General features: G+C 70.4%; 110 protein-coding genes and 4 pseudogenes (1 of these 114 running past the window's edge). 56 read left to right on the top strand and 58 right to left on the bottom strand.

What is annotated here, in order from left to right; translation table 11 throughout:
• The 9 genes from ACFXJ5_RS28255 to ACFXJ5_RS28215 all read right to left on the bottom strand — a co-directional run.
• On the bottom strand, nt 1-669 hold the 5' portion of the coding sequence (locus tag ACFXJ5_RS28255) for a sulfate adenylyltransferase subunit 1 (protein ID WP_384636850.1). It extends 663 nt beyond the left edge of the window; only the first 669 of its 1,332 coding nucleotides appear in the window; it begins with the start codon at nt 667-669; its stop codon lies off the left edge, out of view.
• A 115-nt stretch (nt 670-784) separates the two neighbouring features.
• A complete protein-coding gene (cysD, locus tag ACFXJ5_RS28250; RefSeq protein WP_384636847.1) occupies nt 785-1,720 on the bottom strand; it encodes a sulfate adenylyltransferase subunit CysD in 936 nt (311 codons plus the stop codon).
• Nucleotides 1,717-2,322: an adenylyl-sulfate kinase gene (gene cysC / locus ACFXJ5_RS28245; protein WP_384636845.1), complete on the bottom strand. Its 606-nt coding sequence runs from the start codon at nt 2,320-2,322 to the stop codon at nt 1,717-1,719. Before cysC ends, cysD begins: the two co-directional genes overlap by 4 nt.
• Nucleotides 2,322-3,029, bottom strand: a complete 708-nt coding sequence (locus tag ACFXJ5_RS28240) for a phosphoadenylyl-sulfate reductase (RefSeq protein ID WP_384636843.1) — start codon at nt 3,027-3,029, stop codon at nt 2,322-2,324. Before ACFXJ5_RS28240 ends, cysC begins: the two co-directional genes overlap by 1 nt.
• Nucleotides 3,026-3,205: a hypothetical protein gene (locus ACFXJ5_RS28235; RefSeq protein ID WP_127354504.1), complete on the bottom strand. Its 180-nt coding sequence runs from the start codon at nt 3,203-3,205 to the stop codon at nt 3,026-3,028. The genes ACFXJ5_RS28240 and ACFXJ5_RS28235 overlap by 4 nt, the downstream gene beginning before the upstream one ends.
• Nucleotides 3,202-4,899, bottom strand: a complete 1,698-nt coding sequence (locus ACFXJ5_RS28230; protein WP_384636839.1) for a nitrite/sulfite reductase — start codon at nt 4,897-4,899, stop codon at nt 3,202-3,204. Before ACFXJ5_RS28230 ends, ACFXJ5_RS28235 begins: the two co-directional genes overlap by 4 nt.
• A gap of 125 nt (nt 4,900-5,024) precedes the next feature.
• Nucleotides 5,025-5,108, bottom strand: coding sequence for a putative leader peptide (locus ACFXJ5_RS28225; protein WP_322973279.1), 84 nt, complete (start codon nt 5,106-5,108; stop codon nt 5,025-5,027).
• 361 nt (nt 5,109-5,469) lie between these two features.
• The gene (locus ACFXJ5_RS28220) at nt 5,470-6,039 is read right to left on the bottom strand and encodes a GNAT family N-acetyltransferase (protein WP_384636836.1); all 570 of its coding nucleotides are present in this window, start codon (nt 6,037-6,039) and stop codon (nt 5,470-5,472) included.
• 12 nt (nt 6,040-6,051) lie between these two features.
• A complete protein-coding gene (locus tag ACFXJ5_RS28215; protein ID WP_384636831.1) occupies nt 6,052-7,341 on the bottom strand; it encodes a GAF domain-containing protein in 1,290 nt (429 codons plus the stop codon).
• 230 nt (nt 7,342-7,571) lie between these two features.
• On the opposite strand from ACFXJ5_RS28215, the gene ACFXJ5_RS28210 reads away from it, so the two are divergent.
• A complete protein-coding gene (locus ACFXJ5_RS28210) occupies nt 7,572-7,973 on the top strand; it encodes a hypothetical protein (RefSeq protein ID WP_384636828.1) in 402 nt (133 codons plus the stop codon).
• A gap of 211 nt (nt 7,974-8,184) precedes the next feature.
• Here the strand turns inward: ACFXJ5_RS28210 and ACFXJ5_RS28205 are convergent, their stop codons facing one another.
• Complete coding sequence (locus tag ACFXJ5_RS28205; RefSeq protein ID WP_384636825.1) at nt 8,185-9,831, bottom strand: acyl-CoA dehydrogenase family protein; 1,647 nt, start codon at nt 9,829-9,831, stop codon at nt 8,185-8,187.
• 18 nt (nt 9,832-9,849) lie between these two features.
• Here ACFXJ5_RS28205 and ACFXJ5_RS28200 point away from each other — a divergent pair, with 18 nt between their 5' ends.
• The 6 genes from ACFXJ5_RS28200 to ACFXJ5_RS28175 all read left to right on the top strand — a co-directional run bounded on the left by ACFXJ5_RS28200 (nt 9,850) and on the right by ACFXJ5_RS28175 (nt 21,084).
• Nucleotides 9,850-11,016, top strand: a complete 1,167-nt coding sequence (locus ACFXJ5_RS28200; protein ID WP_384636823.1) for a YihY/virulence factor BrkB family protein — start codon at nt 9,850-9,852, stop codon at nt 11,014-11,016.
• Nucleotides 11,017-11,117: 101 nt separating this feature from the next.
• The gene (locus tag ACFXJ5_RS28195; protein ID WP_384636821.1) at nt 11,118-12,191 is read left to right on the top strand and encodes an AI-2E family transporter; all 1,074 of its coding nucleotides are present in this window, start codon (nt 11,118-11,120) and stop codon (nt 12,189-12,191) included.
• Nucleotides 12,192-12,421: 230 nt separating this feature from the next.
• On the top strand, nt 12,422-13,189 hold the full coding sequence (locus ACFXJ5_RS28190) for an RNA polymerase sigma factor SigF (protein WP_384636908.1): 768 nt from the start codon (nt 12,422-12,424) through the stop codon (nt 13,187-13,189).
• A gap of 216 nt (nt 13,190-13,405) precedes the next feature.
• Nucleotides 13,406-17,701 carry a HAMP domain-containing protein gene (locus tag ACFXJ5_RS28185; protein WP_459253992.1) on the top strand — a complete coding sequence of 1,432 codons (4,296 nt, stop codon included), beginning with the start codon at nt 13,406-13,408 and terminating at the stop codon, nt 17,699-17,701.
• Nucleotides 17,698-20,034 carry a SpoIIE family protein phosphatase gene (locus ACFXJ5_RS28180; protein ID WP_384636818.1) on the top strand — a complete coding sequence of 779 codons (2,337 nt, stop codon included), beginning with the start codon at nt 17,698-17,700 and terminating at the stop codon, nt 20,032-20,034. The genes ACFXJ5_RS28185 and ACFXJ5_RS28180 overlap by 4 nt, the downstream gene beginning before the upstream one ends.
• A 552-nt stretch (nt 20,035-20,586) precedes the next feature.
• Nucleotides 20,587-21,084 (top strand): MarR family winged helix-turn-helix transcriptional regulator, encoded by a 498-nt coding sequence (locus tag ACFXJ5_RS28175; protein ID WP_384636813.1) that lies wholly within the window; start codon nt 20,587-20,589, stop codon nt 21,082-21,084.
• 311 nt (nt 21,085-21,395) lie between these two features.
• Here the strand turns inward: ACFXJ5_RS28175 and ACFXJ5_RS28170 are convergent, their stop codons facing one another.
• Together ACFXJ5_RS28170 and ACFXJ5_RS28165 are read right to left on the bottom strand one after the other, a co-directional pair.
• The gene (locus tag ACFXJ5_RS28170) at nt 21,396-21,650 is read right to left on the bottom strand and encodes a DUF5133 domain-containing protein (RefSeq protein WP_384636902.1); all 255 of its coding nucleotides are present in this window, start codon (nt 21,648-21,650) and stop codon (nt 21,396-21,398) included.
• Nucleotides 21,651-21,730: 80 nt separating this feature from the next.
• Nucleotides 21,731-22,606: a SigB/SigF/SigG family RNA polymerase sigma factor gene (locus ACFXJ5_RS28165; RefSeq protein WP_384636810.1), complete on the bottom strand. Its 876-nt coding sequence runs from the start codon at nt 22,604-22,606 to the stop codon at nt 21,731-21,733.
• 151 nt (nt 22,607-22,757) lie between these two features.
• Here ACFXJ5_RS28165 and ACFXJ5_RS28160 point away from each other — a divergent pair, with 151 nt between their 5' ends.
• The 7 genes from ACFXJ5_RS28160 to ACFXJ5_RS28130 all read left to right on the top strand — a co-directional run bounded on the left by ACFXJ5_RS28160 (nt 22,758) and on the right by ACFXJ5_RS28130 (nt 28,933).
• Nucleotides 22,758-23,180: an ATP-binding protein gene (locus tag ACFXJ5_RS28160; RefSeq protein WP_384636806.1), complete on the top strand. Its 423-nt coding sequence runs from the start codon at nt 22,758-22,760 to the stop codon at nt 23,178-23,180.
• A gap of 249 nt (nt 23,181-23,429) precedes the next feature.
• Entirely contained in the window at nt 23,430-24,164 is a 735-nt protein-coding gene (locus tag ACFXJ5_RS28155; protein ID WP_384636803.1) for a WXG100-like domain-containing protein, read from the top strand.
• On the top strand, nt 24,161-25,021 hold the full coding sequence (locus tag ACFXJ5_RS28150; RefSeq protein WP_384636800.1) for a nucleic acid/nucleotide deaminase domain-containing protein: 861 nt from the start codon (nt 24,161-24,163) through the stop codon (nt 25,019-25,021). The genes ACFXJ5_RS28155 and ACFXJ5_RS28150 overlap by 4 nt, the downstream gene beginning before the upstream one ends.
• Before the next feature lie 57 nt (nt 25,022-25,078).
• Nucleotides 25,079-25,651 carry an SUKH-4 family immunity protein gene (locus ACFXJ5_RS28145; RefSeq protein WP_384636798.1) on the top strand — a complete coding sequence of 191 codons (573 nt, stop codon included), beginning with the start codon at nt 25,079-25,081 and terminating at the stop codon, nt 25,649-25,651.
• 60 nt (nt 25,652-25,711) lie between these two features.
• Nucleotides 25,712-26,305 carry an SUKH-4 family immunity protein gene (locus ACFXJ5_RS28140; protein ID WP_384636796.1) on the top strand — a complete coding sequence of 198 codons (594 nt, stop codon included), beginning with the start codon at nt 25,712-25,714 and terminating at the stop codon, nt 26,303-26,305.
• Between the two features lie 58 nt (nt 26,306-26,363).
• Entirely contained in the window at nt 26,364-27,209 is an 846-nt protein-coding gene (locus tag ACFXJ5_RS28135; protein WP_384636793.1) for a nucleic acid/nucleotide deaminase domain-containing protein, read from the top strand.
• Nucleotides 27,206-28,933, top strand: coding sequence for a WD40 repeat domain-containing protein (locus ACFXJ5_RS28130; protein WP_384636790.1), 1,728 nt, complete (start codon nt 27,206-27,208; stop codon nt 28,931-28,933). Before ACFXJ5_RS28135 ends, ACFXJ5_RS28130 begins: the two co-directional genes overlap by 4 nt.
• Nucleotides 28,934-28,973: 40 nt before the next feature.
• On the opposite strand, the pseudogene ACFXJ5_RS28125 reads toward ACFXJ5_RS28130, so the two are convergent.
• The 6 genes and pseudogenes from ACFXJ5_RS28125 to ACFXJ5_RS28100 form a co-directional block, all read right to left on the bottom strand.
• Nucleotides 28,974-30,018: pseudogene (locus tag ACFXJ5_RS28125) on the bottom strand (transposase); the annotation flags it as partial.
• Nucleotides 30,019-30,108: 90 nt separating this feature from the next.
• A complete protein-coding gene (locus tag ACFXJ5_RS28120) occupies nt 30,109-30,636 on the bottom strand; it encodes a GNAT family N-acetyltransferase (RefSeq protein ID WP_384636788.1) in 528 nt (175 codons plus the stop codon).
• 330 nt (nt 30,637-30,966) lie between these two features.
• Entirely contained in the window at nt 30,967-31,722 is a 756-nt protein-coding gene (locus ACFXJ5_RS28115) for a class I SAM-dependent methyltransferase (protein WP_384636785.1), read from the bottom strand.
• A gap of 10 nt (nt 31,723-31,732) precedes the next feature.
• Nucleotides 31,733-32,561, bottom strand: a protein-coding gene (locus ACFXJ5_RS28110) for an IS5 family transposase (RefSeq protein WP_384636899.1) whose coding sequence is annotated in 2 segments (ribosomal slippage) — nt 31,733-31,804 and nt 31,806-32,561 — 828 coding nt in all. Because the reading frame shifts where the segments join, the coding sequence is not laid out codon by codon here.
• Complete coding sequence (locus tag ACFXJ5_RS28105) at nt 32,476-33,186, bottom strand: hypothetical protein (protein ID WP_384636783.1); 711 nt, start codon at nt 33,184-33,186, stop codon at nt 32,476-32,478. The genes ACFXJ5_RS28110 and ACFXJ5_RS28105 overlap by 86 nt, the downstream gene beginning before the upstream one ends.
• On the bottom strand, nt 33,183-33,440 hold the full coding sequence (locus ACFXJ5_RS28100) for a hypothetical protein (RefSeq protein ID WP_384636780.1): 258 nt from the start codon (nt 33,438-33,440) through the stop codon (nt 33,183-33,185). Before ACFXJ5_RS28100 ends, ACFXJ5_RS28105 begins: the two co-directional genes overlap by 4 nt.
• Before the next feature lie 859 nt (nt 33,441-34,299).
• Here ACFXJ5_RS28100 and ACFXJ5_RS28095 point away from each other — a divergent pair.
• From ACFXJ5_RS28095 to rsgA, 4 genes and pseudogenes are all read left to right on the top strand, one after another.
• Entirely contained in the window at nt 34,300-34,740 is a 441-nt protein-coding gene (locus ACFXJ5_RS28095) for a VOC family protein (protein WP_384636777.1), read from the top strand.
• Nucleotides 34,741-34,757: 17 nt separating this feature from the next.
• Nucleotides 34,758-34,967, top strand: a complete 210-nt coding sequence (locus ACFXJ5_RS28090; protein ID WP_246459804.1) for a hypothetical protein — start codon at nt 34,758-34,760, stop codon at nt 34,965-34,967.
• 41 nt (nt 34,968-35,008) lie between these two features.
• Nucleotides 35,009-35,092, top strand: a pseudogene (locus ACFXJ5_RS28085) (ATP-binding protein); the annotation flags it as partial.
• 849 nt (nt 35,093-35,941) lie between these two features.
• Entirely contained in the window at nt 35,942-37,057 is a 1,116-nt protein-coding gene (gene rsgA, locus ACFXJ5_RS28080; RefSeq protein ID WP_384636775.1) for a ribosome small subunit-dependent GTPase A, read from the top strand.
• Between the two features lie 41 nt (nt 37,058-37,098).
• On the opposite strand, the gene ACFXJ5_RS28075 is transcribed toward rsgA, so the two are convergent.
• Entirely contained in the window at nt 37,099-37,227 is a 129-nt protein-coding gene (locus tag ACFXJ5_RS28075) for a hypothetical protein (protein WP_384636772.1), read from the bottom strand.
• A 219-nt stretch (nt 37,228-37,446) separates the two neighbouring features.
• Here ACFXJ5_RS28075 and ACFXJ5_RS28070 point away from each other — a divergent pair, with 219 nt between their 5' ends.
• The gene (locus ACFXJ5_RS28070) at nt 37,447-39,078 is read left to right on the top strand and encodes a protease pro-enzyme activation domain-containing protein (protein ID WP_384636769.1); all 1,632 of its coding nucleotides are present in this window, start codon (nt 37,447-37,449) and stop codon (nt 39,076-39,078) included.
• A gap of 260 nt (nt 39,079-39,338) precedes the next feature.
• Here ACFXJ5_RS28070 and ACFXJ5_RS28065 read toward each other — a convergent pair whose 3' ends face one another.
• Entirely contained in the window at nt 39,339-40,142 is an 804-nt protein-coding gene (locus tag ACFXJ5_RS28065; protein WP_384636766.1) for a PhzF family phenazine biosynthesis protein, read from the bottom strand.
• A 143-nt stretch (nt 40,143-40,285) separates the two neighbouring features.
• Between ACFXJ5_RS28065 and ACFXJ5_RS28060 the strand changes: the two genes are divergently transcribed.
• Both ACFXJ5_RS28060 and ACFXJ5_RS28055 read left to right on the top strand, forming a co-directional pair.
• The gene (locus tag ACFXJ5_RS28060) at nt 40,286-40,915 is read left to right on the top strand and encodes a PadR family transcriptional regulator (protein ID WP_384636763.1); all 630 of its coding nucleotides are present in this window, start codon (nt 40,286-40,288) and stop codon (nt 40,913-40,915) included.
• 74 nt (nt 40,916-40,989) lie between these two features.
• Nucleotides 40,990-41,511, top strand: coding sequence for a GNAT family N-acetyltransferase (locus ACFXJ5_RS28055; RefSeq protein WP_384636760.1), 522 nt, complete (start codon nt 40,990-40,992; stop codon nt 41,509-41,511).
• A 15-nt stretch (nt 41,512-41,526) separates the two neighbouring features.
• Here the strand turns inward: ACFXJ5_RS28055 and ACFXJ5_RS28050 are convergent, their stop codons facing one another.
• Nucleotides 41,527-41,955: a type II toxin-antitoxin system Rv0910 family toxin gene (locus ACFXJ5_RS28050; protein ID WP_384636897.1), complete on the bottom strand. Its 429-nt coding sequence runs from the start codon at nt 41,953-41,955 to the stop codon at nt 41,527-41,529.
• A 132-nt stretch (nt 41,956-42,087) separates the two neighbouring features.
• A pseudogene (locus ACFXJ5_RS28045) lies at nt 42,088-42,531 on the bottom strand (HAD domain-containing protein); the annotation flags it as partial.
• 124 nt (nt 42,532-42,655) lie between these two features.
• Between ACFXJ5_RS28045 and ACFXJ5_RS28040 the strand changes: the two are divergent.
• From ACFXJ5_RS28040 to ACFXJ5_RS28025, 4 genes are all read left to right on the top strand, one after another.
• The gene (locus tag ACFXJ5_RS28040) at nt 42,656-43,342 is read left to right on the top strand and encodes a pyridoxal 5'-phosphate synthase (RefSeq protein WP_384636757.1); all 687 of its coding nucleotides are present in this window, start codon (nt 42,656-42,658) and stop codon (nt 43,340-43,342) included.
• A 170-nt stretch (nt 43,343-43,512) separates the two neighbouring features.
• Nucleotides 43,513-44,028: a Clp protease N-terminal domain-containing protein gene (locus tag ACFXJ5_RS28035; protein WP_384636894.1), complete on the top strand. Its 516-nt coding sequence runs from the start codon at nt 43,513-43,515 to the stop codon at nt 44,026-44,028.
• A gap of 12 nt (nt 44,029-44,040) precedes the next feature.
• The gene (locus tag ACFXJ5_RS28030) at nt 44,041-45,003 is read left to right on the top strand and encodes a DMT family transporter (protein WP_384636754.1); all 963 of its coding nucleotides are present in this window, start codon (nt 44,041-44,043) and stop codon (nt 45,001-45,003) included.
• A 171-nt stretch (nt 45,004-45,174) separates the two neighbouring features.
• Complete coding sequence (locus ACFXJ5_RS28025) at nt 45,175-46,110, top strand: DMT family transporter (RefSeq protein WP_384636751.1); 936 nt, start codon at nt 45,175-45,177, stop codon at nt 46,108-46,110.
• Between the two features lie 47 nt (nt 46,111-46,157).
• Here ACFXJ5_RS28025 and ACFXJ5_RS28020 read toward each other — a convergent pair whose 3' ends face one another.
• The gene (locus ACFXJ5_RS28020) at nt 46,158-46,799 is read right to left on the bottom strand and encodes an FMN-binding negative transcriptional regulator (RefSeq protein ID WP_384636748.1); all 642 of its coding nucleotides are present in this window, start codon (nt 46,797-46,799) and stop codon (nt 46,158-46,160) included.
• Between the two features lie 9 nt (nt 46,800-46,808).
• Nucleotides 46,809-47,462, bottom strand: coding sequence for a pyridoxamine 5'-phosphate oxidase family protein (locus ACFXJ5_RS28015; protein ID WP_384636745.1), 654 nt, complete (start codon nt 47,460-47,462; stop codon nt 46,809-46,811).
• A 35-nt stretch (nt 47,463-47,497) separates the two neighbouring features.
• Here ACFXJ5_RS28015 and ACFXJ5_RS28010 point away from each other — a divergent pair, with 35 nt between their 5' ends.
• Nucleotides 47,498-48,829, top strand: a complete 1,332-nt coding sequence (locus ACFXJ5_RS28010) for an aminotransferase class I/II-fold pyridoxal phosphate-dependent enzyme (RefSeq protein ID WP_384636743.1) — start codon at nt 47,498-47,500, stop codon at nt 48,827-48,829.
• On the opposite strand, the gene ACFXJ5_RS28005 is transcribed toward ACFXJ5_RS28010, so the two are convergent.
• Complete coding sequence (locus ACFXJ5_RS28005) at nt 48,805-49,803, bottom strand: DMT family transporter (RefSeq protein WP_384636740.1); 999 nt, start codon at nt 49,801-49,803, stop codon at nt 48,805-48,807. The genes ACFXJ5_RS28010 and ACFXJ5_RS28005 overlap by 25 nt on opposite strands.
• Nucleotides 49,804-49,877: 74 nt before the next feature.
• On the opposite strand from ACFXJ5_RS28005, the gene ACFXJ5_RS28000 reads away from it, so the two are divergent.
• Nucleotides 49,878-50,792, top strand: a complete 915-nt coding sequence (locus ACFXJ5_RS28000) for a LysR family transcriptional regulator (RefSeq protein ID WP_384636737.1) — start codon at nt 49,878-49,880, stop codon at nt 50,790-50,792.
• A 4-nt stretch (nt 50,793-50,796) separates the two neighbouring features.
• Here ACFXJ5_RS28000 and ACFXJ5_RS27995 read toward each other — a convergent pair whose 3' ends face one another.
• Nucleotides 50,797-51,264: a pyridoxamine 5'-phosphate oxidase family protein gene (locus ACFXJ5_RS27995; protein ID WP_384636734.1), complete on the bottom strand. Its 468-nt coding sequence runs from the start codon at nt 51,262-51,264 to the stop codon at nt 50,797-50,799.
• Nucleotides 51,265-51,315: 51 nt separating this feature from the next.
• On the opposite strand from ACFXJ5_RS27995, the gene ACFXJ5_RS27990 reads away from it, so the two are divergent.
• Nucleotides 51,316-51,987, top strand: coding sequence for a cysteine hydrolase (locus ACFXJ5_RS27990; RefSeq protein WP_384636731.1), 672 nt, complete (start codon nt 51,316-51,318; stop codon nt 51,985-51,987).
• Nucleotides 51,988-52,004: 17 nt separating this feature from the next.
• Here the strand turns inward: ACFXJ5_RS27990 and ACFXJ5_RS27985 are convergent, their stop codons facing one another.
• Complete coding sequence (locus ACFXJ5_RS27985) at nt 52,005-52,478, bottom strand: Rieske (2Fe-2S) protein (RefSeq protein ID WP_384636728.1); 474 nt, start codon at nt 52,476-52,478, stop codon at nt 52,005-52,007.
• A gap of 226 nt (nt 52,479-52,704) precedes the next feature.
• Between ACFXJ5_RS27985 and ACFXJ5_RS27980 the strand changes: the two genes are divergently transcribed.
• From ACFXJ5_RS27980 to ACFXJ5_RS27960, 5 genes are all read left to right on the top strand, one after another.
• Entirely contained in the window at nt 52,705-53,526 is an 822-nt protein-coding gene (locus ACFXJ5_RS27980) for a HipA family kinase (RefSeq protein WP_384636725.1), read from the top strand.
• Entirely contained in the window at nt 53,523-53,906 is a 384-nt protein-coding gene (locus ACFXJ5_RS27975; RefSeq protein WP_384636722.1) for a DUF3037 domain-containing protein, read from the top strand. Before ACFXJ5_RS27980 ends, ACFXJ5_RS27975 begins: the two co-directional genes overlap by 4 nt.
• Before the next feature lie 131 nt (nt 53,907-54,037).
• On the top strand, nt 54,038-54,799 hold the full coding sequence (fabG, locus tag ACFXJ5_RS27970) for a 3-oxoacyl-ACP reductase FabG (RefSeq protein ID WP_384636720.1): 762 nt from the start codon (nt 54,038-54,040) through the stop codon (nt 54,797-54,799).
• 20 nt (nt 54,800-54,819) lie between these two features.
• Nucleotides 54,820-55,578, top strand: a complete 759-nt coding sequence (locus tag ACFXJ5_RS27965) for an SDR family oxidoreductase (RefSeq protein WP_384636717.1) — start codon at nt 54,820-54,822, stop codon at nt 55,576-55,578.
• Between the two features lie 100 nt (nt 55,579-55,678).
• A complete protein-coding gene (locus ACFXJ5_RS27960) occupies nt 55,679-56,662 on the top strand; it encodes an aldo/keto reductase (protein ID WP_384636715.1) in 984 nt (327 codons plus the stop codon).
• 22 nt (nt 56,663-56,684) lie between these two features.
• Here the strand turns inward: ACFXJ5_RS27960 and ACFXJ5_RS27955 are convergent, their stop codons facing one another.
• From ACFXJ5_RS27955 to ACFXJ5_RS27935, 5 genes are all read right to left on the bottom strand, one after another.
• Nucleotides 56,685-58,187: a CoA transferase gene (locus tag ACFXJ5_RS27955; RefSeq protein ID WP_384636712.1), complete on the bottom strand. Its 1,503-nt coding sequence runs from the start codon at nt 58,185-58,187 to the stop codon at nt 56,685-56,687.
• Nucleotides 58,188-58,275: 88 nt separating this feature from the next.
• Nucleotides 58,276-59,238, bottom strand: coding sequence for a 3-hydroxyacyl-CoA dehydrogenase NAD-binding domain-containing protein (locus ACFXJ5_RS27950; protein WP_384636709.1), 963 nt, complete (start codon nt 59,236-59,238; stop codon nt 58,276-58,278).
• A gap of 90 nt (nt 59,239-59,328) precedes the next feature.
• Entirely contained in the window at nt 59,329-60,063 is a 735-nt protein-coding gene (locus ACFXJ5_RS27945; protein WP_384636706.1) for an acetoacetate decarboxylase, read from the bottom strand.
• 27 nt (nt 60,064-60,090) lie between these two features.
• Nucleotides 60,091-60,537, bottom strand: coding sequence for a MarR family winged helix-turn-helix transcriptional regulator (locus ACFXJ5_RS27940; RefSeq protein ID WP_384636703.1), 447 nt, complete (start codon nt 60,535-60,537; stop codon nt 60,091-60,093).
• A 181-nt stretch (nt 60,538-60,718) separates the two neighbouring features.
• Nucleotides 60,719-61,354 carry a TetR/AcrR family transcriptional regulator gene (locus tag ACFXJ5_RS27935; RefSeq protein ID WP_384636700.1) on the bottom strand — a complete coding sequence of 212 codons (636 nt, stop codon included), beginning with the start codon at nt 61,352-61,354 and terminating at the stop codon, nt 60,719-60,721.
• 285 nt (nt 61,355-61,639) lie between these two features.
• Here ACFXJ5_RS27935 and ACFXJ5_RS27930 point away from each other — a divergent pair, with 285 nt between their 5' ends.
• Together ACFXJ5_RS27930 and ACFXJ5_RS27925 are read left to right on the top strand one after the other, a co-directional pair.
• The gene (locus ACFXJ5_RS27930; RefSeq protein WP_384636697.1) at nt 61,640-61,840 is read left to right on the top strand and encodes a hypothetical protein; all 201 of its coding nucleotides are present in this window, start codon (nt 61,640-61,642) and stop codon (nt 61,838-61,840) included.
• Nucleotides 61,841-62,216: 376 nt separating this feature from the next.
• Nucleotides 62,217-62,360 (top strand): alpha/beta fold hydrolase, encoded by a 144-nt coding sequence (locus ACFXJ5_RS27925; protein WP_384636694.1) that lies wholly within the window; start codon nt 62,217-62,219, stop codon nt 62,358-62,360.
• A gap of 1 nt (nt 62,361) precedes the next feature.
• On the opposite strand, the gene ACFXJ5_RS27920 is transcribed toward ACFXJ5_RS27925, so the two are convergent.
• The gene (locus ACFXJ5_RS27920) at nt 62,362-63,873 is read right to left on the bottom strand and encodes a glycoside hydrolase family 3 protein (RefSeq protein ID WP_384636691.1); all 1,512 of its coding nucleotides are present in this window, start codon (nt 63,871-63,873) and stop codon (nt 62,362-62,364) included.
• Between the two features lie 662 nt (nt 63,874-64,535).
• Here ACFXJ5_RS27920 and ACFXJ5_RS27915 point away from each other — a divergent pair.
• The 8 genes from ACFXJ5_RS27915 to ACFXJ5_RS27880 all read left to right on the top strand — a co-directional run bounded on the left by ACFXJ5_RS27915 (nt 64,536) and on the right by ACFXJ5_RS27880 (nt 71,912).
• The gene (locus ACFXJ5_RS27915; protein ID WP_384636688.1) at nt 64,536-65,600 is read left to right on the top strand and encodes a phytanoyl-CoA dioxygenase family protein; all 1,065 of its coding nucleotides are present in this window, start codon (nt 64,536-64,538) and stop codon (nt 65,598-65,600) included.
• A complete protein-coding gene (locus tag ACFXJ5_RS27910) occupies nt 65,582-66,892 on the top strand; it encodes a DUF6271 family protein (RefSeq protein ID WP_384636685.1) in 1,311 nt (436 codons plus the stop codon). The genes ACFXJ5_RS27915 and ACFXJ5_RS27910 overlap by 19 nt, the downstream gene beginning before the upstream one ends.
• Nucleotides 66,893-66,900: 8 nt before the next feature.
• Nucleotides 66,901-68,085 carry a type III PLP-dependent enzyme gene (locus ACFXJ5_RS27905; protein WP_384636891.1) on the top strand — a complete coding sequence of 395 codons (1,185 nt, stop codon included), beginning with the start codon at nt 66,901-66,903 and terminating at the stop codon, nt 68,083-68,085.
• Nucleotides 68,086-68,655 carry a GNAT family N-acetyltransferase gene (locus ACFXJ5_RS27900; protein ID WP_384636682.1) on the top strand — a complete coding sequence of 190 codons (570 nt, stop codon included), beginning with the start codon at nt 68,086-68,088 and terminating at the stop codon, nt 68,653-68,655.
• A gap of 5 nt (nt 68,656-68,660) precedes the next feature.
• Complete coding sequence (locus tag ACFXJ5_RS27895; RefSeq protein ID WP_384636679.1) at nt 68,661-69,854, top strand: MFS transporter; 1,194 nt, start codon at nt 68,661-68,663, stop codon at nt 69,852-69,854.
• Nucleotides 69,855-69,928: 74 nt separating this feature from the next.
• Entirely contained in the window at nt 69,929-70,603 is a 675-nt protein-coding gene (ung, locus tag ACFXJ5_RS27890; RefSeq protein WP_384636888.1) for a uracil-DNA glycosylase, read from the top strand.
• Nucleotides 70,604-70,643: 40 nt separating this feature from the next.
• Nucleotides 70,644-71,435, top strand: a complete 792-nt coding sequence (locus tag ACFXJ5_RS27885; RefSeq protein WP_384636676.1) for a class I SAM-dependent methyltransferase — start codon at nt 70,644-70,646, stop codon at nt 71,433-71,435.
• Between the two features lie 54 nt (nt 71,436-71,489).
• On the top strand, nt 71,490-71,912 hold the full coding sequence (locus ACFXJ5_RS27880) for a hypothetical protein (RefSeq protein WP_384636885.1): 423 nt from the start codon (nt 71,490-71,492) through the stop codon (nt 71,910-71,912).
• 4 nt (nt 71,913-71,916) lie between these two features.
• Here the strand turns inward: ACFXJ5_RS27880 and ACFXJ5_RS27875 are convergent, their stop codons facing one another.
• Both ACFXJ5_RS27875 and ACFXJ5_RS27870 read right to left on the bottom strand, forming a co-directional pair.
• Nucleotides 71,917-72,339: a hypothetical protein gene (locus tag ACFXJ5_RS27875; RefSeq protein ID WP_384636673.1), complete on the bottom strand. Its 423-nt coding sequence runs from the start codon at nt 72,337-72,339 to the stop codon at nt 71,917-71,919.
• 71 nt (nt 72,340-72,410) lie between these two features.
• A complete protein-coding gene (locus ACFXJ5_RS27870) occupies nt 72,411-72,923 on the bottom strand; it encodes a DinB family protein (RefSeq protein ID WP_384636670.1) in 513 nt (170 codons plus the stop codon).
• Between the two features lie 55 nt (nt 72,924-72,978).
• Between ACFXJ5_RS27870 and ACFXJ5_RS27865 the strand changes: the two genes are divergently transcribed.
• Nucleotides 72,979-73,878 (top strand): Gfo/Idh/MocA family protein, encoded by a 900-nt coding sequence (locus ACFXJ5_RS27865; protein WP_384636667.1) that lies wholly within the window; start codon nt 72,979-72,981, stop codon nt 73,876-73,878.
• Here ACFXJ5_RS27865 and lnt read toward each other — a convergent pair.
• The gene (gene lnt / locus ACFXJ5_RS27860) at nt 73,850-75,388 is read right to left on the bottom strand and encodes an apolipoprotein N-acyltransferase (protein WP_384636882.1); all 1,539 of its coding nucleotides are present in this window, start codon (nt 75,386-75,388) and stop codon (nt 73,850-73,852) included. The genes ACFXJ5_RS27865 and lnt overlap by 29 nt on opposite strands.
• Nucleotides 75,389-75,554: 166 nt before the next feature.
• Between lnt and ACFXJ5_RS27855 the strand changes: the two genes are divergently transcribed.
• A complete protein-coding gene (locus ACFXJ5_RS27855) occupies nt 75,555-77,972 on the top strand; it encodes a SpoIIE family protein phosphatase (protein ID WP_384636879.1) in 2,418 nt (805 codons plus the stop codon).
• A 7-nt stretch (nt 77,973-77,979) separates the two neighbouring features.
• Here the strand turns inward: ACFXJ5_RS27855 and ACFXJ5_RS27850 are convergent, their stop codons facing one another.
• A complete protein-coding gene (locus ACFXJ5_RS27850) occupies nt 77,980-78,663 on the bottom strand; it encodes a hypothetical protein (RefSeq protein ID WP_384636664.1) in 684 nt (227 codons plus the stop codon).
• 116 nt (nt 78,664-78,779) lie between these two features.
• On the opposite strand from ACFXJ5_RS27850, the gene ACFXJ5_RS27845 reads away from it, so the two are divergent.
• Nucleotides 78,780-79,652 (top strand): Fpg/Nei family DNA glycosylase, encoded by an 873-nt coding sequence (locus tag ACFXJ5_RS27845; RefSeq protein ID WP_384636661.1) that lies wholly within the window; start codon nt 78,780-78,782, stop codon nt 79,650-79,652.
• Between the two features lie 29 nt (nt 79,653-79,681).
• Here the strand turns inward: ACFXJ5_RS27845 and opcA are convergent, their stop codons facing one another.
• Entirely contained in the window at nt 79,682-80,623 is a 942-nt protein-coding gene (gene opcA, locus ACFXJ5_RS27840; protein WP_384636658.1) for a glucose-6-phosphate dehydrogenase assembly protein OpcA, read from the bottom strand.
• Entirely contained in the window at nt 80,620-82,197 is a 1,578-nt protein-coding gene (gene zwf / locus ACFXJ5_RS27835; RefSeq protein ID WP_384636655.1) for a glucose-6-phosphate dehydrogenase, read from the bottom strand. The genes opcA and zwf overlap by 4 nt, the downstream gene beginning before the upstream one ends.
• A gap of 233 nt (nt 82,198-82,430) precedes the next feature.
• Here zwf and ACFXJ5_RS27830 point away from each other — a divergent pair, with 233 nt between their 5' ends.
• Nucleotides 82,431-82,985 carry a DoxX family protein gene (locus ACFXJ5_RS27830; RefSeq protein WP_384636652.1) on the top strand — a complete coding sequence of 185 codons (555 nt, stop codon included), beginning with the start codon at nt 82,431-82,433 and terminating at the stop codon, nt 82,983-82,985.
• A 45-nt stretch (nt 82,986-83,030) separates the two neighbouring features.
• Nucleotides 83,031-83,645 (top strand): NAD(P)-dependent oxidoreductase, encoded by a 615-nt coding sequence (locus ACFXJ5_RS27825; protein ID WP_384636649.1) that lies wholly within the window; start codon nt 83,031-83,033, stop codon nt 83,643-83,645.
• On the opposite strand, the gene ACFXJ5_RS27820 is transcribed toward ACFXJ5_RS27825, so the two are convergent.
• Both ACFXJ5_RS27820 and ACFXJ5_RS27815 read right to left on the bottom strand, forming a co-directional pair.
• Entirely contained in the window at nt 83,635-83,934 is a 300-nt protein-coding gene (locus ACFXJ5_RS27820) for a hypothetical protein (protein WP_384636646.1), read from the bottom strand. The two genes, ACFXJ5_RS27825 and ACFXJ5_RS27820, sit on opposite strands and share 11 nt — an antisense overlap.
• Nucleotides 83,931-84,497 (bottom strand): potassium channel family protein, encoded by a 567-nt coding sequence (locus tag ACFXJ5_RS27815; protein ID WP_384636643.1) that lies wholly within the window; start codon nt 84,495-84,497, stop codon nt 83,931-83,933. Before ACFXJ5_RS27815 ends, ACFXJ5_RS27820 begins: the two co-directional genes overlap by 4 nt.
• Between ACFXJ5_RS27815 and ACFXJ5_RS27810 the strand changes: the two genes are divergently transcribed.
• The 4 genes from ACFXJ5_RS27810 (at nt 84,496) to ACFXJ5_RS27795 (ending at nt 88,763) form a co-directional block, all read left to right on the top strand.
• Nucleotides 84,496-85,023, top strand: coding sequence for an NUDIX domain-containing protein (locus tag ACFXJ5_RS27810; RefSeq protein ID WP_384636640.1), 528 nt, complete (start codon nt 84,496-84,498; stop codon nt 85,021-85,023). The two genes, ACFXJ5_RS27815 and ACFXJ5_RS27810, sit on opposite strands and share 2 nt — an antisense overlap.
• A 127-nt stretch (nt 85,024-85,150) precedes the next feature.
• On the top strand, nt 85,151-85,639 hold the full coding sequence (locus ACFXJ5_RS27805) for a (2Fe-2S)-binding protein (RefSeq protein WP_384636637.1): 489 nt from the start codon (nt 85,151-85,153) through the stop codon (nt 85,637-85,639).
• Complete coding sequence (locus ACFXJ5_RS27800; protein WP_384636634.1) at nt 85,636-86,649, top strand: FAD binding domain-containing protein; 1,014 nt, start codon at nt 85,636-85,638, stop codon at nt 86,647-86,649. Before ACFXJ5_RS27805 ends, ACFXJ5_RS27800 begins: the two co-directional genes overlap by 4 nt.
• Entirely contained in the window at nt 86,646-88,763 is a 2,118-nt protein-coding gene (locus ACFXJ5_RS27795) for a xanthine dehydrogenase family protein molybdopterin-binding subunit (RefSeq protein WP_384636631.1), read from the top strand. The genes ACFXJ5_RS27800 and ACFXJ5_RS27795 overlap by 4 nt, the downstream gene beginning before the upstream one ends.
• 70 nt (nt 88,764-88,833) lie before the next feature.
• On the opposite strand, the gene ACFXJ5_RS27790 is transcribed toward ACFXJ5_RS27795, so the two are convergent.
• Nucleotides 88,834-89,661: a helix-turn-helix transcriptional regulator gene (locus tag ACFXJ5_RS27790; RefSeq protein WP_384636628.1), complete on the bottom strand. Its 828-nt coding sequence runs from the start codon at nt 89,659-89,661 to the stop codon at nt 88,834-88,836.
• A 17-nt stretch (nt 89,662-89,678) separates the two neighbouring features.
• Complete coding sequence (locus ACFXJ5_RS27785) at nt 89,679-90,557, bottom strand: oxidoreductase (RefSeq protein ID WP_384636626.1); 879 nt, start codon at nt 90,555-90,557, stop codon at nt 89,679-89,681.
• A 467-nt stretch (nt 90,558-91,024) separates the two neighbouring features.
• Between ACFXJ5_RS27785 and ACFXJ5_RS27780 the strand changes: the two genes are divergently transcribed.
• Nucleotides 91,025-91,231 (top strand): ferredoxin, encoded by a 207-nt coding sequence (locus tag ACFXJ5_RS27780; protein WP_384636875.1) that lies wholly within the window; start codon nt 91,025-91,027, stop codon nt 91,229-91,231.
• On the opposite strand, the gene ACFXJ5_RS27775 is transcribed toward ACFXJ5_RS27780, so the two are convergent.
• The 3 genes from ACFXJ5_RS27775 to ACFXJ5_RS27765 form a co-directional block, all read right to left on the bottom strand.
• Nucleotides 91,190-91,870 carry a GNAT family N-acetyltransferase gene (locus ACFXJ5_RS27775; protein WP_384636623.1) on the bottom strand — a complete coding sequence of 227 codons (681 nt, stop codon included), beginning with the start codon at nt 91,868-91,870 and terminating at the stop codon, nt 91,190-91,192. The genes ACFXJ5_RS27780 and ACFXJ5_RS27775 overlap by 42 nt on opposite strands.
• 197 nt (nt 91,871-92,067) lie before the next feature.
• On the bottom strand, nt 92,068-93,471 hold the full coding sequence (locus ACFXJ5_RS27770) for an arabinofuranosidase catalytic domain-containing protein (RefSeq protein WP_384636620.1): 1,404 nt from the start codon (nt 93,469-93,471) through the stop codon (nt 92,068-92,070).
• 495 nt (nt 93,472-93,966) lie between these two features.
• Complete coding sequence (locus tag ACFXJ5_RS27765) at nt 93,967-94,830, bottom strand: helix-turn-helix transcriptional regulator (protein WP_384636617.1); 864 nt, start codon at nt 94,828-94,830, stop codon at nt 93,967-93,969.
• 114 nt (nt 94,831-94,944) lie between these two features.
• Between ACFXJ5_RS27765 and ACFXJ5_RS27760 the strand changes: the two genes are divergently transcribed.
• On the top strand, nt 94,945-95,871 hold the full coding sequence (locus tag ACFXJ5_RS27760) for an alpha/beta hydrolase (RefSeq protein ID WP_384636614.1): 927 nt from the start codon (nt 94,945-94,947) through the stop codon (nt 95,869-95,871).
• A gap of 135 nt (nt 95,872-96,006) precedes the next feature.
• Here ACFXJ5_RS27760 and ACFXJ5_RS27755 read toward each other — a convergent pair whose 3' ends face one another.
• On the bottom strand, nt 96,007-96,645 hold the full coding sequence (locus ACFXJ5_RS27755; protein WP_384636611.1) for an acyl-CoA dehydrogenase family protein: 639 nt from the start codon (nt 96,643-96,645) through the stop codon (nt 96,007-96,009).
• Between ACFXJ5_RS27755 and ACFXJ5_RS27750 the strand changes: the two genes are divergently transcribed.
• Nucleotides 96,638-97,324: a hypothetical protein gene (locus ACFXJ5_RS27750; RefSeq protein WP_384636608.1), complete on the top strand. Its 687-nt coding sequence runs from the start codon at nt 96,638-96,640 to the stop codon at nt 97,322-97,324. The two genes, ACFXJ5_RS27755 and ACFXJ5_RS27750, sit on opposite strands and share 8 nt — an antisense overlap.
• Nucleotides 97,325-97,498: 174 nt before the next feature.
• Here ACFXJ5_RS27750 and ACFXJ5_RS27745 read toward each other — a convergent pair whose 3' ends face one another.
• From ACFXJ5_RS27745 to ACFXJ5_RS27695, 11 genes and pseudogenes are all read right to left on the bottom strand, one after another.
• On the bottom strand, nt 97,499-98,182 hold the full coding sequence (locus ACFXJ5_RS27745; RefSeq protein ID WP_384636605.1) for a response regulator: 684 nt from the start codon (nt 98,180-98,182) through the stop codon (nt 97,499-97,501).
• Nucleotides 98,179-99,177, bottom strand: coding sequence for a sensor histidine kinase (locus ACFXJ5_RS27740; protein ID WP_384636602.1), 999 nt, complete (start codon nt 99,175-99,177; stop codon nt 98,179-98,181). Before ACFXJ5_RS27740 ends, ACFXJ5_RS27745 begins: the two co-directional genes overlap by 4 nt.
• Nucleotides 99,174-99,392, bottom strand: coding sequence for a hypothetical protein (locus ACFXJ5_RS27735; protein WP_384636599.1), 219 nt, complete (start codon nt 99,390-99,392; stop codon nt 99,174-99,176). The genes ACFXJ5_RS27740 and ACFXJ5_RS27735 overlap by 4 nt, the downstream gene beginning before the upstream one ends.
• Before the next feature lie 20 nt (nt 99,393-99,412).
• A pseudogene (locus tag ACFXJ5_RS27730) lies at nt 99,413-99,949 on the bottom strand (MMPL family transporter); the annotation flags it as partial.
• A gap of 144 nt (nt 99,950-100,093) precedes the next feature.
• Nucleotides 100,094-101,044, bottom strand: coding sequence for an alpha/beta hydrolase (locus ACFXJ5_RS27725; RefSeq protein ID WP_384636596.1), 951 nt, complete (start codon nt 101,042-101,044; stop codon nt 100,094-100,096).
• Between the two features lie 166 nt (nt 101,045-101,210).
• Nucleotides 101,211-102,530: an MFS transporter gene (locus ACFXJ5_RS27720; RefSeq protein WP_384636593.1), complete on the bottom strand. Its 1,320-nt coding sequence runs from the start codon at nt 102,528-102,530 to the stop codon at nt 101,211-101,213.
• A gap of 196 nt (nt 102,531-102,726) precedes the next feature.
• Nucleotides 102,727-103,677 carry a catechol 2,3-dioxygenase gene (locus tag ACFXJ5_RS27715; protein WP_384636590.1) on the bottom strand — a complete coding sequence of 317 codons (951 nt, stop codon included), beginning with the start codon at nt 103,675-103,677 and terminating at the stop codon, nt 102,727-102,729.
• Nucleotides 103,678-103,687: 10 nt separating this feature from the next.
• Complete coding sequence (locus ACFXJ5_RS27710) at nt 103,688-104,791, bottom strand: 4-oxalomesaconate tautomerase (RefSeq protein ID WP_384636587.1); 1,104 nt, start codon at nt 104,789-104,791, stop codon at nt 103,688-103,690.
• Nucleotides 104,788-105,492: a 4-carboxy-4-hydroxy-2-oxoadipate aldolase/oxaloacetate decarboxylase gene (locus tag ACFXJ5_RS27705; protein WP_384636584.1), complete on the bottom strand. Its 705-nt coding sequence runs from the start codon at nt 105,490-105,492 to the stop codon at nt 104,788-104,790. Before ACFXJ5_RS27705 ends, ACFXJ5_RS27710 begins: the two co-directional genes overlap by 4 nt.
• Before the next feature lie 2 nt (nt 105,493-105,494).
• On the bottom strand, nt 105,495-106,244 hold the full coding sequence (locus ACFXJ5_RS27700) for a PIG-L deacetylase family protein (RefSeq protein ID WP_384636581.1): 750 nt from the start codon (nt 106,242-106,244) through the stop codon (nt 105,495-105,497).
• A 46-nt stretch (nt 106,245-106,290) separates the two neighbouring features.
• Nucleotides 106,291-106,941 (bottom strand): GntR family transcriptional regulator, encoded by a 651-nt coding sequence (locus ACFXJ5_RS27695; protein WP_384636578.1) that lies wholly within the window; start codon nt 106,939-106,941, stop codon nt 106,291-106,293.
• A 211-nt stretch (nt 106,942-107,152) separates the two neighbouring features.
• On the opposite strand from ACFXJ5_RS27695, the gene ACFXJ5_RS27690 reads away from it, so the two are divergent.
• Nucleotides 107,153-108,907 carry a tannase/feruloyl esterase family alpha/beta hydrolase gene (locus ACFXJ5_RS27690; protein ID WP_384636575.1) on the top strand — a complete coding sequence of 585 codons (1,755 nt, stop codon included), beginning with the start codon at nt 107,153-107,155 and terminating at the stop codon, nt 108,905-108,907.
• Nucleotides 108,908-108,983: the final 76 nt, after the last annotated feature.

Genomic DNA, 108,983 nt, shown 5'->3' with positions numbered 1-108,983 from the left:
GTCATGGCTGACCGGCACGGTCTCCAGGTGCTCCAGGACCGTGGGGCCGCCGTACCAGTCCATGTTCGCGCTCGGCTCCACGACGTTGTCGCCGGCCAGGGCCGAGATCGGGATCGCCGTGACCTCCGGCACGCCCAGCTCGATGGCGTACGCCGTGAACTCCTCGGCGATGGCGGCGAAGACGGGCTCCGCGTACTCGACCAGGTCCATCTTGTTGACGGCCAGGACGACATGCGGGACCCGCAGCAGCGCGGCGACGGCGGCATGGCGGCGGGTCTGCTCGACCACACCGTTGCGGGCGTCGACCAGGACCACGGCCAGCTCGGCGGTGGAGGCGCCGGTGACCATGTTCCGGGTGTACTGCACGTGCCCCGGCGTGTCGGCGAGGATGAACCGGCGGCGGGCCGTGGCGAAGTAGCGGTAGGCCACGTCGATGGTGATGCCCTGCTCCCGCTCGGCGCGCAGGCCGTCGGTGAGGAGAGCGAGGTCGGGGGCACCCTGACCGCGCCGCGCGGAGGCGAGCTCGACGGCCTCGAGCTGGTCGGTGAGCACGGACTTGGAGTCGTGCAGCAGGCGGCCGACCAGGGTGGACTTGCCGTCGTCGACGGATCCGGCCGTGGCGAAGCGCAGCAGCGAAGCTGCCGGGGCGGCGGTGGCGGTGCTGGTCATGCGTCGTCCCTTCGCGTGCTCGTGTGCGGTCCGCCGTGGTGGCGGTTCAGGCTGGTGGCGGTCCCGGTGATCCGGCGGACCGGTGCCGCACCGGCGGCGGTGATGTGGCCCACGGCTAGAAGTACCCCTCGCGCTTGCGGTCTTCCATGGCGGCCTCGGAGAGCTTGTCGTCGGCCCGCGTGGCACCGCGCTCGGTCAGCCGGGACGCGGCGATCTCGGTGATGACCTGCTCGATGGTCGCCGCGTCGGAGTCCACCGCGCCGGTGCAGGACATGTCGCCGACCGTGCGGTAGCGGATCAGGCGGCGCTCGACGGTCTCGCCGTCCTTCGGGCCGCCCCAGTCGCCGGCGGTGAGCCACATGCCGTCACGGGCGAAGACGTCCCGCTCGTGCGCGTAGTAGATCTGCGGCAGTTCGATGCCCTCGCGGGCGATGTACTGCCACACGTCCAGCTCGGTCCAGTTGCTGAGCGGGAAGACCCGCACGTGCTCCCCGGCGGCGTGCCGGCCGTTGTACAGCGCCCACAGCTCGGGGCGCTGGCGGCGCGGATCCCAGGCGCCGAACTCGTCGCGCAGCGAGAAGACCCGCTCCTTGGCCCGGGCCTTCTCCTCGTCGCGGCGGCCGCCGCCGAAGACGGCGTCGTACTTGCCCTCGGTGATGGCGTTCAGCAGCGGCACGGTCTGCAGCGGGTTGCGCGTCCCGTCGGGGCGCTCCCGCAGCCGGCCGTCGTCGATGTAGTCCTGTACGGAGGCGACGTGCAGCCGCAGGCTGTGCTGCTCGGCGGTGCGGTCGCGGTACTCGATGACCTCGGGGAAGTTGTGCCCGGTGTCGACGTGCAGCAGCGCGAAGGGCACCGGCGCCGGGGCGAAGGCCTTCAGCGCCAGGTGCAGCATGACGATGGAGTCCTTGCCGCCGGAGAACAGGATCACCGGCCGCTCGAACTCTCCCGCCACCTCGCGGAAGATGTGCACCGCCTCGGACTCCAGGGCGTCCAGATGGCTGAGCGTGTACGGGTTCTCGGTGGTGCCGGTCAGCGCAGCAACGGTCGTCACGCCAGTCCCCTCTCGACGAGCAGCGCGGTCAGCACTGCGGCGGAGTCCTCGACGGTGTGGTCCTGTGTCTGAAGGCGCAGGTCGGGTGTCTCGGGCGCCTCGTACGGGTCGTCGACGCCGGTGAGCCCGGAGATCTCGCCGGCCGCCTGCTTGGCGTACAGCCCCTTCACGTCGCGTACGGAGCAGACCTCCACCGGCGTGGCGACATGGACCTCCAGGTAGACCGCCCCCCGGGCCTGGTGGCGCTTGCGGACGGCCTCGCGGCTGTCGGCGTACGGGGCGATGACCGGGACCAGGACCTTGACGCCGTTGCCGGCCAGCAGCTCGGCGACGAAGCCGATCCGCTGCACGTTGGTGTGCCGGTCCTCACGGGTGAAGCCGAGGCCGGAGGACAGGAACTCGCGTATCTCGTCGCCGTCCAGCACCTCCACCCGGTGGCCGTCGCCGCGCAGCCGCTCCGCCAGCGCGTAGGCGATCGTGGTCTTGCCCGCGCTCGGCAGACCCGTGAGCCAGACGGTGGCTCCCTGGTCTGTCACGCTCATCTGCTTCTCCTGGGTGGTCTGTTCCGTGAGGTCCGTCAGGTCCGTCTGATTCGTCGTCATCAGCCGTGCAGCCCGCACTCGGTCTTGCCCGTGCCCGCCCAGCGACCGGCGCGGGCGTCCTCGCCCTCCAACACCCGGCGGGTGCAGGGGGCGCAGCCCACGGAGGCATAGCCGTCCATGAGCAGGGGATTGGTCAGGACTCCGTGCTCGGCGACGTACGTCTCCACGTCTTCCTGCGACCAGGCCGCGATGGGGGAGATCTTGACCTTGCCCCGCTTCTCGTCCCAGCCGACCACCGGGGTGTTCGCCCGGGTCGGGGACTCGTCGCGGCGCAGGCCGGTCGCCCACGCGTCGTACGCCGTCAGGCCCTCCTCGAGCGGCTTGACCTTGCGCAGCGCGCAGCACAGGTCCGGGTTGCGGTCGTGCAGCTTCGGCCCGTACTCGGCGTCCTGCTCGGCCACCGTCTGGCGGGGGGTGAGTGTGATGACGTTCACATCCATGACCGCGGCGACCGCGTCCCGGGTGCCGATGGTCTCCGGGAAGTGGTAGCCCGTGTCGAGGAACACCACGTCCACGCCCGGGGCGACCCGGGAGGCGAGGTGCGCCACGACCGCGTCCTCCATGGACGAGGTCACACAGAAGCGCGGCCCGAAGGTGTCGACGGCCCAGCGCAGGATGTCCAGCGCGGAGGCGTCTTCCAGGTCGCGGCCCGCCTGTTCGGCGAGCCGCTGCAGGTCTTCGGCGGTGCGGGCGTGGGCGGTGGTCACGTGTCGCCTCCATCGCGGGGAGCGGAGCTGAGCCCCTTGGCCAGCAGGCCGAGGAACTTCAACTGGAAGGCGCGATTGCACGCCCGGCATTCCCAAGCCCCGTGGCCTTGTTCGGCGGGGTGCAGGTCCTCGTCCCCGCAGTAGGGGCAGTAGAAGGGTGCGGCACGCTCACTCATGAGAGTGCCTCCTCGCTGGCCCGGGCTGCCCAGGTCGCGAAGCGCTCGCCGTCCTCGCGCTCCGCCTGGAAGCGGTTGAGGACCCGCTCGACGTAGTCGGGCAGCTCGTCGGAGGTGACCTTCAGACCGCGCACCTTGCGGCCGAAGCCGGGCTCCAGGCCGAGCGCGCCGCCCAGGTGGACCTGGAAGCCCTCGACCTGGTTGCCGTCGGCGTCCAGGACGAGCTGGCCCTTGAGACCGATGTCCGCCACCTGGATACGGGCGCAGGCGTTGGGGCAGCCGTTGACGTTGATGGTGATGGGCTCGTCGAACTCCGGCAGGCGGCGCTCCAGTTCGTCGATGAGCGAGGCGCCGAGCGCCTTGGTCTCGACGATGGCGAGCTTGCAGAACTCGATGCCCGTGCAGGCCATCGTGCCGCGCCGGAAGGGCGACGGCGTGGCGGTGAGGTCCAGCGCCTCCAGGCCCGCGACCAGGGACTCGATGCGCGGCTCCTCGACGTCGAGCACGATCATCTTCTGCTCGACGGTGGTGCGCAGGCGGCCCGAGCCGTGCTCCTCGGCCAGTTCGGCGATCTTGCTCAGCGTCGCGCCGTCGATACGGCCCACGCGCGGGGCGAAGCCCACGTAGAAGCGGCCGTCCTTCTGGCGGTGCACACCGACGTGGTCGCGCCACTGCTCGACGGGCTGGGCGGGGGCCGGGCCGTCGACGAGCTTGCGCTTGAGGTAGTCGTCTTCCAGGACCTGGCGGAACTTCTCCGCGCCCCAGTCGGCGACCAGGAACTTCAGGCGGGCGCGGGTGCGCAGCCGGCGGTAGCCGAAGTCACGGAAGATCGAGATGACGCCTTCGTAGACATCCGCGACCTCCTCCAGCGGCACCCAGGCGCCGAGCCGGACGCCGATCTTGGGGTTCGTCGAGAGCCCGCCGCCGACCCACAGGTCGAAGCCGGGGCCGCGGTCGGGGTGCTCCACGCCGACGAAGGCGATGTCGTTGATCTCGTGTGCGACATCGAGCAGCGGCGAGCCGGAGATTGCCGACTTGAACTTGCGGGGGAGGTTGGAGAAGGCTTTGTTGCCCACGATGCGGGCATGGATCTCATCCACGGCGGGGGTGCCGTCGATGATCTCGTCCTCCGCGATCCCGGCCACCGGCGAGCCGAGGATGACCCGCGGGGTGTCGCCGCAGGCCTCCGTGGTGGACAGCCCGACGGCCTCCAGGCGGCGCCAGATCTCGGGGACGTCCTCGATCCGGATCCAGTGCAGCTGGATGTTCTGCCGGTCGGTGACGTCGGCGGTGCCGCGGGCGAACTCCTGGGAGATGTCGCCGATGATCCGCAGCTGCTCGGTGGTCAGCCGGCCGCCGTCGATGCGGATCCGCAGCATGAAGTACTTGTCGTCCAGCTCCTCCGGCTCCAGGATCGCGGTCCTGCCGCCGTCGATCCCGGGCTTGCGCTGGGTGTAGAGACCCCACCAGCGCATCCGGCCGCGCAGGTCGGCGCCGTCGATGGAGTCGAAGCCGCGGTGGGCGTAGATCGTCTCAATGCGTGTCCGCACGTTGAGACCGTCGTCGTCCTTCTTGAACTGCTCGTTGGCGTTGAGAGGCGTGAGGTGCCCAACGCCCCACTGACCCTCGCCACGGTGACGGCTCGCCTTACGGCGGGCAGCGGCGGCTGCGGGCTTCTCAGGGGTGGTAGCCATGGCGTGCAGTCCTTCTGGCAGGCTCGTAAAAGGTCTTTGGATCGCGCTGGAGCACCTTATGGCCTGCGAAAACACGCGGCGAGGCGCTCACGCATCCGCGACGGCGGGGACGGCGATGCTTGCGGTCAGCCCACCGGACAGATGGAACTGGACATGCGTCCGAGGTCGACATGCAGCCGACCTACCAAGGCGATTCCAGTGCGAGACATGACGAAAGCGTGTCACGGGGATCTCCGGAGAGTCCACCGCCTTCCAAAATGTGGACGCTCACATCTCGAATGGTGGGATTGTGTGGCGCTGGTCACCCCGCGCTTGCTGCTCCCGGGTGATCTCGACGAAAAGATCGTGCCCCTGACTGCCCATATGACGCAGTTTATGCCGTGCCGGCGCCATACCGAGGCGCCGGCCCCACGTGGGACACCAACTCCTCGAAGTGCTCCCGCAGATGGTGCGCGATGCTGGTGTTCGCCCCCGGTGTGCGTGAGCGGGGTGCGTTCACCGCCTTCGTATACGGAAGGCAGATTCCGCCCAGCCGTGCGGCGTCGGCGCGCACCTCCGGCGGTCGATTGTTCAGGCCCCTGGCCAGGGCTCGATCGACGTGCTCTCCTCTTCCCCGGTCCTGACGTCGAAGATGCGGAAGCCGCGCTTCTCGTAGTTCGCGAGCGCGTACGGCCCGTCCAGGCTGCACGTGTGCACCCACACCCGCTTCGTCGGCTCCCGGTCCGGCCACCGCTCGGCCAGGTCCCAGGCGCGGGCGATCCCGTACGACAGCAGATGGCCGCCGATCCCACGCCCCCGGAAGGCCGGCAGCAGCCCGAAGTACGCGATCTCGGTCTGCGCGTCCCCCTGCGGATCGAGCTCGATGTACCCCGCCGGGGTGCCCCGGTCGTACGCCACCCAGGTCTCGACCCCGGGGCGGTCGAGGAAGGTCTCCCACTGGGCGTACGGCCACGGGAGCCGGTCGGTCCAGGCGCAGTCGGCGCCCACCGAGGCGTAGAGGAAGCGGCTGAATTCGGGCGACGGCACCTCGGCCCGTACGAACTGCACCTCCGGCGGGGCGGCCGCGGCCGGCGGCACGAGATCGGCCGGTGAGGTCTGCTCCAGGTACCAGGTGGTCACGGTCACGGTGTGGTCGCTCATGGGCCCAGCCAATCACGGGCCGGATCGGCCGCCGCCCGCGAGGCGGACCGCCGGGGCGGTGGAGTGGGGGAGGAGGTCGGCGGGGCGGGTGGGGCGGAGGAGCTCGACGGAGACGGAGTCGGCGAAGCGGTAGGGGCGGTGGGCCAGGATGCCGGCGAGATTGCGGCGGAGCCGGGACAGCTCGGCGCGGACGGTGACCGTGCGGCTGGGGTCGCCGAACAGGTCGCGGGCCAGTTCGGCAGCGGTGCGCCCGCCGCGGTGGACGGCGAGGACGAAGAGCAGCTCGGCATGGCGCGGGCTGAGTTCCTGCGACCAGCTGCCGGCGCCCCCGGAGACGGTGACCGCCCAGTCGCGGGGCCGGCTGACGTCGACCACCACCCGGCTCGGCGCGTCCGTGCCGCCCTGCGCGCCGACGCGGACCAGCCAGCCGCCCGGCAGCGGCTCCAGCGTGCACAGCCCGAGCGACGGCAGCCACACCGGCCCCGCCGCCGGCGACGAGGGCAGCGCGACCCGGTCCAGCGGGGGCATCCCGGTGACGGCGGCCGTCCAGCCGTTCGGGTCGATCACCACCGCCCGCCCCTGCACCCGTGCGAGCAGCGGTGCCGCCAGCGACCGCAGGCCCTCGATCGACGCCCAGTGCCGGGTCCGCAGCTCGCCTTCGGCGACCCGGGTCACGGCGGTGACCAGCGACAGGGACGCCGGGTGGACGGTGGCCGCGGGGCCGCTGATGTTCACCGCGCCGAGCAGCCGCCCGTCGCGCGGGTCGTGCAGCGGGGCCGCCGCACAGGTCCAGAGGTGGTGTGCGCGGACGAAGTGCTCGGCGGAGTTCACCTGCACGGGGCGCCCGGTCACCAGCGCGGTGCCGATCGCGTTCGTACCGACGGCGTTCTCCGCCCAGGACGCGCCCTCGGCGAAGCCGACCCGGTCGGCGCTTCTTCGGATCGCGGTGCTGCCGTCGCGCCACAGCACCCGGCCCTCGGCGTCCGAGACGACCATGATGTGCCAGGCGGCGTCCGCCACGGACACCAGGCCGTCCCGCAGCTCGGGCAGCACCTCCTGCAGGGGGGACGTCTGGCGGCGCTGCTCCAGCTCGTCCGCCGAGAGCACCCCGGTGTGGCTGCCGGTGTCGGGATCGACCCCGTAGTCCATGGCCCGGGTCCAGGAATCGCCGATCACCGGGCGTGGCTTCGCCGCAGCCGCCGTGCCACTGAGCGCGGCATGCCGCATGCCGGCCAGCAGTTGCACGGACTTCCGGTGGTCCTGGGCGGACAGCAGTCCCAAGTCGATCTCTGGCTGGCTCATGGCGCTCCCGCATGCGTTTACCACGCCGTACTGCGTAGCTGTGCTGTGGCTGTGCTGTGTACTGCTCTCCCATGGTGCCGCCGCTCGGCGCGCTCCGAAGGGACATCGGACACATTCCGTTGCAACGGTCTGCAACGGTTGCGAATATGCGTGCGCCGGGCGGACAGTGACGCGGCGTCAAGCTACTCGCAACGGATTACCGAGCAACACCCCCGAGGAGGCAACCCGCTGTGTCGCCCGTCCCCCCGCGCGTCGTCGTGGTCGGCTCACCGGACGACGAGCGCACCGGTCGCGCCTCGCGGCTGGCGCGGGAATTCCGCGTCCCCCACCTGGCGTTCGACGACGCCACCGGGACGCTGGACCGCGACCAGGGGTACGTCATCGACGGCTTCCCGGAGTCCGTGGACGGGTTGCAGGGCCTTCTGGCCCTCCCCACCGACCTGGTGGTGCACCTGCGGCCCCCCGGCGGCGACCCCGACTCCGAGCCCGCCCGCGTCCTGGCGTACTACGAGGCCCGGGGCGTGGTCGTCGGCTTCCCGCCGGACGCGGACGACGAGGACATCATCATCGCCATAGAGGCGGCGGTGCGGATGCGCAGCCGCGCGGGCACCGCGGCGCACCTACTCCTGTGACAGGGCTGGTTCCAGGAGTTCCACGCCGGGGGTGGTGCCGAGTCGGCGCGGCACCACCCCTCTTTTTTTGAGGCTCGGTTCGCCTCCGCTGCGCTCAGCCACTGTCGACAGTCGATCGTGCTCGACTGCTCGTTCCTCGCAGCCTCCGCGCGTTCTCCTTTTCGACAGCGGCCGCTCCGCTTCGGCTCACTCGCCGACCCGGCACCGGGGGTCAGTGCTCACCGTCGGCCGTTGGGTTTGCCCTGTCCACGATTGCTTTCAGGTCCAGGGTGTGCGGCAGTGTGCCGAACGACACACCCCAGTCGCCGCCCAGGCGGGAGGCGCAGAAGGCGTCGGCGACGGCGGGCGGGGCGAAGCGCACCAGCAGGGAGCCCTGGAGGACCAGGGCCATGCGTTCGACGACGCGGCGGGCGCGGGCCTCGATGCCCTCCAGGTCGGCGAGTTCGGTGAGCAGGGACTTGATGGCGCCGTCGAGGCGGTGGTCGGCTCCCCGGGCGAGGCCGATCTCGCCGAGGAAGGCGTTGAGGGCCAGGGGTTCGCGCTGCAAGGCCCGCAGCACGTCCAGGGCCTGGACATTGCCCGACCCCTCCCACACCGAGTTCAGCGGTGACTCGCGGAAGAGCCGGGGCAGCCCGGACTCCTCGACATAGCCGTTGCCGCCCAGGCACTCCAGGGCCTCGGCGGTCAGGGGTGGACAGCGCTTGGTGATCCAGTACTTGGACACCGCCACCGCGATCCGCCTGAACTGCCGCTCCTGCTCGGTATCGGCGTCGTACGCGGACGCCAGCCGCAGCACCGTCGTCGTCGCCGCCTCGGACTCGACCGCCAGATCGGCCAGTACGTTGCGCATCAGCGGCTTGTCGATGAGCGGCCCGCCGAACGCGGAGCGGTGCGCGGCATGGTGGACGGCCTGGGCGACGGCCTGGCGCATGATGGCGGCCGATCCGACGGCGCAGTCCAGACGGGTCGCGGCGACCATCTCGATGATGGTGGCCACGCCGCGCCCCTCCTCGCCGACCCGGCGGGCCCAGGTGCCGTCGAACTCCACCTCCGAGGAGGCGTTGGAGCGGTTGCCGAGCTTGTCCTTGAGGCGCTGGATGAGGAAGACGTTGCGGGTGCCGTCCGGCAGCACCCGGGGCAGCAGGAAGCAGGTCAGCCCGCCGGGGGCCTGGGCGAGCACCAGGAAGCCGTCCGACATCGGTGCCGAGCAGAACCACTTGTGGCCGGTGAGGAGATACGCCCCCTCCTCCGCCAATGGTTCGGCGCGGGTCGTGTTCGCCCGGACGTCCGACCCGCCCTGCTTCTCGGTCATCCCCATGCCGAACAGCGCCCCCGGCTTCCCGCCCGGCGGCAGCAGCAACGGGTCGTACGCCCGCGAGGTCAGCCGCGGTTCCCACTCGGCGGCCAGCACCGGATCGGCCCGCAGCGCGGGCACGGCGGCGTGCGTCATCGACACCGGGCAGCCGTGGCCGGCCTCGGCCTGCGTCCAGACCAGGAAGCCGGCGGCGCGCCGCAGATGGCCGTCGGGCCGCGACCAGGCGTCGGTGAGCCCGGCCGCGACGGCATGGCCGAGCAGCCGGTGCCAGGACGGGTGGAAGTCCACCTCGTCGAGGCGATTGCCGTAGCGGTCGTGGGTACGCAGCACGGGGGAGTACGTGTTCGCCTCCTCGCCCCAGCGCTGCGCCTGGGCGGAACCGGCCGCGCGGCCGAGTTCGCCCAGCTCGTCATTGATCTCCGGCAGTGTCCCGGGCGACGCATGCCGGGCGACCCCCTCGGTGAGGGTGTCGTCGGCGGCGTATACGTCGTATCCGACCAGCGGCGGAGCCTGGTTGATCACGGTGTGAGTACGGGTCCCCATGCCCTATACCGTAAGGATGTGAGTGCAGCGGAAGAAACACCTGAGAGACCACCGGGTCGTCTCCACCGGGCCAGGGCCCTGTACCGGAACCTCTCGAAGCGCAGGGTGGCCTGGCTGCTGCTCAAGGACACGGTCAACTCCTGCATCGAGTACCGCGTCACCGGACTCGCCGCCGAGGCGGCCTTCTTCGTCCTGCTGTCGCTCCCGCCGCTGCTGCTCAGCCTGGTCGGCGCCCTCGGCTACCTCGACCAGATCATCGGCACCGACACCGTCGACCAGATCCGGCAGAACATCCTCACCGCCTCCGCGACGGTCCTGTCCGACAAGGGCGTCAACCAGCTGGTCAGGCCGCTGGTCGACGACGTCTTCAAGGGCGGCCGCCCCGACCTGATCTCGATCGGCTTCGCCATCGCCCTGTGGTCGGGCTCGCGCGCCCTCAACGTCTTCGTCGAGAACATCACGATCATGTACGGCCTCGAAGGCCACCGAGGCATCGTCAAGACCCGGCTGATGGCCTTCGCCCTCTACATCGTCGCCCTGGTCATCGGCGCGGTCGTGGCCCCGCTCATGGTCGCGGGACCGGACGCGGTGGTGGGGCTGCTGCCGTGGAGCGAGGGCGTCATCCGGGTGCTGTACTGGCCCGTCGTGCTCGTGCTGTCCATCGCCTTCCTCACCACCCTGTACCACGTGTCGGTGCCGGTGCGGTCCCCCTGGTACGAGGACATGCCGGGCGCCCTGATCGCCCTGCTGATGTGGGTGCTCGGCAGTCTCGTGCTCCGCGTCTACCTCACCCACACCGTCGAGGGCCCCACGATCTACGGCAAGCTCGCCGCGCCGGTGGCGGTGCTGCTCTGGATCGGCGTGTCCGCCTTCGCGGTGCTGGTCGGCGCAGCCTGCAACGCCTCCATCGACCGCGTCTGGCCGTCCGTCGCCACGGCTGCCGCCCGCGAGGAGAACGCCCTCGCCCGCGAGGAGGCCGCCGCCGCCGTCCTCGCCCGGGCGGCCGCCCGCAGGGCGGCCCACGAGGCCGGCCCCGACGACGACGTGGGCCCCGAGGATCCCCCCGCCGAGTTCCCCGAACGCTGGGCCGGCTTCCACCCTCCGGAGGACGTACGCTCCCGCCTCCGCCGCGGCCGCCGCCCGGTCCCGCGGCCCCCGGAGCAGGACGGCCCCCGCAAGGACTGACCGCCCGGCGCGGCGCCGTGGCCTCACGCCGCCGCCCGCACATCGTGTACCCGACGGGGGGTACTCGCCTCCCGGGCAGTCGCCTAGTGGAGGAGGTTCCGGTGACGACAGACAACGCCGAAGCCGCGCCGTCGCCGAGCCCGGGGCCGGGCCGGCCGGGGCGGTCCTGGTTCGCCATCGGTTTCCGGCTGGGCCTGGGCGCGGTGATCGCGTACCTGCTGGTGCAGGCCGTACTGAAGATCCAGAGCGTGCTGCTGCTGGCGCTGCTGGCCCTGGTCATCGCGATCAGCGTCGAGCCCATCGTCGCCTGGCTCACCACCAAGGGCATGCGCCGACGCTGGGCGGTGACCTGCGTCATCATCGCCCTGTTCGTCGTCTGGGGCGCGGTGCTGGCCCTGTTCATCCCCCCGGTCACCAGCGAGATCAACGCGCTGGTGAAGGCGGTGCCGAACTGGCTGCAGCAGCTCCACGACCACCAGTCCACGCTCGGCAGGCTGGAGGACCGCTACCACCTGATCGCCAAAGTCAGGCAGCAGCTGAGCGGCGCGGGCACCGGCCTCGTCAACGGGCTCCTGGGCGCCGGCCAACTGGTGGTCACCACCGTCACCGGCGCGATCCTGGTGATCACGCTGACCATGTACTTCCTCGCCGGCCTGCCGACCCTCAAGCGGTTCTGCCTGCGCTTCGTCCCCGGCAGCAAGCGGGAACGCGCCGAGGTCCTGACCGACGAGGTCGTGGCCCGTACCGGCCGCTTCATGCTGGCCAACGTCGCCACCTCGGTCATCGCCGGCCTGGCCACCCTGATCTGGCTGGAGGCCTGGGGTGTGCCCTATCCGGCCGCCCTCGGCGTGTTCGTCGCCGTACTGGACCTGGTCCCGGTCGTCGGCTCGACCATCGGCGGCATCATCGTCTCGCTGGTGGCACTGGTGGTGTCGTTCCCGGTGGCGATCGCCACCGCCGCCTTCTACATCGTGTTCCGCCTCGCCGAGGACTACCTCATCGTCCCGCGCGCGATGAAGTTCGCCGTCGCGGTGCACCCGCTGGTCACCATCCTCGCCGTGGTGGCCGGTGGCGCGCTGATGGGCGTGATCGGCGCGCTGATCGCGATCCCGGTGGCGGTCGCCGTGGGGATGTTCCTCGACGAAGGGGTGTTTCCCCGTATCGACGCCCGCTGACCGCTCGCGTCCGTGGGAGAATCGCCGCCAACACGCCGCCAACACGCCGCTGCTGACGCTGGTTTGAACGTCTGTTCGCGGGTACTCGGGAAGTGCTGATGACGAGCCGTGCGGGAAAGGGATGTGAGATGACAGTCCAGCTCTCCCACTTGACCGTTACCGACGTCGGTTCACCCAGCCCGGCCGGCCGCAAGGTGGCGGCGGAGCGTTCCCGAGCAACCGGCGGCTCGATGGGCACGGCCGAGGTACGGGACGTGTCGCGGGCCATGTTCGCCCGCCTGGCGGTGCTGGAAGAGGGCACCGAGGAGTACCAGTACGTCCGCAACACGCTCATCGAGCTGAACATGGCCCTGGTGCGGTTCGCGGCCAGGCGCTTCAGCAACCGCACCGAGCAGACCGAGGACATCCTCCAGGTCGGCACCATCGGCCTGATCAAGGCGATCGACCGCTTCGACCCGGACTACGGGGTCGAGTTCCTCACCTTCGCGATACCGACCATCACGGGTGAGATCAAGAGGTTCTTCCGCGACACCAACTGGTCGGTCCGCGTCCCGCGCCGCCTCCAGGAACTGCGTATCGACCTGGCCAAGGCCACTGATGCCCTCGCGGCGGAGCTGGACCGCACCCCCACGGTGGCCGAACTGGCCGAGCGCCTCGGGATCACGAAGGAGGAGGTGCTCGAGGCGATGGTCGCGGCCAACGCCTACTCCACCAGTTCGCTGGACGCCCCGGCCGCCGAGGACGAGGACGGCGCCTCGTGGGTGGACCGTCTCGGCTACGACGACCGTGCTCTGGAGGGCGTGGAGAATCTCGCCGCCCTCAAGCCGCTCATCGCCGCCCTGCCCGACCGCGAGCGCACCATACTGTCGCTGCGTTTCGGCGCGGAGATGACCCAGGCGCAGATCGGCGCCGAACTGGGCGTGACCCAGATGCACATCTCCCGCCTGCTGTCGCGGACCCTCAAGCGGCTGCGTCTCCAGCTGCTGACCGACCAGTAGCCCGCCCTCCCGCAGGCGGTCGTGGATGACCCCGCGCCGCCCGCCGGAGACGGCCGGAAAAGCGGCGCTCACCACGGGATCCTGCCCCGGAGCAGGATTGCGCGCGGTAGGGCATGAGGGCATTCTTGTGACGTTCGTCTGGATGCAAGCGGCGGTCTTCGCGACCTGCTTCATTCTTGCCGGTTTGCGCGGGATCGACAGGGTGAGGTGGCAGTGGTGCCAGAGTCCGTGGAACCTCGGGGGAGCAGATCAGCCGCCCCTCGGCGGGGCACCGCGGGAGCATCCGACGCCGGCCAGGTCGGGGAATTCGAACTGCGGAAGCTGCTCGCGGGTCTCACCGCGGTGCGTGACGGTGAATTCGGCACCCGGCTTCCCGCGTACGAGGACGGACTGCTCAGCGAGATCTCGCAGGTGTTCAACGGGATGGTGGACCAGCTGTCCCTGTTCACCTCCGAGGTGACCCGGGTCGCCCGCGAGGTCGGCACCGAGGGACGGCTGGGCGGCCAGGCGGACGTGCCCGGGGTCGACGGCACCTGGAAGGACCTCACCGACTCGGTCAACGCGATGGCCGGGAACCTGACGACGCAGGTGCGGGACATCGCGCAGGTGGCCACCGCGGTCGCGAAGGGTGATCTCTCGCAGAAGATCACCGTGGAGGCCCGTGGCGAGATCCATGAGCTGAAGAAGACCTTCAACACGATGGTCGACGAGCTGTCCTCCTTCGCCGACGAGGTGACCCGGGTCGCCCGCGAGGTCGGCACCGAGGGCATTCTCGGCGGCCAGGCCCAGGTGCCCGGTGTCGGCGGGACCTGGCGCGGACTGACCGACTCGGTCAACTTCATGGCGGGCAACCTCACCGCCCAGGTGCGTTCCATCGCACGGGTGGCCACGGCGGTCGCCCAGGGCGATCTGACCCGCAAGATCGAGGTCGACGCCCGGGGCGAGATCCTGGAGCTCAAGACCACCATCAACACCATGGTCGAGCAACTCTCCTCCTTCGCGGCCGAGGTCACCCGGGTCGCCCGCGAGGTGGGCACCGAGGGACGGCTGGGCGGCCAGGCCGACGTCAAGGGCGTGTCCGGCACCTGGAAGGACCTCACCGAGTCCGTCAACGTGATGGGCGACAACCTGACGGCCCAGGTCCGTTCCATCGCCGAGGTCACCACCGCCGTGGCACAGGGCGACCTCACGCAGAAGATCCGGGTGGACGCCCGGGGCGAGATCCTGGAACTCAAGGAGACCATCAACACGATGGTCGACCAGTTGTCGGGCTTCGCCGACGAGGTGACCCGGGTGGCCCGTGAGGTCGGCACCGAGGGCAACCTGGGCGGGCAGGCCACCGTACGGGGCGTGTCGGGCACCTGGAAGGACCTGACCGACAACGTCAACGTGATGGCGTCGAACCTGACCGGGCAGGTGCGTTCCATCGCCCAGGTCGCCACCGCCGTCGCGAAGGGCGACCTGTCACAGAAGATCACGGTCGAGGCGAAGGGCGAAGTGGCCGCGCTCGCCGGGGTGATCAACACCATGGTCGACACCCTGTCGGCCTTCGCCGGCGAGGTGACCCGGGTCGCCCGCGAGGTCGGCACCGAGGGCCAGCTCGGCGGCCAGGCCCAGGTGGCCAATGTGGCGGGCACCTGGAAGGACCTCACCGACAACGTCAACTCGATGGCGACGAACCTGACCAACCAGGTCCGCAACATCGCACAGGTCACCACGGCGGTCGCCCAGGGCGATCTGACCAGCAAGATCGACGTCGACGCCCGGGGCGAGATCCTGGAACTCAAGACGACGATCAATACGATGGTCGACCAGCTGTCCTCCTTCGCGGCCGAGGTCACCCGGGTCGCCCGCGAGGTCGGCAGCGAGGGCCGGCTCGGCGGACAGGCCGAGGTTGAGGGCGTCTCCGGCACCTGGAAGCGGCTCACCGAGAACGTCAACGAGCTGGCCGGCAACCTCACCCGCCAGGTCCGGGCCATCGCCGAGGTCACCAGCGCCGTGGCCGAGGGCGACCTGACCCGTTCCATCACCGTCGACGCCTCTGGAGAGGTCGCCGAGCTCAAGGACAACATCAACTCCATGGTGGGATCGCTGCGCGAGACCACTCGCGCCAACCAGGAACAGGACTGGCTCAAGACCAACCTGGCCAGGATCTCCGGGCTCATGCAGGGCCGCCGCGACCTCGCGGTCGTGGCGGAGCTGATCATGGACGAGCTGACCCCGCTGGTCGGCGCGCAGTACGGTGCCTTCTACCTCGCCGAGGACGGCGACCAGGGCATCGAGCTCGGTCTCATCGCCTCCTACGGCCACCCCGGGAACTCCGACCGGGCCACCCGGTTCCGGCTCGGCCAGTCGCTCGTCGGCCAGGCCGCTCGCAGCAGGCGCACCATCGCCGTCGACGACCTGCCCGCCGGCTATGTCACCGTCTCCTCCGGACTGGGCTCCGCCTCGCCGAGCAGCCTGATCGTGCTGCCGATCGTCGTGGAGGACCAGGTGCTCGGCGTCATCGAGCTGGCGTCGGTGGCCTCCTTCACCCCGGTCCACCGGGACTTCCTCGGTCAGCTGATGGAGACGGTGGGCGTCAACGTCAACACCATCGTCGCCAACGCCCGTACCGACGAGCTGCTCGGCGAGTCGCAGCGGCTGGCCGCCGAACTCCAGGCCCGCTCCGAGGAACTCCAGGTCCAGCAGGACGAACTGCAGCGCTCCAACTCCCAACTGGAGGAGAAGGCGGCGCTGCTGGTGACCCAGAACCGCGACATCGAGACGAAGAACCTGGAGATCGAGCAGGCCCGGCAGGAGCTGGAGGAGCGCGCCCACCAGCTCGCGCTGGCCTCGAAGTACAAGTCGGAGTTCCTGGCCAACATGAGCCACGAGCTGCGCACCCCGCTCAACAGCCTGCTGATCCTCGCCCAGTTGCTGTCCCAGAACCCCGGCCGCAACCTGACGCCCAAGCAGGTCGAGTACGCCGGGGTCATCCACTCGGCGGGCTCCGACCTGCTCCAGCTGATCGACGACATCCTCGACCTGTCGAAGGTCGAGGCGGGCAAGATGGACATCGCGCCCGAACGGCTGCCCCTGCGCCGCCTGCTGGAGTACGTGGAAGCCACCTTCCGTCCGCTGACCGGGCAGAAGGGGCTCGACTTCCAGGTCAGCATCGCCCCCGGCGTCGCCTCGGAACTGGTCACCGACGACTCCCGGCTGCGCCAGGTGCTGCGCAACCTGCTGTCCAACGCGGTGAAGTTCACCGAGACCGGCAAGGTCGAGCTGCGCATCGAGCCGACGGCCGAATCGAACGTGCCGGACGCGGTGCGCGGTCACGGTCCGGTCATCACCTTCCACATCCTGGACACCGGCATAGGGATCGCCGAGCAGCAACTCGAAACGATCTTCGGTGCCTTCCAGCAGGCCGACGGCACCACCAGCCGCAAGTACGGCGGCACGGGCCTGGGACTGTCCATCAGCCGCGAGATCGCCCAGCTGCTGGGCGGGGCGATCACCGCCTCCAGCACGCTCGGCGAAGGCAGCGTCTTCTCCCTCCACCTGCCGGTCGCCTGGTTCGAACCGGCTGAGGCGGCGGCGCCGCAGGACACGGAAGCCGCAGCGGTGACCGGACCGCCCGCTCCGCAGGGACTGCCGGCCCAGCGCCGGCTGCTGGTGATCGAGGAACGGCGGCAGGGCCTGCTGTCGCTCGTCGCCGAGAGCGCCCTCGCCGACCTTGCGGAAGGCCGCTCCTTCGCCGATCCGCGCGGCGCGGTTCAGGTGCGTACGGCCACCGGCATCGAGGAGATCGCCGCCGCGCTGTCCGGCGAGCCGTGCCACTGCGTCATCCTGGATCTCGACATGGCCGACGGCGCCGCGCTGCGCATTCTGGACGCCCTGGACGGCGATCCGGCCGTCCGGGAGGTTCCGGTCCTGGCCCACCACTCGCGCAGGCTCGACCCCGACCACGAACGGCTGCTGCGGAACCACGCCGCCCGGGGGAAGCCGCTGGAGCTGCTGCCCAGCCTGGACGAGCTGCGCGAACGCACCGCCCTGCACCTGACGGCCGAACGGCCCGCGGACGTACTGCCGTTGGCGGCCGCGACGGACGTACGGGAGGCGGCTGCGGGCAACGGCGGGGAGCCGGTGAGCGCGCTGGCCGGCCGCACCGTCCTGGTGGTCGACGACGACGCCCGCAATGTCTACGCCCTGACCGGCATGCTGGAACTGCAGGGCGTGCGGGTGCTGCGTGCCGAGAACGGCCGTGAGGGCATGGAGATCCTCTCCCGGCACCGGGAGATCGAGATGATCCTGATGGACGTCATGATGCCCGAGATGGACGGCTACGCCGCCGCCTCCGCGATCCGGGCCATGCCCAGGTACGCCGACCTGCCGATCATCGCCGTCACCGCCAAGGCCATGGACGGCGACCGGGAGAAGTGCCTGGCCGTTGGAGCCAGCGACTACATCGCCAAACCCGTCGACACCGACATGCTCATCGCCTGCATGCACCGCTGGCTGAGCCGGTGAGCGAAGACCCTCCCGGTGTCGACGCCCTGGCCGCCACCGTCGAACGGCTCCGCCAGGACCTGACGCTCGCTCAGGAGTCCGCCGACACCGGCGCCCTGATCGGCATCGCCACCGGCATCCTGGTCGAGCGCGGTCACGGCGGCCCCGCCGAGGCCGCCCGCTATCTGCGGGAGCTGGCCGACGCGGCCCGGCTCCCGCCCGTGGAAGTGGCCGCCGACATCGTCAACGCCGCCGCCGGCGCCGACCTCTCCCGTACGCTCCGGCCCGCCCCGCCCGGGCACAGCGGCGACCGGCAGCCCACCGCGCCGGTCCTGACCCTGCGTACGGCCGAGGCCGGTACGCTCTCCGGCGATCCGCAGGCCGCCGCGGAGGCGCTGCTGCGCCAGGCGCTCCCCCCGCTCGGCGGCACCGCCCTGGCCCTCTGGCGCACGGCCTCGGACGGCTCGCTCACGCTGGCCGGCCACGCGGGCCTCGCCCCCGGGGAGGCGGACCGGTGGCGGTACGTACCCCCGGGGGTCGGCACCCTGCCGCAGCTGGCCTTCGACGACGCGAGGCCCCGCTGGCACGGTTCGTTGCCGCAGCACACCCCGGGCATCGGCCGACGCGCCGGAACCGCCGGGGCGCGCGCGGTCCTGCCCGCCCGGCTCGGCGGCCGGATCCTCGGCGTGCTGGAGGTCTGCTGGCCCGGTCCGCGTCCCGCCCTGAGCCCGTCCGAACACCGTCAGCTCGACGCGTTCGCCGACCTGTGCGCCCACACCCTCTCCGGCGCACCCACGGACACCTACGGCCCGGCCCCCGTACCGGAGGGCGGCCGCCTCACCGGCCTCGCCGTCCTCGCCGCTCTCGCCGACGGACTGCTCGACCCCGCACTCGTACTCCGCCCGCTTGTCGACGCCCGGGGCGAGGTCGGCGACTTCCTCATCACCCACGCCAACGAGCGCTTCGCCGACCCGGCGGGCCGCCCACCGGGCGCCGTCATCGGCACGAAGCTGCTGGAGGCCTACCCGGCGGCCGCCCAGGACGGGGGCCTGTACGAACACCTCCTGCGCGTCCATGCCACCGGGCAGCCGTTCCGCACCGAGCAGCTCGCGCCCGCCACGCCGGTCGGCCCCGAACCGCTCGGCCGCGCGGTGTCGAGCAGCGTCAGCCGGTACGGCGAGGAACTGCTGCTCAGCTGGCGCGTGGAGGACCAGGCCGGCCGGCTGACCGCCCTCCTCCACCACACCCAGCGGCTGAGCCGCCTCGGCAGCTTCGAGGAGGACCTCGTCACCGGCGAAGTCCTGTGGAGCAGCGAGCTGTTCGCCCTCCACGGGCTCCAGCCGAGCGCCCCGCCGATCCCCCTGGAGGAGTTACGGCGGCACGCCCACCCGGACGACTCCGTCACCATCGGGCGCTTCATGCGCACCGTGCTGCACCGCCACCACCAGGCCTCGACGGCGTTCCGCCTGCAACGCGCCGACGGGGTCGTCCGGCACATCCGCGTCATCGCCGAACCGGTCACCGACCCCTCCGGCGACCTGATCGCCATCCGGGGCGCCTACCAGGACGTATCCGCTCAGCACTGGACGGAGGTCGCCCTCGCCGCGACCCGGGACCAGCTCGCCGACACCGAGGAGCGGGCCGCCGAACGCAACCGCCTGGCCCTGCAACTCCAGCAGGCCATCATGCCGCCCGCCCCCGCCCCCATCGACGTCTCCGGGCTGCGGGTGGCCGTACGCTACCGGCCCGCCGAGAAGGAACACCTGGTGGGCGGCGACTGGTACGACGTGGTCGTCCTGCCGTCCAAGCAGGTGCTGCTCGCCGTCGGGGACATCGCGGGGCACGGCATCGACGCCGCTACCGGCATGGTCGTCCTGCGGAACGCGCTGCGCGGGCTGGCCACCACCGGCGCGGGACCCGGGCAGTTGATGGGCTGGCTCAACACCGTCGCCCACCACCTCACCGAGCAGGTCACCGCCACCGCCGTCTGCGGCCTGTACGACCCCGGGACCGGCGTCCTGTGCTGGGCGCGGGCAGGCCATCCGCCACCCGTGCTGATCCGCGACGGCGAGGCCGCCTCCCTGCCGCTGCCCCGCGGCATCCTCCTCGGGGCGATCGCCGAGACGACCTACGAGGAGCACCGGCTCCCCCTGGCATCCGGCGACCGGCTCCTGATCTACACCGACGGCCTCGTCGAGCGCCGGGGCATCTCCGTGGAACGCTCCCTCGAACATCTCCTCGCGACCGCGGGCGGCCCCCCGCCCGGCCTGGACGAGCAACTGGACCTCCTGCTCACCCACAGCCGGTCCGACACCGACGACGACACCTGCCTCATCGGCGTCCAACTCTCCTGACCGTCGACAGGCCCGGACGAGTTCATCGACTGCGTCGGTCGCGCCGTGGAAGCCGTCCTGGAGATGATCGGCCGGCGTATCTCCCCCGGACAGGTCGCCGACCTGATCCCCAGGCTCCCCCCGGAGCTGCGTCCCCCTGCGCCCCGGCAACTCCGCTCCCGCCGGGGCGTATCACCCGCCAGGAAGCCCTCAAGGACCTCCGGGCGGTCTTCGCCGTACTGCCCCAGGCCATCGGCGACGACACGGAGTACGCCGACGTCATCGCCCAACTCCCGGGCGAATACCGACGATGCTGAAGCACGGGTGAGACGTCACTTCCTCGCCCCCGGTCAGGCGTCCATGGCCGCCGGGGCCGCGTCGAGCAACTCCTTGGCGGTGAGCGGGTGGACCTCGCCGACATCGTGGCCTTCCTCGCCAGTCACGACGCCCGCCGGGTCACCGGCCAGGCCATCGCCGCCACAGGCGGTCTCGCCTGTTGCGCCGCCGGTGGGCGCGCCGGGCCCGGGCGGGCCCGTACTGACAATTCGGCGTCACGGGTGGCACAGTGGGGTGATGCGCCCCAGCACTCCGTCACCACCGCAAGATCTGGCGATCACCGCCTCCGAAGTGGCGGGTCTGCTTGCGGTTCTGTGGGGAAGAGTGCAGGTCAAGGTCCCGACCGGACCTATTTCCCCGTCGCAGCTGCGCGCCCTGCTGGTGATCGAGCGGCTGGAGGGCAGCAATCTGAGGGCCCTGGGTGAGGCGCTGGGATCGGGTCCTCCCGCCACCAGCCGGCTCTGCGACCGCCTGGAGGCCGCGGGTCTTGTGGAGCGCCGGCTGAGCACAGCCAGCCGCCGTGAGGTCGAGCTGTATCTGAGCAGAAGGGGCCGGGCTCTGCTCGACGAGGTGCGTGATCGCCAGGTCGACGAGGTGGCTCCGGTGCTGGAGGCGATGTCCCCGGAGGACTACGGGCACCTCGTCAAGGGTCTGACCGCTTTCCGGGATGCTGCCGCCGTCGTGGTGGACGGTGACGACGGCGCTCCGGACATGCCCGTGGCGCGCCCCGCCTGACGCCCGGCCGGTCGGATCAGGGTCCCGTCGCGGTCCTCTCGCGAACGCGGCCGAACCGCGGTCCGTCTACGCACCCATATCATTGGGCAATGGCAAATGTTGTCAGAAGGCAACTGATCGCTTCAGTCTCGTCCCGGACGTATCCGGCGGCCCACGGGCCAGGGAGCCCGGTGGCGAGAGGAGACACCCAGTCATGGGCCGTCCTGGGCGAGCTGAACTCCAGCCGGGACATCGACGTCGACGCCGAGGACGACGCCCTGGTCGTGTGCCTGGACTGGACCGGACGTGACGGTCACGACGGCTCGGCAGGGTCAGGCGCTCAGCCGCGCACCTGTGCCGGAGGATTCTTCCGGCACCGGCAGGTCCACGAGGGCGGCCTCCAGCCGTCGTTCCGCGGCGAGCAGCGCGTCCTCGACGGTACGGGTCCCGGTGGAGACGCACAGCGTGTACGTGACGTCCTCCAGCCTGCGACGGCAGCCGGGTGACCCGTCCTGCGTGTGCAGGATCTGAAGGGCCCGGTACTCGTCCACGAGCTTTCGCAACACCACCGGGTGCGCCATCAACACCGTTCGTACTTCCATCGTTCGAAGACCGTCCGTTCTCGCGCGCCCGCGCCTGCGGGCGAGGGGCTGTTGCGTGGTAGGGGCTATTGCGTGGTGAGCATCCCGGCGCGCAGCTTGGCCAGGGTGCGGGAAAGGATGCGGGACACGTGCATCTGGGAGACGCCCAGCTCGGCGCCGATCTGGGACTGCGTCATCTCGCAGCCGAAGCGCAACTCGACGATGCGGCGTTCCCGGTCGTCCAGCGTGCCCAGCAGCAGGGCCAGCGTGAGGAAGTTCTCGACGGCCTCCATGCCCGGGTCGGGCTCGCCCAGGACGTCGGAGAAGGTGCGGCCCTTGGGGTTGGCCTGGCCGTCGTCCGTCGCGTCCGCGGGCAGATCCAGGGAGCCGGCGGTATAGCCGTTGGTGGCGACGATGCCCTCGGTGACCTCTTCCTCGGTCAGCTTCAGATGCGTCGCGAGCTCCTTGACCGTCGGGTCGCGGTCGAGCCTGAGGGAGAGGCCCTCCTTCGCCTTCGCGAGCTCCACCCGCAGTTCCTGGAGCCGCCGGGGGACGTGGACGGCCCAGCTGGTGTCGCGGAAGAAACGCTTGATCTCGCCCACGATGTAGGGGACCGCGAAGGAGGTGAACTCCACCTCGCGTGACAGGTCGAAGCGGTCGATGGCCTTGATCAGGCCGATGGTGCCGACCTGGACGATGTCCTCCATCTCACCGCTGGCCCGGTTGCGGAAGCGGCTCGCGGCGAAGCGTACGAGGGACAGGTTCATCTCGATCAGGACGTTGCGCGCGTAATGGTGTTCGTGGGTGCCCTCTTCCAGCACCTGGAGCCGGTCGAAGAAGATCCGTGACAGGCTGCGCGCGTTCTGGGGTGCCAGCTTTCCCGGTTCCTCGATCCACGGGAGTTCACCCACCATCGCCGGCGCCTCCGTGGCGTCGGTGGTCTGCGTGAACATCGCTGCCATGATGCCCCCTCCCTGGTTGGCGTGCCGTGCCTGTCGGTAGCTGCTCGTCTGTCCCGGCTTCCGGATTTCATGCCGGTCTTTTGGTGGTGCTGCGGGTGGGTAGGCGTTGATCGGCACTGACCGACCGGTAGAGCTTCACGGGGAGAAACACATGCGCCACCTGGATGTGATCGAAGGATCTGCTGACGAACACGAGGACCCGCCTCCCGACTGCGTCTGCCGCCCGCACCGGGCGTTCGAAGCGCGGGAAGCCGCCTCGGCCTTCCTCGCCCGGCTCCGTCCCGCCCCCTCCCCGGAGGTCGCCCACAGCTTCCTGCTGGTGGTGTCGGAGCTCGTGACCAACGCCATCCGCTACGCCGGCGGCACCGCGGTCCTTCGGCTCACCGCCGACCGCCACAGCCTGAGCGTCGCCGTCGAGGACCCCAGCCCCGTCCGGCCGCAGACGCGCACCCCCGACCTCACCGGCCGCACCGGCGGCTTCGGCTGGCCCATGGTCCAGCGACTCGCCCGCTGCGTGTACGTCCACCCGCAGCCCTACGGCGGCAAGGTCGTCCGGGCCGTCCTGACGCGTTGACCCGCTCGACCCGGAGTGCAGTGCCAGGACTGTCGACGGAGGCACCGGCCGGCCGCGAGTCGGCCCCGCCGAGGACCACTCCTGTCCGAACTCCAGGCCTGGTTCCAGCCGCCCCGCCGACGGGCTGAGCAGCCTCAGGTCAGGGCCTTGGGACGACGTTTCTTACGGAAACTTTGCCCTCCCCTTGTCGCCCGCGGGCCGATCGCGCGCAAGGCTGGCGAGAGCCAAGACTTGACGGGGGCATGCACTTTGGCGATCGAACTTCCAGAAGAAGTCGTCTCGTTACTCCAGTTCATCGGCATCAACTGGCCGAACGTGAACGAGGACAAGGTCCGCGAATTCGCCACGCACGTACGCGACTTCGCCACGAACGTGGACCAGACGCACCAGGACTCCACGGCCAGCATCAAGAAGATGGCCGACGTCTACCAGGGCGCCTCCTACGACGCGCTGTTGGCCAAGTGGGGGCAGATGTCCTCCACTCACATGTCCGAACTGATCACGGCCTGCCATACGGTGGCCACCGCGCTGGACGCCGCAGCCGACGTCATCGTCGCCATGAAGGGCGCCGCCATCGCCGAACTCATCGCACTGGCAGCCTCGTTCGTCGCCGACCAGGCCGCCGCCGTCGCCACCTTCGGACTGGCGGAGGCTGCCGAGGCACTGATTGTGGAAGCGGCCGAGAAGGCCGTCAACTACCTCGAACAGCAGCTGGAGCAGTACATCATCGGCGAGGTCATCGAGGCCGCCGTCAATCCGCTGATCGAGGTCGTCGGCCGGTCGGTGAGCGGCCTGATGTTCCAGGCCGCCGAGTCCGCCCTGGGCGTCTCCGCCGACGGCGGCGCGGGCGGGGTCGGGACCGGCTTCTCCATCCACCCGGAGGAACTCGACGCCCGCGCGGAGCTGATGCACGGCCACGCCGAGAAGATCGCCACCCACGCCGAGGAGTTCCGGACCAAGGCGGCGGCGGTGAGCTTCGAATGACCAACAAGATCGTCAGTGCCCTGGAGGACGGCGCGGGCAAGCTGATCAAAACCCTGGGCGACGACGCCGGGAAGGCCGTCAAGAATCTCTATCACGACACCGGCAACCGGTTGAAACGGGTCTCCAGCAACCATCTGGAGAACGACGCCAAGCACGCGGCGGAACTGGAGAGAATCGCCAAGCGTCCCAGGACCGAAGAAACACCCATCTACCATGTTGGCGACGACGGAACCATCCGGCGGCTGCACCACGACCCGTCCGCGAAGGACCCCGAAAAGCGCTACACGAAGTCCGACCTGACGGACGACGACAAGAAACGGCTGGGCCTCGACAGCTCATCGATCGGCCGTCCGGTCGCGGGCGAAAGGAACGCCAGGCTCAAGCGGAAGGGAGAGGAGGGGTACACCAGGCCACGGCCGCAGGCGCCGTCCCAGGAGGTTGCGCTGGGCAGCACCGACCTCGCCCAGGCCACTCAGCTCGCCCGCCACGCGGACAAGAGCTACGGCAGCCGGCTCGGGGATGGCGAATTCCAGAGCAACAATTACGCTGCCGCAAGAGTCCGCAGCAAGGACGGCAGCGGCGATTTCGTCATCGTGGGCCGCAGCAACGGATACCGCCATTCGGAACGGATGATCGGGACGCCGTTCCTCAGAGAGGGGGAGCCATCCAGAATAAGAGAGGTCTACACAGAGCGGGAGCCGTGCACCGATCCACCCAGCTGTAGATCCTGGATAGCGGAGAGATTTCCGTCCAGCGTGCAGGTCAGTCATAGTGTTGAATACGGCGACAAGGAATCGAGAGCACGAGGGAACTCCACCATGGAGAATTATCTCAATCAGTTGAAGAAGCAGAGATAAAACCGCCGAAAAGACCCGGTCAGCACCGATCATTCACCACGACAGGGACCGAAGCACATGACCAGCCACCTCAGCCGCGACACGCTGGAGACCGTGTTCGAGCCGGCACAGCTCATCACATCCCCGGAGAGCGTTCTCGGCCCGGTACGGGACCCGGACGCCAGAGAAGTTCTTCGGGCGCTGGGCATCCCGGTCTGGGAAAACCCTTGGTTCGACCTGGACCATGGGACCGGCGAACGCCTCGAACGCGTGCGGGAATGGGACGGAGAGCTCTCCGAGAGATACGACCAGGTCCCGGCGGGGGCTGACGACTGGATCAGCCTGGGGATGATTCCCTACGACGACCTCGCGTTCGACCCGGACACCGGCGCAGTCCACTGCTTGCCCGAGGACGCCGAGATCTACCTGTTCAACAGCAGCCTGCGCTCCTTCGTCCATTTCCTGTACCTGCTCAAGGCCGAGAGCCCGAACTACGAGTGGAACGAATCCAATACAATGGCCGGCCTTGAAGCCACGCGCTTGCGCATTCGCGAGGCGATGACGTCCGTGGACCCGGCTGCGCTGGAGAATCCGAAATCCCGCTGGTTCGATGTCCTCACGTACATCGTGGACCCCGAACACCACTACTGATACAGGCTGAGGGCCAGTGGATAGACTCCCGACCACCCCGCCCAGCGACAGGAACCGCGCATGACCAGCCCCCCTGAGCTCAGTCGCCGAACACTGGAGACCGTGTTCGCCCCGGCCGAACTCATCACCGTCCCGGAGAGCCGTCTGGACGCCGTGGCGGACCCCGACGCCAGAGACGTACTGCGCACGCTGGGGCTCCCGGTGGGGAAGAACCCGTGGTTCGGCCTGGACAACAAGATAGGGGAACGGTTCAGGCGGATCGGGGAGGATTACGACTGGGAACTCGCGGAGCGCTATTCGGAGGTCCCGCTGGGGGCTGAGACGTGGATCCCTCTGGGAATGATCCCTTACGACAGCATCGTGCTCGACCCGGACACCGGCAAGGTTCACTGCCTGCCGCAGGACGGGGAGATCTACCTGTTCAACAGCAGACTCCGGTATTTCGTCCACTTCCTGTACGTCCTACAGGCCGAGCGCCCGTATTTCGACGTCGAGTGGGAAGGGGACGACGATGACGACCTCTTCGACCCCGAAGGCGCCCGTACCCGTATCGAGGCGGCGATGAGGTCCATCGACCCCGTCGCGCTGGAAGTCCCGGAATCGCGCTGGTTCGATGTCCTCACGTCCGTCGTGGACCCCGAGTCCGACTACTGACCACTGACGCTGACCCATGACTGCTGACTGCTGATTCCCGCCAAGGAGAGCCACCCCGGTGACTGAAGACGGAGCCCTGCGGACCTTCGGACCGACCGGCCCGGAGGATCCTGCCGGTACGGCCGCGCACCGGCTGGCCGGGATATCCGTACCGTGGCGGTTGGGCCCCTATTTCGCCACCGGTGAGCAGGATCCGGTGGCGCTCGGCGAGTACGCCGCCGCGACCGGCCGCAGTGTGGGCCGGGAGGAGTGCGCGGTGTGGGCGCGGCTGGGCGGCGACAACGGCTTCGAGATCGCCGCTGACACCGAGGGCGTGGTGTGGGCGGTGCTGCTGGACTACGACGAGGCGGACCGCTTCGTCAATTCATCCCCGGAAGCGTTCGCCGCCGGCCTCGCGGAACTGCGCGAGGCGCTGCGCGTGATGGTGGGCACCGACCAGCCGGAGGTTGCCTCTTCGGCCTTCGAGAGGCTGGGGGAGCGGCTGCGGGCGGGGGATCCGCAGGCGTTCGCGGGGCGGGAGAGCTGGTGGCCGTTGGTGCTGGACGACATCCGGGACACGGCGAGTGTCGAGAATTACGCGGCCTTTGAATATGTCGACGCCGCCGGCGACAAACGGATCGTCACGCGGTCCGGCGCGATCGCGCTGCACCCCGAGGAACGGCTGTGGGACACCCTGAACGGGGCCGGGGTCGAGCCGGAGCAGGTCCTGCGCATTCATACCGACCTGGCGCCCTGTTTCATGCCGGGCCATTACTGCTCGATGTGGCTGGCGCAGGTCTTCCCGCAGGCCGCGATGACGCACAGCTTCCCGTACGGGGAGTCAGCCGGCTCACGCGCCGAGGGCGTCCGGAGACTTCGCGAGAGCGCCGACGAAGAGGCCGGCGGACCGGCGGCGGGGCAGTGACTCCCGACGTCACGGCCTGGCCGCCGTTGGAAGGAGTCACGGCAGCCCACGGACCGGCGCTGCTCGACTGGGCGGCCGACGCCACCCCGGGGCGGCCCAGGGTCTGCCTGGTACGGGGGGCCGGAGGCAGCGGCAAGAGCCAGTTGCTGGCCTGGTTCCTGATGGGTTCGGCCAGCGATCCGCGTACGACCGTGCACGCGGCGGTGCTTTCGGCGGGGCTGTTCGCGGACGCGTTCGCCTGGGAGCTGGGGCGGCAGCTCGGCTACGGCCCGCTGTCGCCGGCTCGGCTGCTGGACCGGCTCGTGGCCGATCAGCGGCCCCTGTTGCTGCTCGTACCGGACCTCCACCGCTCCGGGCGCGGCCCGGCCGACCGTCCGGCGGGCGATCCGGCGACCCTGGTGCAGGACCTCGTCGTCCCCTTGCTGGAGCTTCCGCAGACCCGGGCCGTCATCGAGGTCGGGGACAGCGGTCTCCTCGACGGGTGGGGAGACGCCGGATCCGTCGGGACCATCGATGCCGGCGACAAACCGTACGAAGCCTTCGCGAAGCCTGAGCCGGTGGCACAGCTTCCCCGCACTGCCGACGGCCGCCCGCTCTGGGACCAGGCCCCGCAGGCCCTCCGCGAACACGCCCTCGACCGGGCGCTGTCCGCCCCCGACTCCGAGCACGCCGTACGGGCGCTGCTCACCGACCCCGGGTTCCTGCTGCACGGCTCGGCGGTGTCCATCGCGGCCTGTCTGGCCGACGAGCGGATACCGGCCCCGCCGGGGCTGCGGGAGACCTGGCGGACGGCGGCTCCGCAGCTGTCGAACACCGAGCACAGCGCCGCCGAGCGCGCCGCGCTCCTCCACGCCGCCGCGCTGGGCGCCAGTCCCGCCCTCGCCCGCTATCTGCTGCCCCTCGCCGAAGGGCATGTGTTCACGGCCGTCTGGGCCCGGCCGGACGCGGCTGTGACCGCCCTGGCACCGCTTGAGCAGGGGGAGTTGCTCGCCGCCGACCCGCTGGGCGACATCACCCTTCTCGACGCGGTGACCGGCCGGACCACCGCCCCGGTCCCCTCGCCGAGGACGGCCCGCCCGCAAGGCATCGCCGTACGCCCTGACCACTCCCTGTCGCTGCTCCTGCTCACCGACACCGGCGCCCTTCTCCCCGCCGGGGCGGATTTCACCGGCGTCCTCGGCCATATCGCGGCCCACCACGGGCAGGCCGCCCTCAGGAACCCGGACCGCACGCCGACCGCACTCGGCCAGTGCCCGCGCAGCGGGATCACGGTCGTCGGCGACGAACAGGGAAACGTCCACGTCTGGAACCTCGGAGCCCCCCAGGCGGCCCCGCTCTCCCGTGCCCTGCACCCGGCCCCCGTCACGGCCGTGGCCTGTCTGGCCCTCCCCGGCGACGAGGGCACCCTCGTGATGAGCGCGGCCATGGACGGCACGGTCCGGCTCTGGGAGACCTCCGCCGACCCCCTGCCGGTCCCCGTCGAACAGCGACGCGCCCTCGTCACCGCCATGACCGCCGCGCCGACCGCCGACGGCCCCGTCCTCGCCGTCGCCTGGAACGACGCGACGCTCCACCTGTGGCATGTCCTGACCGGCCGCGTTCGCCCCATCCCCCTTCTCCTACCGTGCCAGGCGCTCGCCCTCTCTCCCGACTCCCGCCTCACGGTCGGCGGCCCCGAAGGCGCCTACGCGCTCGGGCTGGACACCGCGCGGCTCTGGGACTGACAGAGCGACTGACAGAGCGCAGGCTGAGACCGTTTGCCGTCGTGGCCAGTTCGTGTCTCCAGGGCCAGGTCGCCGAGATCCGCAGGCGGAGGCGGCGTCCACCGCGGGTGAGGCGGGCGGCAACGTGTAGCAGCCGATAGCGAAGTTTCTTGGGTTCGGCGGCGGCGAGTTCGCCACCCAGCAGGAGGACGCGGGCCCAGGCGAGGAGATCGATCGCGGTGAGGCTGAGTTCAAGCCAGGTGGCGTTGACGTCGAAATGGCGGGAGGGGAAGCGGCCGAAGCCAGTGTTCTTGCCGCACCGGATGTGGTCCTCGACGGTGGCGTGTCCGCGGTGGCGGACCTCACGGAACTGTGCGGAGCCGCCGCCGGAGTATGGGGTATCGGTAAGGAATACCTGGTGCCGCAGGCCCTCGTCGTGGTCGAACAGGGACAGTTGGGCGCCGGGGTGCGGTCGTTCGCGCCGCACGGTGATGCGGGTGCCGACCGGGTAACCGGCGAGGTCGACCATGCCGGTCAGTTCGGCGACCTCGGCGCCGTCTCGCAGTGTCCCGTTCTGGTCCAAGGCGGGATGCCAGAGAGCTTCGGGCAGTGAGCGGATTGCACAACGGACTGGCTCGGTGACCGCGTATCCGACCGAGATCCGCAGGGGCGGGTATGCCCTGGCCGGTCTCGGCGGCCTGCATCCAGGCGACTTCCCGGGCTGAGGCGCGGGCCGCTCGCAGCGAAGCGAGTACTGCCCCGTCGGTGTCGGCGAGCAACCGCCAGGCGGTGGGCGTGGAGGCGACCGGTCCGAATACCTCGCCCTGGTCCCGCAGCACGGCCAGGTCCGCTATTGCCTCACCGCCGTCGGCGAGCATCACCGCGAGATCGGTGGCGGTCCGACCTGGATCGTGCCCTGTGCCACGCGGTCGCAGCGGCCTGAGCGCAGTGGAGTAGGCGGTGGTCAGACCGGTGGCATCGGCAAGATCCGCCAGCAAACGTGCGCCCGCGTGCCCGACCACCCCCGAACCGTCAGGGGAGACGTAGAGCGTGGGACGAGAACCGACACCCTGCACGCAGAAAGCGCCTTCCGCTTGGACTGACAGAACCCCTCGACAAGGTTCATCGTCCCAGCTCAGAAGGCACTTTCGTATTTCCTCCCCGCTTCCGGCCTCATCTCAACCGAAACGGCGAGGCTAGTCGCCGAGGACCCGCTCCCACAGCAGCCCGTCCCGCCAGTTCCCGTCGAGAAAGATGGAGGAGTGCGCGACGCCGTACGGGCTGAACCCGTTGCGGCGCAGCACCCGCTGCGACGGCAGATTCTCCAGATTGGTGGACGCCTCGGCGCGGTGCAACCCGAGTTCGTCCGTCATCACCCGGAGTACAAGCCCGACGGCGTGCCCGGCGTGCCCTTGATTCTGGGCGACGCTGGCGATCCAGTATCCGACGGAGCCGCGGCGCAGGTGCGGCTGCGGCAGGATGCCTCCGACGGTGACCTGCCCGATCACCTGGTCGTCGGCGAGCACCACGCCCGGCCAGAGCGCGCCGGCCCGGTATCCGGCCAGCAGGCTGTCGATCCGCTCCGCCTGGCCCTCCGGGGTGAAGAAGTCGGCCGGCTGGGCCGGTTCCCACGGCCGGAAAGCCTCGAAGTCCCGCACTCGATGCGCGGCGATCGCGGCGGCGTCGGTGGGCTCGATCAGGCGGATCCTGGTGCCGCTGCGCATGGCTGATCCTCGTCGCGGTGCGTCGGATGAGACGGCCAGCCTATGCGAGGGTGCCCGCGCCGCCGCACCCTACGCCCGCCGGAGGACGAGTCGATCGCGCAGCTCGTGCTCTCGATACCCTGCACGCAGAAAGTGCCTTCCGCCTGGACTGACAGAACCCCTCGACAAGGTTCATCGTCCCAGCTCAGAAGGCACTTTCGTATCTCCTCCCCACTTCCGGCCTCATCTCAACCGAAACGGCGAGGCTAGCTGACAGTTGGCTCTTCTACGCCCAGCGCGGGATGACCAGCTGACTAAGGACTCATAACGGAATGAGACTAGGGATGACCGTTATTGACGCTGCGCGAACGCTGCATGCACCCCGCGTGACACCGTTACGTCCCCCCCGAGTTCTTCGATCGCCCCCCACAGTGCCGCTTGAACGGTCGTCAGCTGCTGCGGTGTGAGGGCCCTGTGGTCGCTGAACGTGGCGACGAGACCGACCCAGTTGGTGGCACTCACCGTCGCTTCCCACTGGTAGTTGCGGGTCTCGATCGGCCCAAACGCCGAAATGGGCTCGAACGGCTCGCCCTGTGCCTGGTGCGGTTCGTAGCTGTGCGTCCTTGCTTGCGGCGCGTGCTCGTCATAGACGCGCTGGAAGAGCGCCGCGACGTTGTCGTCGAGGAGGTAGTAGCTCCAGAACAGTGCGAGCGTGCCTCCTGGACGCAGCACCGTTGCGGCCTTCTTGCTTCCGCGCACCGGATCGATCCAGTGCCACGCGTCAGCACACGTGATCAGGTCGAACCGGCGGCCCGTGGCATCCCAGGACTCGAACTCCGCGACCTCAACCGGCACCCCGTGCCCACGCGCGAGGTCGGCCATCCGCTCGTCGATCTCCACTCCGAGCACCCGCATCCCACGGCCGACCAGGTCAACGGCAACTTTGCCGGTGCCGCAGCCGACATCGAGCACGTCGACGGGTCGCAACGCGACCAGATCGTCGATGAGGAGGTGCGGCGGGGAGGGCCGGTAATGGTCGTACTGCTCACTGGCGGAGCCGAACGACTGAGCACTTGTCCGATCCAGGTGATATTTCGGCGACGTCATGGCGCCGACGCTAGCTGGCCGCAAGCGACCGGTGCCGACTCCTCTTGAGAACTGGGGCTTTGAGGCGTCGCCAGCAGATGATCTGCGCAGCCGAGGGTGAGGAAGGCCTGGGGGATGTCGGCGCGGATCTCCCAGCGGATGCGTAGTCGGCGGAAGCAGTGCAGGAGGGCGAAGGCTGCTTCCACGACCCAGCGGTTCTTGCCCAGGCCGCTGCCGTGCCCAGTGCCGCGGCGGGCGATCAGGGGGCGGATTCCCAGGTCGCGGACCCGCCGATGGTACATGTCGTGGTCGCAGCCGCGGTCCGCGTAGAGCACATCGGGGCGCCGGCGCGGTCGTCCGCGCTTGCCCCGGATCGGCGGCACGGCGTGGATCAGGGGCAGGAGCTGCGTGACGTCGTTGCGGTTGCCGCCGGTCACCGTGGCGGCCAACGGGATCCCGTTCGCGTCGACGATGACATGGTGCTTGCTGCCCGTCTTGGCACGGTCCACCGGCGAGCGCCCCGTGGCCTGCCCACCCTTCAAAGCCCGCAGGTGGGAGCCATCGACGGAAGCACGGGACAGGTCGAGCACGTCGTCGGCGCGAAGTTCGGCGAGCAGGAGTTCGTGCAGCTGCTGCCACACGCCCGCCTCGTTCCAGTCCCGCGGCCGCCGCCAGCAGGTCATCCCCGATCCGAAGCCCAACTCCTGCGGCAAGAACTCCCACCGGATCCCCGTGTACAGCACGAACAGGATCCCGCACATGACTTTGCGCTGGTCAAGCCGCTTGCGTCCGGGATAGCGGAAGCGCCGCTCCACCACCGGCAGCAGCGGCTCGATCCGTTCCCACAACCCGTCCTCGATCTCCCACGGCTTGCGCCTGACCGCCCCAGACGGCGGCCGCCATCCCGCTGGTCAGGTCCTTCGGGTTCTCGCTCATGATGAACACAGGCACGGCCACGCCGACAACGGTGAAGGAAGACAAGATCAACAAGCCGATGCCGAGCCCCTTCGGCTTCACGATGGCATTCCGGGTCAACCACAGCCGCTCCACTTCCCCCTCCAGATCCTCCAACCGCTGCGATGCGCGCTCGTCCAGCGCATTCAGGGCATCACGCCGGGCCCCACGCCTCAAGATCACCGAGTCGGGCGTCTTGATCATAGGAATCGCTGGCAGTCGGAATGAGGGCAAGGGGCTGGACCAACTCCGGGTTGTCCGCGAGGAGGGGGACGGGGGCAGCATCCACACCCTGAACTTGATCTCCCAAGCATTTTCGATCTTCATTGGGAGCCGGGGGTTGGCACGGCGGAAGTCCCGCCAGTCCAGGTCGGATGCCGAGCCCTCAGGCAACAGGGCCTTGATCGTCTCACCGGCCTGAGCCAGTTCCTCGGCCACAACGGCGGCGTGGCGTTCGATCTCCTCGTCACTCAAAGACGAGTAGCCGCCGACCTCGCGCAGGCCATTGGCATCAACGATCCCTGCGTTCACGGCCTGGAGGGTGCCGAGGTCGAAGAAGAGGTTGAGCTCGAACCCAGCAGGTTCCGACGCGCTTCTTCCGCGCGTACTTTCGCGACGTCGCGTCGCGCCATGGCGTCGTTCAGCACCCGTTGGGCGCCCTCCTGTTCGGAGCTCAGGGTCACGAACCGGGCGACCAAGAGGCCGCCCACGATCGCGACGAGGGCGGCGCTGGCGGTGGTGATCGTCGACAGGAACGGAGCGGGATCGGTCAGCTCGGTTGGCATGCCGAGCAAGCTACGGCCCTCCAACGACATGAGCGGCCTTCACGAGCGGACGGGGTGACACAACTCCACGTGACGGACGTGACCGCGACGTGTTTGCGCAGTTCAGAGTCATTACGCACAGCTTGGCGTTCGGAAAACTGGACGAGGCCCCCGAGTTCAACGGGCAGGCGCTGGAGGCCCTGCGCCCAGCCGTCGTTCTCCAGACTTCCCGATGTCTCATGAGACATCAGGCGCCGACGCATCGGTCACCCCGCCGCCGCGATGTCGCCAGGGGTGAGGTCATCCCGAATACGCAGGTAGCGCACTGGGTGCCGGTGCCGGCCGCGGTCTACCGCTGTGTCAGCGCGTACCTAAGCAACGAGGTTCGGCTGGACCGTGACGTACCGGAGCTTGTTCCCAGAGCCCCATCCAGCGCTGATCTGCATTCCCGTCCACGGATGCTCGGGCCCGCCGGGGGTCAGCGCGGCTGCCCCCAGCTCGCGCCGGCGCCGCGCGGCGGGGCCCGGACCGGTGCGGCGAGGGCGAGCGGCACGGGGAACTCCACCCGCCAAGGGTGACCCGGCACCGTGAATTAATTGGGGAGGCGCAATGCTCAAGCGCGCACGCTGCGAATCGTCGAGGAAGCATTGAAAAGCGGGGACGGCACGCTGCGGCTGATCGCCTTCATGGGAGCGGCCACCTGCGCCGCACTCACCCTCGGTGGTGGCGTCTGGCTCGCGGGTCTGCTGTAGCGGTGCTGAGGCGCGATCCCGATTTCTCGGAGTTCGGCGGTCTGAGGATGTCGAGAACGTGCCACCGGCTCCGTCCCAGGGACATCAGCGGCCACCACCGGCCGCACGAGGAAGAAGGAGAAACCAGCATGGCGATTCAGGGGATGGACAACGTCGGCATCGTCGTCGAGGACCTGGATGCCGCCATCGCGTTCTTCGTGGAACTCGGTATGGAGCTGGAGGGCAGGGCGGAGGTCGAGGGCCTCTTCGCCGACCAGTGCACCGGACTCGACGGCGTCCGCTGTGACATCGCGATGGTCCGGACCCCGGACGGACACAGCCGGCTCGAGCTGGCGAAGTACCGCAGCCCCGCGGTGATCAGCGCCGGGCCGCGCAACCGGCCGCACAACATTCTGGGCACGCACCGCGTCATGTTCGCCGTCGACGACATCGAGGACACCGTTGCCCGCCTGCGCCCTCACGGCGCCGAACTCGTCGGCGAGATCGCCCGGTTCGAGGACAGCTATCTGCTCTGCTACATCCGCGGCCCGGAGGGCATCATCGTCGGACTGGCCGAGCAACTGCGCTGAGAAGGAGGAACCGAACCATGCAGCCGAACGAGATCATCGAGGTTCTGAACCGCCCGATCAGTCAGGAGCTGCTGGCCCGTGACGTGACCCGCCTGGCCTACGTCGCCAAGGATGGAACCCCGCGCAACGTACCGATCGCCTTCACCTGGAACGGGTCGCACATCGTCATGTGTACGACGAAGAACGCGCCCAAACTCCCGTGGCCACCCTCGCGCACAGGCTCCTGAAACGACGGCACCAGTAGGTGAGACACATCTGAGTGTCTGGAGAACCGCTGGAGTCGGGCCATGTGGTGATCGCGCGCTCCGCCGGGGTGGTGCGGCTGCCCGCCCGGTTCCTGCTGGTCTTGGCTTATGCGGGTGCGGACATGTTCAACAGCGAGGTGACACTGTTGTCCGCTCTCTCACACGGGACACGAGTGCGCTGGTAGTGGGCAGTTGCCTCTTCGTGCGAGCGTAACTCTGTGTGACTGGAGTGGGATGTCCGTTGGTGACATTCCTCTCCTACGAGCTCGTAACACGATCTTGTGGATGTGTGCTGGGGCCCATGGTCGTCCCACGTCGGCCAGCCCACATCTGCCGGCAGCTTCGGAAGTCCGCCGAGCTGGCCAACCGCCACGTCCGAGGCGGAGGCGGCCTCAAGGCGAACACTCGGGCGCAGCAGGCCGACCCCCCTCTCTGCGGCGTCAGAAGGCAAGTGCTGGTGGGCGAGATCGCGGAGCTCGTCGTAGATCCGTGTGTCATGTGCTCGATCACGCTCCGGGCCATTGACACCGGTGAGAAGCGGCTACCGGCCGCCGCCTTCCCGTGGCGGCTGGCGGCACGCCTTGCTCCTTACGGTCCGGGAAGCGCTCTCCGGGTTGCCGCATCACATCGGGCTGAACCCACTCGTGAACACCGTCCGTCTGACGAGCCGGTCACAGCCCAGGATGCGGCTGAGACCGTCTGTCATTAATTCGCTGGCGCTGCGTTCCGGTGCGGGGCTATGGTCCCCTGTACCGGGATGCGGCGGTGTGCTGCTCTCGGGGGAGTGTCGTTGGTTCGTTGAGGAGCCGGAGGTGAGGATCTGATGACTGTCACGGTGATGGGCGTTGCCCGCATTCAGGAGTTTGTCATTCCTACCCCTGTGGCCTCCGGCTGACACCACTCGACTTCTTCGCGCAGGACGCGCGTGCCGGGGCCACCCTCCGAAGGGTTTCCCCTTGTTCGACCATTCCTCCGGATCCGCTCCTCAGCTCCCTCTCGCCGGTTACGGCTGGGACGAGGAACGCGATGCCGAATTCACTTCTCACGCCGACGAGGGGCTGGTTCCCGGTCGGGTCGTGCGGGTCGACCGCGGCCTGTGCGACGTCGTCACGGCGGCGGGCACGCTGCGGGCGGACACCGCACTGGTGACGCCGCGCGACCCGCTGCGGATCGTGTGCACCGGCGACTGGGCGGCGATCGACCTGTCCCCGGCGGCGGGCCCGGCCGTACGGGCGTTGCTGCCACGCCGTACGACCTTTGTCCGCTCGACGTCCTCCAAGAGGTCCGAGGGCCAGGTGCTGGCCGCGAACGTCGACCACGCGGTGATCGCCGTGTCCCTCGCCGCCGAACTCGACCTGGGCCGGCTGGAGCGCTTCCTGTCCCTCGCCTGGACCAGCGGGGCGCAGCCGCTCGTGGTACTCACCAAGGCCGACCTCGTGGAGGACACGGCGTACCTCCTGGCCGACGCCGAGGGTGCCGCTCCCGGCGTCCAGGTGATCGTCGTGAGCGCCGTGACCGGCGAGGGGCTCGATGTGCTCGGGGCGGTGCTGGCCGGAACGACGTCCGTGCTGCTCGGCTCGTCCGGTGCCGGCAAGTCCACGCTGACCAACGCCGTGCTGGGCCGGGAGGCCCAGGAGGTGCAGGCCATCCGCGACAGCGACGGGAAGGGCCGGCACACCACGACCACCCGGGACCTGCATCTGCTGCCGGGCGGAGGGGTGCTCATCGACACCCCGGGGCTGCGCGGGGTCGGCCTGTGGAATGCCGACTCCGGTCTCACGCAGGCCTTCGCGGACATCGAGGAACTCGCCACCGAGTGCCGCTTCCACGACTGCTCGCACAACGCCGAGCCCGGTTGCGCGGTCCTGGCCGCCCTGGAGGAGGGCAGCCTGACGCACCGTCGGATGGACAGTTACCGCAAGCTGCTGCGCGAGAACGCGTGGATCGCCTCACGCACGGACCACCGGATGCGGGCGGAGATGCGCCGCCAGTGGAAGGAGCGCTCGGCAGCGGGGCGCGAGATGTACGAGCGCAAGCGCGGGGGCGGCGGCGGCCACCGCAAGGTGTACTGACGAAGCCGCGTCACCGCCCGGGTGGCCGCCGAATCAGGCGGTCACCCGGCGCCGTTGTGGTCGTGGCGCCGCCGGAAGGGAAGGGGGCTGCCCTCGTGCCAGAAGGAGTAGATGACGCTGCCGACGCCGAGCGCGACGATCACGAAGCCGAGAATCACTGAATAAACCATGTCCAGCCCTCTCCTTCGACCCTATGAGCCGTTCACGACGCCTTCACGATTGACGTCTGACCGTGACCTTCCCGGGGGTGTCCCCTCCCAACCTTCATAGGGGGACATCAGTAATTAACAACTGCCGCAAGGGTTACCCCGCTTATGAGCAAGGGGCCCGCTACCTAGCGTTGAGGACGTTCCCCCCACCACTTTCTGGAGGACGCCTTGACGTCTCGTATGAGACCACTCGCAGGACTGCTGGCCGTTTCCCTCCCCGTCGTCGCGGCCCTGGCTGCCAGTCCCGCCTTCGCGGCGCAGGCGGACGCCAAGGTCGCACTGCGCGGCGAGGTCATATCCGCCGTGGACCACTCCACCGAGACCGGCACCGTCTCGTCGGACAAGAAGGTCCCGGTCACGATCAGCCTGACCCCGCGCGACCAGAAGGGACTTGACGCCTTCATCGCGAAGGTCGGCGACAAGAAGTCCCCGCAGTACAAGCACTACCTGACGGTCAAGCAGTACGCGGCCCGTTACGGCGCGACCTCCGCGACCATCAGCAAGGTCTCCAAGTACCTGCAGTCGCAGGGCCTGACGACCGGCGCGGTCTCGAAGAACCACCTCACCATCGGCGCCAGCGGCACCGCGGCCCAGGTCGAGAAGGCCTTCGGCACCACCCTCGCGCAGTACAAGGAGAAGGGCACCAAGCACACGTACTTCGCCAACTCCTCGGCGCCCAAGCTCCCGGCCGGCATCGCCTCCGCCGTCTCGGACATCTCGGGCCTGAACAACTACGCGAAGTACCACCACAACAGCGAGGGCCACCTCACCCCGAAGGCGGCTTCCCCCAAGGCCGCCGCCGGCCTCACGCCCACCACGGCGAAGAAGGCGTACAACCTCACCTCCACCGTCTCCGCCGGCTACAACGGCTCCGGTGAGACGGTCGGCCTGCTGGAGTTCTCGGCCTTCAAGCAGTCCAACATCACCTACTACGACAACTACTACGGCATCAGCGCCTCCACCCCCTCCGTGCGCAGCGCGGGCGGCGGCACGACCGACACCTCCGGCGAGGACGAGGTCGAGCTCGACATCGAGGTCGTCCAGGCCCTCGCGCCCGGCGCCACCATCAAGGTGTACGAGGCCCCCAACAGCGACGCCGGCGAGACCGCCGTCTACTCGGCACTCGTCAGCGACGACGTCCCGGTCGTCTCCATCAGCTGGGGCATCTACGAGTCCGGTGAGACCAGCTCCAACCGGACCGCGCTGAACACCGACTTCCAGGAGGCCGCGGCCCAGGGCCAGTCCGTCTTCGCCGCCTCCGGCGACAGCGGCTCCGACGACGCGGGCAACGGCGGCAAGTCGGTGGACTTCCCCGCCTCCGACACCTACGTCACCGGCACCGGCGGCACCACGCTGACCACCTCCTCCGGCACCTGGAGCAAGGAGACCGCCTGGTCCGGCTCCGGCGGCGGCGTATCCTCGTACTTCACCCGTCCGAGCTACCAGACCTCGTCGGAGAACAGCAGCAGCTACCGCGGTGTCCCGGACGTGGCCGCTGACGCCAACCCCAGCTCGGGCTGGTCGATCTACACCGAGGGCGCCTGGTACGAGTTCGGCGGCACCAGCGCCGCCGCGCCCAACTGGGCGGCCTTCACCGCGGTCCTGGACGACGAGGCCGACGCCACCGGCGGCTACGACCTCGGCTACGCCAACTCGACCATCTACGCGCTGGCGACCTCCTCCAGCTACAGCTCGGCCTTCCACGACGTCACCAGCGGCAGCAACGGCGGCTACAGCGCCGCCACCGGCTACGACAAGGTGACCGGCTGGGGCTCCTACAACGGCGCGAACTTCATCGCCGCCGTGATCTAGTGCCCCTCCCGGCAAGCTTTGCCCTGTCGCACCGCCCAGCACGCAGGCTCGCGGCGTTGGCCAAAAGCCCTGGTAGCTCTCCCCCAGCCTTCGGCCGGGAGGTACCCCCACCCCCAAGCTCTCGGCTTCGCTCGAGCAGGGGGGACCCCCATCAAGGACATCCGGCCGCCTTGCGATCGCACGCACCGGACGACGCTCCGTGACGGGCAAACATTGCCCGTCACGGCACTAGCCCTGGTCGTGGTCCTGGTCCTGGCCCCTCAGCCGTACAGCTCGCCGTCGATGACGGTGACCGCCGTGCCGGTGAGCAGCACGCGCTCGCCCTGCAGCATGGTGCCCACCAGGCCGGTGCGGGCCGAGGCCTGGAGGCCGGTCAGCCGGGGGCGGCCGAGGCGGGCCGACCAGAAGGGGGCGAGGGCGGTGTGGGCGCTGCCCGTGACGGGGTCCTCGGGGATGCCGAGGTTGGGGAAGAAGCCGCGGGACACGAAGTCGTAGCCGGCGGTGGGGTCGTCCGCGGCGGCGGTGACGATCAGACCCCGGCGTGAGCCGAGCCCGGCGACGGCCGCCAGGTCCGGCTCCAGCCCCCGTACGGTCTTCTCGTCGGCCAGCTCGACCAGCAGATCGCCGACATTCTCGCCGGTCTCGTGCACGGAGAGCGGCTCGGCGCCGATCGCCGGCGCGATGTCGGCCGGGACGGCGATCGCGGTGAGCGGCGCCACGGGGAAGTCCAGGGTGATGCGGCCGTCGTCGGTGACCTCGGCGGTGAGGATGCCGCTGTGTCGCGTACGGAAACGTACGGAGCCGCCCAGGACGTGTGCGGTGGCGAGGGTGGCGTGGCCGCAGAGCCGGACCTCGGCCTTCGGGGTGAACCAGCGCAGCGCCCAGTCGGCGTCCGAGTCGTCGGGCAGCGGCACGACGAACGCGGTCTCGGCGTGGTTGACCTCGGTGGCCACGTGCTGGAGCCAGCGGTCGTCGGGGAAGTCGGCGGAGTCGAGGACGAGGACCCCGGCGGGGTTGCCCGCGAAGGGGCGATCGGTGAAGGCGTCGACGATACGAATACGCATGGCACGAGCCTAGTTCGGGAGAAACCGCAGGCCAGAGCCAATCTTCGGGAAGTGGTCCGGTTGGGCCTTGCCATCCGATAGTCAGCGATATATCGTTGAGGCATCGCGATCGATCAATCGATCACCTAGGAAAGGACCACATCATGCGATTCCAAGGAGAAGGACACCGACACGGCGGCCCCGGACACCACGGCCGCGGTGGACATGAAGAGCGCCGGGCGGCCTTCGGCCCGTTCGGACCGCCCTTCGGCGGCGGCGGTCCCTGGGGGCCCGGACCGGGTCCCGGCTGGGGACCAGGACGCGGCGGCCGGGGTGGTGGCCGCGGCAGGGCACGGCGCGGCGACGTACGCGCGTCGATCCTGGCGCTGCTCAAGGAACAGCCCAGGCACGGCTACGAGATCATCCAGGAGATCGCCGAGCGCAGCGGCGGCGCGTGGAAGCCGAGCCCCGGCTCGGTCTACCCGACGCTGCAGCTGCTCGAGGACGAAGGCCTGATCAGCAGTGCGAGCGAGGGCGGCAAGAAGCTGTTCACGCTCACCGAGGCCGGCCGCACCGAGGCCGACGCGGGGCCCGAGGCCCCGTGGGAGGAAGCCGGGCGCGGCGTTGACTGGGACAGCCTGCACGAGATCCGGAAGGCGGGCGGCGGACTCGTCGATGCCTTCCGCCAGGTGTGGGCGACCGGCAGCCCGCAGCAGCGCGACAAGGCGCTGGCCGTGGTGAACGAGGCCCGCAAGAAGCTCTACCTGATCCTCGCCGACGAGGACGACGAGTAGAGCCCAGCAGTGAACGAGGCGGCCGAGGGGACTCCCCCCTCGGCCGCCTCGCCGCGTCGTGCGAGGATCGGGTGATGGCCGACCTGAGGATCCAGCCCCGCCGCGACGAGGACATGAGCGCCTGCGTCGACGCCCTGGCCGCCGTGCACAAGGCGGACGGCTACCCGGTGAACTGGCCGTCCGACCCGGCCCGGTGGCTGACCCCCGACGGCCTCCTCGAAGCCTGGGCAGCCCTGGACGGCCACGCCGCGCTGGGTCACGTGGCCATCACCCGTACGTCACCCGAACTCGCCGGCGGGACGGGCCTTCCGGCCGGGCAACTGGCGTCCGTGGCACGGCTGTTCGTCACCCCGCCGGCCCGCCGCTACGGCGTCGCGCAGGCACTGCTCGCCGCAGCGGAGGCGGCTGCCTCCGCGCGCGGCCTCCGGCTCGTACTGGAGGTCGAGGACGGTGGCAGGGCCGCCATCTCCCTCTACGAGCGCAGCGGCTGGCGACACGTCGGCACCGCCCCCGGCGACTGGACGACCGTGGACGGCCGGACGGCGCTGATGCACGCCTACCTCGCGCCGGTCCGGCCCGCCCCGGAGATCCCCTAGGGCCTGTCTTGTGGACTACTCGACCAGCCGGGCGAACTTGCGCAGCGACTCCTCCAGGGCGGCGGTCGCGGAGTCCCTGAGCTTGCCGGCCATGAGGGCGACGGCGGCGCCGTTGAAGGAGCCGTCGATACGGAGCTGGGTGGCGTCGCCGTCCGGGGTGAGGGTGTAGCGGGTGAGCAGGTCCACGGCCATCGGGCCCTTGCCGGTGATGGTGAACTCCCGCCCGGGGTCGAGTTCGGCCACGGTCCAGTTGACCTCGGCCGGGAAGCCCATGAGCTTCATGTTCTCCTGGTAGGTGGCGCCGGCCTCCAGCGGCGACGGGCCGCCCTTCGGGAAGCCGGTGTGGGTGGTGCTCCACTCGGTGTGCGAGCTGAAGTCGGTGAGCTTGTCCCAGACCTTCTCGGCCGGAGCCGCGATACGGGCCTGTGCGGAGACCTCGGCCATGCGACCACTCCTCCTTCGTCGGCGGGTGGTGCGGAACGTAACCGCCGGAGCCGCAACATTCAATACTGATGAACCGTCAGGACGGTATTTCCTCACCGGAGGATGACCGAGCAGCCGCTTCACATGCCCCCGGCTCATCCCGTGCGCCGGGTCGACCGGCAGCAGCAGCCGGTCGGGGCGGAAGCGCGCCCGCCGCACCAGCCGGCGCGGCATGACGTCGTCGATCCAGGCGAAGGGACGGCCCGCCGCGTGGCGCAGGATCGGCGCCCACTTGCGGCCCGTGGAGACCTCGCCGTCCGGCAGCCGTGGATCGCCGGGTCGCGGGCGGTACGCGCTGAACTCGACCACGGGCAGCGGCGGCAGACCGAGCCGGGGCGCGATGTGCTTGTTGGCGTCGTGCTCCCAGGTGGTGGCCCAGACCAGCTCGTAGACCCCGGCCAGCTCACGAAGCCACCTGCCCTGGGCGGCGGACAGGAGCACGGTGAAGTCGAGGATGTCGTACGGCAGGAAGCCCGGGGTCGGCAGCACGGGATTGAGTACGCCGTCGATGTCGAGGAAGAGCAGCGGTCTGGCCATGGTTCTCCTTCGGCGGTTCCCTTCCCCGTCCGTCGACACTGAGGGACGGCGGCCGGTGCGCGGCGGTTGCGTGAGGGGCGCGTACGGGGCGGCCGCACGCCGGGCGCTGTGTGAGGATCGGAAGGTGGACGACCGAGACGACCCCGTGACCGCCGAGTCGCTGCTGCGGCGGATGCGCTCCGCGCCCGTACTGACCGGGCCCCTGCCGCACTTCGACCCGCTGAGCGCGGGCCCCGAACCCGGACCGCTGTTCGCCGACTGGCTCGCCTGTGCCCTCGACGACGGGGTGCCCGAGCCGCATGTCATGACCCTCGGCACGGCGGACGCGGCCGGCAGGCCCTCGGCGCGGGTGCTGATGCTGCGCGGCGTCGACCTGGAGCGCTGTGCCTTCGTCTTCGCCTCGGAGGCCGGCAGCCGCAAGGGGCAGGAGCTGGCGGCCAACCCGCACGCCGCGCTGACCTGGTACTGGCCGCGCCACGGCCGCCAGATCCGGATGGCAGGACCGGTGCGGGCGCTCGACGCCGACACCGCGCGCCGCGACTTCCTGGGACGCCGCGACCGCTCGAAGGCCGCCGGCTTCACCGGCCTGATGAGCGCGCCGCTGGCCGGCCCGGAGGCGTACGAGCAGGAGCGGCGCCGGGCGGTCGCGCGGGTGGCGGCCGAGCCGGAGGCCGTCCCGGAGGGGCATACGGTCTACGAACTGACCGCCGTCGAGGCCGAGTTCTTCCAGGGGGACACCGGCGGCTTCCACCGGCGGCTGCGCTATGCGCGCGAAGGCGACGGCTGGAGCCGGGGGCAGCTGTGGCCCTAGTCAGCCCCAGTTGGCCCAAGTGGCCCTAGGGGTCGGCCGGGGCGGTGTCATCCCCCAGGAGGAGGGGGCGGGCGTATGTGCCCTTCTTTTGACGGAGAGGCAAATGCCACCCCGTGCCGATGCCGGGACACCCCGCTGTTTGATGGGGTGGAACCGTGCACAGCGACACCATGGACGACGCGCGGCTCAGCGTGGAGCTCCGCGCCGTAGCGACCAGCGCGCGTCGGCGCGCCGCGCGGGACGGGGACCGGCAGATCGACACCGCGCACCTGCTGCACTCGCTGCTGGAGAACGACGCCCGCGTACGGGACGTCCTGGCCGGCGGGTCGGGGGACGGGCGGCTGGTGCGCGTCCTCGGATACCTGGTGCAGCGCAGCATCGGCTACGGCATGCGCTGGCGGAGGTCGGTGGAGGACTCGGGGGCCCTGCCGGTCGTACCGGGACTGCCCGGCTGGAGCCCGTCCGCCGCCGCTGCCGTGAACGCCGCCACGGCGCGCGCCCGCGCCCGCGGCGTGGCCCAGCCCAACGGAACCGATCTGCTGGCCGCGCTCGCCGCCGACCCGGAGTGCCGGGCGGCCGAGGTGCTGAGCCGCGCCGGGGTGGAACCCCGGGAGCTGCTCGCGGCGCTGCCCGACCAGCGCCGCCCTGTCAGTTGCTACGGAGGTGACGGTACTGTCGCGAGCTGACATCATGGCCCGATGCATGTCTCACAGGGGAGGAACGCCGGACTCGGGCTCGCACTCGGGTCCGCTTTCGCGTTCGGTGGTTCGGGAGTCGCGGCCAAGCCGCTGATCGAGGCCGGGCTCGATCCGCTGCACGTGGTGTGGCTGCGGGTGGCGGGCGCCGCGCTCGTCATGCTGCCGGTCGCCTGGCGGCACCGGGCGCTGGTGCTGCGGCGGCCGGGGCTGCTGCTCGGCTTCGGGCTGCTGGGCGTCGCCGGAGTACAGACCTTCTACTTCGCGGCGATATCCCGGATCCCGGTCGGCGTCGCGATCCTCGTGGAGTTCCTCGGCCCGGCGCTGCTGCTGGGCTGGGTACGTTTCGTACAGCGCAAGCCGGTGACCCGGGCGGCGGCCGTCGGTGTCGTCCTCGCGGTCGGCGGCATGGCCTCGGTCGTCGAGGTCTGGTCAGGGCTCGCCTTCGACGCGCTCGGTCTGCTGCTCGCCTTCGGCGCGGCCATCTGCCAGGTCAGCTACTTCGTGCTGGCCGACCACGGCAGCGCGGGGGACGACGCACCCGATCCGGTCGGCGTCATCGCCTACGGACTGCTGGTCGGCGCCATCGCGCTGACGGTCGTCTCGCGCCCCTGGGGCATGGCGTGGTCCGTCCTCGCCGGGAAGGCCGCGCTCGGCGACCGGGAGGTGCCCGCTCTGCTGCTGCTCGGCTGGGTGGTGCTGGTGGCGACGGTCGTCGCCTACCTCACCGGAGTGCTGGCGGTGCGCCGGCTGTCGCCGCAGGTCGCGGGCGTGGTGGCCTGCCTGGAGGCGGTCGTCGGGACGGTCTTCGCGTGGGTGCTGCTCGGGGAGCATCTCGCGCTGCCGCAGATCGTCGGCGGTGTGCTGGTGCTGGCCGGGGCGTTTGTCGCGCAGACGGCCAAGCCGGCCGGGTCCCCGCCGGCAGTGCAGGATCCGGTTGTCGAGCCGCTGCCCGAGCCCGTATAGGGTGATGACCATGCCTTTGATGCACGGCGTTCTGCCGCCTCCCGCCGCCTGACGCGGGCGGCGAAACCACGGAAGACCGGGCCCGGCCGGTGATTGCACGGTGACGGGCCGGTCGCCGCTGCCCGCACACGGGACCAGGCGACCATTCCTTTTCTTCCGCGGGAGAACTCCGTGTCCGATCACCATGTGCCTTCCCACGCCCTGCCCGTTGGACGGGGTCTGCTCTACGTCACCTTCGCCGCCACGGCCTGGGGCACCGCAGGCGCCGCCGCCTCGCTGCTCTACTCCGGCAGCGGCCTCGGCCCGCTGGCCCTGACCTTCTGGCGCTCCGCCGGGGGCGTCGCCCTGCTGCTGGCGGCGCGACTGCTCGGGCGGGGCCGGCGCCGTACGCGGGCTGCCGCGCCGGTGCGGCAGATCCTCGTCACCGGGCTCGGGCTCACCCTCTTCCAGGCAGCGTACTTCTGCGCGGTCGCCGTCACCGGGCTGGCCGTCGCCACCGTGGTCACCCTCGGCGCCGGACCCGTACTCATCGCGCTGGGCGCCCGGCTCACCATGGGCGAACGCCTGGGCCGCGGGGGCGTGCTGGCGGTCGGCGGTGCGCTCGTCGGGCTCGCCGTGCTCGTGCTGGGCGGCGGCGGTGCGTCGGTCCGGCCGGCGGGTGTCGCCTTCGCGCTGCTCTCCGCCTTCGGGTACGCCTGCATCACCGTCCTGACCCGGCGGCTGGGCCGTGACGGCGGGGGCGGCGACCCCTTCCTGACCTCGCTCTGGTCCTTCGCCATCTGCGCCGTCTGCATCCTGCCCTTCGCGGAGGCGGAGGGCGGCGGACTGCTGCCGCGCGCCGAGGGGCTGGCGCACAGCCTGTGGCTGCTGGTCTATCTCGCGTCGGTGCCCACCGCTCTCGCGTACGGGCTCTACTTCGCCGGCGCGGCGGTCGTCCGGGCCGCCACGGTCTCCGTCATCGCCCTCATCGAGCCGGTCTCCGCGGCCGCCATCGCCGTCGCCGTCCTGGGCGAACGCCTCGCGCCGGCGACCGTCGTGGGCACGGTGATCCTGCTGGCGGCTGTCGCCGGCCTGGGTCTTGAGGAGGCCCGGCTGGCGGCGGCGTAGGGGCCCACTCGTAGGGTGCGCGGGGCGGGGCTACCCCCGCCCCGCGTTCAGCCCTCCGTGGCGGCCAGGCGGCGCAGCTGGTGGGCGCGGGCGGCGGCGTCGCCGGGGGCGTCGCGGTCGGCCAGGCGGGCGGCCACGGTGTGCTGCATGGTGCGGGGCTTGTTGGCGCCGTACTTGAACTTGGCGCGGACGTCGGTGACTTCGAGGCGGAGGCCACGGATGCCGGGGAGCATGCGGCCGAACGGGGCGACGTCGGGGGCGACGGGGGCGTAGTCGCCGGCGGGCTGGAAGTGGGCGAGCTGGCGGTGCAGGAGGTCGGCCTTGGCTTCGGGGTCGTCGACGACGTGCGCCGTGCAGAGCAGCTGGACGGCCGCGTAGAAGCTGGTGGGCGTGCCGTGCTCGGGCGGGGCGTCGTCGGGGGCGTGCCAGGGGCCGGGGATGAAGGTGTAGTCGTCGACCACGCTGAGGGTGACCTGCGGGGCGGCGGTGATCGCGGGCCAGATGGGGTTCGGCCGGGCCAGATGCGTGACGGCCTCGCCGCGCTCGGCGTCGTACGAGAAGTGCAGCGGCTGCACGAACGGCGGTTCGCCGGGCGGGCCGTTGACGGCGAGCTGACCGAAGTCGTGGGCGGCGAGCCAGCCCTGCCACTCGGCTTCGTCGAGGGCGGCATCCCAGGGGTGGATGAGCATGGTCGGTCCTCAGGCGAGGTAGGCGGGGAGGGCGATGGACGGGTCGAGGTCGTCGGAGGGGACGGGGGCGCCGTACGTACGGGAGACGGGCAGGACGCCGGCCCAGTGGGGGAGGGCGAGGTCCTCGGGGTCGTCGTTGGGGCCACCGGTGCGGAGCTTCGCGGAGACCTCGTCGAGGTCGAGGCGGATAACGGCGGTGGCGGCGAGCTCCTTGGCGTTGGCGCGGCGGGAGTCGTCGGCCCGGCCGGGGACGATGTGCTCGACCAGGGCGTCCAGGGCCTCGGCGCGCTCGGCCGGGTCGGTGACCTGGTGGGCGGTGCCGTGGACGACGACCGAGCGGTAGTTGATGGAGTGGTGGAAGGCGGAGCGGGCCAGCACGATGCCGTCCACGTGGGTGACCGTCAGGCAGACCGCGAGCCCCGGGTCGGCGGCGGCGCCGCGCAGCGGGCGGGATCCGGTGGAGCCGTGAACGTAGAGCCGGTTGCCGACGCGGGCGTAGAGCGTCGGCAGGACGACGGGCGCGCCGTCGCGGACGAAGCCGAGGTGGCAGACGTAGGCCTCGTCGAGGATGGAGTGGACCAGCTCGTGGTCGTAGGAGGCGCGGTCGGCGCTGCGGGTGGGGACGGTGCGGTCGGTCGCCCGGTATTCGGCAGTGTCGGTCATGGCGCAATCCTTTGAACTAGTGCATAATCCTGTTTGTGCTAGGAGACTATACGATCACCGGGCGCGGCGCAGCCGAAATTGCCGCCGACGTCGAACGCGCCATCGGCGAGGGCGCGTTGCAGCCCGGCGCGACCCTGCCGCCGCTGCGCGAGCTCGCCACCGAGCTGAGCGTGAACCCGAACACCGTCGCCGCGGCCTACCGCCTGCTGCGCGACCGGGGGGTGATCGAGACGGCGGGGCGGCGCGGCAGCCGGGTCCGCCCGCGCCCCGCGACCAGTGCCCGGGACGAGATCAGCATCGAAGCGCCGCCCGGCGTACGGAACCTGGCCACCGGCAATCCGGACCTGGCGCTGCTGCCCCCGCTCGGCGACGCGCTGGCGGCCGCGGCGGCCCGGCACGCGGCGCGCCCGATGCTGTACGGCGGCTCCGCCGTGGACGAGGAGCTGGGCCGGCTGGCCCGCGAGGCCTTCGACGCCGACGGCGTGCCGGACGGCCCGATCGGCGTCACGTCGGGCTCGCTGGACGCCATCGAGCGGGCGCTCACCGCGCATCTGCGCCCCGGCGACGCGGTCGCCGTCGAGGACCCGGGCTGGGGCAGTGTCTTCGACATCCTCACGGCGCTGGGCATGCGGCCGGTGCCGGTCGCGGTGGACGACGACGGCCCGCTGCCCGGCGACGTCGAGCGGACGCTGCGGCAGGGCGCGCGCGGCCTGGTGGTCACCGACCGGGGCCAGAACCCGACCGGGGCCGTGATCTCCGCCGCCCGCGCGGCCGAACTGCGTACGGTGCTGGCCGGGCACCCGGACGTGCTTGTCATCGACGACGACCACGTCCACGGCCTCGTGGAGCTGCCGCTGCACCCGCTGGCGGGCAGCACCCGGCACTGGATGCTCGTACGGTCGACCGCCAAGGCGTACGGGCCTGACCTGCGGCTCTCCGTGCTCACCGGTGACCCCGTCACCGTCGACCGGGTCCGCGGCCGGCACCGCCTCGGACCGGGCTGGGTCAGCCATCTCCTCCAGGACGCCGTGGTGCACCTGTGGCGCACCGGCGCCGTGGACGCCGAGGCGGTCGCCGCCGGCTACGCCGAGCGCCGGGACGGGCTGCTGAGGGCGCTGGCCGAGCGCGGCGTCCCCGCGCACGGGCGCAGCGGCATGAACGTCTGGATCCCGGTGCCCGACGAGACCGGCGCGGTCACCCGTCTCCTCCAGTCCGGCTGGGCCGTCGCCCCGGGCGCCCGCTTCCGGCTGGCCTCGCCGCCCGGCGTACGGGTGACCGTGTCACCGCTCGACGCCGGTGAGCTGCCCGCCCTGGCGGACGCCATCGCCGACGCGGTGCGCCCCTACCGGGCCGGGCGCTTCGGCTGAGCCCGGTCCTGGTCCTGGGCCGGATCCTGGGGCCGGCGCTGCGTCAGGGCGGCGCCGGCCAGCACGACCAGGGCGCCGACCGGCTCGTTCCAGCTCAGGTGCTCGCCGAGGATCGTGACGCCCGCCGCGGTCGCGATGACCGGGATGAGGTAGGTGACCATGGTCGCGATGGTCGGACCCTTCTCGGCGACCAGGCGGTACTGGAGCAGGAAGGCGAAGCCCGTGCCGATGGCCCCCAGGGCGATGACCGCGAGCAGCGGCACGACCGGGAACGAGGCCGGTGCGGAGGTGAAGAGCGGGGTGACGACCGCGAGCTGGGCGGTGGCGAGCAGCAGCTGCAGCGCCGACATCGACAGGGCCGAGTTGCCGCTGTCGCTCAGGGTCCGGCGGACGTAGATCCAGCCGACCGCATAGCTGGCGCCGGCGGCCAGGGCCATCGCTGTACCGGCGGGGTCCTGCCCGGAGAAGCCCTGCCAGGCGCCGAGGACGGTGAGGACGCCGAGGAATCCGACGCCGACCCCGATCACCCGCTGGCGGGTCGGCCGGTCCTCGGAGAAGGCGACGACCGAGAGCACCATGCTCCACAGCGGAGTCGTGGCGTTGCAGATCCCGGCCAGGGTGGACGGGATAGTCAGCTCGGAGTACGAGAAGAGTGACATCGGCAGCGCGTTGAGCAGAAAGGCCGCGACCGCCAGATGCCCCCAGGTGCGCGCCCCGCGCGGGATCCGCTCGCGCTTGACCGCCACGGTGGCGACGAGGACCGCCGTGCCGAAGCCCATGCGGCCCAGGGTGACCTGGAGCGGGGCGAAGGCCTCGGTGCCGACCTTGATGAGGAGGAAGCTGAAACCCCAGATGAGCGCGAGTACGGTCCAGCGGATCCGCCAGTCCAGCGCGGGACGGCGCGAGGGGCGGTCAACGGCTACGGCGGCGGCGGATAGTGCGGTGGCGGACGGTGCGGGGGTGGTTGCGCTCATGCCGTACACCTTGGCCTCTGCGACCTCTTAGGACAAGGGAGATTACGTAAGCACGATCGCGTAGGATCGCTTACATGTTGAATCTGGAGCGGCTCCGCATCCTCAACGCCGTGTCGACCTACGGCTCCGTGAGCGCGGCCGCCGACGTCCTGCATGTCACGACCTCCGCCATCTCCCAGCAGATGAGCAAGCTCGAACGCGAGACCGGTCAGCAACTGCTGGCCAAGAACGGCCGCGGTGTGCGGCTCACCGACGCGGGCAAGCTGCTGTCCGGGCACGCCGGGCGCATCCTGTCCCTGGTCGAACTGGCCCACTCCGACCTGGAGGCACACCGTGGGGCGCCGGTCGGCGAGCTGCGCATGGGGGCCTTTCCGACCTCGGTTCGTGGGCTGTTCCCGCAGGCCCTGCTGGCGATGCGGCAGGAGTACCCGAAGCTGCGGGCGATGGTCCAGGAGATGGAGCCCGAGCCCGCGCTGGTCAGGCTGGTGCGCGGCGACATCGACCTCGCGGTGGTCCTCGACTGGTACAACAAGCCCATGTCGCTGCCCGGCGGTCTGGCCAAGGCGCCGCTGCTCGACGACCTCGCCGATGTGGTGCTGCCGCCCGGCCACCCCCTCGCCGACCGGGCCGAGGTCGACCTCGTCGAGCTGGCCGACGACGACTGGATCGCCTGGCCCGACGGCGGCTTCTGCCACGAATGGCTGCTGTTCACCCTGCGCGGCAAGGGCGTCGAGCCGCGGATCGCCCACCACGCCGAGGAGCACCACACGGTGCTGGCCCTGGTCGCCGCCGGGCTCGGGGTGGCCGTCGCGCCGCGCCTGGGCCGCGGGCCGCTGCCGGAGGGGGTGCGGGCGGTGCCCGTACGCCACACCATGCGCCGGCACATCTACGCGGTCTGGCGCTCCGACGCGGACCGCAGGCCCGCGATCCGGGTGGCGGTGGACGCGCTGCGGAAGGTGGGGGAGGAAGTCCAGGGCGTGTCCGGCTGAGGCGTCAGCCCTGCGGGATCTTGCGGAAGTCCCAGGACGTCACGGCCTCCGGGGTGAGCCGCAGCCAGGCGTGCCGGCCGTCGTGCACCATGGCGTCGAGGCCGAAGTTCTTGGCGGCGAACAGCCGCTCGGGCACGTCGAGTTCGGGATGCGGCTCGCCGGTGCGGGGGGCCTCGCCGACGAAGTCGACGCTGCCGGCCAGCTCGACCCCGCGCAGCTCGCCGTAGTCCTTGCCGTCGTCCACGACGACCGCGACCCGGGGATCGTGCCGCAGGTCGGCCCAGCGGCGGCTGCGCGTGATCGAGTAGAGCCAGAGCGACATGCCGTCCCAGGCGAACCACAGCGCCCCGACGTGCGGACGGCCGTCCGGCGAGACGGTGGCCACCCGGCACGTGCGCTGCTCGCACAGGAAGGCGTCGATCTCGTCCGGGGTCATCATGATCCGGCGTCCGCGCCGCTGGGTGTCGGTCAACTGTCGGCCCCCGCTTCCTGTCTGACGATACGTCAGGTATCGTATGCGGCCGTGTGGCAATCGGAAAGACTCGACGCGCTCCTCGACCCGGCCGTCACCGCCCTGCTCACCATAGAGTGCCAGCGCGGCGTCGTCGGCCCGTACGGCGCCCTGCCCGAACTCGCCGCCGCCGTGCGCGAGTCCGGCGCCCTCGACCGGATCGCGGAGCTGGTCACCGCCGCCCGCGCGGCCGGCGCCACCGTCCTGCACGCCATCGCCGAACGGCGCCCCGACGGCCGGGGCGCCAACCGCAACGCCCGGCTCTTCCGCGCCGCCGAGCGCCTGCCCGTCCAGCAGACCTCCGGCACACCCGCCACCACGCTCGCCGGGGAGATCCCGCTCGCCGACACGGACTTCGTACTGCGGCGGCTGCACGGCCTGTCGCCGCTGGCCGGCACCGACGCCGACGCCCTGCTGCGCAATCTCGGGATACGTACGGTCATCATCACCGGCGTCTCGGCGAACGTCGCGGTGCCCAACGCCGTCTTCGACGCGGTCAACCTCGGCTACGAAGCCGTGGTGCCGGCCGATGCCATCGCCGGGGTGCCGGACGACTACACACAGGCAGTCGTCCGGCACACCCTGGCGCTGGTCTCGACCGTCACCACGGCCGCTGAGGTCATCGAGAGCTGGCGGCGACGGGGCGCCGCCAAAGCCTCTGTCTCAGGGTCCGCCTCAGCCTGAAGCCTCAGCCTGAGGCCTCAGGCGAGCGTCACCGAATCCCCGCTGACCTTGATGTTGGCCGCGGCCAGCGGCTGCGTCGCAGGGCCGTTGGCCACACTGCCGTCGGCGATCTTGAACTTGCTGCCGTGGCACGGGCAGTTGATCGTGCCGCCGGACACGTCCTTGACGACGCAGCCCTGGTGCGTACAGACCGCGGAGAAGGCCTTGAACTCACCTGCGGTCGGCTGGGTCACCACGACCTTCTGGTCGGCGAAGACCGTGCCGCCGCCTGACGGAATGTCGCTGGTCTTGGCGAGCGCCGAACCGCTCCCACCGGCGCCCGACGACGAGGCACCGCCCTCCGATGGCGAGGTTGACACGGTGCCGGATCCCGCGGAGGTGTCGGTGGAATTGCCGCAGGCGACCAGCGCGGCGGCGAGGCCGGCAGCGCCCACCCCTGCGACGACGTTGCGGCGGGTCGGCGAACCTGGGATACGGGACGTCTCGGCCATGCGTCACTTCCTGTTGCCTTGTACGGACCGGGCGGCGGGGGAGCGTCCGCCCGGTGGGGCGGGTGACCACCCTCGCAAGACATACGGATCTCCCCGGCCCCTGGTTCAAGATTTCCCGGAAATCGCCGCGGGCCGCTCGGACACACCGAGTCATCGCGAGGAATCCCGTCGAGAGTGAAGTGCTCGCGGGTACGGAGCGGCCATCGCACGCCCTTAATCTGGTGCGATGCTCAATGAGGTGAGAGGGACCCGCTACGTGACTCCCTTGCGGGAGGGCGGATCGGTGCCGGGCGTCATCGAGGCCGACGATCTCGGCACGTACGTCGTCAAATTCCATGGCGCCGCGCAAGGCCGCAAGGCGCTGGTCGCCGAGGTGGTCGCGGGGGAGCTGGGACGCCGGCTGGGGCTGCGGGTGCCGGAGCTGGTGAGGTTCTGGTTCGATCCGGTGATCGCGCTCGGGGAGCCGGACCAGGAGGTCCAGGACCTGCTGAAGGCCAGCGGCGGCCTCAATCTCGGCATGGACTTCCTGCCCGGCTCGCTGGGCTTCGACCCGCTGGTCTTCGAGGTGGAGCCGGACGAGGCCGGCCGTGTCATCTGGTTCGACGCCCTCATCGGCAACGTCGACCGCTCCTGGCGGAATCCCAACATGCTGGTGTGGCACAAGGACCTCTGGCTGATCGACCACGGGGCCTCGCTGATCTTCCACCACAGCTGGAAGGCGGCCGACCAGGCCGCCGACAAGCCCTACGACGCCTCCGACCACGCCTTGTCCCGCTTCACCCCCGACATCGGCGCCGCCGCCCGGTTGCTGGCCCCGAAGATCACCGGCGAGCTGCTGCGTGAGGTCACCTCGCTCATCCCGGACGAGTGGCTGACGGACGAACCGGGTTTCGAGAGCCCCGACGAGGTACGCCGGGCGTACGAGAAGGTGCTGCTGGCCCGGGCCGGGTCCGTACACGAGCGGATCAAGCTCGCGCCGCAGGAGAAGGAGAAACAGCCGCCGCCGGAGTGGCTGCGCACCTGGGTCGAGGGGAAGGCCGCGAAGTGAGCGAGCGGGACGTGTTCGAGTACGCGCTGGTGCGCGTCGTCCCGCGCATCGAGCGCGGCGAGCAGATCAATGCCGGGGTGCTGGTGTACTGCCGGGCCAAGTCCTTCCTCGGGGCCCGCGTGCACCTGGACGAGACCCGCCTCGCCTGCCTGGACGCCGACGTGGACATGGACGGCGTACGGGCCGCGCTGCGCGGGTACGAGGGCATCTGCGCGGGCGGCGCGCGGGCCGGACAGGCGTCGCAGGACGACCCGGGGCGGCGGTTCCGGTGGCTGACCGCCCCGCGCAGCACCATTGTGCAGCCGGGGCCGATCCACACCGGGCTGACCGCGGACCCCGAGGCCGAGGTGGACCGCCTGCTGGATCTTCTGGTGCGCTGAGCCACATCGGCCGCGCTGGCGTTGACACAGGGTCACGACGCTCCTACGGTTTCGGCTACGGGACCTACTAAGCGGTCGCTCATGTCGCGGCGGCCGAACCACAGGGCTGAATCACAGGCTGAGGAGAACAGATGTCGACCACCGATCAGCGCGTAGCGATCGTCACCGGGGCCGCGCGCGGCATCGGCGCCGCCACCGCCGTGCGCCTGGCCGCCGAGGGCCGCGCCGTCGCCGTACTCGACCTCGACGAGGGCGCCTGCAAGGACACCGTCGAGCAGATCACGGCGGCAGGCGGCAAGGCCATCGCCGTCGGTGCCGACGTGTCCGACGAGGCCCAGGTCGAGGCCGCTGTCGCCCGCGTCGCCGAGGAGCTGGGGGCGCCGACGATCCTGGTCAACAACGCGGGCGTGCTCCGCGACAACCTGCTGTTCAAGATGAGCGCCTCCGACTGGGACACGGTCATGAACGTGCACCTGCGCGGCGCCTTCCTGATGACCCGCGCCGTCCAGAAGCACATGGTGGACGCCAAGTTCGGCCGCGTGGTCAACCTGTCCTCCTCCTCCGCGCTCGGCAACCGCGGCCAGGTCAACTACTCCGCCGCCAAGGCCGGTCTGCAGGGCTTCACCAAGACCCTCGCCTTCGAGCTCGGCAAGTTCGGCGTCACCGCGAACGCCGTCGCCCCCGGCTTCATCGTCACCGACATGACCGCGGCCACTGCCGCCCGCGTCGGCATGGGCTTCGAGGAGTTCCAGGCCGCCGCCGCTACCCAGATCCCGGTCCAGCGGGTCGGCAAGCCCGACGACATCGCGAACGCCATCGCCTTCTTCACCGGCGACAACGCCGGCTTCGTCTCCGGCCAGGTCCTGTACGTGGCCGGCGGCCCGCTCAACTGACGCGTACAGGAGACCCCGTCATGACTTCTCAGCCCGACAGCGGCCGCGTCGCCCTCGTCACCGGCGCCAGCCGGGGCATCGGCTACGGCATCGCCGAAGCCCTCGTCGCCCGTGGCGACCGCGTCACCATCACCGGCCGCAACGAGGACGCCCTCAAGGAGGCCGTCGAGCGGCTCGGCTCCAACCGCGTCATCGGCGTCGCAGGCAAGGCCCACGACGAGGCCCACCAGGCCGAGGCCGTCGCGCGCACGATGGAGGCCTTCGGCCGCGTGGACTACCTCGCCAACAACGCCGGTACGAACCCGGTCTTCGGGCCGATCGCCGAACTCGACCTCGGCGTCGCCCGCAAGGTCTACGAGACCAACGTCATCTCCGCCCTCGGCTTCGCCCAGCAGACCTACAAGGCCTGGCAGAAGGAGCACGGCGGCGCCATCGTCAACATCGCCTCCGTCTCCGGCCTCAGTGCCTCCCCCTTCATCGGCGCGTACGGCATCAGCAAGGCCGCGATGATCAACCTCACGGTCCAGCTCGCCGCCGAGATGGCCCCCGGCGTCCGCGCCAACGCCATCGCCCCGGCGGTCGTCAAGACCAAGTTCGCCGCCGCACTCTACGAAGGCCGCGAGGAGGAGGCGGCAGCCGCCTACCCCCTCAAGCGGCTCGGCGTTCCGGAGGACATCGGCGGCGCGGCCGCCTTCCTCCTCTCGGACGCGGCCGGCTGGATCACCGGCCAGACCCTCGTCATCGACGGCGGCATCCAGCTCAACGCCTTCGTGGGCTGAGGCCGTTCGGGAGGGCTTGCCCTCGTCCGTACTCCAAGGTGCACAGTCTCTGACAGCAACAGGGACTGTGCACCTTTCGTCTACGCAGGGAGTACGCACCATGCGCTATCGCACACTTGCCGGCGGGACCGGCCCCGAAGTCAGCGCGCTGTGCCTGGGGGTCCTGCCCTTCGGCACGACCGTCGACGAGAAGACCGGGTTCGCGATCCTCGACCGCTTCATGGAGGCCGGCGGCACTTTCGTCGACACCTCCAACAACTACGCCTGCTGGGTGGACGGCGCCACCGGCGACGAGAGCGAACTCGTCCTCGGCCACTGGCTGGCCGACCGCGGCGCCCGCGACCGGATGGTCGTCGCCACCAAGGTCGGTGCCCGCCCGGACCTCTCACGCGGCACACGCTGGATCGACGACGACGGCGATCTCGGAAACGCCGAGGGCCTGGCCGCCCCGACCATCCGCGCGGGCGCCGAGGGCAGCCTGAAGCGGCTCGGCACCGACCGCATCGACCTCTACTACGCCCACATCGAGGACCGGCGCGTCCCCGTGGAGGAGACCGTCGGAGCCTTCGCGGACCTGGTCGCCGACGGCACCGTCGGCACCCTCGGGGTCAGCAACCACCCCGCCTGGCACATCGCCGAGGCCCGCCGCCTCGCCACCGAGCGCGGGCTGCCCGGCTACCAGGTCGTCCAGCAGCGGCACACCTATCTCAAGCCGCGCCAAGGGGCCCGGTTCGGCTGCCAGCGGCACGTGGACGACCAGCTGCTGGACTACGCGGGCACCCAGCCCGACCTGACCCTGCTCGGCTACTCCACCCTCATCGCGGGTGCCTACACGCGGGACGACAAGCCGCTCCTCGCCCAGTACGCGCACGACGGCTCGGCCGCACGGCTGCGCGTGCTCCGCGAGGTGGCGTCGGAGCTGGGCGCGACCCCGAACCAGGTCGTGCTGGCCTGGCTGCTCGGCGGGTCCGTGCCGGTGCTGCCGATCCTGGGCGTGAGCAGTGTGGCCCAGCTCGACGAGCTGCTTCCCGCCGCAGAGCTGGACCTCGCGCCGGAGCTGCGGGACCGGCTCGACGCCGCGTGACCGACTGTCAGTGGTCCCCGGGTCAGGTCTGTGGCAGCCAGGCGGGGGCGCCGCTGCCGCGGGGTACGAGGATCGTCCGGAAGCGGCCTGGCGTCGCGGACATCACGACCTGGTCCGTGACGCCGGTGTAGAGGCCGCAGGGGGTCTGGGCGCTGAACTGGTCGGGGTCGAGGTAGGCGTGCCGGGAGTCGGGGCCGCCCGTGCCGGCGACCTCGTGGGCGTAGTCACGGTCGAAGACACCGAGGCTGAGGATCCAGGCGGACACCCGGCTCAGGCTGAGGCTGACCTTGTAGCTGCCGCCCTGGGTGGCCCGCAGGATGAGGGCGCGGATGATTCCTGCGGTGGCCAGCCAGGACAGGACGTAGTCGTTGACGACACCGATGGGCGGCAGGGCCGGGCGGCCGGCGGTTCCTTCGCGGAGCATGACTCCGCTGACGCAGCCGGCGGTTTGGTCGAAGCCGACGCGGTCAGCCCATGGTCCGCTGTCACCGTGCAGGCTGACGGTGGCGTAGACGAGGCCGGGACGCACCGCCGCAGCCTCCTCGGCGGACAGGCCGATCTTCTCCAGGAAGCCGGGCCGGCGGTTCGCGTAGAAGATGTCGGCGTCGTGCAGCAGGTCGTGGATGCGGCTTCGGCCTTCGGGTGAGTAGGGGTCGACGGTGGCCGACCGTACTCCGACGTTCGCGGTGTAGTAGGTGACGTCGTTCTCCCATTCGGTGGGGCGCCACAGATTCAGCACGTCCGCGCCGTGCTGGGCCAGGTCGCGGCCGATGCCCGCGCCCGCGATGACGTGTCCCATTCCCAGTGCGCGCAGACCGTCCAGGGGTTGGGAGACCCCGGCCGGCAGGGGTTCGGGATCACTGTCGCCGATCTTCTCGATCTTGATCAGTGGCTCGTGGGCGATGTGGTCCCGGTACTGCGGTTCGGCGAGGAACTCCTCGGTCGTGCGCAGCATCGGCATCACGACGCCGGCGTCCGTGCCCGCCTGTTCCAGGTCGGCTGCGTCCCGGGTACGGATGGCTTCCGCAACGGAAGCTTCGTCGGGCGTGGTCTCCAGCAGCCGGAGCGTGGCGTCCTTGATCTTCGGATACAGGTTGAGCGGCATGACCCAGCGGCCGTCGCGGGCCTCGTAGAACCGCAGGCTGAAAGGGTTGTCGGGGTCATGCGGCCGACCGGGGCTGAACCCGTTGAGCTTCTCCCATTTCTTGTCGTAGAACGGGCACAGGCGGTGCGGAGCCTTGCGCAGGTCCATGGTGATGTCCTGGCCCTCGCCCCCGCGGTGTCGCCACAAAGAGGCGAGGGCCACGGACTTGGCGGTCATGCCCAGCGCCGGTACGGCTCCCAGACGGATGGTGGAGGGGACGATCGGGTCGGCCCCACGGAAGGTGATCAGGCCGCCGCTGTCCTCGGGACGCATGCCGATGTCGGCCAGTACGTCGTGCAGGGCGTTGTGGATGTCGAAGTCGTCGTCGCCGCTGAGCGGATGGGCTACGGCCTGGGAGATCTTTTCGGTGAGTGAGTTCATGGTGTGGGCTTTCCGCGAAGGAGAACGGGTGAGTCGGGGCCGGGCGAGCCCCCTGCCGTGGCGGGCGGCGGGGCGCTCGGTCGCGGTGTTACGCCCCGTGCGCGTGGGGGGTTTCGGCGAGGGCACGCATGAGGACGACCTGCCTGCGGTCGCGTTCGGCGGCCAACTCGTCGATTCCGGCGCCGAAGTTCCGGGCTTGTTCGCTCAGGGTGTCCACGGTGGCGTCGTCGAAGGCAACGTGTTCAGCTGCCATCTGGACCCAGCGCTTTTCCATGCCGGGGCCCAGGTGGGTGACGAAGTGCTCCAGGCCGCCTTGTCCTCCGCCGAGGTGGAACGTCTGGAACGGTCCTGCGACCGCCCAGCGCAGCCCGATGGAGGAGGTGACGATGGCATCCAGTTCCTGTTCGGTGACGACTCCGTCGGCAACCAGGTGTACGCATTCACGGAAGAGAGCCGATTGCAGACGGTTGGCCACGAAACCGGGAACCTCCTTGCGGAGCACCTGGGGGCTCTTGCCCAACGCGGCGTAGAAGACACGGGCGCGTTCGACGGTTTCCTCGCTGGTGCGCTCACCGGGCACGATCTCCACGAGCGGCACCAGGTGCGGCGGGTTGAAGGGGTGGCCCACCACGAGGCGTTCCGGTCGGCGCAGCGCGGTGGCGATGTCGGTGGCGGGGATGCCGGAGGTGGAGGTGGCGAACAGGGCTGTGGCTGGGGCGTTCTCCTCGATCGTCCGCCACATCTGCTGCTTGACGTCCAGCCGTTCGGGGCCGTTCTCCTGTACGAGGTCGGCCTCCCGCACGGCGGCGGCCAGGTCGGGCTCGAAGCTGAGATTCCCGGTGAGGTCTTCTGTCCGCAGACCCAGGCCCTGCAGTACGGGCACCGTGCCGTCGATCAGTTCGCGCACCTGGGTGTCGATGCCGGGCTGCGGGTCGGTGACGGTGACCTCGAGGCCGTGGGCGAGAAACAGTGCGGCCCAGGAGGCGCCGATCACGCCTCCGCCGACGACTGTAACGCGTCGGATTCCGGCGGCATGAGTGGTTTCGGTCATGGTGGGGTCCTCTCTGCGGATGGGGCGGTCTTGCCGGTACGGCCGGCCTGGTGCGGCAGCGCGACGGCGGCGCGACGGCAGCGCGACGGCTCAGGCGAGGTAGTCGTGCACGAGTTCTGTGCGGCCCAGAGCGAGGTCGGTCAGGATGTGGCTCGCGGCGACGACTTCGAGTACGGGCAGGTCGGACAGCGGCGCGAGCGCGTGGGCGAACAGTTCCAGGCGAGCCGGCCCTGTCCAGGCGCCCTTGATGGTCACGTCGGAGATCTGGGCGCGGACCAGCTCGCAGATGCGAGGTCTGCCGTCGTAGCCCGGCAGCTTCTTGACCATGAACGTCGGCAGGGTGACTTCATCGCGGGCCTGGGCGGGGTCCAAAGGGCGGTGCTTGTACCCCATGGTGGCGGTGGCGACGCGCAGACTGCCGTAGTCGAGGGTGCCGACCAGGGCGTCGGAGTCGATGTACAGCCGCGGCGCGCCCAGTTTCTTGGGGAAGGCGCTGATCTCGCGGCCGCTGGCGATGGCCGGGTGGCTGTCGACGTACATGGCCAGGCTGTACTCGCCGCGTTCGCCTTCGTACTCGACGGCCACGACCTGGCCGGACTCGGTGTAGTCGCCCAGCCCCGTCACGTCGGGCATGCGCATGACTTCGAATCGCACCAAGGGCTCGGGAACCCGCAGCGGTTCGGGCACGACAGCGTCGAGTGCCGCCGGGTCGGTGCGGTAGGTGATGTTGAGGTATTCGCGGTTGGTGAACCGGTACGGGCCCGCCGGGAAGGCGGGGGCGTTGAGGGGGGTGGTCAAAGACTGTGCGACGTCCTCGGCGCGCATAGCGATCGCCTCTCTTTCTCTTCCGGGTCAGGTGGCGGGGGAGCCGCCCTCGTTGTACCGGCGCAGGAGCGCATGGAACGCCTGGATCTCCTCGGGGCGCCAGTCGCGGGTGCGCCGTGCGACCTGCGCGGTCATCCGCCGGTCCGACTGCTCGAGTACTTCCCTGCCGCGCTCGGTGATGTCGACGACCTGGATCCGGTTGTCGTACCGGTCGAGGCTTCGTGTGACCAGTCCGGAACGCTGCAGGTCGGAGAGCTCACGGCTGACGGTGGACTTGGAGACCCCGAGCATGCCGACCAGGTCACCGGCCTGCTGGCCGCCCCGGCTCGCGAGCTGCGCCAAAACCGCGTGGGCGGGCAGGGTGAGCTCGGGGTGCAGGTGATGGGCATGAGCCCGGAAGCGGCGGCTGAGCTGGAGCAGCTCTCGCATGACCGCCTGCTGTCGGGAGCTGACGTCCTCGTGATCCGCGCTCATGACAACCCAGTAGTTGCAATATACAACCTGTTGCTATGTGCAACGGTAAGACGGAGTGACGTATTCCGGCAAATCGATGTCGACGCCCGGCGCCCCAGGCCGAAGGGGCGCGTCCCTTCCTACGCAATACGCAACGGGGGGCCGCCGCAATCCGGGACGGATGCCGGACGCGGTGTTGGTGTCAGCGCTGCGCGGCGGTGCGGGCGCCGGTGGCGGCGTGTTCGTGCAGGGCGGCCCGGGTGAGGGTGGTCGCGGTGTGCACGGCACTGGCGATGGCGTCTTCGGGGTCCAGTCCGCACAGGTCGGTCAGGGTGAAGAGGGCTTCGGCGCTGATGACGACGGCGAGGTCGTTCTTCAGCTGTGCCAGGGCGGCGGGATCGGCGGTGCCGAGGGTGTCGGCCAGGGGGGCGAGGGCGTGGTCGATCAGGCCGACGCGCAGGGCGGGGCGCGCGCTGGTGGCCTCGGGCCGGGTGATGGTGGCTGCGATCATGGCGCGGGTCGCGCCCTGGTAGGCCAGAACCTGGCGTAGCAGATGCTCGGTCGCGGCGGCGATTCGTTCGACCGGGTCGCGGGAGTCTGCGACTGCTTCGAGCGCTTCGGCCGGCGTGGGCCACTGCCCGGTCATGGCCTCCTGCAGCAGGCTGGCCAGGTCGGGGAAGTAGCGGTAGGCGGTGGCCTCGGACACCAGGGCGGCCTTGGCGACCTCGGGCATGGTCACCTCGCGGCCGGTGCGCATCAGGTCGACCGCGGCCTGCAGGATCGCGGTCCGTGTGCGCAGTTTCTGGTTGGTCCGGCCGGTGCTGCTCTGCGGTGTCATCGGTTCGCCCTTCTGTATGAGACAACCATAGCGCAAGTCAACTCTGACGATGAGAGGCTACTTGCATGAGTTTGCGCACGTGGCCTACGGTCGTGAAAGTTCACTCTCGCAAAGGAGTAGGACGGCCCGCCCCAGCATCGTTGCTGGACGGCGGCGCCGGGCCGCGCTCGGTCGCAGGCTTCGCCGCCGCGCTGTCCCAGCACGCGTACGTGATCCTCCCGACCCACCCCCGGCTTCGACGGCACGCCCCGGCCGGAGTCGACCGACTCCGTCGCCGACCTGGCCGTGGCCTACCTGGACCTGATCGACGAGCTCAACCTGCACGCGGTCACGGTGGCCGGCAGCTCGGTCGACGGCTGGATCGCCTCCGAGATGGGGCTGCGCGACAACCGCGGACGGATCAGCGCGCTGGTCCTGCTCGGCGCGACCTGCATCAAGCCCGAGCCCCCGCTGGAGATCGCCGACCCCGCGAAGCTAGTGCTGTGACGGGCAATGTTTGCCCGTCAAGGAGCGTCGTCCGGTGCGTGCGATTGCAAGGCGGCCGGAAGTCTTTGATGGGGGTCCCCCCTGCTCGAGCGAAGCCGAGAGCTTGGGGGAGGAGCTACCAGGGCTTTTGGCCAACGCCGCGAGCGTGCGTGCTGGGCGGCGCGACAGGGCAAAGCTTGCCGGGAGGGGCACTAGGACCGGTCAGGACCGGCGAACTGGCCTTCCACAAGCCGGAGCTGCGCCTCAACCCGGCCGCGCAGAGCGAGCAGCAGCAGGCCGCGATGGCCGCCAACCAGCGCACCCTGGCGGTCTACGCGGGCGACCCGTACTGCCACGACCCGAAGCTTCGTGGTCGCCTGCACCGGTCACCGTCCCGGTGCTGGTGCTCGCCGGCGAGGCCCGCGCCACCTTCCGGTCCGTCCCGGAGGCCGGGCACTTCCCGCACATGGAGCAGCCGGGAGTGGTCTTCGAGGCCATCGGCGACTTCGTCGACAGTGAGGTCAAGTCCGAGGGCAACTGACCTATCGGGCGCCGATGAGGAACTCCGCGGCGGCGACGCCGGAGGCGGCGGTGGCACCGTGGGTGAAGATCTGGACTGCGCCGGGGCCGGAGGTGCCCGGCAGCCCCATCTCCACCACGATCGCGTCGGGACGCGCCGTGGTGAGGTCTGCGAGGGCGCTGCCCATCCACTTGTTCCGGGAGGCGTCCCTGACGACGATGACCATCGGGCGTCCCGAGGCAGGCAGCAGCGCGTACCTCTCCAGGACGCCGGGATCAGCCGCCAACTCCTGGTGATGCACCCGGACGAAGGTGGTTCCGGGCAGACGCTCGCGCAGGGGAACGGCGACACCCCACGGCGTCTCCTTGCCGATAGCCAGGTTGGTGGAGGGCACCAACTCCACCACGTGCGGAGGGGCGGTGAGCGGGAGGATGTCGTCCGCGGAGCCGCTCAGCCGGATGGCACGCCGGGCGGCGACGAAGCCGATGTCGCCGCTGATGGGGTTGACCGGAACGGCCTGGCCCAGGTGGGTCGACCAGTCGGCGAACGCCTGGACGCGGTCGGACGCCTCGGCCAGGCGCTCTTCGGTGAGTTCCCCGGAGGACACCGCGCGGAGGAGAGCGCCGACGATGAGGTCGACGGTCGCCTCGTCGGCGTGCTCCCCGCCGACGCAGATGGCGTCGGCGCCGGCGACGACGGCCTTCACCGTGGCGCCTTCGATGCCGTAGCGGTTGGTCACGCCGCCCATCTCGATGGCGTCGGTGACGATCAGACCGTCGAAGCCGAGTTCCTTACGGAGCAGGCCGTTGAGGATGCGGCTGCTGAGGGTGGCCGGAAGGTCCGGGTCGTAGGCGGGGACCAGGAGATGGGCGCTCATGACCGCGTGTATGCCGGCGGCCACAGCGGCCCGGAACGGGGGCAGCGCCTGCGCGGCGATCTCGTCGAGGTCGGCGTCGTAGGTGGGCAGGCCGTGGTGGGAGTCGATGGCGACATCCCCGTGGCCGGGGAAGTGCTTGGCGCAGGCGGCGACACCGGCCGACTGGAGTCCCTGGATCCACGCGGCGGCATGCCGGGACACCAGGGTGGAGTCGACGCCGAACGACCTGACCCCGATGATGGGGTTGTCGGGGTTGGAGTTGACGTCCACGCTGGGCGCGTAGTTGAGGCTCACACCAGCGGCGTGCAGTTGACGGCCCAGGTCGCGGGCGACGGATTCGGTCAACTCGAGGTCGTCGACCGCGCCGAGGGCGAAGTTGCCGGGCCGGGTGGAGCCGGTCGAGGATTCGATCCGGGTGACATCCCCGGCCTCCTCGTCGATCGCGATGATCAACGACGGGTTCTCGGCCCGGAGTTGGGCCGTCAGCCTGGTGACCTGTTCGGGCGAAGCGATGTTGCGGGCGAACAGCACGACGGATGACAGGCCGTCACTGATGTCGCGCAGCACCCAGTCTGGCGCCTCGGTGCCCACGAAGCCCGGCTGCAGGAGGGAGAGCGCGAGTCGTCGCAACTCCTTGCTGTGCTTGCTGGAGGACATCAGCTGGGCCTTCCGAGTAGTGCCGACACGCCGATCGCACCGCTGCCTTGGTACAGACCAATGGATACTGGCCTAGTCCAATCCGCAGTGTCAACAGGAAGATCGTTCGCCCCGGTCGGGCCCGGCGGGCCGGCCTCCCATGCCCGGGTGGGCCCGCCTCCCGCGCCCGGGCGGTGCCGTCTCGGCGGCCGCCGATCGCACCTTGCGTAGCAACGCCATCACCAACAGCGTCCAACAAAGCGGAATTACCTATTCCCTATTCGCGAGCTGTCCATCCTCGGTTCTATGTGAACCGGTGAACCCCGTTTGGTTTCGCGCGCTTGAACTTTCCAATTCGGCGGTTGACACGCGGAGTTGGTCTAGTCCATTTTGGTGTGACACGAGTTCGGCAAGTGACCTGCGCGCCGCAATACCCCTCGCGGTGCCCAAGTTGACTGGCGGAACCCATGAGGACACGCCCACGTGCCCCTCACCCTGCGCTCGTTCGCCTCTTGGCAACGACATCCACCGCTGTGCGTATCAACACCCTTACTGACAGCTACAGGTGATTGCTGTTCCGGCGGCGAATGTCGCCGCCGTATCCCCGCACAGTCGACGGGTCCCGGCACAGGGGCGGCCTGGGAGCGATCCACTCAAGAAGATCCGAACCTTGGAGCGACTGCATGCCGGCGCCCTACCACTATCTTCATCGAGCACCCTCGGACGTCCCGTACTTCAGCCGGGACGGCGATACCTATCTTGCGGAGACGCCGTTGCGGGATCTCCGAAAAACGCAGAAGCTCCGGGTGCTGTCCGAGGAGGACTTAACCTTCTGGCAGACCTACGGCTACGTCGTGGTGAAGCAGGCGATTCCTGCCTCCTCGGCGGATCGCCTGCTGGATTTCGCCTGGGACTTCCAGGGGCTCGATCCGGCCCGGCCGGACACCTGGTACCAGGAACGCGAGTTCCGTTCGGACCTCGACCGGGAACTGCACATCTACGGGTTCGTCGAGGCGTACCAGCACCAGCTCATCTGGGACAGCCGCCAGGCGCAGCGGGTCTACGACGCGTTCGTCGACGTGTGGGACTGCGAAGAGCTCTGGGTGACTCTGGACCGGCTCAATCTCAACCCGCCCAACATCAAGAACCGCGACCGTGCGCTGATCGCCCCCACGGAGCGTGGGTTCGACATCAACCTCCACTGGGATATCGACACCACGCTCGGCGTGCCGCCGCAGCGGGTCCAGGGGATCATCGCGCTGAACGACACCAACCCGGAACTGGGCGGCTTCCAGTGCGCGCCCGAGCTGTTCCGTCAGTTCGACCGGTGGGCGGCGCTTCAGCCGGCGGACCGGGACCCGATCCGTCCCGACATCGACCGGGCGGAGTTCCCCGTGGTGCGGCCGGAACTCAAGGCCGGCGACCTGCTGATCTGGAACGGTCTGCTGGCACACGGAGTGGCACCCAACGCATCGGAGAACGGCGTTCGAGCCGTCCAGTACCTCTCCATGATGCCTGCCCTGGAGTCGCACCAGGAGCTGAGGCGTTCCCGCGTCAACTCCTGGCGTCATCTCAGCACGCCGGAGTGGAACAAGACGCTCGTCGGTGATGCCACGAGGCATGAATCCCTCAGGTACGACACCGCCACGCTGACCAACCTGGGTGCCAGGCTGCTGGGTCGTGAATCCTGGAGCGAGCGGGACCTCGAGCCGTCGAACGAGGAACGGGTATGCGCAAAATCTGTCTGACTCTTCCGACCAACAGGGCCTGCGCCGAGACGATATCGGCCGTCCACGAAGAGGCGGCCTACGCCGCCGAGCACTTCGACGTCGAGGTCCACCTCCTGATTCTGGACTCCTCCGAGGAGCCGGCCTTCACGGAGCACGCGAAGGCCGCCCGCGAGTCGCGCACCGTGCCGAATGTGATCGTGCACCACCTCGGCGAAGCGGAGCAGCGTGAGTTTCTCCAGCGGGTGATCCACCGTGCCGGTGTCGCCAAGCCCGAGCTGGTGCTGGAGCTCATGCTGCCGTCCGACCTCTCCTACGGCGCCTGCACCAACCGTGCGTTCCTGATCGGTGCCGCGCTGGGCTGCGAGTCCATCCACCGCCGGGATTCGGACATCCTTTACCAGGTCGTGAACGATGCGCCGGTCTTTCCCATCCACCACGAGCTCATGTCGATCGGTAAACGAGCGATCGACGCGGCGCACGGCGTGGACGAGACCACGCTGGACCCGAAGCACGGGCACAAGCCGGTGACGATGGTGGGCAGTTCATTCGTGGGCGAGATGTCCGTGGACATCGGTGAGATGTACGATCTCGACCGCGACGTCTACCACGACGTGGTCAGCCTGTGGGCGCCCGGCGATTGGTCGGACGAGGAGAAGAGGGATCTCGTCGACGAGTCCTTCCGGGGAGCCGGCTCCGGGGCGTTCACCCACGATCACTCGACACTGACCATCGTTGACCCCATGCGGGTCGACATGTGCAACATCGCTTTCTACCAGGTGCACGAATGGGTGCCACTGCCGCCCGCGACCGACACCATCGGCAGCGACTACTTCCTCATGCACCTTGTCCACGACGCGGCGTTGCCCGGCGTCCTGCACAATCGCCACCTCGTGAACTTCTACACCCCGGAACGGCGTACCGGTCCCGGATTCATCGCGTACCAGATGCGGTTCGTGAAGTTCTTCCTGTCGATGCTCTACTTCAACTTCGTCTACGACCAGATGGCAGAGGCCGGCGAGTCGCTGCTCGACGATCGGGACCAGGTACGTATACCCGCCATCACCGAGTTCGTCAGGGACAGCACCCTGTTGGACCGAGCGGAGAACGTCCAGCGGCTGGACACGATCGACCGGTCCTATCGGAAGCTGGGCGGCAAGTACGGGGAGTTCGCCGACATCCTGGCAGCACGCCGGGAGCGGCTGCTCGACGAAGCCCAGCAGGACAACAACGACTTCGCACTGCTGATCGAGGCATGGGCGCCCATGATCCACGCGAGCAGAACCACCCGGCTTCAACGGCAGCCCGGCTGAAACCATCGATGATGCACGAAAACGTATCCATGCTCGCCGCCCTGGCCGCCGCCGGCGAGGACCAGATCATCTTCGACCTCGCAGGAATCGAAGCACGCTACGAAACGCTCGTCCGGGAGCTGCCGGAAGTCTCCGTTCGCTTCGCCATGAAAGCATGTCCGGTGGACGAGGTGATCTCCCGACTGGCGGAGAAGGGCGCTGGGGTCGACGCGGCAGGCCCCAACGAGATCACGCAGGCGATCAGCTCCGGCGTTCCACTCGAAAGAATTCACTACGGCAACACCATCAAGTCCGACCGGGACATCATCGACGCATATCGCCTCGGCATCAGGGACTTCGCCACCGACAGCCTGGAGGACGTGGCGGCGATCGCAGCCTGTGCTCCCGGTGCCCGGGTGTTCTGCAGGCTGGCCACCGACGGGCAGGGAGCGCTCTGGGGCCTCACCAACAAGTTCGGCTGTTCGGCCGACGATGCGGTGCTCGTCCTGGAAAAAGCGCGGGAAGCGGGTCTGAAGCCGGCCGGGCTGTCCATTCACGTCGGTTCACAGCAGATGACGTCCGAAGGCTGGCAAAGCGCTTTCGAGCGACTTGTCGAGGTGCTCGCGATTCTGAACCGGCGCGGCATGTCGCTGGATTACGTCAATCTCGGCGGCGGTCTTCCGGCTCTCGGTTATCTCGACAAGCGGGGCGAGCCGCTCGACCCTCCGATGGACAAGATATTCGCCATCATCCGCGAGGGCATGCAGCAGTGCAGGGAGGTGCCCGGACACCACCTCGACTTCGTCATGGAGCCCGGGCGTTATCTCGTTGCCGACCACGGCGCCATCCGGGCGCACGTCTCCCGGCTGTCCAGGCGGCAGAACCTGAACGGTGAACACCAGTACTGGCTGTATTTGAGCTGTGGGAAGTTCAACGGCCTGTATGAGATGGACGAGTTGCAGTACCGGCTCGTGTTCCCCTCGCATCGTGACGGTGAACACGTCTTAGCCAGGGTCGCCGGGCCCACCTGCGACAGCGATGACGCCTATTCCCGTGAACACGGTCTGGTTCAGGTGCCCGAAGCGCTCGCATCGGGAGATCCGGTCTGGGTGCTCTCCAGCGGCGCCTACGCCATCAGCTACATGACACAGGGATTCAACGGCTTCAGCCCACTTCCCTACACGTGCATAGGCGGCAGGGAGGGCACCCGGTAGATGAGCGACGACGTGCGCATACGACATGTCTCCGACGGTGACTGGGGCGACATCGTAACGCTGGAAAGCAGTGCCTATGCCGCCATCGGGCTGTCGGAGGAGCGGGCCGCGCTGGAGTCCAGAGTTCGCGTATCGCCGACCACGTGCTTTGTGCTGGAGTTCGAACAGCGACTGTCGGGCTACCTGTTGGCACTGCCCTACCCGATGTTCGAGTATCCGGATCTGGACCGCACGGAGGAGATCACCTTCCGCTCGCGCAATCTGCATCTCCATGATGTCGTCATTGCCGAGGATCTTCGCGGCAGGGGACTTGCGAAGCGTCTCCTGCACCACCTCACTGCAACGGCCCGCTCGCAGGAGTACGAGCAGATCTCCCTGGTCGCCGTTGCCGGCAGTGAGACCTTCTGGTCGGCGAACGGATTCACCGTCCATCAAGGCGTGGTCCCCGCGGGAAGTTACGGCGCGACTCCGGTGTACATGTCCAGGGCGGTGCCGGCAGACCGTACCGACGACCCGAAACCAACCAGCGGTTTGCTGCGCGGGCAATCATCGCTAGACGAAGTGGGCTGATTCATATGTTCCGCGTTCACGATCCGTTCCGACGAGCACAGTTGGCCATCGCCGCGCTGTTCTGTTCGCTGGGTTTCCAGTACGCCACCTGGGCGTCGCGGCTCCCTGCGATCAAGACACACCTTGGCCTGACCGCAGCCGAGGTGGGCCTGCTGCTGATGGCCACCGGTGTGGGCGCGGCGGCATCGTTTCCCCTGGTGGCCGTACTGATGAGGCGGTTGGGTTCCCGGCGCCTGTCCCTTGTGTCGGCTCTCGGCCTGGCGGTGCTGCTCCTGGTGCTGTCCGCAGCGCCGAACTATCCGACCGCTCTGGTGATCATGTGTTGCGACGGGGTTCTCGTGGCATGCCTCAACGTCGCCATGAACGCCCAGGGAGCCGCGCTCGAAGCCGAGTACCAGCGAAACGTCATGTCCAAGCTGCATGCGACCTTCAGCGGTGGGTCGTTGGGCGCCGCACTTCTCGCTTCGGGCCTGAACGCGGTGACGTCGACCGTGGCCGTGCATTTCGGTGTTGCCACCGTCATGCTGCTGCTGCTCGTCGGATACGCCAGATCGGGACTGCTGCCCCAGGACCAGTCCGCCGAGAGGCAGGAGAAGAAGAGCCGCACCAAGTGGACCGTACCGGCTCGCATGACGTTGTGGATGGGCGCCGCCATGGCCTTCGGCACCGTGACAGAAGGCGCCATGAACGACTGGTCGGCCCTCTACATGAAGGACGTCGCCAAGGCATCGGCGGAACTGGCGCCCATGGGCATCGCTGTCGTCTCGGTCATGATGGTGATGGCTCGGCTCTTCGCTGACGGGTGGCGCAGCCGCTGGGGCGACGGCCTGATCGTCCGTGGCGGTAGCGCGCTCGCCGGGGCCGGGCTGGCACTCGCCCTCCTGAGCGGTGGCGTGGTGCCGGCCCTGATCGGGTTCGCCTGCGTCGGGCTGGGTATCGCGGCCGTCACCCCGTGTGTCTACGTGGCTGCCGCGGGACAGGGCTCGGACGCACTGACCCTGGTCGCCACCATGGGCACCATCGGCCTGCTGGCAGGACCGCCGGTCATCGGCTTCATAGCGAACTCCACCGGACTCGTGTGGGGCCTGGGGGCCGTTGCCGCCTCGGCGGTCTTCGTATCTCTGTGCAGCACACAGATCCGCTGGCCGGTGCGCGCGGAATCGGTGGGCGCGGTGCCGGAGCCGCTCGACGCCGCGTGAACGACTGTCAGTGGTCCCCGGTACGTTGGGCTCCAGTAACGGATCGTGTACCGGAGGTTCCTGACGTGCCCAGCATGCTGCCCGAGTCCTGGCAGGCCGTCCTCGGTGGGGAGTTGGACAAGCCGTACTTCAAGGAGCTGACCGAGTTCGTCGAGGCCGAGCGCGCCGCGCACAAGATCTTCCCGCCGCGCGACGAGGTCTTCGCCGCTCTGGACGCGACGCCGTACGACCAGGTCAAGGTGCTGGTCCTGGGCCAGGACCCGTACCACGGCGAGGGCCAGGGACATGGGCTGTGCTTCTCGGTGCGGCCCGGGGTGAAGACCCCGCCTTCCCTCCGGAACATCTACAAGGAGATGAAGGAGGAGTTCGGGTACCCGGTCCCGGACAACGGCTATCTGATGCCGTGGGCCCACCAGGGCGTCCTGCTGCTCAACGCGGTGCTGACCGTCCGCGAGGGCGAGGCCAACTCGCACAAGGGCAAGGGCTGGGAGAAGTTCACGGATGCGGTGATCAAGGCGGTCTCCGGGCGGCCCGACCCGGCGGTCTTCGTCCTGTGGGGCAATTACGCGAAGAAGAAGCTGCCCCTGATCGACACCTCGCGGCATGCCGTCGTGCAGGGCGCGCACCCCTCGCCGCTGTCCGCGAAGCTCTTCCTCGGCAGCCGCCCCTTCACCCAGATCGACGAGGCGATCAAGGCACAGGGCCACGACCCGATCGACTGGCGGATCCCGGACCTGGGCGCCGCGTAATTGCCTTGCCCGGGGCGGCGTGGATCTTCGACCATGAAGCATGGCCCTCGATCCGCATGTCCTCGCTTATTACGAGCAGGGCGAGGAGGACGGCCGGCTCCGTGACGGCGTCAACCGGCTGGAATTCTGGCGCACCCAGGACATCCTGCGGCGCGCCCTGCCGCCCGCCCCAGCCCGTGTGCTCGACGTGGGCGGGGGGAGCGGCGTGCACGCCGAATGGCTCGCCGCCGACGGCTACGAGGTCGAGGTCATCGACCCGGTGCCGCTGCACGTGGCGCAGGCCGGGCGGCTCCCGGGCGTGACCGCGCGGCTCGGCGACGCCCGCGACCTGCCGTACGGGGACGGCTCGTACGACGTCGTGCTCATGCTCGGGCCGCTCTACCACCTCCCCGAGCGGGCGGACCGAGTACGGGCCCTGGCCGAGGCCCGCCGGGTCGCCCGCCCCGGCGGGCTGGTCGCCGCGGCCACCATCAGCCGGTACGCCGGGCTGCACGACGGCCTCAGGACCACCCGCTACTTCGAACCCGCGGTGCGGGCCCGCAAGGACGAGGTTCTGGCCACCGGCCACCTCCGCCCCACCGGCGACGTCGACCTGTTCACCGACGCCTACTTCCACGACCCCGACGAGATCCCGGCCGAATGCGCCGAGGCCGGCCTCGCCGACCCCGTGCGGCACGGGCTCGAGGGCACCGCCTGGCTCATGGGCGACATGGACGCCCACCTCGACGATCCTGAGCGCCGGGCGCTGGTCCTCGAGGCGCTACGGGCTGTGGAGACGGCTCCGACGCTTCTGGGCGCCAGCGGGCACCTCCTGACAACGGCACGCGCCTGACGAGATTTGTCTGACTGGGCGTATAGCTTTGGCCTCGTGGTGAATGACGAGGTCATGACGCGGATCGGCCAGGTGGTGATGCTGCTGCACGGCGGTGACCGCGAGGAGGCGCGCAATCGCTTCCTCGCCCTGTGGGAGGAGATCGGCGAGGACGGCGACCCCCTCCACCGCTGCACGCTGGCGCACTACATGGCCGACACCCAGGACGACCCGGAGGAAGAACTCGTCTGGGACGGACGGGCGCTGCGCGCGGCCTCCGGCATGAGCGAAGAGGCGGCGCGCGGCTTTTATCCGTCGCTGCACCTCAACCTCGCCGCCTCCTACTGGAAGGTGGGCGAGGAGCGTATGGCCCGCAGCCACCTGAGCCGGGCCCGGGAGGCCTGCACCGGGCTCGGCGACGACGAGTACGGCGACGGGGTCCGGGCGGCCATCGGGCGCATGGAGCTGCGCCTGACCGGCTCCGATCAGTTGCCGTAGGCCTTCAGTTGCCGTAGGTCTGGTGGCAGATCCGCGAGGCGTCGCTCTGGCCCGTCCAGCCGCCGTACTTCTCGCCCATGTCGCAGACACTGCCGCCACCGGGGACCTTGGGCACGCCGACGCGGGGGAGTGGCCTGTCCGGAGCCGGGGCGTGCGCCTGACGGTGGTGCCGCACCGGCTGATTCACCGCGGGCCGAGGCGCGGCCCGGCGCTCCGGCTTCCGTTTCGGCGACTCCGCGGGCTCCGGCCGTACGGTGGCCAGCGCCTCGAGCGCCGGCCCCTGGACGACCGGTCCCGGCCGGCCCACCGCCGACGGCGCCACAGGCCCCGAGGCGGGCTCGGGCCCCGCGGTCCGTGGGGACACCGTCACACATCCGGAGGCAGCCGAAGCCGCCGCCAGGACCACCACCACTGTCAGTAGACGCATCCGGACAACTCTCACGTACCGGGCGTGGGTTGGGTATGCCCCCAAAGGGTGATCTTGGTGGGCGGGGCGGCCTACTCGCCCGTCTCGCCGTCGATCCGCTCGCGGATCAGGTCGGCATGGCCGTTGTGCCTCGCGTACTCCTCGATCATGTGGATGTAGATCCAGCGCAGCGAGTACTCCTCGCGCTCGCCCTTCCGCACCCGGCTGCCGAGGTCGTCCAGCGAACGCTCCCGGGCCACCGCCCGCGCGTGTTCCACCTCGCCTCGCCACGTCGCGAAGGCCTCCGCGGTGTCCGCCGCGTCGAGGTCGTGGAACTCCCCGTCACGATCGGCCTCGCTGAAGTAGATCGGCGGCGCGTCCTCCCCAGCGAGGACATGGCGGAACCAGCCCCGCTCCACCTCGGCCAGATGCCGTACGAGTCCGAGCAGGGTCAGCTCGGACGGCGGCACGGTCGCCTCGCGCAACTGCGGGTCGGTGAGCCCCTCGCATTTGAGGGCCAGGGTGTCGCGGTGGAAGTCCAGGAAGCCTTCGAGCAGGGTGCGCTCGTCGGCGACGTTCGGCGGATCGATGCGTTTGGTGGTCATGGCGGTCATCATGGCCGCCGCGGCCGGGCAGCCGCGACGCAATATGCTGAGCCACATGAAGATCGGGGTGATCGGGCTGGGCGACATAGCCCAGAAGGCATACCTGCCGGTGCTCGGCGCCCAGCCGGGCCTGGAACTGCATCTGCACACCCGCAGCCGCGCCACCCTGGATCGGGTCGGCGACGCGTACCGCATCGCGCACCGCCACCCCACCCTCGACGGCCTGCTCGACCAGGGACTTGACGCCGCCTTCGTACACGCGCCCACCGGCCACCACGTCGCGATCGCCCAGCGGCTGCTCGAAGCCGGCGTCCCGGTCTACCTCGACAAGCCCCTCGCCGCCGACCTCGCCGGTACCGAACACCTCGTACGGCTCGCCGCCGACCGCCGCGTCAGCCTCATGACCGGCTTCAACCGCCGCTACGCGCCCGCCTACACCCAGTGCCTCGACCACCCCCGCGATCTGATCCTGATGCAGAAGAACCGGATCGGCCTCCCCGGGGCTGCGCGTACGTTCGTCTACGACGACTTCATCCACGTCGTCGATACCCTGCGGTTTCTCCTTCCCGGCCCGGTCGTGGACACCGCCGTACGGGCCAAGACGCGCGACGGAGCCGTGCACCACGTCGTACTGCAGCTGTCCGGCGACGGCTTCACGGCCATCGGCGTCATGAACCGGATGAGCGGCTCCGCCGAGGAGCGGCTCGAGGTGTCGGGCGAGGACACCAAGCGTGAGGTCCTCAACATCGCCGAGGTCATCGACCACAAGGGCCAGCCCACCCTCCGCCGCCGCGGCGACTGGGTGCCGGTGGCCAGGCAGCGAGGCTTCGAGCAGATCACCCACACCTTCCTGGACGCCGTACGGAGCGGGAAACTGCTCGACGCGCAGGACAGTCTGCGCACTCACGAGCTGTGCGAACGGATCGTCATCGCGATCGGCGGGCAGACCGCCTGACCGCAGCCACCGTGTACGCCTCGTATGCGGCGGCCAGCGCCAGCAGAGCGATCGCCAGCTTCACCACCCAGTCCCCGTACCGGTCGTACGGGCTGCGCCCTTGCGACAGCGGCACCTCGTAGACGGCGGTGGTACTGCTGTGCGTACCGAGCCGCGGGCCGATCTGCCGGCCCCGGGCGTCGTACACCGCGCTGACGCCGGTGAGCGTGGCATGGACCATGGGCCGCCAGGACTCGGCGGCCCGGAGCGCGGCCAGCGAGGCGTGCTGGGCGGGCGCCCAACTGCCCTGGAAGGACGAGGTCGAGGACTCGGCCACCAGCAGCTGCGCGCCCTTGTCCGCCAGGTTGCGGCTCATGTCGGGGAAGGCCGACTCGAAGCAGACCAGCGGGCCTATCCGCAGGTCACCGGTGTCCATCACGACCTGGCGGCTGCCGCGCCGCCGGTCCTCACCGGCGGCCTTGCCCACCGAGGTGGCCCAGCCCAGCAGCGAGCGGGCCGGGATGTACTCACCGAAGGGCACCAGGCGCATTTTGTCGTAGCTCGCGCCGACCTGCCCGTCCGGGCCTATCAGCACGGACGTCTTGGAGATGCCGCGGCCGTCGGCCCGCCGGGCGTCGACGTTGACCAGCACATCGGCGCCGACGTCCCGCGACAGGGCGGCGAGCCGGCGGGCGATGTCCGGACGCGAGGTCAGGTCGAAGCTGACGCTGCTCTCGCCCCACACCACCAGGTCGACACCCCGGCCCGCGAGCGTCCGGGTCAGTTGCTCGCCCCGGTCGAAGCGGCCCTGCGCGCTCTCGATCACCCCCGGCTGTACGACCGCGACCCGCACCCGTGCCCCGCCGGTGCCCGGCACCGGCGCCCACAGCCACACCGCGTCCGCCGCGACCGCCACCAGCGCCAGCGCGACGCAGGCGGGGATCCGGGCCCGGGGGACGGCGATCAGCGCGACCAGCGCCGTGTTCACGGTGAGCACCAGCGCGCTGATCAGCCAGACGCCGCCCACCGACGCCAGCCGCAGCGCGGGCGCCACCTGCCACTGGCTGGCACCCATCAGCCCCCACGGCCCGCCCAGGTACTCCCAGGAGCGGGCCAGCTCCACCATCAGCCAGCCGCACGGCACCAGCACGAGCCCGGCGCCCACCTGCCCGAGCCCCGGCGCCCCGCCGATCAGCCGGCGCACCAGCCACCCCCACGGCGCCCACAACGCCCCCAGCAGCAGCGCGAGGACCACGATGAACACATGGAGGCTGGACCACAGCCAGTGATGTACGGCGATCATGAAGCCGGCGCCGCCCAGCCACCCGTCCAGCGCAGCGCGACGCCCCGTCGGCGCCGACCTGATCAGCAGCAGCCACGGCACCAGCGCCCCGTAGGCCAGCCACCACAGTGACGGCGCCGGAAAGGCCAGCGCCGGAAGCGCGCCGGCCGAGACCGCCGCGGTTCCCCGGGCCCATGGCGAGGCGGGCCACCCCGAGGATCTCAGGCCTGCCCGGCGGATCCTGCTCATCGCCGGGCCGGTGCCGATCGTCACTGTCACGCGCGCTCCTCACGATCGCCCTGCCTCAGTGTCAACGGTGGGGAGCGCTGTGCACAGGGTGCCACGCGCCGCTTGAGACTGGAGAGAGGAGGGAACATCCTGAGGATAAGCCGTGGTGAGGACGAGAGACCTGCCGATGGGCACAGAGACCGACCGAGGTGGCGAGGACGAAGGCCGCGGGCGCACTGCGCCCGTGGTCGCTGCCGTCGCGGTCGATGCCCGGGGGACCGTCTTCGCCTGTGACCCCGCCGCCGCCCGGCTGCTCGGCCGCGAGCCCGCCGAGGTCATCGGGCGTCCCCTGCGCGACCTGCTCGCCGGCCCCCTCCCGGTGGCCGCCCTGCGGCGCGTCGCCGCCCACGAGGCCTGGGCAGGGCCGGTCCGGGTCCGGCACAGCGACGGCCACCGCCTGGAGCGGCGGATCCAGGCCGTCCCGCTGCTGGACGCCGACGGGGCCACGCAGTGGTTCGTCACCATAGGGACCGCCGAGGAGCCGCTGCCCGTACAGCTCGACGCCCTGGCGCTGGCCCAGGTGCCGATCCCGATGGCGGTCTACGACGGCGACGTGCGCCTGACGGCCGCCAACGTCGCGATGGAGCGGCTGGTCGGCCGGTCGGTACAGGAGATGCGCGGCCTGCGCGTCAGGGAGATCGTGACCAGCCCCGGATTCGTCGAGTTCGACCGGATCCAGGAGCAGGTCCTGCTGACCGGCGAGACGGTGTCCCTGGAGACCTACGCCCGCGCCCCCGGCCACACCCGCGAGCACGCCTGGTCCATGTACTTGTTCCCGCTCAAGGACGAGTACGGGCAGGTGCGGGGCATGTCCGCCGCCGTCTTCGACACCACCGACCAGTACTGGGCCCGGCGCCGCCTCGCGGTCGTCAACGAGGCGAGCACCGCCATCGGCAGCACCCTGGACGTGACCAGGACCGCCCAGGAGCTGGCCGACGTGGCCGCCGGGCGCTTCGCCGACTTCGTCAGCGTCGACCTGCTCGACACCATCGTGCGCGGCGAGGAACCGGGCGAGGCCGCAGCCGCCGGGCCGGTGCTCCTGCATCGCGCCGCCCAGCAGTCGGTCCTGCCCGGCTGCCCCGAGTCGGCGGCCGGTATCGGCGATGTGGACGTCTACCCCGAATACTCCCCGCCCGCCCGCGCCCTGGCCACGGGGAAGGCCTCCCGGCACACCGTCGACGACCCCGAGATCCGCCGCTGGACCGACGCCGACGCCGCCCGTGCCAAGGGCGTGCGTGACTACGGCGTCCACGCGCTGATGGTGGTGCCGCTGCGCGCCCGGGGCACCACCCTGGGCCAGGCGCTGTTCGTTCGCCACCGCACCCCCGATCCCTTCGACGACGACGACCTGCTGCTCGCCGAGGAGATCGTCGCCCGCGCCGCCGTCTGCATCGACAACGCCCGCCGCTACTCCCGGGAGCGCGCCGCCGCCCTCACCCTCCAGCGCAGCATGCTTCCGCAGCGGATGCCCGACCAGGCTGCCGTCCGGGTCGCGTCCCGCTATCTGCCGGCCGGTTCCCAGGCCGGCGTCGGCGGTGACTGGTTCGACGTCATCCCGCTCTCCGGTGCCCGCGTCGCGCTCGTGGTGGGCGACGTCGTCGGCCACGGCGTCCACGCCTCGGCCACCATGGGGCGGCTGCGTACCGCCGTGCGCACCCTGGCCGACGTCGACCTGCCGCCCGACGAACTGCTCACCCACCTCGACGACCTCGTCATCCGCCTCGACCTCGAAGAGGGCCCCAAGGCGGGCGGCGACGCCGGCCACGTCGCGGGGGAGATGGGCGCCTCGTGCCTGTACGCGGTCTACGACCCGGTGTCGCGGCGCTGCACCATGGCCCGGGCCGGCCATCCGCTGCCCGTCGTGGTCCACCCCGACGGCCGCACCGAGCTCCCCGATCTGCCGGCGGGTCCGCCGCTCGGGCTGGGCGGCATGCCCTTCGAGTCCGTCGAGATGGAACTGTCCGAGGGCACGCTGCTCGCCCTCTACACCGACGGCCTCGTCGAGTCGGCGGGACACGACATCGACGCCGGACTCGCCCTGCTGAGCCGGGCGTTGACCCGCCCTGCCCGTTCGCTCGAGGAGACCTGCGACAACGTGCTCTACGCCCTGCTCCCCGACCGGCCCTCCGACGACATCGCCCTGCTCCTCGCCTCTACCCGGGCGCTGGATGCCGGCCATGTCGCCACCTGGGAGCTGCCCTCCGACCCGGCCATCGTCGCCGAGGCCCGGAAGACGGCCGGTGAGCAGCTGGAGGAGTGGGGGCTCGACGAGATGGTGTTCACCGCGGAGTTGGTGGTCAGTGAGCTCGTCACCAACGCCATCCGCTACGCGGGCGGCGGCCCCATACAGCTGCGCCTGATCCGCGACACCACCCTCATCACCGAGGTCTCGGACGCCAGCAGCACCGCCCCGCACCTACGCAGGGCCCGCACCTTCGACGAAGGCGGCCGCGGCCTGTTGCTGGTCGCCGCCCTCACCCAGCGCTGGGGCACCCGGCAGACCCCCGCCGGAAAGACCATCTGGGCGGAGCAGGAAATGTCCTGACGTTCCGTCAGTTCTGCTGCATACCGTCGACGCCGGGATACGTCCGGCCGTCCTGGCTCCCCTGATACCCGGACGCGGTCCCGGATCCGGCAGGGGCACGGTGGCGGCCGGTCTGGTCCTGGTAGGCGGCGCGCTGAGCGGCGGCGGCCCGTGCGACGGCCTCCTGCCAGTCGCCGGTGTCCCAGGTGCCGCTGGTCCGCGCGTGCTTGCCGCTGCCGGTCGTCGTGGACGTCGTCACGGCGGAGGTGGTGGACGTGGTGGTAGCCGTCGACGTCCCGGAGCTGTCCGTACGGTTCGATGCGGACGCCTGCGCGACGTCCGCCTTCGCGCCGACGACAGAGCCCGTCGCCACCGGCTCGGAGGCGACATCCGCCGTGTCCTGCGCCGCCGACTTCAGCGGTTGCGGGGTGTGAGCCTTGGCCGTGTCCGAGGACCCGCCGTGCGGCATCAGCAGGGACAGGCCCGCGACCGCGCCGGTCGCCGACAGCACCACGGTCACCGCCGAACCGGGCCCTGGGCGGCGCGCCCGACGCGCGCGGTGCCGGGGACCGACGACCTCGCCGCTGATCACCCTGGCGCCGCCGGACTCGCTCGGCTGCAGCGGCCGCGGGCGGGGTATCACCTCGGTCGGGTCCAGCGCACGCCCCGCCACGCCCTGCGGGACGGCGGGCATCGGGAGAGGTTCAGCCATGGTCCCTGATCATTCAGGTCAGCTCGTCCGCTGTCCAGTTCTCCATGGAAACGAACTGTGGCGGACGAGGGAACAGTTGCCATGCAGTCCGCCACGCGCTGCGGCACACTGGGCGTATGCCGGAGCTCCCGGAGGTCGAAGCGCTCGCCGGATTTCTCACCGAGCGGCTCACCGGCCGTGCCATCGGCCGGGTGCTGCCGGTCGCGGTGAGCGTCCTGAAGACGTACGACCCCCCGTTGAGCGCCCTCGAGGGGCGTACGGTCAGCGGCGTGCGCCGGCACGGCAAGTTCCTCGACATCGCCACCGAGGGCGGCCCGCACCTGGTGTTCCACCTCGCCCGTGCCGGCTGGCTGCAGTGGAAGGAGAAGCTGCCCGACACGCCGCCGCGCCCCGGCAAGGGCCCGCTGGCACTGCGGGTGGTCCTCGCCGAGCCCGATGCCGACACGGGCTTCGACCTCACCGAGGCGGGCACCAAGAAGAGCCTCGCGGTCTACGTCGTCGCCGACCCGGCGGACGTCCCCGGCATCGCCCGCCTGGGCCCCGACCCCCTCGACCCGGCCTTCACCCTGGAGGCGTTCACGGCGCTTCTCAGCGGCGAACGCCGGCAGATCAAGGGCGTGCTGCGCGACCAGAGCGTCATCGCGGGCATCGGCAACGCCTACTCCGACGAGGTGCTGCACGTCGCCCGCATGTCGCCCTTCAAACTCGCCGCGACCCTCACCGAGGAGGACATCGCCCGGCTCTACGAGGCCATCGCCGGCACCCTCGGCGAGGCCATCGAGCGCTCACGCGGCATCGACGTCGGCAAGCTCAAGGCCGAGAAGAAGAGCGGCCTGCGCGTGCACGGCCGCACCGGCGAGCCCTGCCCGGTCTGCGGCGACACCGTGCGCGAGGTCTCCTTCAGCGACTCCTCGCTCCAGTACTGCCCGACCTGCCAGACAGGCGGCAAGCCCCTCGCGGACCGCCGCCTGTCCCGGCTGCTGAAATAGTCGTACCGAAGCCGAAGCCGAAGCAGCCGTCAAGCAGCGGCTGTCGCGCTCTCGACCGGCTTCTCCTCGTGGCGCAGCGCCTCCGCGTACGCCTCGTCCGGGTCGAGCCGGCGCAGCTCCTCGGCGATCAGCTCCGCGGTCGTCCGCACCTTGAGCGCCAGATGCCGGATCGGCTGGCCGGGGATCGACAGCCGGGCCAACGGCCCCTCTGGCCGGTCGATGTGGATCTCGCCGTCGGCCGTGCGCAGCCGTACGGCGGTGACCACCGGGCCGTCGGTGACCACCCGTTCCACCGGCACCCGAAGCCGTGCGCCCAGCCAGCGGGCCAGCAGTTCGGCGCTCGGGTTGTCCGCCTCGCTCTCCACGGCCGCCGAGGTGACGTTGGCCCTGGCCTGGTCGAGCGCGGCGGCGAGCATGCTGCGCCACGGGGTCAGCCGGGTCCAGGCCAGATCGGTGTCGCCGGGGGTGTAGGAGGCGGCCCGCAGCGCCAGTTGCTTCGGCGGCTGCTCGACCGCGTACGCGTCGGTGATCCGTCGCTGGGCGAGGGCGCCGAGCGGGTTCTTGGCCGGATTCTCGGGTGCGTCGACCGGCCACCAGACGACCACCGGCGCGTCGGGCAGCAGCAGCGGCAGCACCACGCTCTGGGCGTGGTCCGCCAGTTCGCCGTGCATCCGGAGCAGGACGGTCTCGCCGGTGCCGGACTCGCCGCCGACCCGTACCTCGGCGTCGAGGCGGGTGTTCTTGCGGTCGCGCTGGGTGCGGCCCGGCCGCTTGATGACGACCAGGATCCGCGAGGGGTGTTCCTTCGAGGCGTCGCTGGCGGCCTTGAGCGCGTCGTAGTGGTTGCCCTCGTCGGTGACGATGACGAGGGTCAGCACCATGCCGACCGCCGGGCTTCCGGTGGCCCTCCGGGCCCTGATCAGCGCGGAGTTGATTTTGCTTGAAGTGGTCTGTGTCAGGTCGATGTTCATGGCCGGCGCCAGCTCCTGCCGTCTCGTGCGAGCATCTCGTCCGCCGCTCTCGGGCCCCAGGTCCCGGAGGTGTACTGCTCCGGCCTGCCGTGCTGGTCCCAGTATTCCTCGATCGGGTCGAGGATCTTCCAGGACTCCTCAACTTCCTGGACCCGGGGAAAGAGGTTGGCGTCACCGAGAAGGACGTCCAGGATCAGCCGTTCGTACGCCTCCGGGCTCGCCTCGGTGAAGGACTCGCCGTACGCGAAGTCCATCGTCACGTCCCGGATCTCCATCGATGTGCCCGGCACCTTGGAGCCGAAGCGCACTGTGACGCCCTCGTCCGGCTGGATCCGGATGACCAGGGCGTTCTGGCCGAGCTCCTGGGTGTCGGTGGTGTCGAAGGGGGAGTGGGGAGCGCGCTGGAAGACCACCGCGATCTCGGTGACGCGGCGTCCCAGGCGCTTTCCGGTGCGCAGGTAGAACGGCACGCCCGCCCAGCGGCGGTTGTCGATCTGCAGCTTGACGGCGGCGTAGGTGTCGGTCTTGGACTGCGGGTTGATGCCCTCCTCCTCCAGGTAGCCCACGACCAGCTCGCCGCCCTGCCACCCGGCCGCGTACTGGCCGCGTACGGTGAACTTGCCCAGGTCGTCCGGGAGTTTGGCGGCCTTGAGGACCTTGAGCTTCTCGGTGACGAGGGCCTCGGCGTCGAAACCGGAGGGCTCCTCCATCGCGGTGAGCGCGAGGAGTTGCAGCAGGTGGTTCTGGATGACGTCGCGGGCGGCGCCGATGCCGTCGTAGTAGCCGGCCCGGCCGCCGATGCCGATGTCCTCGGCCATGGTGATCTGGATGTGGTCGACGAACGACCGGTTCCAGAGGGGCTCGAACATGGTGTTGGCGAAGCGCAGCGCCAGGATGTTCTGGACCGTCTCCTTGCCGAGGTAGTGGTCGATCCGGAAGACCTCGTGCGGCGGGAAGACCTCGTGGACGACCTGGTTGAGCTCCTCCGCGCTCTTGAGGTCGTGGCCGAAAGGCTTCTCGATGACCGCGCGCCGCCAGGAGCCGGCCGGGGCGTCGGCCAGGCCGTGCTTCTTGAGCTGCTGCACGACCTGGGGGAAGAACTTGGGCGGTACGGAGAGGTAGAAGGCGAAGTTGCCGCTCGTCCCACGATCCTTGTCGAGCTGGCCCACCGCCTCGCGCAGCCGTTCGAAGGCCTGGTCGTCGTCGAACTCGCCGGGCACGAACCGCATGCCCTCGGCGAGCTGCTGCCAGACCTCCTCGCGGAACTCGGTCCGCGCGTGTTCCTTCACCGAGTCGTGGACGATCTGCGCGAAGTCCTCGTCCCCCCAGTCCCGGCGGGCGAAGCCGAGCAGTGAGAAGCCGGGTGGCAGCAGGCCTCTGTTGGCCAGGTCGTAGACGGCCGGCATCAGCTTCTTACGGGACAGGTCACCGGTGACACCGAAGATCACCAGGCCGGACGGGCCGGCGATACGGGGCAGACGGCGGTCGAGCGGGTCGCGCAGCGGGTTGTGCCATTGCGCGCTTCCCTTCGCCGCAGGCCCTGCCGCATCGGCCTCGGCCGTTGGAGTACTCACCCTGATCAGGGCTCCTTCCGAGTTGCTCTGTGCGAGCGAACCGCCGAACGGACGTGGTTGTTCCCGGGTCTGTTTCCGGGCCCGCCGTGGGCTCGTACCCGCGAACCCGTCCGAGATCACCTCCGGACCGCCGCGCGAGTGCGGGCCGTGCCCGATCGGCCCACCCCGGGCGGCGCCGGACAGGGAGGGTGCGAAGACTGGACACCTATCCGCCGCCAGGAGAGGACCCCGTCATGGCCCAGTACAAACGGAAGGACGTCGGACTGCTCGCGCTGCGCCTCGGCCTCGGCGGCGTGCTGTTCGCCCATGGCGCCCAGAAGCTCTTCGGGTGGTTCGGCGGTCACGGCCTGGACGGCACCGGCTCGGCCATGGAGCACATGGGCTTCGTGCCCGGCAAGCAGAGCGCCCTGGCCGCCGGACTCGGCGAGGCGGGCGGCGGCGCCCTGCTCGCCCTCGGCCTGGCGACCCCCGCCGCGGGCGCGGCGGCGGCCGGTGCGATGGCCGGAGCCGTCTCGGTGCACGCCCCGGCCGGCTTCTTCGCCATGTCGGGCGGCTTCGAGTACCCCGCCTTCCTCGGCTACTCCGCCGCCGGCATCGGCATCGCGGGGCCCGGCCGCTACTCACTCGACCACCTCACCGGGCACCGGCTCGACCGCCCCTGGGTGGTGGCCGTGGCCTTCTCCGTGAGCGCCCTCGCGACCGCGGCGGTGCTGACGCACCGCGCCAAACTCGTGGAGGAGCGGGCACAGCAAGCGCCCGATTCCAGGTCGGAGGCCGGGCAGCCGTAGGCTGAGCGCTGCGGGGCGCCCGCCCCCGGAAGAGGTGGATGGACCATGCGCTTGGCCGTATTCGGAGCCACCGGCCACGTCGGCCGCCAACTTGTCGACCAGGCTCTGGCAGCCGGCCACCAGATAACGGCCCTCGTCCGCGATCCCGCCGCGCTCCCGACCCGCGAGGGGCTGCGGATCGAGCCCGGCTCCGTACAGGACGCCGCCGCCGTGGCCCGTACGGTCGAAGGCTCCGACGCCGTCCTCAGCGCCCTGGGCACCCGCAAGCCGTGGGGCGTCACCGTGTGCACCGACGGCATGACCGCGATCCTGCCGGCCATGAAGGACAAGGGCGTACGCCGCCTGATCGCCGTGGGCTGCTACGGCACCGGCGAGGGCCGCCGCAAGGACCTGTACTTCTACGCCATGTCCGTGGCCATCCGGCAGATCATGCTGGACAAGAACCGCCAGGACGCCCTCATCCGGGCGGACGGCGACCAGTGGACCATCGTCTGCCCGGCCGTCCTCGGCGGCGGCCCCCGCACCGGCCGCTACCGCGCGGGTACGGATCTGCGGCTCGGGCTCACCTCGAAGATCTCGTACGCCGACGTCGCCCACTTCATGCTGGAGGAACTCGGCAGGGGCGAGTACGTACGGCAGGCCGTGGCCGTCACGTCGTGAACCGGCCGCGCAGCAGCTCACCGGCGGCGCAGGCCACCACCGAGGCGACGATGACCAGCGACCCGCACAGGCCGAGCGCGGGCAGCGGCCACCACCAGGGCGGCGTCGTGTACCCCAGGGCGTGCGGCAGCGACTCCCAGATCCGGTGCTCCAGGAAGTGCTCCAGTGCCACGAAGCCGAAGGCCACCAGCGAGACCGGGATCCCGACCAGCGCGGCGAGCAGCAGCAGCCGCCGGTAGCCGGAGGTCCGCAACAGCTCGAAAGGCGTGGCCGGTGCGGGGGCGGTCATGACAGGGCGTCGGGTCCGTCCGGCGGGCCGGCCTCCCGGCGCCGCAGGCCGGTCTCGACGGCGCCGAGGATGATCTTCGCGATCACGCCGATGGCCAGCAGGTCGATCACCATCTGCACGGTCGTGACGAGCCGGGCGGTCGCGGTCACCGGCACGATGTCGCCGAAGCCGACCGACGCGAACACGGTGACCGTGAAGTACAGGGCATCCGTATGGTTCAGCGGCTCCGAGTAGGACCCCGGAGCATTCCGCTCGATCAGGATGTACGCGGCCGCGAAGAGCACCAGCAGCAACGGCAGCACCAGCGAGATCGCCTCCACCGCCCGCAGCCGGGGATACGGCGCCCGCGCGATGGCCCTGAGCTGCCACGCCAGCAGACCGGCGAAGACCGCGAGGCCCAGCACGAGAAGCACCAGCGGGACCGCGCCGTGCGGGCTGTCCAGCGGGGCCAGGTAGTAGACGGCCACCAGGACTGCCGTGCTCACCGAGGACCGCACGAGCGAGCGCAGCAGCAGCCTTCGGCGCCGGCGCGGGCTGAGTTCCCGGTAGTGAGGGGCCGTCATGGCGTCAGTATCGGCCGCGGTCGGGCGACCGGCACGGCAGAATTGGCCCGTGGCAGTCAAGCGCAGCGCCGGGATCCTGCTCCACCGCACCTCCTCGGGCGGGGAGCCCGAAGTGCTCCTCGGGCACATGGGCGGACCCTTCTGGGACGGCCGGGACGAGGCCGCCTGGTCGGTGCCCAAGGGGGAGTACGAGCCGGACGAGGAGCCGCTGGCGGCCGCCCGCCGTGAGTTCCTGGAAGAGCTGGGCCTGCCCGTGCCCGACGGCGAACCGGTCCCGCTCGGCGATGCCCGGCAGTCCAGCGGCAAGATCGTCACCGTCTGGGCCGTGGAGGGCGACCTCGACCCGGCCCTCGTCGTGCCCGGCACCTTCACCATGGAGTGGCCCCGGGGCTCGGGGCGCCTCCAGGAGTTTCCCGAGATCGACAGGGCCGAATGGTTCGATCTCGACCAGGCGCGCGAAAAGCTCGTCAAGGGGCAGCGGGTCTTCATCGACCGCCTCGCCGAGACCCTGGCGGCCCGCCGCTGACACCGGCAGCCGCCGCACCCGCCAGGCGCCGCACCACCGGGTGACATCGCCGTACGGCAGGTTTCGATCACCCCCGACCCGGTTACCGGTAAGGCGCCCTACTGCCGTACGACGAGGAAGTGGCGCCGTGGACCCGGAAGTCCCCTCGACCGGGGTGGCCCTGCGCATCAATGGCACGCCCCGCACCCTGCTGCTCGACAACCGGGCGACCCTGCTCGAAGCCCTCCGCGAGGAACTGGGGCTGACCGGCACCAAGACCGGCTGCGACCAGGGACAGTGCGGGGCCTGCACGGTCCTGGTCGACGGCCGCCGGATGGACGCCTGCCTGCTGCTTGCCGTGTCCCTGGACGGCGCCGAGGTCACCACGGTCGAAGGTCTGGCAGACGGGGCCGAACTGCATCCGCTGCAGCAGGCCTTCATCGACCGTGACGCCTTCCAGTGCGGCTTCTGCACCTCCGGCCAGATCTGCTCCGCCGCCGGGATGCTCGCCGAGGCTGCCCGAGCCGGTGAGACGGAGCTGTCCGACGCCGATGTGAAGGAGCGGATGAGCGGCAACCTCTGCCGCTGCGGCGCGTACACCAACATCGTCCGGGCCATCCAGGACGTGGCGCGGTGAGGCCCTTCGAGTACCGCCGGGCCCTGGATCCCGCCGACGCGGTCGCCGGTCTGGCCGGCTCGCCCCGGGCCCGCTTCCTGGCGGGCGGCACCAATCTCGTCGACCTGATGAAGCTGGGCGTCGAGACCCCCGAGGTCCTCATCGACATCTCCCGGCTGCCCCTCGACGGCGTCGAGGAGACGGACGCCGGAGGCCTGCGCATCGGCGCCTCCGTACGCAACACCGACCTCGCCCTCCACGCCCTCGTACGGGACCGCTGGCCGGCCCTGTCCCAGGCGATCCTGGCCGGCGCCTCGGGCCAGCTCCGCAACGCCGCCACGGTCGGCGGCAACCTGCTGCAGCGGACCCGGTGCGGGTACTTCCAGGACACCTCCAAGCCCTGCGACAAACGCGACCCCGGCACCGGCTGCCCCGCCATCGAAGGCGCCCACCGCGACCTGGCGATCCTCGGCGCCTCCGAGCACTGCGTCGCCACCTACCCGGGCGACATGGCGGTCGCGCTCGCGGCCTTCGACGCCGTCGTACACCTGCTCGGGCCGGACGGCCGGACGCGTACGGTCCCGCTCACCGCCTTCCACCGGCTGCCCGGCGACCAGCCGCAGCGGGACACGGTCCTGGAACACGGCGAGCTGATCACCGCGGTCGAGCTGCCGCCACTGCCGGTCGCCGCGGGCTCGGTCTACCGCAAGGTCCGGGACCGGGCCTCGTACGCCTTCGCCCTGGTCTCGGCGGCCGCCGCCCTCGAGGTCCGCGACGGCTTGATCCATGACGTACGGCTCGCCTACGGGAGCCTTGCCGCCCGGCCCTGGCGGGCGACGGCCGCCGAGGAGTTCCTGCTCGGTGCCCCCGCCACGGCGCAGAACTTCGCGCTGGCCGCCGACACCGAACTCGCCGCCGCCCGCCCGCTGCGCGACAACGGCTTCAAGGTCGACCTGACCCGCAATCTGACCGTACGGCTGCTGAGCGATCTCGCCGGCCTCCCCGACCCGGCCGAAGGAGCACCGCGATGACCGCGATCGCCAAGTCCGCGCTCGGCACCCCGGCCATCCGCATCGAGGCCCGGGACAAGGTCACCGGCGCCGCCCGCTACGCCGCCGACCACACCCCGCGCGGCATCGCCTACGCCTGGCCGGTGCACGCGGCCGTCGCCAAGGGCGAGATCACCGCGGTCCACAGCGCCGCCGCCCTCGCCCTGCCCGGCGCCGTCGCCGTGCTCACCCACGAGAACGCGCCCCGCCTGACCGAGCCCGACGACCGCACCCTCTACGTCCTGCAGACCCCGCACATCGCCCACCGCGGCCAGCCCGTCGCACTGGCCGTCGCCGAGAGCTGGGCCACCGCCCGGGCCATGGCCGACGCCGTACGGATCGACTACGCGCCGCAGCCGCACGACGTCGTGCTCACCGAGGACCACCCGGGCCTGTTCACCCCCGAGGAGGCCGGGATCCAGCCCGCCGAACGGGTACGCGGCGACGCGGTGGCCGCCTTCGAGCGAGCCCCGGTCCGGATCGACGCCACGTACCGGACGCCCGCCCTGCACAACCACCCCATGGAGCCGCACGCCACCGTCGCCGCCTGGGACGGCGACCGGCTCACCGTGCACGACTCCAACCAGGGCAGCACGGCCGTCCAGCGGGCTCTCGCCCAGCTGTTCTCGCTTGAGCCGGGCCAGGTCACCGTCTTCGCCGAGCACGTCGGCGGCGGCTTCGGCGCGAAGGGCACCCCCCGGCCGGTGGTCGTCCTGGCCGCGCTGGCCGCCCGCCACACCGGACGCACCGTCAAGCTGGCCCTGCCCAGGCGCCGCCTCACCGCGATGACCGGCCACCGTGCCCCCACCGTCCAGCGGCTGCGGCTCGGCGCGGAGACCGACGGCCGGCTGACCGCGATCGCCCACGAGGTGGTCACCCAGGCCTCCACCCTGCGGGTCTTCACCGAAGCGGCGGCCGTCGCCACCCGCGTCCTTTACGCCCACCCGCACAGCCTCACCACACACCGCGTGACCCGCCTCGACATCCCCGCGCCCTCCTGGATGCGCGCCCCCGGCGAGGCCCCCGGCGTGTACGCCCTCGAGTCGGCCATGGACGAACTCGCCACCGCCTGCGGCCTCGACCCCGTCGAACTGCGGCTGCGCAACGACACCGGCACCGACCCGGACTCCGGGAACGCCTTCAGCAGCCGCCACCTCGCCGAGTGCCTGCGTGAGGGTGCCCGGCGCTTCGGCTGGCACGACCGCGACGCGCGCCCCGGCGTCCGCCGCGAGGGCAGCCTGCTCATCGGCACCGGCATGGCCGCCGGCACCTACCCGGCCAACGCCTCCGGCTCCCGCGCCGAGGCCCACGCCGCCGCCGACGGCACCTACCGCATCCGTACCAACGCCACCGACATCGGCACCGGCGCCCGTACGGTCCTCGCCCAGGCCGCCGCCGACGCGCTGGGCGCCCCGCTGGACCGGGTCCGGATCGACATCGGCCACAGCGACCTTCCCGCCGCCTCGCTGGCCGGTGGCTCCACCGGCACCGCCTCCTGGAGCTGGGCCGTGGTCAAGGCCTGCCGCGCCCTGCGCCACCGCCTGGAGGAGCACGGCGGCCCGCTGCCGGACGAGGGTCTGACCGCCGAGGCCGACACCGCCGAGGACATGGAGCACCGCGCCGAGCTTGCCCGGCACTCCTTCTGCGCCCAGTTCGCCGAGGTCCAGGTCGACTCCGACACCGGCGAGATCCGCGTACGGCGGCTCCTCGGGGTCTTCGCCGCCGGCCGGATCCTCAACCCCCGTACCGCGCACTCGCAGCTCGTCGGCGCCATGGTCATGGGCCTGTCCATGGCACTGCACGAGGGCAGCCACATCGACCCCGCCTTCGGCGACTTCGCCGAACAGGACCTCGCCGCCTACCACGTCGCGGCCTGCGCCGACATCCCCGACATCGAAGCGCACTGGATCGAGGAGGACGACCCCCACCTCGGCCCCCTCGGCGTCAAAGGCATCGGCGAGATCGGCATCGTCGGCACCGCCGCCGCCATCAACAACGCCGTCCACCACGCCACCGGCGCCCGCCTCCGCGAACTTCCCCTCCACCCCGACGCCCTGCTTGCCGCCATGGCCGCGACGCAGCTCAGCAGGGCGTGACCCCGGGTTCTTGAATGATCACCCCCAAGGGTGAGTGGGGCTTGTCGAGTTTGCTGCGCGGCAGCGGTGCTCAACCCGCGCCGATGACGGCGAGGAGCTTGAGTTTGTCGTAGCTGTCGGTGCCGGGGGTGGCGGTGAAGATGAGCAGGGCTTGGGCCTGGTCGGGGGCGAGCAGGACCTGGCAGTGGAGTTGGAGGTGGCCGAGTTCGGGGTGGACGACCGTCTTGTGGTCGTCGTAGTGGAGGCCGACTTCGTGTTGGTCCCACAGGTGGGCGAACTCCGGGCTGACGGCTGTGAGTTGTTGGACCAGGGCGGTGGTGCGGGGGCTCTGGGCGCTGCGGACGTGGGCGGTGCGCAGTTCGGAGACGAAGATGCGGCTGTGGCGGTCGTGGTCGGCTTCGGGGTAGACGGACCGGGACCCGGGGTCGGTGAACCAGCGGTGGATCATGCTGCGTTCCGGGCCGGTGAAGCGGGTCTGGTCGCCGAGCAGAGCTGTGGCCAGGCGGGTCTGGGCGAGGGTTTCGGCGAGGTCGGTGACGATCTGGGCCGGGGTGTCCTCGAGGCGGTCCAGGACGCGCATCATGGCGGGGCTGACGTGGTCGGTGCGGGAGACGCGCCGAGGGGTGGGGTGGCCGGCGAGGCGGAAGAGGTGGTTGCGTTCGTCCAGGGACAGGCGCAGGCCGCGGGCGAGGGCCGCGGTCATCTGTTCGGAGGGCTGCGGGCCGCGTTCCTGTTCGAGCCGGACGTAGTAGTCGACCGACATGCCGCTCAGCGCGGCCACATCCTCGCGGCGCAGACCGGGCGTGCGGCGGCGCGGGCCCGCGGCCAGGCCCACGTCCTCGGGTTGCAGGGCCTCGCGGCGCCGGCGCAGGAAGTCGGCCAGTTGGGATCGGTCCACCTGCCCAGTATTCGCGGTCACCGGGGGTAGTGGACGCCGGTCAGCTCCTCGGACCGCTCCCACAGGCGACGGGCGAGGACGGGGTCGCTGTCGCGCCCGGTGCGCTTCTCGACGCGGGGTCGCCCGCCGCTGCGGCCACCGGGTCCGACGTACGAGTCGCCGGGCAGGTCCTGGGTTGCGGCGTACAGGGTGGGGAGCGCCCCGTACTCGGGCTGTTTCTGGGCGATGAAGCGGTACACCAGGCGGGCGAGGACGCGTTGCAGGCCGCCCATGTGCCGGTCGAGTGAGGTGGCGGCCACGCCCGGGTGCGCGCTCAGGGCCCGTACGGGGCTGCCTGACTCGGTGAGGCGGCGCTGGAGTTCGACGGTGAACAGCAGGTTGGCGAGCTTGGACTGTCCGTAGGCGCCCATGGGCTTGTACGGGCGGCGCTCCCAGTTCAGGTCGTCCAGGTCGATGCGGCCGGTCCTGGCCAGGCCCGAGGAGATGGTGACGACCCGGTCGCCGATGTGCGGCAGCAGCAGGTTGGTGAGCGCGAAGTGGCCCAGGTGGTTGGTGCCGATGTGCAGCTCGAAGCCGTCGGTGGTCCGGCCCTGCGGTACGGCCATGATCCCGGCGTTGTTGATCAGGATGTCCAGGGGCCCGGACCAGGACTCGGCGAAGTCCCGGACCGATGCCAGGTCGCCCAGATCCAGGGCGCGGACCTCGGTCTTCCCGGCGATGGTCCCGGCGACCGCCTGCCCCCTGCCCGGATCGCGTACGGCCAGTACGACCCGCGCCCCGGCCCGGGCCAGCTCGCGGGCGGTGAACGCGCCGAGCCCGCTGGAGGCTCCGGTCACCACGGCCGTACGCCCTGACAGGTCGGGAAGCGGTGCGGGGGTCCAGGTCTCGGCGGCCATGATCGGGCTCTTTCCTCGTGGCGGGCCGGCGGGCCGGCGGGCTTGGCGGGGAGGTCTGGGCCCGTACCGGGCGGACCTCCTTCCACAAGCCACTATCGCCACTCCCCACACGCAGCGGGAGAGGAGCGTCCATCCATGGCACCGCAGTACATGGACGGGAGGTTTCCGTTCCGCCCCGGGGCGCGCAGGACGCCTCCCTGAGCCTTGAACCAGGTCCTGTCCTCGTCCACAGCCCCCGCGGCCGCTGGTACCGATGGTGACCTGAGCCGAGCACCATTCAGCACGTCGCGTGTGGGGTCCGTGTCGACCCTCTCAGCCTCCCAACTGCCGTCGCGCAGCGCTGCGTAGTCGCCCGTGTCGCGGTCGCCGACGAGGCGGGTCACCTCGGGGAACAGGTCCGTCCCGGTCTTTCCCCGGCTGAACAAGGTCACCTCGGCGTGACCGCGACGGAAGGAGTGGAAGTGACCATGCATGTGACCGCCGACCGGGACGTGTGCGTCGGCGCCGGCCTGTGCGCCCTGACCGCCCCCGGCACCTTCGACCAGGACGACGACGGCCTCGTCACCGTCCTCGAGCCCGACCCCGAGGCCGCCGACCGGCCCGCCGCCCGCGAGGCCGGCAACCTCTGCCCGTCAGGCGCCGTCCGGATCGCCGAGCGGCCGCCGGTCGCGTAGCGGTCGCCGCGGTGGCCTGACCTGGCCACCGGCCAACCGCTTCTCCAGCCGGGACCGACAGTCCGGCCACTCCGCCGCGGTGACCGAGAAGATCGCGGAGTCGCGGAGCCGGCCGTCCTCGCCGGGCGCCCATGACCGGGACCAGTTTCGTAGAACGCCTTCGAACCGAGCCCCCACCCCCTCGATCGCGGCCCGGGAGCGGCTGTTGCGTGCGTCCGTCTTCAGATCGACCCGGGCCGCGCCCCAGCTCTCAAAGGCGTGGCGGAACAGCAGGAGCTTGGACTCGACGTTCAGTCCCGTGCCCTGAGCCGATTGTGCGAGCCAGGTGAAACCGATCTCGACCGCGCTCAGATCGTCCTCCGCCAGCCACGACCGTGGCTCCCAGTAGGCCGTCGCCCCGACGGCTCGCCCCGACGACTTCGCCACCTGTGCGTACGGGGCGAGCTTCCCGGTAGCGGCACGGGCGAGCTGCGCATCGATGTACTGCCCGACCTCCGCCGCCCTGGGCACCCAGGTGAATCGGTACGAGCTGCGGTCCTCTTCCGCCGCCGCGGCCAGGTCGGCCGCATGACGGTGATCCAGTGGCTCCAGGCGCACGAGCGCGCCTTCCAGGACCGGACCCTCAAGCTTGAAACCCATCGATCCGCACTCCGTCCGCTCGCCAAGGTCGTTCGCGTCCCAGCCGGGTAGCGTTCCAGATCCGCTGCGCCATGTCGTGTGAATTCGGCCCGAGGCCGCGCAGGGCCGGCCGAAACATGAGTGGGGAGCCGCTCCCGCGCTTTCGCGCGGACGGCTCCTCACTCATCACTGGCGATGCGGCTGCGTCCGGCGCCGTGTCAGGGCGCGATGTTCCACTGCTGGCAGGTGTTGTCGAGCTGGGCCCACTGGCGGACGCTGGTCCCGTTGGCCGTCGCGCAGTTCTTGACGTCGAGCACATTGCCGTTGCCGACATTGCTGATGGTGTAGTGGCTGCCGACCGCGGTGACGTCCCACTGCTGGCAGAGGTTGCCCAGTGCGGCCCACAGGTCCACGGCGGTGCCGTTACTCGCGCCGCAGTTCACGGAGTCGAGGGTGGTTCCGCTGTTGACGTTGGTGATGGTGTAGTGGCCATTGCCCGCGCCGGCGAATTTCCACTGCTGGCAGGTGTTGCCGAGCGAGGACCACTGGTCGATCGAGGTTCCGTTGGCGGTACCGCAGTTGACCGCGTCGAGGACCTTGCCGCTGTTGACGTTGGTCAGCCGGTACGCGGTGCCGGTGACCGGGAAGCTGCGGCTGGGGCTCGTGTAGCCGACCGAGACGATGTTGCTCTGGACGGCGTTGTCGGCGGCGTCCGTCGGGTAGCCGGAGGTCATGACCCCCTCGAAGAACGACCCGTCGGATCCGTTGCTGTCGTCACCGCCGGTGCCCAGGACGATGGCGCCCTCCTGCTGCATCGGGGTGTAGCCGCCAAGGTTGGGTAGCGCGCCGCTGTACTCGGTTTTCAGGCTGCCGGACTGCGCGTTGCCGTCCTTGATCGCATAGGTCGTCGTGCCGTTGTTCTTGAGCAGGGCGGTGACGAAGGCGCTGGAATTGCCCGTGTTGCCGGTGTAGGAGCCGTTGGCGCCGGAGAAGAGCCCGTTCTCGAGGTCCGCCATGACCCAGGGACCGGAGCCGGAGCAGGGGGAGAACCAGCACTCCGTACCGAAGTTGATGGCGTCCATATGGCCGTTGCCGGTGTCGTTGCCCGACGTTTCGGCGTTGCCGTAGTCGAAGCAGCACCGGTTGTTGACGTGCGTGCCACTGGTCACCATGTAGGCGCCCTGCGCCGTACTGCCGGTCGGGACGCCCGTCGTGCTGTTGTTCCGGTAGCCGACACCGGCCGACACGTAGACGCCGTAGACCGAGTGGCCGCCGACCGTCACCGGCAGTGCGTTCGCGATCGCGCCGACATCCGCTCCGCCGTTGCCGCCGGCGCCCTCGATGGTGAGGTGGTTGCCCTTGGAGCTCTGGTCGTAGATCTCGGTGATGGTGCATGTCGTGCCGGAACAGAACGAGTCCTGCGCGGCGGCGTTGGCGTAGCCGCCCGCGGCGAGCGTGCTGATGTTGGTCGTGGTGCCGTCCGACGCGCGCTTGACCTGGTAGAGGGCGCCGTTGTACGCCGAGTAGAGGGCTCGCACGGTGCTGTGCGCGGCGACGCAGGGCGTGCCGGCGGCAGCGTAGATGTCACAGGGGAGTGACCCTGCGGCTTGTGACGTGCCCATGCCAATCAAAGTTCCGACCACGAGTGCCGCTGTCGCGGCTGCGGCCAGCAGTGCCTTTCGAAAGTGGTGAAGTCTTGGCCGAACGATCATGGGGTTCACCTTCTCCGTTCCTGTGGAGCGTGGTGCACCCGCCTGAGGGGCCCTGGCGTGCCGCGGAGGGCACGAGGCCGGCATGTCGACGACGTCACATCGCTACCTGGCGGCGTCTGCGTTGTGAGCGCTAACAAGCTGACGATCAGACAGAGTGCGGCGGTGTTCCGGGTTGGTTGTGGCGTTTGAGTGGGGTGACGGCCATGACTATCGCTCCGGCGGGAAGTTACGTCAAGATTGCGGACAAGATCATGTGTGAGCGCAAACAATTGGTGGCATCGCCCATGTCGGCCGCGCGTGACCGGAGTTGGCAGGCGGTAAGCCGGTCGCGGCGGGGCTGGACCGTCAGATCCGGCGGAAGCCGCTTCGGGGCATCAGGTGCTTCTCCTCTGCACCTGATGCCCTTTACCTATGGCTGCGGTGGGCCGTCGCGGGGCCCAGCAGGTCGAGCAGGCCGAGTGCGTTCACGCTGGGCGAGCCGGGCGGCGGGGTGAAGACGAGCAGCCGCTGGTCCTCGGCGGGCGTCAGCAGGACCTCGTAGTCGAAGACGATCGGCCCGACCTCCGGGTGCAGCACGCGGATGCGGCTGCGGCGGCGCACGGCGACCTCGTGCGCGTCCCAGAGCGTGCTGAACTCCTCGCTCGCCGCGCGCAGTCGCGTGACCAGTGCGGCGGACGCCTCGTCGGTGCCCCGGCGGGCGACGGCCGCGCGCAGGTCGGCGACGGCTTGGCGGCTGTGGTGGTCGTGCTCCTCGGGAGCGTACGCCTCGCGTACGGCGGGGTCGGTGAACCACCGCCACACGATGTTGCGGTCCGGTCCCCGGACGGTGCAGACGCAGCCGAGGAGCGCCTCCGCCAGCGCGTTCATCGCCAGCAGGTCGCCGAGGTCCCCGACGAGCTGCGCGGGGGTGTCCCGCAGGTGGTCGAGCAGATACAGCAGGCTCGGCCGCACGTGCGTCCCGGCCAGCCGCCCCACCGGCGGCGGATGCCCCGCCAGCAGGAACAGGTGGTCCCGTTCGTCCTCCGTCAGCCGCAGCGCCCGGGCCAGCGCGGCGAGGATCTGCGTCGACGGCTGCGGGCTGCGGGCCTGTTCGAGGCGCATCACGTAGTCCGCCGACATCCCGGCGAGCTGCGCGACCTCCTCCCGCCGCAGCCCCGGCGTCCGCCGGTGCCGCCCCTCGGGCAGGTCGGCCTCGCGGGGCCGCAGCCGGTGGCGCGACCTGCGCAGGAAGTCGGCGAGCTGACGGCGGTCCATTTCCATGCGTCCCATGATGCGACGTCCTGCGGCCCCGGAGGCGCCGTCGGGCGGTCTGGGCCTAGGACGGCTGGTCCTAGGGAATCCGGTCCGATTCTCACGGTGGCCCGGTGGCGGCACGGTGAGGGCATGACGCAGACACAGATCGAAGCCCTTCAGCACATGTTGCGCAACCGCACTCTGCCGGACCCCGCGCCCGATCTCGCCGAGCAGCGGCGCCTCTTCGACGCGATGCGGGCGGCGACCCCGCTTCCGGACGGAACCACGACGGCGGACGGCCGACTCGGCGGCGTGCCCGTCGTGTTCGCCGAGCCGCCGGGTATCGGCCGCTCCGCGCCGGTCGTCCTGTTCTTCCACGGGGGCGCCTACGTCCTCGGCTCGGCGGCGGCGGGGGTGGCCCTCGCGGCGGGCCTGGCGGCGCGAGCGGGGGGACGGGGTATTTCCGTCGGGTACCGGCTGGCGCCCGAGCACCCCTTCCCGACCGCCGTACAGGACGCCGTGGCCGCGTATCGCGCCCTGCTCGACGAGGGAGTGCCGCCCTCGCGGATCGCCGTCGCGGGTGACTCCGCGGGCGGCGGCCTCGCCGTGGCGGCCCTCGTCGCCGCGCGGGACGCGGGGCTGCCCCTGCCGTCGGCCGTGGTGGCCTTCTCCCCGTGGTCCGACCTCACCCTCTCCGGCGCCTCCGTCACCGCCAGGGCCGAGGACGACCTCGTCCTCACCGCGGACGTCCTCCGCCACGGCGCCGCCGACTACCTCCGCGCCGCCGACCCCCGGTCCGCCCTGGCCAGCCCCGGCCTGGCGGCCGACCTCGGCGGCCTGCCCCCGCTCCTCGTCCAGGTCGGCTCGCACGAGATCCTCCTCGACGACGCGATCCGGCTGGCAGCCCGCGCCGCCGCCTTCGACGTCCCCGTCGACCTCCAGGTCCGCCCCGGACTCCCGCACGTCTTCCAGCGATTCGCCGGCACCGGCCGGCTTGACGAGGCCGACGCGGCGATGGACGCCGCGGGCGACTTCGTACGCCGCGCCCTGGCCCCGGCGCTCGCGGCTGCGGCGTGACCTCCACCACGACGCGCTCGGTGTTCGTACGCAGCCGCCCGGGAACAGCAGCCTCCGGCACTGCGTTGGAGAGGCCGAGGAGGCGACAGGATTGACGCATACGGAGAAGGTTCATGACGCGGCCGAGAAGGCGCGTCACGCTCGGTTCGGCAGACTCCCGGAGCGAATCCGCCCCGAGGACATGATCCAGGAGCTTCCGGCCACGACGCCGGACCCGGCGAGGGATGCGTACGACTCTGACGAGTGGCTGACTCGTAACGCTCTGTAACCGCCAGGGTGGCCTGGTCGGGCGAGGATGTTGCGCTGGACCTGCGAGGTCCCGGCGTAGATGGTGCCGGAGAAGGCGATCTGGCAGGTCGTCGACCATGAGCCGGAGGAGTTCGCTGCTCCGGGGTCGTCCGTTCGGTACGTAAGCAGCGGCGGGCGGCCGACGGGGACCTGGGCGTGCATGCCTTGGTGTTGGTACTCGCTCCAGAAGAGCTTGGAGATGGAGGCCTCCGGTCCGGGCTGGGCGCCCTTGAGCCAGCCGGTGAGGACTCGGTAGCCGAGGTAGCGCATGATCTTGACCTTGGACCAGCACCAGGCGATGCGCCGGCGGATGACCGGGTCCCGGACCCGCCGTCTACCACGAGCGACTGTTGGACCGTCCGGGCACCTGAGCGCCCGGCGGGACGATCCTCGATTCCGCGCCTGACCACGCTCCGCACGGGGCAGGATGTCTGTCCAGGCCCGGCCGGTCGGACCGGTCGAGGGGGGAGGACAGGGAATGGGCATCTTCGAGCGCAGGCGACGGCCCCGGCCGAACACGCCGCAGGACGCATGGCCCCCGGAGACGCTGCCGGACGGACTGCAGGACCTTCCACTGCCGACCGGCGCTGACAACGGGGATCGCTGGATCTACGAGATCGACGGGGACTACTCCTCGGAAACCTGGTCGCCGCCGGAGTCGATCCGCCGCTGGTGGCTTGTGGACCGGGACGGCAACGTGGTCGGTGAGGCCGTCGAGAACCCGAAGTTCGGGCCTCCGCAGGACGACCTTCACCGCATCACCGACCCCGAAGGCCCACTGAGCTGGCTCCCCGACCCGGAGAGGACCGTGCGGGGCTGGCTGTCGGTCGCACTCGGCCGGGTCGCCCAGGGCATCGAGGTGCACTGGCTCAAGGTCAGGGACACCCCGCTGGTCCTCGGGGGCAACGACGCCTCGGACTTCGCCCGGCCCGATTTCGACAGCCCTCCACCAGCCCGCATAGGCGTCGCCGTACCGGTGGGTCTCGGCGTCCAACTGGCCGGTCATTCCCCCACAGTGCTCTGGGGTCTGCTGCTCTGGGTACTGGTCGCGGATGATCCGGCCACCAGCCCGAAGAACAACGTATGGTTCCGCTCCGAGGTCGATGCCGACCGTGCCGACGAGCTGCTGCGCATCGTCCTCCAGGCCCCGGACATCGTCTTCTGACGGGTAGTTCCGCATGTAGGAGCCGCCCGAGACGTCGCCGGTGACGAAGCGGGCGCGGTCCGAGGCCAGGAAGGCGCCCAGCGGGCCGAGCGTGTCGGGCAGTTGGCGCAGCTCGGGGTGGTCGTCGACGAACTTCGTGCCGCGCACCATGCCCAGTAAGGCGGCGGTCAGCGGTCAACGCGAAGGCGGCGGTGTGGGCTGTACGAGGCCGGACTGGTAGGCGATGACGACCAGTTGGGCGCGGTCGCGGGCGTTGACCTTCGTCATGGCGCGGTGGACGTGGGTGCGTACGGTCAGTGGACTGACGACGAGCCGTTCGGCGATTTCGGCGTTGGAGAGGCCCTCGGCCGCCAGGGCCATCACTTCGCGTTCGCGGGCGGTGGGGGCGGCGAGGCTCTCGGGGGGCGCCAGGTCGGCGCCGGGTTCGGGTGTGGCGAGGAAGCGGCTGATGAGGGCGCGGGTGGCGAGGGGGGAGAGAAGGGCGTCGCCGGAGGCCACGGTGCGGATGGCGGTGAGGAGCGTGTCGGCGTCGACGTCCTTGCCGAGGAAGCCGCTCGCGCCGGCGCGGAGCGCCTGGGCGACGTATTCGTCGATCTCGAAGGTGGTGAGGATGAGGACGCGGGTGGCGGACAGCTCCGGGTCGGCGCAGATGGTGTTGGTGGCGGTCAGGCCGTCGGTGCCGGGCATGCGGATGTCCATGACGACGATGTCGGGCTGGTGGACGCGGGTGAGTTCGACCGCTTCCTTTCCGTCGGCGGCTTCGGCGACGACGTCCATGTCGGCGCAGGAGTCGATCAGGATCCGGAAGGTGACCCGCAGGAGGGCCTGGTCGTCGGCGAGCAGGACGCGGATGGTCATCGACTTCGGTCTTCTTCCGGTTCCGTGGTGCTGGGGTGCAGCGGCAGCTCCGCGGTGACCTCGAAGCCGCCGCCGGGGCGGTGGCCGGCCTGGAGGTGGCCGCCGACGGAAAGGGCGCGCTCGCGCATGCCGATGAGGCCGAAGCCGTGGCCCGGCAGCGGAGTGGTGGAGGCGGTGCCCACTCCGTCGTCGCTGACGGTGATGGTCAGCCGGTTGTGGGCGTGGACGAGCCGTACGCCTGCCTTGTCCGTGGCGGCGTGCTTACTGACGTTGGTGAGTGCCTCCTGCACGATCCGGAACGCCGTCAGGTCCGCCCCGGGGGAGAGCTGCTGTGGCTCGCCCTCGGTGGTGACGGTGACCCCGAGCCCGGCGGACGCGAACGCGGCGGTGAGCTCGGGAAGCCGGTCGAGCCCGGGGGACGGTTCCAGCGGCGCGTCGGCGTCGTTCGCCTGCCGCAGGAGGCCGACCGTGGCCTTGAGTTCGCGCAGTGCCGAGGACGTGGTGCCGGCCAGGCCGGTGAGGATCTTCTGGACCTGGTCGGGATGGGTGCGCGCGAGGTGCGCGGCGGTACTGGCCTGGGCGTTGGCCAGGGCGAGGTGGTGGGCGACGACGTCGTGCAGCTCGCGGGCGATGCGCATACGTTCCTCGGCGACCCGGTGCCGTGCCTCCTCCTCGCGGGTGCGTTCGGCGTACTCGGCGCGGGCCTGCGCGGCCTCCAGGTAGGCGCCTCGCAGCCGGGTCGCGGTGCCCCAGGCGATCGGCCCCAGCACCCAGCAGACGGGGCCGATCGTCTTGAGGGCCCACGAGTAGCCGTCGTGGTCGTCGACGAGTGCCGTGCTCACCAGCACGGTGACGACGGCGAACAGGGCGATACGGCCCGTCCTGCGATCGGTGTACATGGCCAGCGCGTACAGCGCGACCATGAGCGGTGCGAGCAGCAGGGGAGTGATCAGAAAGCCCGCGGCGCTGGCGGTATTGGCGCAGACCGCGGTCACCGCCACGACGGTGCGGGGGTGGCTGCGAAGCCACCACAGGGCCGCGGAGCCGATGCCCCCAGCAGCACACCGGGCCACCAGGCGATCTGCTCGCCGCCGGGCTGCCGGAGGACGATCGCGCTGCCGAGGACGGCGAGGCTGAACACCACCAGGATGAACATCACGTCGACGGCGCGGGGATGGTCGGCCACGTACCGCTTCAAGCTGGTGATCATCGGTTCTCCGGTCGGGGGCCCTCGGCCGCCCCGCCCGCCGAGGGCTGGGTCGCCAGCGCGGTCCCGCCGACCTCGACGGTCAGGCCCGCGTCCCGGGCCTGCTGTATCGCGTCGGTCAGCGTCTTCTTGTCGGCGTCGGTGAGGTCGGCGGCCTTCACCTTGTAGGTGACGGTCGCGTACGCCGTCGAGGCGTCCTTGCTCACCGCCTTCGCCTGGAAGGGGCTCACCGCACTGGCGACCTGAGTCCCGTCGGCCGCCTCCGTCACGGCCTTGTTGATGGCCGCCCGGTTCTTGGCAGTGGTGACCTTCTGCCCGTCGGGAGCGACGAAGACGACCCGCGCGTTCGCCCCGTTGGCCGTGGCGCCGGGGAAGCGCTGTTCCATCAGGTCGAATGCCTTCTGGGACTCGATGCCCGGCATGGTGGACGCCGTATCGGGGGCAGCGGGCGCCGTGGCCGCACCGAACCCGACAGCGCCCAGCACCGCCACCCAGAGCAAGGCGACGTACCAGCGCCGCCGGAAGGCCAGACGGCCCAGTCGAGAGAGAAGAATAGCCACGGGCAGAGGTCTCCAGATCTGGTCTCGGGTACCTCACCAGGCTCCAGGACAGGGCCTCTCCCGTCGTCGTGCACCTGCCGACAATGCGGGCTACTCAGAATGCAGTACGCAATCCGGTCGCAGGTCCTCCGCAGGAATGACGGATCACTCCGCGGACGCGGAGGTCCCGGGCTCGGTGGCCCGCCTGACATGGCGTGCGATCAGGCCATAGGTCTGCCGGGCCTTTTCGATGTCCTTGCCGTCGTACCCATGGTCGGCCTTGGGTACGTCGTGGTGTTCGACCAGGGCACCGGCCTTCCGGAGGCGTTCGGCGTAGCGTTCTCCCTCCGCCCTCAGGAGGTCGAACTCCGCCGTGATGACGAGTGCCGGGGCGATGCCCTTGAGATCCGCGGCGTCTGCGGGATTGGCGGGCGATACAAGGCGGTCGGCGCGCTCCCGCGGGTCCGGCACGTATGCGCTGTCGAAGATGTCCGCCATCCATGGGCGCAGCATCGGCTTCGCGACAGCGGCGCGTTTGTCCCTGGCGCTCGTCGCGAGGTCGAGCGGTGGGTAGTGGAGAACCTGGAGTGCGATCGAAGGTCCACCCTGCTCGAGAGCCTGGCGCGCGACCGCCGCGGCGATGCCGCCGCCGGCGCTCTGGCCGCCCACGGAGAGCCGGCTGCCGTCCCAACCCTGCTCGGCGCCCTGCGAGGCGATCCATCGGACGACCTCGAACGCCTGCCGGGGCGGGGCGGGAAATCTGTGTTGCGGGGCGAGGGCGTAGTCGACGTTGATCACGGCCACACCCGCCTCCGCGGCGACGTACCGGCAGAACGGGTCGTCCATCTCCGTCAGCGGCATGACGTACCCGCCGCCGTGGAAGTTGACGTGGACTGGCGGAGGTGCGCCCTCGGTCGTGGGCATGTACACCACGACCCGGGCCGGGGCGACCGAGGTCGGGATCGTCAACTCACGTATGTGGCGCGGAAACTCCGGAAAGGGACTGAGCGGGGCAGCCTCGGCACCCTGCCGGTCGGCTCGTCGGGCCACCAGAACGAGACGTTGCATCGCCTTGGCGGCAAAGGAGGCCACCGCCGGCCGGGCCAGGAGGGACATGCGGCTCCGTTCGGGCAAACAGGGGGATATGCCGCCCTCTTGGGCGGTCAGATCAACAGGTTTCCTGTTCGTTGACGGGGGTGACAATAACACGGCCCTGGCGTCTGGCGATCGGAGAAGCTGACGTGCCTGGGCGGGCTGATCCGGCCCAGGCACGTCAGCGTGGTCAGCCGGTGGGGGACAGCTGCGGGGTGCCGGCCTGCGACGTCGACCGGACGCGGCGCAGGCCGGTCAGGCTGACGAACACCAGCGACCAGACGCCCGCGATGGCGAAGGCGGTGAAGCCCGCGGTGTGCGAGCCGGTGGCGAGCAGCCGGCCACCGAGCCACGGGCCGAAGATGGCGCCGAACCGGCCCATGCCGGAGACCCAGCCGACCGCGGTGCCCCGGTTCTCGGCGTCGGAGCGGGCGGCGACGGTGGCGTAGATCATCGCCTGGGCGCTGAAGAGGAACATGCCGGTCAGGAAGACCACGATGTACGTGAGGGGCAGCGACATGTGGACGCTGAGCAGGTAGATACCGACGGCGGTGGCACCGAACCAGAGTGCGGCGATGCGCGAGCCGCCGAACTTGTCGGTGAGCCTGCCGCCGATCAGCATGCCGACGATGCCGCCTGCGTTGATGACGATGACGAAGCTGATCGAGGAGCCGAGGTCGTAGCCGGCGGCGCGCATCATCGACGGCAGCCACTGAGAGACGCCGTAGACCAGCAGGAGGCCGCCGAAGGAGGCCAGCCAGAAGAACAGGGTCTGGACCCACACGCCGCCACGGAACAGGGCGGTGAGCGCGCTCCAGCGCTCCTCGGCGACCGGACGGTCCTTGTCCCGGGCGGCAAGCTCGACGCCGTAGCGGTCAGCGAGCGCCAGGGCGTCCTCGGTCCTGCCCTTGGCCTGGAGGAAGGCCATCGACTCGGGCAGGAACCTGAGGACCAGCGGGACGCCGACGAAGAGCGGGGCCACGCAGATCCAGAACGAGACGCGCCAGTCGCCGGTCCACAGCGCCACGAATCCGGCGACGATACCGCCGGCCTGATGGGCGGTCATCAGAGAGCCGATGATCAGGGCGCCGCGGCCGCGCGGGGCGTACTCACTGACCATGGTGATCGCGGCCGGCAGTAGGCCACCGAGGCCGAGGCCGGCCAGGAAGCGGCCGAGGGTGAAGCCGCCGAGGCTGGAGGCGGAGGCGCAGACGGCGGAGGCCAGGGAGAAGACGGCGGTCGAGGCGATGATCGTCTTCTTGCGGCCGACCCAGTCGCTGACGGTGCCGGAGAGCAGGGCTCCGATCAGCACACCGGCGTTGGCGTAGGACCCGATGTCCCCGGCCTTGCCGGGGTCGATGCCGAGCGCCTTGGTCTCCAGCATGTGCGGCAGCACGGAGCCGTAGATGAACTGGTCGAGGCCGTCGAAGAGGACGACCAGCCAGCACAGGCCGACGACCAGGGTGGCCAGTCTTGCGCCGCCGGCGGGCAGAGCACGGGAGGGAGACATCGTTGTTTCCTTCGTCCGGGGGGTGTGTCCCAGGAGGGGGATGAGCGGAGCGGGTCGTCACGGCGGGTGCGGCTGACCCGAATGGTGGGCTAGACGCTAAGGACCCGGTTGGTGAGTGTCAACGGTTTTGTCAACAATCTCAGGAACAATCCGCGCCCAGGTCCGGGGGATGCCCCGGATACGTGAGGAGGGTGCGTTACCCGACGGGCGGTGTGCCGTGGGTGTGGAAGGACTCGATGGTCTTCAGGCCCCAGGCCTGGCCCTTCTTCCGCTCGTCCTCGGTCCAGGTGACCAGCGGCCAGTCGGGGGCCAGGACGAGGCGGGTGAGCGGGTTGCACAGCTCGATGCGGTTGCCGCCCGGCTCGTAGACGTACAGGAAGAACGTCTGCTGGATGGCGTGCTTGTGCGGGCCGGTCTCGATGAACACGCCGGTGTCGATGGCCAGGTCGGCGGCGCGCAGGATGTCCTCGCGGGTGTCCGTGGCGAACGCGATGTGGTGTAGGCGTCCGTTCGAGCCGGTCCAGTCCTCGGTGTAGACGATGTCGTACGACTTGCTGCTGAAGGTCAGCCACTGGGCGGCGATCTTGCCGCTGTTGAGCTGGATCTGCTCCGTGGGGCGGGCGCCGAGCGCGTCGCGGACGAAGTCGCCGTTGGGCGCGACGTCGGCGGCGAGGAAGTTGACGTGGTCCAGGCGGCGCACGCCCACTCCGTGGCCGGGCTTGGCCTGGGGCTGGTTCTTCAGGGCCGGCTTCAGCGCGTCCGGCGCCTGGTACCACTCGGTCTCCCAGTACAGGGCGTACTCGTGGCCGTCGGGGTCGGTGGTGACGAAGAGCCGGCCGATGCCGGGCTCGTCCTCGACCCAGCGGCCCGCGCGTCCGGCGTTCTCGATCTCCTTGACCCGGCGCTGGAGGGCCTCCTCGCTGGAGGCGCGCAGGGCGGTGCGGCGGATGCCCGAGGTCGAGTGGGCGGTGAGCTTGATGCTGTGGTGCTCGTAGTCGTCCCAGGTCCGCAGGTAAACGGAGTCGCCGGAGTGGCCGTTGACGGTCAGACCGAGGTAGTCGGTGAAGAACTGGACGCTGGAGTCGAGGTCCGGGGTGAGCAGTTCGACATGCCCGAGGTGGGCGATGTCTCCGAGGGGCGGAGTCATCTTCGTCTCCTTAGGAGCGGGGGGACTGGTGGGACCCGGGGGACCGGGGGACCGGGGGGAAAACAAGGCCGTCGAAGATCTTGCGCGCGGTGCGTACGACGGCGGTGCGGCGGGCCACGGGAGCGGCCCCGGCGCCTTCGGGTTGGACACTGCTTTCGATGTCCAGGAATCCACTGGGATGTTCGATGCGAATCCGGTCGCTTTGAGCGGATACGCGGACCATGCCGTCGGCGACGCTGCCCGCCACGCGTAGCCCGGCGGCCACGCTCGCGGCGCCCAGTACGCCGATGGAGGTGTGGCAGCGCACCGGAATGAAGGTGCGTGTCATGACGGCGCCGCCGTGCAGTGGCGGTGCCAGCAGCGTGAGCTTGGGCACGGTGGTGTCCTCGGCAGCACCGAGGCCCATCAACCGGCCCGCCTCCAGCCGGATTTCACGGAGGCGCTCTGTGAGGGCCGCGTCGGCCTCCAGCTCCTGCGGGTCCTCGTAGCCGGTGACCTTGAGCGAGGATGCGGCGATCAGCACGGTCGGCATGCCGTTGTCCACGCAGGTCACCTCGGTCCCCGCGACGATGTCGCGGGGACGGCCGGTAGGGAGCAAGGGGCTGCCGCCCGGCGGGAACTCGATCACCACGGGCGCGGCCGTGCCCGGAACGCCGGAGATCTCCGCCGAGCCGGTGTACGAGACGCGCCTGCCCGGCGTCGGGAAGGTCGCAGTGGCGAAGTCCCCGCTGTTGAGCATCCGGATGCGCACCGAGGTCTCGCCGTCCTCCGCGGCCACCAGGCCCCGCTCGACGGCGAAGGGGCCGATCCCGGCGAGGATGTTGCCGCAGTTCTGACGGTCCGTCACCTCGGGCTTGTCCACCGCCACTTGGAGGAAGAGGTAATCGACGTCGGCGTCGGGGTGAGCGGAGGCGGAGACGACCGCGACCTTGCTGGTCAGCGGGTGGGCTCCGCCCAGGCCGTCGATCTGGCGTGGATCGGGGCTGCCCATGACCCGCAGCAGCAGCTCGTCGCGTACGGCGGGGTCGGCGGGCAGGTCTTCGGCGAGGAAGTAGGCGCCCTTGGAGGTGCCGCCGCGCATGAGCATGCAGCGCACCTCCGCGGGCCCGGTCACGACCCGGCTCCGGTGTACTCCTCGTACGTCTTGTACTCGACGCCGAGGCGCTTGAGGGTGTCGCGCAGTCCGTAGCGGTCCAGGCCGAGCTGTCCTTCGAGGAAGGCGGCGCGGGTGGCGGCCTCCTTGGCCTCGCGGGCCTCGGACTTCTCCGCGGTCTCGCGGGCCTTCTCGCGCGGTACGACCACCACGCCGTCGTCGTCGGCGACGATCACGTCACCGGGGCGGACGACCTGGCCGTCGATGGCGACCGGCACGTTGACCGACCCGCCGGTGGCCTTGACGGTGCCCTGGGAGGAGACGGCGCGGGACCAGCCGGCGAAGCCCATGTCCCGCAGTTCCTGGGTGTCGCGGATGCCCGTGCTGAGGACGACGCCGCGGACCCCGCGCTGCTGCAGCGCGGTGGCGAAGAGTTCGCCGAACAGGCCGTCCGTGCACGGGGAGGTGGTGGTGACGACCAGGATGTCGCCCTCTCCGCACTGCTCCACGGCCGCGTGGATCATGAGGTTGTCGCCGGGCCAGCCGAGCACGGTGACCGCGGTGCCCGCGACCCGTACGCCCTGCTGGACCGGGCGGATCTCCGGTCCGAGCAGACCGGTGCGGCCCATGGCCTCGCTGACGGTGGCCACGCCGAAGGCGGCCAGCGCCTCGACGTCCTTGGCGTCCGCCTTCGGGGGGTTGGTGACGATCACGCCGCCCATGTTTATGCCAGCTCCTTCGCGATCTGCGGGTAGGGACGCATGTACGCCTCGGCCGTGGTCTTGTGGGCCAGGCCCAGGTTGGGGCCGGCGTTGCGTTTGAGCTGGACGCCGCGGCGGACGGCGAGGTCGGTGTAGTAGTCCCACAGGTGCTGCTGGGCGCCGAGGCACTCCATGGCCTTGCGCTTGGTCTCCCACACCTCGGTGATGTCGAGCAGGACCTCGGGCTTGAACCCGCTCATCTCGGGCTGGTGCGGCTCGAAGTAGAAGACCGGCGGGGCGCCGATGATCTCGCCCGGGCCGGGGTAGCCGACGGCCTGGGCGAGGACGCGGGCCTCCAGTGCCATCCGGTTGGCGGCCCGGTGGTCACCGTTGTAGGGGTCCTCGGTCGGGTGGGTGAGGACGACGTCCGGCTGGGTCTCGCGGTAGATCTCGACCAGCTGGTCGGTGAGTTCGGGGCTGACGAGGAGCGGGTAGTCGCCCGCGTCGAAGAAGCGCACCTCGGCGCCGAGTGTCGCGGCCGCGCGCTCGGCCTCGTCGCGGCGTATCGCCTTGATCTCGTCCAGCTTCTTGCCCTCGCGCCATGCCTTGGCGGACTCACCGCGCTCGCCGAAGGTCAGGCACGCGATGGTGACCTTCTCCCCCCGGGAGGCGGCCAGGGCGATGGCTCCCCCCGCACGCCACACGAAGTCCCCCGCGTGCGCGGTGACGACAAGTGTCGATCGTGGGGTGGCGGGCGCATTGCCGTGCGTCATTGCTCAGATCTCCTTGGTGACAGTTGTGCGCCCGCCCCCGGTGCTGTCAGTCGCGAAGCGCGTCGATCACACTGCAGAGGTGGGCACGGACGGCCGATTCGGCTGCCTGCGGGTCCCTGGCCGTGATCGCTTCGATCATGGCCAGATGCTCGTTCAGGGACTGCTGCGGGCGACCCGGGCGCAGCGCGAGCTGGAAACGATGACGCACCAGCTGCGCGTTGAGCCGCTCCAGCAGTTCCACGGCCACCTGCTGACCGGAGAACTCCCTGATCCGGTCGTGCAGTTGGTGGTTGAGCTCGGAGTAGGTCACCGGCTCGCCGTCGGCGACGGCCTTGGACATCGCCGCGCCGAGGTCCGCCAGTTCGGTCAGCTGCTCGTCGCCGGCCGCGACGGCCGCCTTGGCGGCGCACAACGCTTCGAGGGCCATGCGGCATTCGGTGATGGCCACGGCTTCCTCGACGGTCACCACCCGCACCCGTGATCCGCGGTTGCGGATCCGCTCGACCAGCCCCTCGGACGCCAGGTCGATCAGCGCCGCCCGGATGCTGGCCCGCGTCACACCGAACTGCTCGGCGAGTTCGTTCTCCACCAGCCGCTGAGCCGGTGCCATGTCGCCGCGCATGATCGCCTGCCTGAGCATCGCCAGTGCGTGCTGCTTGGCCTGCTCCCCGGTGCCTGGACGGGGGTCTTCCGCCATCGTGCCCTCCCTGAGTGAGTGCCTGTCGAACCTAAATCTAGAGCAACAAGATTGTCAACAATTTTGTCCTCCGTATTGCCGCCATGCTTCGGCGTCGCTACGGTCATCCGCCACGGCACCGTTGACCCGCCCACGGCTGCTTCGCGCCCAGAGCCACGCCGGGCGGGTCCGGCTTGCCGTCTTTCATCCCTTCCTCCGGAAAGGAACTCGCATGAGGCGACCTCGCCTGTTCCCATGCCTGTCCCGAGCACGAGCCATCACCGCGGTCACCGCCGCCGCCGGACTGGTGGCCGCCGCGGCTCTGCTGCTGCCGGCCGGCAGCCCCGCCAGCGCGGCCGACGCCGGCGCGACGAGCAGTACGTCCTCCGGCATCGCGCCGGCCATGTCCTGCGCCGGCGTCGCAACACAGGACCTGGCGGCCGCCGTTCCCGACGTGCCCTTCGAAATCACCTCGGCCACCGAGCTGGCCGCCGGCAGCAACACGCTCGGCACCTGGGCGGCCTGCGACGTGAAGGGCGTGATCGCCCCGCAGATCCACTTCGAGATAAAGCTGCCCGAGACCGGCTGGCAGGCCAACTACCTCCAGGTCGGCTGCGGCGGCCTCTGCGGCAACGTGAACGTGACCAGTGCCCCCGCCTCCAGCGGCTGCGCCCCGCTGACCAGCGGTGCCTTCGCCGTCGCCTCCAGCGACGAGGGCCACTACCAGGGCGGCGGACTGTTCTCCACCGACCCCACCCTGCGCGCCGACTTCGGCTACAAGTCCGACCACGAGCTCGCCCAGGCGGCCAAGGCCATCGTCAAGGTCTACTACGGGCAGTCCGCCACCCATTCGTACTTCGACGGCTGTTCGCAGGGCGGCCACCAGGCGCTGACCGAGGCTCAGCGCTACCCGACCGACTTCGACGGCATCATCGCCGGGGCCCCGGCCAACAACTTCACGGCCCTGAACACCTTCTCGCACGCCTGGACCGCCCAGTCCGTCTACCTCGACGGCGGACCGGCCACGATCACCAACGCCGACCTCGCGGACATCCACGCGGCCGTGCTCAAGGGGTGCGACGCACCCGCGGACGGGATCATCGCCGACCCCCTGAGCTGCACCTGGGACCCGGCCACCATCCAGTGCAAGACCGGCCGGACGTCCACTTCCGCGGACTACTGCCTGACCGCCGACCAGGTCACCACCCTGCGGCGGATCTACGCGGGCCCGACCGACGAGAACGGCAAGCTGCTGTACCCGGGTTACCAGCTGCGCGGCTCCGAGCTGAACTGGGCCGGGATCATCACGCCCGCCACGGCCACCGCCGGCTCCGGTGACATCAGCTTCGTCCGCGAGACCCTCCGCTACCAGATCTTCGACAGCCCGCAGCCGACCCTGACGTACAAGGACGTCAAGTTCACCGAGGCCTACTACAAGAAGATCATGCAGCCCAACGAGGGCATGTACGACGCGACCGACCCGAACCTCAAGGCGTTCAAGGCGGCCGGCGGCAAGCTGATCCTCTGGCACGGCCTCGGCGACCAGCACATCCCGGCCGTCGGCACCATGGCGTACTACAAGGCCGTGGAGAAGGTCATGGGCTCCACCGCGGCGACCGAGAGCTTCGCCCGGCTGTTCCTGCTCCCGGGCGTCGCGCACTGCGGCGGCGGCCAGGGCCCGGACACCTTCGACGCGCTGACCGCCTTGACCGACTGGGTCACCAAGGGCGACGCCCCCAGCAGCCTGACGACCACGTCCGTCGACAGCAGCGGCAACACCACCGCCACCCGCCCGGTCTACCCCTTCCCCTACGTCGCCGAGAACACCACCGGCGGCTCGGCCGACGAGGCCGGCAGCTACACCCCCGTCAAGTCCACCGCCGAGGCCAACCTGACGCTGAACCGGCTCGGTTCCTTCCGCTCGGGTTACGAGACGGTCGGCAACTGGGTCCATGGCACGTGGGTGGTCACCAAGGGCAAGGCCTGATCGTGTGAGGTGATCAGGAACAGCAGGTGATCCCCTGCGTCGGGGGGGGGGCCGCCCCGCCCCCCCCCCCCCCCCC

Source organism: Streptomyces sp. NPDC059373, assembly GCF_042751495.1.
GTDB lineage: Bacteria > Actinomycetota > Actinomycetes > Streptomycetales > Streptomycetaceae > Actinacidiphila.
The sequence above is the reverse complement of the archived record's forward strand: the minus strand, read 5'-3'. Positions and strand labels throughout refer to the sequence as shown.

Excerpts from the sequence above, each read along its gene's own strand:
- cysC (WP_384636845.1), bottom strand. The coding sequence starts at position 2,322 with ATGACGACGAATCAGACGGACCTGACGGACCTCACGGAACAGACCACC.
- ACFXJ5_RS28235 (WP_127354504.1), bottom strand. The coding sequence starts at position 3,205 with ATGAGTGAGCGTGCCGCACCCTTCTACTGCCCCTACTGCGGGGACGAG.
- ACFXJ5_RS28230 (WP_384636839.1), bottom strand. The coding sequence starts at position 4,899 with ATGGCTACCACCCCTGAGAAGCCCGCAGCCGCCGCTGCCCGCCGTAAG.
- ACFXJ5_RS28225 (WP_322973279.1), bottom strand. The coding sequence starts at position 5,108 with ATGTCTCGCACTGGAATCGCCTTGGTAGGTCGGCTGCATGTCGACCTC.
- ACFXJ5_RS28220 (WP_384636836.1), bottom strand. The coding sequence starts at position 6,039 with ATGAGCGACCACACCGTGACCGTGACCACCTGGTACCTGGAGCAGACC.
- ACFXJ5_RS28215 (WP_384636831.1), bottom strand. The coding sequence starts at position 7,341 with ATGAGCCAGCCAGAGATCGACTTGGGACTGCTGTCCGCCCAGGACCAC.
- ACFXJ5_RS28205 (WP_384636825.1), bottom strand. The coding sequence starts at position 9,831 with ATGGGGACCCGTACTCACACCGTGATCAACCAGGCTCCGCCGCTGGTC.
- ACFXJ5_RS28190 (WP_384636908.1), top strand. The coding sequence starts at position 12,422 with ATGGGCACGGCCGAGGTACGGGACGTGTCGCGGGCCATGTTCGCCCGC.
- ACFXJ5_RS28175 (WP_384636813.1), top strand. The coding sequence starts at position 20,587 with ATGCGCCCCAGCACTCCGTCACCACCGCAAGATCTGGCGATCACCGCC.
- ACFXJ5_RS28165 (WP_384636810.1), bottom strand. The coding sequence starts at position 22,606 with ATGGCAGCGATGTTCACGCAGACCACCGACGCCACGGAGGCGCCGGCG.
- ACFXJ5_RS28160 (WP_384636806.1), top strand. The coding sequence starts at position 22,758 with ATGCGCCACCTGGATGTGATCGAAGGATCTGCTGACGAACACGAGGAC.
- ACFXJ5_RS28150 (WP_384636800.1), top strand. The coding sequence starts at position 24,161 with ATGACCAACAAGATCGTCAGTGCCCTGGAGGACGGCGCGGGCAAGCTG.
- ACFXJ5_RS28145 (WP_384636798.1), top strand. The coding sequence starts at position 25,079 with ATGACCAGCCACCTCAGCCGCGACACGCTGGAGACCGTGTTCGAGCCG.
- ACFXJ5_RS28140 (WP_384636796.1), top strand. The coding sequence starts at position 25,712 with ATGACCAGCCCCCCTGAGCTCAGTCGCCGAACACTGGAGACCGTGTTC.
- ACFXJ5_RS28120 (WP_384636788.1), bottom strand. The coding sequence starts at position 30,636 with ATGCGCAGCGGCACCAGGATCCGCCTGATCGAGCCCACCGACGCCGCC.
- ACFXJ5_RS28115 (WP_384636785.1), bottom strand. The coding sequence starts at position 31,722 with ATGACGTCGCCGAAATATCACCTGGATCGGACAAGTGCTCAGTCGTTC.
- ACFXJ5_RS28100 (WP_384636780.1), bottom strand. The coding sequence starts at position 33,440 with ATGCCAACCGAGCTGACCGATCCCGCTCCGTTCCTGTCGACGATCACC.
- ACFXJ5_RS28095 (WP_384636777.1), top strand. The coding sequence starts at position 34,300 with ATGGCGATTCAGGGGATGGACAACGTCGGCATCGTCGTCGAGGACCTG.
- ACFXJ5_RS28090 (WP_246459804.1), top strand. The coding sequence starts at position 34,758 with ATGCAGCCGAACGAGATCATCGAGGTTCTGAACCGCCCGATCAGTCAG.
- ACFXJ5_RS28075 (WP_384636772.1), bottom strand. The coding sequence starts at position 37,227 with ATGGTTTATTCAGTGATTCTCGGCTTCGTGATCGTCGCGCTCGGCGTC.
- ACFXJ5_RS28070 (WP_384636769.1), top strand. The coding sequence starts at position 37,447 with ATGAGACCACTCGCAGGACTGCTGGCCGTTTCCCTCCCCGTCGTCGCG.
- ACFXJ5_RS28065 (WP_384636766.1), bottom strand. The coding sequence starts at position 40,142 with ATGCGTATTCGTATCGTCGACGCCTTCACCGATCGCCCCTTCGCGGGC.
- ACFXJ5_RS28060 (WP_384636763.1), top strand. The coding sequence starts at position 40,286 with ATGCGATTCCAAGGAGAAGGACACCGACACGGCGGCCCCGGACACCAC.
- ACFXJ5_RS28055 (WP_384636760.1), top strand. The coding sequence starts at position 40,990 with ATGGCCGACCTGAGGATCCAGCCCCGCCGCGACGAGGACATGAGCGCC.
- ACFXJ5_RS28050 (WP_384636897.1), bottom strand. The coding sequence starts at position 41,955 with ATGGCCGAGGTCTCCGCACAGGCCCGTATCGCGGCTCCGGCCGAGAAG.
- ACFXJ5_RS28035 (WP_384636894.1), top strand. The coding sequence starts at position 43,513 with ATGGACGACGCGCGGCTCAGCGTGGAGCTCCGCGCCGTAGCGACCAGC.
- ACFXJ5_RS28030 (WP_384636754.1), top strand. The coding sequence starts at position 44,041 with ATGCATGTCTCACAGGGGAGGAACGCCGGACTCGGGCTCGCACTCGGG.
- ACFXJ5_RS28020 (WP_384636748.1), bottom strand. The coding sequence starts at position 46,799 with ATGCTCATCCACCCCTGGGATGCCGCCCTCGACGAAGCCGAGTGGCAG.
- ACFXJ5_RS28015 (WP_384636745.1), bottom strand. The coding sequence starts at position 47,462 with ATGACCGACACTGCCGAATACCGGGCGACCGACCGCACCGTCCCCACC.
- ACFXJ5_RS28005 (WP_384636740.1), bottom strand. The coding sequence starts at position 49,803 with ATGAGCGCAACCACCCCCGCACCGTCCGCCACCGCACTATCCGCCGCC.
- ACFXJ5_RS28000 (WP_384636737.1), top strand. The coding sequence starts at position 49,878 with ATGTTGAATCTGGAGCGGCTCCGCATCCTCAACGCCGTGTCGACCTAC.
- ACFXJ5_RS27985 (WP_384636728.1), bottom strand. The coding sequence starts at position 52,478 with ATGGCCGAGACGTCCCGTATCCCAGGTTCGCCGACCCGCCGCAACGTC.
- ACFXJ5_RS27980 (WP_384636725.1), top strand. The coding sequence starts at position 52,705 with ATGCTCAATGAGGTGAGAGGGACCCGCTACGTGACTCCCTTGCGGGAG.
- fabG (WP_384636720.1), top strand. The coding sequence starts at position 54,038 with ATGTCGACCACCGATCAGCGCGTAGCGATCGTCACCGGGGCCGCGCGC.
- ACFXJ5_RS27965 (WP_384636717.1), top strand. The coding sequence starts at position 54,820 with ATGACTTCTCAGCCCGACAGCGGCCGCGTCGCCCTCGTCACCGGCGCC.
- ACFXJ5_RS27960 (WP_384636715.1), top strand. The coding sequence starts at position 55,679 with ATGCGCTATCGCACACTTGCCGGCGGGACCGGCCCCGAAGTCAGCGCG.
- ACFXJ5_RS27955 (WP_384636712.1), bottom strand. The coding sequence starts at position 58,187 with ATGAACTCACTCACCGAAAAGATCTCCCAGGCCGTAGCCCATCCGCTC.
- ACFXJ5_RS27950 (WP_384636709.1), bottom strand. The coding sequence starts at position 59,238 with ATGACCGAAACCACTCATGCCGCCGGAATCCGACGCGTTACAGTCGTC.
- ACFXJ5_RS27945 (WP_384636706.1), bottom strand. The coding sequence starts at position 60,063 with ATGCGCGCCGAGGACGTCGCACAGTCTTTGACCACCCCCCTCAACGCC.
- ACFXJ5_RS27940 (WP_384636703.1), bottom strand. The coding sequence starts at position 60,537 with ATGAGCGCGGATCACGAGGACGTCAGCTCCCGACAGCAGGCGGTCATG.
- ACFXJ5_RS27935 (WP_384636700.1), bottom strand. The coding sequence starts at position 61,354 with ATGACACCGCAGAGCAGCACCGGCCGGACCAACCAGAAACTGCGCACA.
- ACFXJ5_RS27920 (WP_384636691.1), bottom strand. The coding sequence starts at position 63,873 with ATGTCCTCCAGCAAGCACAGCAAGGAGTTGCGACGACTCGCGCTCTCC.
- ACFXJ5_RS27915 (WP_384636688.1), top strand. The coding sequence starts at position 64,536 with ATGCCGGCGCCCTACCACTATCTTCATCGAGCACCCTCGGACGTCCCG.
- ACFXJ5_RS27910 (WP_384636685.1), top strand. The coding sequence starts at position 65,582 with ATGCGCAAAATCTGTCTGACTCTTCCGACCAACAGGGCCTGCGCCGAG.
- ACFXJ5_RS27905 (WP_384636891.1), top strand. The coding sequence starts at position 66,901 with ATGATGCACGAAAACGTATCCATGCTCGCCGCCCTGGCCGCCGCCGGC.
- ACFXJ5_RS27900 (WP_384636682.1), top strand. The coding sequence starts at position 68,086 with ATGAGCGACGACGTGCGCATACGACATGTCTCCGACGGTGACTGGGGC.
- ACFXJ5_RS27895 (WP_384636679.1), top strand. The coding sequence starts at position 68,661 with ATGTTCCGCGTTCACGATCCGTTCCGACGAGCACAGTTGGCCATCGCC.
- ung (WP_384636888.1), top strand. The coding sequence starts at position 69,929 with ATGCTGCCCGAGTCCTGGCAGGCCGTCCTCGGTGGGGAGTTGGACAAG.
- ACFXJ5_RS27885 (WP_384636676.1), top strand. The coding sequence starts at position 70,644 with ATGGCCCTCGATCCGCATGTCCTCGCTTATTACGAGCAGGGCGAGGAG.
- ACFXJ5_RS27880 (WP_384636885.1), top strand. The coding sequence starts at position 71,490 with ATGACGCGGATCGGCCAGGTGGTGATGCTGCTGCACGGCGGTGACCGC.
- ACFXJ5_RS27875 (WP_384636673.1), bottom strand. The coding sequence starts at position 72,339 with ATGCGTCTACTGACAGTGGTGGTGGTCCTGGCGGCGGCTTCGGCTGCC.
- ACFXJ5_RS27870 (WP_384636670.1), bottom strand. The coding sequence starts at position 72,923 with ATGACCACCAAACGCATCGATCCGCCGAACGTCGCCGACGAGCGCACC.
- ACFXJ5_RS27865 (WP_384636667.1), top strand. The coding sequence starts at position 72,979 with ATGAAGATCGGGGTGATCGGGCTGGGCGACATAGCCCAGAAGGCATAC.
- lnt (WP_384636882.1), bottom strand. The coding sequence starts at position 75,388 with ATGAGCAGGATCCGCCGGGCAGGCCTGAGATCCTCGGGGTGGCCCGCC.
- ACFXJ5_RS27855 (WP_384636879.1), top strand. The coding sequence starts at position 75,555 with ATGGGCACAGAGACCGACCGAGGTGGCGAGGACGAAGGCCGCGGGCGC.
- ACFXJ5_RS27850 (WP_384636664.1), bottom strand. The coding sequence starts at position 78,663 with ATGGCTGAACCTCTCCCGATGCCCGCCGTCCCGCAGGGCGTGGCGGGG.
- ACFXJ5_RS27845 (WP_384636661.1), top strand. The coding sequence starts at position 78,780 with ATGCCGGAGCTCCCGGAGGTCGAAGCGCTCGCCGGATTTCTCACCGAG.
- opcA (WP_384636658.1), bottom strand. The coding sequence starts at position 80,623 with ATGAACATCGACCTGACACAGACCACTTCAAGCAAAATCAACTCCGCG.
- ACFXJ5_RS27830 (WP_384636652.1), top strand. The coding sequence starts at position 82,431 with ATGGCCCAGTACAAACGGAAGGACGTCGGACTGCTCGCGCTGCGCCTC.
- ACFXJ5_RS27825 (WP_384636649.1), top strand. The coding sequence starts at position 83,031 with ATGCGCTTGGCCGTATTCGGAGCCACCGGCCACGTCGGCCGCCAACTT.
- ACFXJ5_RS27820 (WP_384636646.1), bottom strand. The coding sequence starts at position 83,934 with ATGACCGCCCCCGCACCGGCCACGCCTTTCGAGCTGTTGCGGACCTCC.
- ACFXJ5_RS27810 (WP_384636640.1), top strand. The coding sequence starts at position 84,496 with ATGGCGTCAGTATCGGCCGCGGTCGGGCGACCGGCACGGCAGAATTGG.
- ACFXJ5_RS27815 (WP_384636643.1), bottom strand. The coding sequence starts at position 84,497 with ATGACGGCCCCTCACTACCGGGAACTCAGCCCGCGCCGGCGCCGAAGG.
- ACFXJ5_RS27795 (WP_384636631.1), top strand. The coding sequence starts at position 86,646 with ATGACCGCGATCGCCAAGTCCGCGCTCGGCACCCCGGCCATCCGCATC.
- ACFXJ5_RS27785 (WP_384636626.1), bottom strand. The coding sequence starts at position 90,557 with ATGGCCGCCGAGACCTGGACCCCCGCACCGCTTCCCGACCTGTCAGGG.
- ACFXJ5_RS27780 (WP_384636875.1), top strand. The coding sequence starts at position 91,025 with ATGCATGTGACCGCCGACCGGGACGTGTGCGTCGGCGCCGGCCTGTGC.
- ACFXJ5_RS27775 (WP_384636623.1), bottom strand. The coding sequence starts at position 91,870 with ATGGGTTTCAAGCTTGAGGGTCCGGTCCTGGAAGGCGCGCTCGTGCGC.
- ACFXJ5_RS27770 (WP_384636620.1), bottom strand. The coding sequence starts at position 93,471 with ATGGGCACGTCACAAGCCGCAGGGTCACTCCCCTGTGACATCTACGCT.
- ACFXJ5_RS27765 (WP_384636617.1), bottom strand. The coding sequence starts at position 94,830 with ATGGGACGCATGGAAATGGACCGCCGTCAGCTCGCCGACTTCCTGCGC.
- ACFXJ5_RS27760 (WP_384636614.1), top strand. The coding sequence starts at position 94,945 with ATGACGCAGACACAGATCGAAGCCCTTCAGCACATGTTGCGCAACCGC.
- ACFXJ5_RS27750 (WP_384636608.1), top strand. The coding sequence starts at position 96,638 with ATGGGCATCTTCGAGCGCAGGCGACGGCCCCGGCCGAACACGCCGCAG.
- ACFXJ5_RS27755 (WP_384636611.1), bottom strand. The coding sequence starts at position 96,645 with ATGCCCATTCCCTGTCCTCCCCCCTCGACCGGTCCGACCGGCCGGGCC.
- ACFXJ5_RS27745 (WP_384636605.1), bottom strand. The coding sequence starts at position 98,182 with ATGACCATCCGCGTCCTGCTCGCCGACGACCAGGCCCTCCTGCGGGTC.
- ACFXJ5_RS27735 (WP_384636599.1), bottom strand. The coding sequence starts at position 99,392 with ATGATCACCAGCTTGAAGCGGTACGTGGCCGACCATCCCCGCGCCGTC.
- ACFXJ5_RS27725 (WP_384636596.1), bottom strand. The coding sequence starts at position 101,044 with ATGTCCCTCCTGGCCCGGCCGGCGGTGGCCTCCTTTGCCGCCAAGGCG.
- ACFXJ5_RS27720 (WP_384636593.1), bottom strand. The coding sequence starts at position 102,530 with ATGTCTCCCTCCCGTGCTCTGCCCGCCGGCGGCGCAAGACTGGCCACC.
- ACFXJ5_RS27715 (WP_384636590.1), bottom strand. The coding sequence starts at position 103,677 with ATGACTCCGCCCCTCGGAGACATCGCCCACCTCGGGCATGTCGAACTG.
- ACFXJ5_RS27705 (WP_384636584.1), bottom strand. The coding sequence starts at position 105,492 with ATGGGCGGCGTGATCGTCACCAACCCCCCGAAGGCGGACGCCAAGGAC.
- ACFXJ5_RS27700 (WP_384636581.1), bottom strand. The coding sequence starts at position 106,244 with ATGACGCACGGCAATGCGCCCGCCACCCCACGATCGACACTTGTCGTC.
- ACFXJ5_RS27695 (WP_384636578.1), bottom strand. The coding sequence starts at position 106,941 with ATGGCGGAAGACCCCCGTCCAGGCACCGGGGAGCAGGCCAAGCAGCAC.
- ACFXJ5_RS27690 (WP_384636575.1), top strand. The coding sequence starts at position 107,153 with ATGAGGCGACCTCGCCTGTTCCCATGCCTGTCCCGAGCACGAGCCATC.